Origin of the sequence: Sphingomonas oligophenolica, assembly GCF_006438955.1 — a bacterium.
Lineage (GTDB): Bacteria > Pseudomonadota > Alphaproteobacteria > Sphingomonadales > Sphingomonadaceae > Sphingomonas > Sphingomonas oligophenolica_A.
Window position 1 is genome coordinate 1 of the sequence record NZ_RCZK01000001.1, and the last position, 112,640, is coordinate 112,640.

The window sequence follows — 112,640 nt, forward strand, 5'->3', positions numbered from 1 at the left end:
TGCGACACGGTCGCGATTATGATCATGGGCCAGCGATGGCCTGATTCAGGGTTCGCGGCCGCCGCTCGGGCTGCCGTGCACGATGTCTGTGGAGGTGGAAGATAGATGGCTTAACGGTCGAACCGGCGCCCCGGCAGCCTGACTAAAAATGTGGTGTACGACACCGCGAACTTTATGAGGCCCGGAGCGCGCGGAACCCATCTTGGCCAAGGCTCGACCTTGAGACCGGATACGTTGATGCAGACCAGCAAGCTGTCAAAAAATCACCCTTGCAGACGGGGCGGGCCATACGTTTTTTGGGCCTGCGGCCCGGGACACGGCCTCGCGGAGCAGCTCGTTCTCCATGGCCTTCTTGCCGAGCAGCCGATGCAACTCGCGAACCTGCGCCTCGAGCGCGCGGTACTCGGAGGCTGGCACCACTTCTTCGCCAGCGCCCGCCGCCGTCAGCGCGCCCTGGGTCATCAACCGCCGCCAGGTGAAGATCTGATTGCCGCCGATGCCGTGCCGACGAGCAACGAGCGACACGCTCATTCCTGGCAAATACGTCTCCTCCACGATCCGGACTTTCTCCTCCGGTGTCCACCGCCTCCGGCGCTGAACACCGGAGAGAATCTCGCCATCATTGTATCGCCTGGTCGTACCGTCAGTCATATGCCTCACTCCTATCCAAGAGCGGGGCCCTGTCAGGTCATTTAAGGGGCCACATCACAGGGTGGAGCTTGAGACGGTGATCAGTTCGTCACTTCACCCCTTCGGTGGCATTTTGTCCGTCGGTTTACAGACGGCCCACTCGTATATAGTTACGAAGTCGAAGCATATTCATGCTCGACCGGCGCCGCACCGATCGCTGATCGCGCAGACGGGACATTACCTTGCTCACCACGATCGTTGTCGTCTTCGTCGTATCGGGTGCGCTCCTCCTGGGTGCGGCATGGGGTATATTCTGGTACCTGCCGAAGCAGCTTGAAGGCTTCCTGATCGCGCTGGCGGGCGGTGCGCTGATCGTCTCTGCGCTGTCCGAACTGATCGAGCCCGCGTTGGCAAAGACCTCGCTTCTATGGGTCACGGGGTTCGTCGCCGCAGGAGCCGTTGTCTTCACCATCGCCGATAAGCTGGTCGGGGAAAACCTCGGCGAGAAGAGTGGTGGGGGACTGCTGGCATCGATTACGTTGGATGGAATTCCCGAGAATTTGGCGTTGGGTGTTGCGCTGATCGGCGCGGGGCCGATGCAGGTTGCAGCGCTCGCCGGGTCGATCTTTTTATCAAATTTGCCCGAGGCTGCTGGGGGTGCGAAAGAGATGGCCCAGAACCGCTCCAAGGGGCAGGTTTTTGGGTTGTGGGCGGCAACGGCGCTCTTGCTGTCTGTGGCAGCGATTGCGGGTAATCTGCTTCTCGCGGGGGTCGCGCCGGAATATCTCGCGGCGATCCGGTGCTTTGCGGCTGGCGCTGTCATTGCTTCGCTTGCGACCGCGGTATTCCCGAAAGCCTATCGCGAGGAAAGCTATACCACAGGGCTCGCCACGGCGCTGGGACTACTCCTTGCCCTTGCGTTGGGCGAACTGGGCGGCAAGTAACGCGCCCCGGGACACCAGCGCCCGCCCGAACGGCGGCCCGGTTCACCGCATCACTCGCCCGCGAACACACCCTTGAGCTTCGCAAAAAAGCCCTGGCTGGCGGGGCATTCGTCGCCGGTTTCGGTTTCGCGGAACATTTCGAGCAGTTCCTTCTGACGCAGCGACAGTTTCGTCGGGGTTTCGACATCGACCTGGATGACGAGATCGCCGTGGCCGCGGCCCTGGAGCACCGGCATCCCCGCGCCGCGCTGGCGCAGTTGCTTGCCCGACTGGATGCCCGCCGGAATCTTGATGTCGTGGGTTTCGCCGTCGAGCCCGGGAATCGCGATCGACCCGCCGAGCGAGGCGGTGGTGAAGCTGAGCGGGGCGCGCGCGAACAACGTGGTGCCTTCGCGTTCGAAGATCGCGTGGCGCTTGACGTGGAGGAAAATGTAGAGGTCGCCCGCGGGCGCGCCGCGCGGGCCGGCCTCGCCTTCGCTGGCCAGCCTGATCCGCGTGCCCTCGTCGACCCCGGGGGGGACGTTGACCGACAGCGTCTTGGTCTTGTCGACGCGCCCGTCGCCGCGGCAATCGGGGCACGGATCGGCAATCATCTCGCCGGTGCCCTGGCAGACCGGGCAGGCGCGCTCGACGACGAAGAAGCCCTGTTGCGCGCGCACCTTGCCGTGACCGTTGCACTGCTGGCAGGTCTTGGCGCGGGTGCCGGGGCGCGCGCCCGATCCGTCGCAGGTGTCGCATTGCGCCGAGACGTCGATCGTCACCTCGGTCGATTTGCCGTGATACGCCTCCTCGAGGCTGATCTCCATGTCGTAGCGCAGATCCGCGCCGCGCCGCTGCTGCTGGCGCCCGCCGCCGCCGCGTGCCCCGCCCATGAATTCGCCGAAAACGCTTTCGAAAATGTCGGAAAAGCCGCCGAAATCCTGCGCGCCGCCGCCACCGCCGCCGTTCGCGAACGCGGCGTGGCCGTAGCGATCATAGGCGGCGCGTTTCTGCGGGTCCCTCAGGACCTCATACGCCTCGCTGACCGCCTTGAATTTCGATTCCGAATTCTTGCACCCGGCGTTTTTGTCCGGATGGTATTTCATCGCGAGCTTGCGATACGACGATTTCAACGTCGTCGCATCCGCGGTCCGCTCGCATTCGAGCAGCTCGTAATAATCGACTTGGGTACTCATTCAGCCGCCCTCAAAGCCCTCCGGGAGAGGGTTGGAGAGGGACAGTTCCACTATAAGTCGCCCGGAACTGCCCCTCTCCCCGGCCCTCTCCCCGGAGGGGAGAGGGAGATTCAATTACGCCTTCTGGCTATCGTCCACTTCGGAGAATTCGGCGTCGACGACATCCTCGTCGCCGCCCGCTTCCGACCCCGCCGCAGTGCCATCGGCGGCGGGCGAGGCGTCGGCCTGCGCCTGCTGCTCGTAGATCGCCTGGCCGAGCTTCATCGCGACCTGGGCGAGCGCCTGGCTTTTTTCGGTCATCGCATCGGGATCGCCACCCTCGACCGCAGTCTTGGTCTCGGCAATCGCCGCCTCGATTTCGGCCTTCAGCGACGCATCGACCTTGTCGCCGTTGTCGGCGAGCTGGCGTTCGGTGGTGTGGACCAGGCTTTCGGCATTGTTCTTCGCCTCCGCCGCGGCTTTCCGCTTCTTGTCCTCCTCGGCGAACTGTTCGGCGTCGCGGACCATCTGGTCGATGTCCGAATCCGACAGGCCACCGCTGGCCTGAATCTTGATCTGCTGTTCCTTGCCGGTGCCCTTGTCCTTGGCGCTGACGTTGACGAGGCCGTTGGCGTCGATGTCGAACGTGACCTCGATCTGCGGCACGCCGCGCGGCGCAGGGGGGATGCCGACGAGGTCGAACTGGCCGAGCATCTTGTTGTCGGCCGCCATCTCGCGCTCGCCCTGGAACACGCGGATCGTCACCGCGCCCTGGTTGTCGTCCGCGGTCGAATAGGTCTGCGCCTTCTTGGTCGGGATCGTCGTGTTGCGATCGATCATCCGCGTAAACACGCCGCCCAGCGTCTCGATGCCAAGCGATAGCGGGGTCACGTCGAGCAGCAGCACGTCCTTGACGTCGCCCTGGAGCACGCCCGCCTGGATCGCGGCGCCCATCGCAACGACTTCATCGGGGTTGACGCCGGTGTGCGGCTCCTTGCCGAAGAAATCCTTCACGACATCGCGGACGCGCGGCATACGGGTCATTCCGCCGACCATCACGACTTCGCTGATATCCGCCGCCTTGACGCCCGCATCGGCGAGCGCCTTCTTGCACGGATCGAGCGTGCGCTTGATCAGATCCTCGACCAGCTTTTCGAGGTCGGAACGGGTGATCGTGCGGACCAGATGCTTCGGGCCGTTCTGATCGGCGGTGATGAAGGGAAGATTGACCTCGGTCGACTGCGCCGACGACAGTTCGATCTTCGCCTTTTCGGCGGCTTCCTTGAGCCGCTGGAGCGCGAGTTTGTCCTTGGCGAGGTCGATGCCCTCGTCCTTCTTGAAGCCTTCGGCGAGATATTCGACGATCTTGTTGTCGAAATCCTCACCGCCGAGGAAGGTGTCGCCGTTGGTCGCCTTCACCTCGAACACGCCGTCGCCGATCTCGAGGATCGAGATGTCGAAGGTGCCGCCGCCGAGGTCATAGACCGCGATCAGCTTGCCGTCCTGCTTCTCCATCCCATAGGCGAGCGCAGCCGCGGTCGGCTCGTTGATGATGCGCAGCACTTCGAGGCCCGCGATCTGACCCGCGTCCTTGGTCGCCTGGCGCTGGGCGTCGTTGAAATAGGCGGGGACGGTGATCACCGCCTGCGTCACGGTCTCGCCGAGATAGCTCTCGGCGGTTTCCTTCATCTTCTGGAGCGTGAAGGCCGAAATCTGCGACGGGCTGTAATCCTTGCCGCCCGCGTTGACCCACGCATCGCCGTTGGGGCCGCGTGCGATCTTATAGGGCACCAGTTCGGTGTCCTTCTTGGTGATCGGGTCGTCGAACCGGCGCCCGATCAGCCGCTTGACCGCGAAGATCGTGTTGTCGCCGTTGGTGACCGCCTGGCGCTTGGCCGGCTGACCGACCAGCCGCTCGCCGTCTTTGGCGAACGCGACGATCGACGGCGTGGTGCGCGCGCCTTCCGCATTCTCGATCACCTTGGGCTTGCCGCCCTCCATGACAGCGACGCAGCTGTTGGTGGTTCCGAGGTCGATACCGATTACTTTTGCCATGTGTGCTTCTCAAGCCCCTCACAACGAATAAAACCCACAAGGTCACACCCCGTTACGGCTGCGCAACCTCTCTTGCTGTCCGCGATATAGGTGGGGTTCGGCTTGCCGCAAGATTGCCCGGAACCTAGAGCGGGCGCATCAATCGACGATCGGACGAGGAAGACCGCGATGCGCACCCTGTTGGCACGAAGCTGCCTTGCCGGATCGGCGGCGCTGTGGCTCGCGGGGTGCGGCGGGCCGCAGCAGGTGAGCGTCGACCATGCCTGGGTGCGGCTATCGGCGATCAAGACCAACCCGGCGGCGGCGTATTTCACGATCCATGGCGGGCCGCAGGACCGGACGCTGGTCGCGGTGTCCGCCGATGCCGCGGTGAAGGCAGAAATGCACGAAACGATGAAAAGCGACGAGGGCATGTCGACGATGGAGCCGGTCGCCGCGGTGCCGGTACCCGCCAAGACCGAGGTCGCGTTCAAGCCCGGCGGACGTCACGTCATGCTGTTCGACGTCAATCCCGGGATCAAGCCGGGGTCCGCGCTGACGCTGACCTTCACCTTTGCGAACGGCGAACGGATCGTCGAACGCGCCGCCGTCATCGCCGCGGGCGACCCCGCGCCGCAATGACGCCCATTCTGCAATGACCGGCGCGCGCGCCCTGAGCGCGGGCGAACGCGCGCTCGCGGCGGGGGTGTTCGGCGACGCGATCGATTATACGGCGGTGCGTATCGTCCAACGCAAATGGGCGTTCTTCCAGCCGCGCGAGACGGTGATGGCACCGCGCGGGTGTATCCACTTCCATCCTCGCGGGCACCGCTATCGCGCCGATTTCGCTACCGCGCCGCTCGCCGACCAGGGATTGTTCGTCCACGAGATGGTCCATGTCTGGCAGCATCAGCGCGGGGTCTGCCTGCCGCTCGCGCGCCATCCGTGGTGCCGCTATGAGTATGCGGTGAAGCCGGGGCAGCCGCTCCATCGCTACGGGATCGAACAGCAGGCAGAGATCGTCCGCCACGCGTTCCTGCTACGCGCGGGTGCCAGCGTCGTCGGTGCGCCGCCGCTGGCGCAATATGCGACGATCCTGCCGTTCACGCCGTTGCCGTAGCGTCATCCGCCGCGGCAGTTAGCGGTCGCGTTCAAGTGGTTGATCTGCTATAGGTAAATACGTGACCAGCGCCGCCATCCCGCATTATCATGCCATCGGCATCGACCCCGCCGACATCGACTTCATGGGGCATGTCAACAATGCCAGCTACCTCAAATGGGTCCAGGAAGCCGTTGTCAGCCATTGGCAGCGACTCGCGCCCGCCGACGCGGTCGCCGAGCATCTGTGGGTCGCGCTGAAGCACGAGATTACATACCGCAAGCCGACATTTCTCGATGACGAGGTGATCGCGACGGTCCTGCTCGAAAAGGTCCAGGGCGCGCGTGCGTTCTATGAGACGATCATCAAGCGCGGCGAAGAGGTGCTCGCCGAGGTGAAGTCGAGCTGGTGCTGCCTCAATGCCGAAACGCTGCGCCCTGCGCGGCTCGCGCAGAGCGTCGTCGACCGCTTCTTCCGCAAGGATCAGCCGCCGATCTGACCGCGGATCGCGCCCTTGGGGTGCGCCGCATCATGGACGTTGACGTAATAGGCGGCGGGATTGGCGATGATCCCGGCGGCGAGTTGCTTGTCGACGCCATAGCATTTGCTCGACCGGCCATCGAGGGGGGTCTCGAGCGGCAAGACCACCGGCCCCGCGATCCCGCGCGCGCCCTGATGGATGTGCGCGGCGGTCGGTGCCAGCCCCTGCGTGGTCAGGTCGACGCAGACCTGGTTGGTGGTCGCATCCGCGGTGACCTTTGCGGTGCCGGTCGCGTTGGCGTCGCCCGGGCCGGGAACCTCCTGTGCACCGACGAGCGCGGTGTTGTACGTCTGGCCGACCGTGCCAGCGATCGTCGCGCAGCCGCCGAGCGGGAGACCGATCGCGGCGGCGAAGAGCAGGGCGGATTTGGTGGTGATGGTCATGGCGGGGGCTTTCGTTCCGGAGCTGTATCGATGGAACGATGCGAGCGGCGTCGTGGTTCCGGCCCCCTCGCCTTCACCGTGCTTCGAACGGCGTGATCCCCGCGCCGAGCGCATTCGCGCCGAGCGCCAGCCGCGCGTGGCTGTAATCCGCGACGAAGGCGGGCTTCGGGGGCGCACCCGGCGCCAGCCGCGCGTCGTTGCCGACGATCTTGAGCCCCGCCGACGGATAGGTCTGCGCCTCCGCCGCGACGACGATCAGCGCCGACGCATTCTCTTTCCCGCGCCCCTGGACGAAGGTGTTGCGCGCGATCAGCCCAGTTGCGCCTTCGGACAGGTCGATCATGTAATTGGTCTTCGCGCCCGCGGTGTCGTCGAAGCTGTTGTCGGTGATCGTCACCAGCGGGCTGCGCAGCTTGAGGTAATGCCCCCCGGTCCCGCGTTCGAACCGCGAGTGCGTCACCGTCACGCTGCCCTGGTTGCCGAGATACACCGAATGCGCGCAATTGGGCGCCTGATCGCACTGGCCGAGCCCCGAGAAGGTCGACCGGTCGATCGTGATCCGCTGCGCGCTCGCCACATTGCCGAGGATCCCCTCCTGGCTGTCGAGGAAGGTCGCATCGGCGACGTCGAGATCGCCCGCTTCGATCCGGATCCCCGCGCCGTTGCCATCGGCGACGCTGTAGCCCCGAAACACGAGACCCTCTACGCGCGACGCGGTGCCGCGCAGTACCAGCGCCGCCTTGTCCTCGCACACCTCCTGTTCGAAAATCGCGGTGCCGGGCTCCGCCGCCCTGAAGGTGACGCGCCCCGCCTGCTGCACCGCGCATTGGCGATAGGTACCGGGCGCGATCAGGATCGTCCCCGTCCCGCCGCCGATCGCGCGCACCGCATCCTGCAGCGCGCCGAAATGCCGTCCGGTCTCGACGACGGTAAACGGCCCATTCGCCGCCATCGCGGGCGCGGCGAGCATCACAAGGGGGAGCAGCAAACGGCGCATCGGGCGATTCCTTCCACCGCCGACCTGCGCCGCGACTGGTCGATCCGCCAGCCGCAAACGCGGTTAATCGGACGCGGCGGGAGCGCGAACCCTTTCCGGCGGGCGCAACCGTCCCGAAATGAGCCGACGCCGGGACGTCAGCTCAGATTGGGGCGCAGATACCGTTCGGCCAGCGCACGATCGATTCCGCGGCGGGTTGCATAGTCCACGACCTGGTCCTCACCGATCCGCGCGACACCGAAATATTCGGCTTGCGGATGGCCGAAATAGAAGCCCGACACCGCTGCGGTCGGCAGCATCGCGAAGCTTTCGGTCAGGATCGTGCCCGTCGCCTCCTGCGCGTCGAGCATGTCGAACAATTGCGCTTTCAAGCTGTGTTCGGGGCAGGCGGGATAGCCCGGCGCGGGGCGGATGCCGCGATATTGTTCGCGGATCAGCGCCTCGTTGGTCAGTTGTTCGTCGGGGGCATAGCCCCATAGATCGGTGCGGACGTGACGGTGGAGCCGTTCGGCGAACGCCTCGGCCAAGCGATCGGCGAGTGCCTTGAGCAGGATGTCGTTGTAATCGTCATGGTCGGCCTTGAAGCGCGCCAGATGCGGTTCGATGCCGTGGATCGAGACCGCGAAGCCGCCGATCCAGTCGCCCTTGGGATCGATGAAATCGGCGAGACACATGTTGGCGCGGCCTTCACGCTTGGCGATCTGCTGGCGCAGGAACGGCAGCCGGACGCTTTCCTCGTGGGTGCGATCGAGGTTGGGAATGTGGAAATTCTCGGGAATGCTCGCGCCGTCGGGGCTGCGATGATCCTCGGCATGCCGGGTCTGGACCCAGACGTCGTCGTCGTGGCGATGGCACGGCCACAGCCCCGCGACGCCGCGCGCGGTGAGCCATTTTTCCGCCACGACGGTATCGAGCATCGCCTGCGCGTCGGCATAGAGCGAGCGCGCGCTTTCCCCCACCACCGCATCGTCGAGGATCGCGGGGAAATTGCCCGCCAATTCCCAGGCGCGGAAGAACGGCGTCCAGTCGATCAACTCCCGCAGGTCGTCGAGATTCCAGTTGGGGAAAACGTGCACACCAGGCTGGGTCGGCGCGCCGGGTTTCAGCGCCATGTCCGCGACGAAACCATTGGCGCGCGCGCGGTCAAGCGGCAGCAGCGCATTCTGCGTCTTGCCTTCGCGCGCGGCGCGGACCGCGGCGTAATCCGCATCGGTCTTGGCGACGAAATCGTCGCGGATCGTGTCCGACACCAGCGTCGTCGCCACGCCTACTGCGCGGCTCGCGTCGAGGACGTGGACGACCGGGCCGTCATAGGCGGGCGCGATCCGCAGCGCGGTGTGGACCTTCGACGTGGTCGCGCCGCCGATCAGCAACGGCATCGTCATTTTGGCGCGCTTCATCTCTTCGGCGACGGTCACCATTTCATCGAGCGAGGGGGTGATGAGCCCCGATAGCCCGATCATGTCGGCGTCGTTCTCGTTCGCGGCCTCGAGGATCTTCGACCAGGGCACCATCACGCCGAGGTCGACCACCTCGAACCCGTTGCACTGGAGCACGACGCCGACGATGTTCTTGCCGATATCGTGGACGTCGCCCTTGACGGTCGCCATGATGATCTTGCCCTTGCCCTTGGCGCCGGGCTCCTTGGCGGCCTCGATGAACGGCAACAGGTGCGCGACCGCCTTCTTCATCACGCGCGCCGATTTCACCACCTGCGGCAGGAACATCTTGCCCGATCCGAACAGGTCGCCGACGACGTTCATCCCGTCCATCAGCGGACCTTCGATCACTTCGATCGGGCGACCGCCGCGGTCCAGAACCTGCTGGCGCGCTTCCTCGGTATCGTCGACGACATGCGCGTCGATTCCCTTGACCAGCGCATGTTCGAGCCGCTTGTCGACCCCCCAGCTGCGCCATTCGGCCGCCTGCTTCTCCGCGACCTCATCGGTCCCACGATAGCGTTCGGCGAGCGCGACCAGCCGCTCGCCCGCGTCGGGGTCGCGGTTGAGGATCACGTCCTCGCACGCCTGCCGCAGTTCGGCGTCGATCATGTCGTACACGTCGAGCTGCCCGGCGTTGACGATCGCCATGTCCATCCCCGCGGGGATCGCATGATACAGGAACACCGAATGCATCGCGCGGCGCACCGGTTCGTTGCCGCGGAAGCTGAACGACAGGTTCGACAGTCCGCCCGAGATATGAACGTGCGGGCAGCGCACCTTGATGACGCGGACCGCCTCGATGAAATCGACCGCGTAATTGTTGTGTTCCTCGATCCCCGTCGCGATCGCGAACACATTGGGATCGAAAATGATATCCTCGGGCGGGAAGCCGATCCCGGTGAGCAGGTCATAAGCGCGCGCGCAGATCTCGATCTTGCGGTCCTGCGTATCGGCCTGACCGACCTCGTCGAACGCCATCACCACGACCGCGGCGCCATAGGCCATGCACTTCTTCGCCTGATCGAGGAACGGCGCCTCGCCCTCCTTCATGCTGATCGAATTGACGATCGGCTTGCCCGACACGCATTTCAACCCGGCCTCGATCACGCTCCATTTCGAGCTGTCGACCATCACCGGGATGCGCGCGATGTCGGGCTCAGCGGCGATCAGCTTCAGGAAGGTCGTCATCGCGTGGTGCGCGTCGAGCAGGCCTTCGTCCATGTTGACGTCGAGCACCTGCGCACCCGCCTCGACCTGTTGCAGCGCGACCGCGACCGCGGCGGGATAATCGCCCGCCATGATCAGCTTCTTGAAGCGCGCCGAGCCGGTGACGTTGGTGCGTTCGCCGATATTGACGAAGGAGGTGGAGGAATTGGTGGTCATGTCATTTCTTCTTCCCCCCTCCCGCTTGCGGGAGGGGTCGGGGGAGGGCCTGCCTTGACTCAATCGAACGCCAGGATCGGAAGGACAGGCCCTCCCCTAGCCCCTCCCGCACGCGGGAGGGGAACATTCACGCCGCCATCGTCATTGGCTCCAGCCCCGCGAGGCGGGTTCGCACCGCGGGGACCGGGACGACGCGCGGCGCGAGCCCCGCGACCCCGTCGGCGATCGCCTTGATGTGCGCAGGGGTCGATCCGCAGCAGCCGCCGAGCACGTTGACTTGGCCCGCCTCGGCCCATTCGCCGACCAGCCCCGCGGTCGTCGCGGGCATCTCGTCATATTCACCGAGTTCGTTGGGCAGCCCGGCGTTGGGATAGACCATGATCAGCGTGTCGCAGATCTCGCTCAGCACCTTGACGTGCGGGCGCAGCTGCTCCGCACCAAACGAACAGTTGAGCCCGATCGTCAGCGGGCGGGCATGGCGAACCGCGTGCCAGAACGCCTCGACGGTATGTCCCGACAGGTTGCGCCCCGACAGGTCGGTGAGCGTCATCGACAGCATGATCGGGAGATCGCGACCGAGATCGTCTGCCGCCTCGATCGCGGCCATCACGCCGGCCTTGGCGTTGAGCGTGTCGAACACCGTCTCGATCAGGATGAAGTCCGCACCACCCTCGACCAGCGCGTCGATCTGTTCGCGGTAGACGTCCTTCAACTCGTCGAAGTCGATTTCGCGAAACCCCGGATCGTTGACGTCGGGGCTGAGCGAAAGCGTCTTGTTGGTCGGCCCGACCGCGCCCGCGACGAACCGCGGGCGACCGTCGCGCGCCTGATATTCGTCCGCCAACCGCCGCGCGAGTTGTGCCGAGGCGACGTTGATGTCGCGCACCAGCGCCTGCGCGCCATAATCGGCCTGGCTGATCCGGTTGGCGGAGAAGGTATTGGTCTCGGCGATGTCGGCCCCCGCCTCGAAATAGGCGCGGTGGATGGTCTCGATCACCTCGGGCTTGGTCAGCACGAGGATGTCGTTGTTGCCCTTCTGGTCATGACCGAGCGTCAGGTCGCCCGCATAATCGGCCTCCGACAGTTTCCAGTTCTGAATCTCGGTGCCGAACGCGCCGTCGGTGATCAGGATGCGCTCGGCGGCGGCGGTGCGGAATTGGTCGCGAGGGGTCATTTTCGATTCCTTTGGGTCCCCGCGAAGGCGGGGACCCAGTCTGGGCTCCCGCCTTCGCGGGAGAACAAATTACGCCGCCGCTTCGGTCGCGACGGAGGTCGCGCGCACCCCGAGCAGGTGGCAGATCGCATAGGCGAGTTCGGCGCGGTTGAGCGTGTAGAAATGGAGCTGCTTGACCCCGCCCGCGTACAGCTTGCGGCTGAGTTCGGCGGCGATCGTCGCCGCAACCAGCTGGCGCGCCGCGGGACGATCGTCGAGCCCGTCGAACAGCCGCGCCATCCATGCAGGCACGTCGGTGCCGCACATCGCGCTCATCCGCACGACGCTGGCGAAATTGGCGACGGGCATGATGCCCGGCACAATTTCCGCGTCGATCCCCGCCGCCGCGAGCCGATCGCGGTAGCGGAAGAAGGTGTCGGGTTCGTGGAAGAATTGCGTGATCGCGCGGGTCGCGCCCGCGTCCATCTTGCGCTTGAGGTTGTCGAGATCGGCGGCGTCGTCGGCCGAATCGGGATGGCATTCGGGATAGGCCGCGACCGAAATCTCGAACGGGTGGAGCCGCTTGAGCCCCGCGACCAACGCCGCGGCATTCTCATAGCCGCCGGGATGCGGGGCGAACGTCGCGCCCGCGGTCGGCATGTCGCCGCGCAGCGCGACGATGTGGCGCACCCCCGCGGCCCAATATTCCCGCGCGACCTGGTCGACCTCGTCACGCGTCGCCTCGACGCAGGTGAGGTGCGCGGCGGCGGCGAGGCTGGTGTCGCGCTGGATCCGTGCGACGGTGGCGTGGGTGCGTTCACGCGTCGATCCGCCCGCGCCATAGGTGACCGACACGAAGCGCGGGGCCAGCGGCTCTAGCGTCCGCACCGCGCCCCACAATTGCTCTTCCATCTTGTCGGTCTTGGGTGGGAAGAATTCGAAGCTCACCTCGAGCGCGCCGCCGACATCGGCGTAGAGCGGCGCGTCGAGCGCGCGGCGCGCCTCTTCGAGCTGGTTGACCGATATCGTCATGCCGCCTTCACCTCTCGCAACGTCGCGCCGGGCTTGCGCCCGAGCCACAGTCTCACCGTCAGTTCGCCGCCTTCAAGCGTCGCGGTGTCCGCGAGCTGGAGACCGGCATTGTCGAACCAGGTCGCGATCTGGTCCTCGGCGAAGCCCAGCCGGGTATGCGCGTCGCGGGTCCGCAGTTCCTCGCGGTCGTGCGGCGCGAAATCGGCGATCAATAGCCGGCCGCCGGGGCGCAATACCCGCGCCGCCTCAGAGATGCCGGCACCCGGCTGCTGCGCGAAATGGAGCACATGATGGAGGATGGCGACGTCGGCAGCGGCATCGTCCATCGGCAGTGCGTACAGGTCGGCCTGGCGCAAGTCGGTATTGGCGCGATCGTGCAGTTTCGCGCGCGCGAGCCGCAGCATCTCGCTCGACCGGTCGATCCCGAGCGCGGCGTCGGCGCGCTCCGCGAACAGTTCGAGCATCCGCCCGGTTCCGGTCCCGATATCGATCAGCGTTCCCACCGGCGCTTCGCCCAGCATCGCCGCCATCGCCGCCTCGACCTGGTCGTCGGCAACATGGAGCGAGCGGATCGCGTCCCATTCCCCCGCATGGCCTTCGAACCACGCCGCCGCGCTCGCCGCCCGGTCGGCGCGCACCGCGGCGAGCCGCGCGGCGTCGGCGACCGCCCAGTGATCGGGCTCGATCCCCGTCAGCGCATCGAGCATCGCGGCGACCGGCGCGACCCGATCGCGCGTGCCGAGCGCGACGAAGACCCAGCTGCCTTCCTTGCGACGCTCGGCAAGCCCGGCGTCGCACAGGATCTTGACGTGACGGCTGACGCGCGGCTGGCTTTGTCCCAGCACCTGCGCCAGTTCACCGACCGACAATTCCATCGATCGCAGCAGCGAAAACACCCGCAGCCGGGTCGCGTCAGCAAGCGCACGAACGATATCGAGGGCGAGCGTCATGGCGCCAGCGGACAAGGATGGGAGGGCAGACGGGAGTTCATGGGATCAACATATAAAGATATCTTTATATGTGGTCAATGCGGACCCGCGACCGCTTGCCTGCGTTGGATATCCCCTTACCCTTTAGCGTCAACGAATCACGGGAGCCTTGCATGAACCGCCTTACCCTCGCCGCCGTCGGAACCGCCGCGCTCGCGCTCGCCGCGTGCAGCCAGCATGCGCAGAACGAAAGCGCCGAGGCCGGCAACGCGATCGCCGCCGATGCCAATGCGACGATGCAGAACGCGACCAGCGACGTCGACGCATCGACCGACGCGGCGTTCGGATCGGCCGAGAACGCGATGGACCGCGCGGGGGACCGCGCGGGCGACCAGATCGACAACAGCGCCGCCCGCGCCGGTGCCGCGATCGACAATTCCGCCGACCGTGCCGCCGACGCCACCGGCAATGCGATGGTCGAGGCGGGCAACGCGGTCCGGCGATGACGCGCCGCGCCGCGCCCCTTTTGATCGCGAGCGCGCTGCTGGTCGGAACGCCGCTGCTGAGCGCGTGTTCGGGCGGCAGCGACGCCCCGCCCGGCACCACCACCGCCGACGAGGATCGCCAGCTCAACGACGCCGCCGCGATGCTCGACGCCAATAGTATCGACCTCAATGCCGTCGACGCCGAAGACGACGCAGCCGACGCCAACGAAAGCAATAACCGATGACCATCCCGACCCGCCGCCTGGGCGCCACCGAGCTCGAAATCGCGCCGCTCGTGCTGGGCGGCAACGTCTTCGACTGGACCGCGGATCGTGCCACCAGCTTCGCGGTACTCGACGCCTTCGTGGCGAGGGGCGGCACGATGATCGACACCGCCGACGTGTATTCGGCCTGGGTGCCCGGGCATCAGGGCGGCGAGTCCGAGAGCATGATCGGCGAATGGCTGAAGGCCAGCGGCAAGCGCGATTTAGTGCTGATCGCAACCAAGGTCGGGATGCTGCCGGGCGACGGCGGCGAGAAGCTCGCGCCCGCGCGGATCGCGGCGGCGGCGGAGGCGTCGCTCAAACGGCTCGGCACCGACCGGATCGATCTCTATTACGCACACCAGGACGACGAGAACGTGCCGCAGGAGGATGCGCTGGCGGCGTTCGGCAAGCTGGTCGACGTCGGCAAGGTGCGCGTGGTCGGCGCGAGCAACTTCCACGCCGCGCGGCTGAAATCCGCGGTCGATATCGGCAAGGCGGCGGATAACCTTCCCCGCTATCACGTCCTTCAGCCCGAATATAATCTCGTCAGCCGCGGCAAGTTCGAGGGCGAATTGCAGGATTATTGCATCCAGGAGAATATTGGGGTCCTGCCCTATTACGGGCTCGCATCGGGCTTCCTGACCGGCAAGTATCGCAGCGCAGACGATCTGGGCAAAAGTCCGCGCGGCAGCCGGATGACCGATTTGCTCGAGGGCAAAGGCAAGGCAGTGCTCGCCGCGATGGATCAGGTCGCGGAGGAAACCGGCGCCACGCTCGCGCAGATCGCGCTGGCGTGGTTGATCGCGCAACCCGGCGTCACCGCGCCGATCGCGAGCGCGACCAGCGTCTACCAGCTCGAGGAATCGATGGGCGCGATGACGTTGGACCTCACCCGCGAGCAGATCGACCGGCTGACCGACGCGGGCGCGTAAAGTGCGGCGTTATCCGCTTGTGTGATACCAACTTAATACAGTAGACCCCGCGGAATAACAAACGGGGGCCCGGGTGGTTAATGTACTTGAACTGGCGGGGGTTACCAAGAAGTTCGGTGATCTCGCCGCGGTCGACGACCTGAGTTTCGCGGTCCGGGAAGGCGAAGTGTTCGGCTTCCTGGGCGGCAACGGCGCGGGCAAGACCACGTCGATCCGGATGGTGCTCGATATCCTTCGCCCCACCGCGGGGACGATTAGCGTGCTCGGCCGCGCGCCCGGACGCGAGAACAGTCGCGACATCGGTTTCCTGCCCGAAGAACGCGGGCTGTACCGGCAGATGAAGGTGATCGACACGATCACCTATTTCGGGCGCCTGAAGGGAATGAGCGCCAGCGCGGCGCGATCGCATGGCCGCGAACTGCTCGCGCGGTTCGGGCTTGCCGACAATGAAAAGACCGCGGTCGACAAATTGTCGAAGGGGATGGCGCAGAAGGTTCAGCTGGCGACAGCGCTGGTCAATCGCCCGCGGTTGCTGATCCTCGATGAGCCGTTTTCGGGACTCGACCCGGTCAACCAGGGGCTGCTCGAACACGAGATCACGCGCGCGGCGCACGACGGCGCGACCGTGATCTTTTCCACCCATGTCATGCAACATGCCGAACGGCTGTGCGACCGACTGTTGCTGATCGCCAAGGGCGCCAAGAGGTTCGAGGGATCGCAGGACGAGGCGCGCGCAACCCTGCCCGCGCGGCTAAGCGTCGTGGCGCGATCGTCGCCCGCGGCGCTGCCCGGCGTCGCCGGCGCGACCGCGGTCGACGCGCCGGTCGACGGCTGGCAGCAATGGGACGTCGCGCTGGATCCGGGGGTCGATCCGGGCGCGGTGCTCGAACGATGCACCATATCGGGGGTCGCGCTGCGCCGGTTCGAACCACGGCGCGCGACGCTCCACGACGTCTTCATCCACCTCGTCGGCACCGACGCCGACGCCGGGAGCGTCGCCGCATGATCAACCATATCCTCCTCGTCGCGGCGCGCGAATTCCGCCAGATCGCGATGACCCGCAGCTTCTGGCTGACGCTCCTCATCCTGCCCGTGGCGCTCGCGATCGGGCCGCTGACGCAGCGCTTCATGAGCAAGGACGACCCCGATCGCGTCATGCTGATCGATCGCACCGGGGGATCGACCGCGCAGGCGATCGAGGCGCGGTTCGATCTCGAGCGCCAGCGCTCGATCCTGACCGACCTGTCGCGCTATGTGCAGCGTTACCATCTCGACGCCGCTGCTCCGCAGGCGCTGTGGAGCCAGCATGATCGCTGGTACAGCGATGCCGATGTCGCGCGGTTCGTCGCCGATGGCGGGGTCGCCGCCGCGCAGGCGAAGCTGACGGTGGCCGCGCCCGAGGACACGCCTGCGTTCAAACCCGACAAGCCTGATTACGCCTTCGTGGCACCGCCTCCAGCCGTCGCCCAATCCAGCGACGCCACCGTCGATGCCGCGCTCCAGCCGCTGCTCCATCCGACCGCGAAGGACGCCAAGCCGCTCGATTATGCGGTGCTGATCCCCGCCGATTTCGGCAGCAGCCCGCTCGTCCGGCTATGGGCGAACGGCAATGCCGGACCGCGGTTCGTCGGCACGCTCCAGCCGGTGCTGACGCAGCAATTGCGCGGGCGCTATCTGCAGGCGAACGGCCTGTCGCCCGCCGCGGCCCAGACCGCGAGCGATATCGCCCCCGCGCTGTCGATCAGCACGCCCCCGCCCGGCGGCGGTGCACGCGAACGCGTGTTGATCCGGTCGATCCTGCCGCTCGTTGCGTGCTATATGCTGATGATGAGCCTGATGCTGTCGGGCAGCTGGATGCTCCAGGGCACGGTCGAGGAACGATCGAACAAGCTGCTCGAAACCGTGCTCGCATGCGTCAGCCCCGAAGAGCTGATGTACGGCAAGCTCGTCGGCACCGTCGGGATCGGCTTGTCGATGATCGCGGTATGGATGCTGTGCGGCATCGGCGCGGCCTATGCCACGCAGGGCGCGATCGCGGACATGATCCGCCCCGCGCTGGAACCGCTCAATTCGGTCGGGACGATTGCGACGATGATCTATTTCTTCGTCGCGGGCTATGTCGCGATCGCGATGATCTTCCTGACGATCGGCGCGATGAGCGATTCGATGCGCGACGCGCAGGGGTATCTGACCCCGGTGCTGATGGCGATCCTGATCCCGATCACGATCCTGATCCAGGGCATTTTGAGCGGCGGCGGGGGCATCGGGATCGAGGTGCTGACGTGGATCCCGATCTACACGCCGTTTGCGGTGCTCGCGCGGCTCGGGTCGGGGCTGCCCGCGTGGGAGGTGGTCGCGACCGGGGTATTGCTCGCCGCGTTCATCGCGGTGGAACTGGTGCTACTCGGCCGCCTGTTCCGCGCCAGCCTGCTCGCGGCGGGGCAGCGGCCGAATGTCAAGACGATGCTGAACCGGATGCGGGCGTAAAGGGCCGGGTTCACGCGAAGATTTGGTGCGCGCGAAAACCTCTCTTCTTGCTTTGTCCCGGTGCGTGAACCCGATCGGCACGGAAGCGGCCCGACGCGTGAGCATCGAGCCGCTTCCCTTTAACGATCGCAATGCGTAGCCGGCGCTAACGCTTCGGCTTGAATATCACGCCGCGAACTGGTTCATCGTGTTGTGCGCGCCGCCGGCCTTGAGCGCGGCGTCGCCCGCGAAATATTCCTTGTGGTCGTCGCCGATGTCGCTGCCGGACATGTTCTGGTGCTTGACGCACGCGATGCCTTCGCGGATTTCCTTGCGCTGGACGCCCTTGACGTAACCCAGCATCCCCGCCGCGCCGAAATACTCCTTGGCGAGGTTGTCGGTGCTGAGCGCGGCGGTGTGGTAGGTCGGCAGTGTGATCAGGTGATGGAAGATCCCGGCGCGCGCCGCGGCGTCGCTCTGGAAGGTGCGGATGCGTTCGTCGGCCTCGTCGCCGAGCGCGGTGCCGTCATAGTCCACGCTCATGAGGCGGGCGCGATCATAGGCCGACACGTCCTTGCCCGCGTCCGACCACGCGTCGAACACCTGCTGGCGGAAATTCAGCGTCCAGTTGAAGCTCGGTGAATTGTTGTACACCAGCTTGGCGTTCGGAATCACGTCGCGGATGCGGTCGACCATCCCCGCGATCTGGTCGATGTGCGGCTTCTCGGTCTCGATCCACAGCAGGTCGGCACCGTTCTGCAAGCTGGCGATACAGTCCATCACGCAGCGATCCTCACCGGTCCCGGCGCGGAACTGGAACAGGTTCGACGGCAACCGCTTGGGCTTCATCAGCTTGCCGTCGCGGTTGATGATGACGTCGCCGTTGATCGTCGAGAGATCGGTGACCTCCTCGCAATCGAGGTAGCTGTTATACTGGTCGCCGAGATCGCCCGCTTCCTTGCTCACCGCGATCTGCTTGGTCAGCCCCGCGCCGAGCGAATCGGTGCGCGTCACGATGATCCCGTCCTCGACGCCGAGTTCGAGGAAGGCGTACCGGCACGCGCGGACCTTCGCGAGGAAGTCCTCGTGCGGCACGGTCACCTTGCCGTCCTGGTGCCCGCACTGCTTTTCGTCGCTGACCTGATTTTCGATCTGGAGCGCGCAGGCCCCCGCTTCGATCATCTTCTTGGCGAGCAGATACGTCGCCTCGGCGTTGCCGAAGCCCGCGTCGATATCCGCGATAATCGGCACGACATGCGTCTGATAGCCGTCGATCGCCTTCGTCAGCCGCGCCTCCTCGACCTCGTTACCCGCCGCGCGCGCGGCGTCGAGATCGCGGAACATCATGCCCAGTTCGCGCGCGTCGGCCTGGCGCAGGAAAGTGTAGAGCTCCTCGATCAGCGCGGGAACGCTGGTCTTTTCATGCATCGATTGGTCGGGCAGCGGGCCGAATTCGCTGCGCAGCGCGGCGACCATCCAGCCTGACAGGTACAGATAGCGGCGCTCGGTCGAGCCGAAATGCTTCTTGATGCTGATCATCTTCTGCTGGCCGATGAAGCCGTGCCAGCAGCCGAGCGACTGGGTGTAATTGGCGGGATCGGCGTCATAGGCCGCCATGTCGCGGCGCATGATCGCGGCGGTGTAGCGCGCGATGTCGAGCCCGGTCTGGAACCGATTCTGCACCCGCATCCGCGCCACCGCCTCGGCATCGATCCCGTCCCAGGTGCCATTATGCCCGGCGATGAGCTGGTTGGTGGCGGCGATATGCTGCTGATAGGTCACGGCTACGTCCTTTATGCGGTGGTCTGCTGAAGGATGTAGCGAACTTCACAGCGGAACAGACCGCCTATGTGCGATTTACGGCGTGGTTTTGTGAAGCAGCGCGTGATTTCCATGTCGTTATGTACGCATATTTACAATGCGCTTTACGCCTTGGTGGCGAACCAGATGACGTGACGCGGCCCCTTGCCATTGCTCCTGGCGCGGACGACCTCTTCGTCGACACCAAAGCCCGCGTCGGCCAGCCGCCGCGCGAAGGGCTTGTCGGGGGCGGCGGACCAGACCGCCAAAATCCCGCCGGGGGTGAGCGCGGCGCGCGCCGCGGCGAGCCCACGCGCCGAATACAGCCCGTCGTTGCCCGCACGGGTCAGCCCATCGGGACCATTGTCGACGTCGAGCAGGATCGCGTCATACACGTCCTGTCGCTTGCGGATCGACATCGCGACATCGCCGTCGATCACGCTCACCCGCGGATCATCGAGGCATCCCGCGGTCAGCGTCGCCATCGGGCCGCGTGCCCATGCGACGATCTCCGGCACCAGCTCGACCACCGACAGCCGCGCCTGAGGCCCCAGCACCGCCAGCGCGGCGCGCAGCGTGAACCCCATGCCGTAACCGCCAATCAACAGATGCGGTGCGCTGCGTCCAGCAAGCCGCGCGCACGTCATCGTCGCGAGCGCTTCCTCGGACCCGCTCATCCGCGAGTTCATCAGCTCGTTGCGATCGAGCACGATCATGAAATCGTCGCCGCGGCGGAACAGCCGCAGCGTTTCGCCGTCGGGCACGACCGCGGTCGCCAGCAGATCGCGGGGAATCATCGCGCCGCTCTAGTCAGTCGCCGCCGAAGGTAAAGGCGCTGACCCCGCGTTCGCGCTCGTCGATCAACAGCGCACGCCCCATCGGCGGGGCGCTGCGTTGCGGGCAGGCGGGGCGCAGACAGGCGCGACAGCCGAGCCCGATCGGGGTCGCCTCGCCGGTCAGGTCGACGCCGCGCGCGACCGCGAGCCCCGCGCCGAGTTCCGCCGCGACCCCCAGCCCGACCGCGAATTCGACCGGTACGGCGCCATAGCGCCGCCCCTGCGGCGTCACGGTGCGCGCCATCGTCAGCCAGCGCGCGCCATCCTCGAGCTCGACGAGCTGGACCGCGAGCGATCCGGGGCGATCGAACGCGTGGTGGATCCGCCACAACGGGCAGCGACCCTCCGCATCGGCGAGCGCCGCGCCGCTCGCGCCCGAAAAGCGCTTCGACGATTGTCCCGCGCGATCGATCCGGACCATGAAGAAGGGCAGGCCGCGCGCGCCGACCCGCTGGAGCGTCGTCAAGCGATGCGCGACCTGTTCGAACCCCGCGCCGAAACGCCGCTGGAGCAGTTCGAGGTCGTAGCCGGTCGCCTCGCACGCGCGCAGGAATCGCGCGTAGGGCATCATCACGCCCGCCGCGAAATAGCTCGCCAAATAGCGGCGGAACAGCCGGTCGGCGGCGCGATCGGCCAGCCCCGCACCCTTGGCGAGCGCGTCGATTTCCGCCTTCGCCTCGATCTGCGCGAGCTGGAACGCCGCGGCGAAGGTGCGTGACGCCGAATCGAGCGTCTCGCTCACCTGTACTTGCCGCGCGTGGAGATCGAGCCGCCGCAACAGATCTGGCATCACGTCGACCGGCAGGACGCGGATCGTCAGCTGGTGCTTGACGCGCAGCCGTTCGGCGATCGCACCGTACAGATCGCCCGCGCCCATCCGCAGCTCGTCCGCCAGCGCCTCGGCGGCGGTGTCGAGATCGGCGAAATAACCCCGCCAGCGTTCGATCTCCCGCCGGACCGCGGCGATCGGATCGGCGGGGTCGGTCGCCCCTACCCCGCTGCCCCGCGAATCGAACGCGCGCGCGAACGCTTCCGCGCCGCCCGGCGCACCCGCGAGCCATTCCTCGAGCTCGTTGCGGTCGATGTCGAGATCGGCGAACATCGGATCGGCGAGGCGACGGCGGATCGCCTCGACGCCGCCACCCGGCTCCGCCGCGGCGAGCGCGCGCGGATCGAAATCGAACGTCTCGGCCAGCCTGATCAGGAGCGTCGCCGAAATCGGGCGCTGGTTGCGCTCGATCAGGTTGAGATAGCTCGCGCTGATCGCCAGCGCCTCCGCCATCGCGGCCTGGGTCAGCCCCGCGCGGCGGCGCAACCGCCGCACCGCATGTCCCGCCAGCAATTTGCGATCGGCCATCCCGCGTCCCCCAGACGGGCGCTGTGCCGCCCCGCGCGGCGGCGTGTCAAGGATTTACAAATCAACGAGGCCGGGCCTGCCAAGCGTTACTCCAATACGCCTCCGGGGGCCGCGAACCGGTAGCCGTCGGCCGCGAATGCTGGCTCTACCGCGCCATGCCCGCCGCGCCATCGCGTGGCGGGCGCTCGCTTTCCTGGGGAGGAAAGGTGCCCGCCGCTGGTTCGCCGACGGCGGGCATTCCCCTGCGCGCGACGCGCCGGCTAGGCATCCGCCCGCGTACGGTTATAGTTGCGCGCATGGCCAATTCGATCATTGCCGCGATCCGACGCGATATCGTGCTGTACGGCGCGCTCGCCGCCAATCTGGGGATCGGCGTCGCTAAATTCGTCGCGGCGGGGATCACCGGATCGTCGTCGATGTTGACAGAAGGGGTGCATAGCTGCGTCGACAGCGGCAACCAGATTCTGCTGCTCTATGGCCAGCACCGCGCCAAACGCCCCGCCGACGCCAACCATCCGTTCGGCTATGGCCGCGAACTATATTTCTGGGCGTTCGTCGTCGCGATCCTGATCTTTGCAGTCGGCGCGGGGGTGTCGGGCTATGAAGGCTATCGCCACGTCGTCGCGCCCGAGCCGTTGTCGGACCCGACGATCAACTACATCGTCCTCGCCATCGCCGCCGCGCTGGAGGGCACGTCGTGGGGCCTCGCGATCAAGGAATTCGGCCACAAGAAGGGCGATGCGGGCTGGTGGGACGCGATTCGCGACTCGAAGGACCCCGCGGGCTTCATCGTTCTGTTCGAGGATTCGGCGGCGCTGGCGGGGCTGGCCATTGCAGCGATCGGGGTCTGGGCGAGCCATGCCTTCGCAGATCCGCGGATCGACGGCGTCGCGTCGATCCTGATCGGCGTTATCCTGGCGGGCGTCGCGATCCTGCTGGCGCGCGAGGCGAAGGGGCTGCTGATCGGCGAGCGCGCCGAGCCCGAGGTCGTCGAGACGGTGCGCGCGATCGTCGCCGCGCATCCCGACATCTGTTCGGTCAACCACATCCGCACGATCCACACCGCGCCCGACAGCATATTCGTCGCGATCAGCGCGGACTTTGCCGATGGCGTGTCGATGGGCGATGGCGAAACGCTGATCGACGAGATCGAACGCGAACTCCACGCGGCGGTGCCGCAGTTGAGTTCGATCTACATCCGCCCCGAAAAGCGCGAGGATGCGGCCGGATCGTCCGCGGCCCGATAAGGCGTCGCAATCGATTGGATTGCGGCGCGCGCCACGATTACGCTACCCTGGTTCGATGCCCCCGATGATTATCCGCCTTGTGCGCCGATCAGCGCTGGCGCTGACGCTGGCCACCACGCTGGTCGCTCTGCCCGCGCAGGCGGCGGTGACGATCACTTTCTGGAGCCGCGACATGGGTCGCACCTTTCCCCATGCGTATATCACGCTGCGTGGGGTGCCCGACGGCGGCGGCGAGCCGGTCGACACCGGCTATGGCTTCACCGTGAAGACGGTGACCCCCGCGCTGCTGCTGGGCAGCGTGAGCGGCACGATCGAGCGGCCCACGATCGGGTATCAGAACGGCAGCGACGCGCAGTTTTCGGTGGTGCTGAGCGATGCGCAATATGCCGCCGAACTCGCGCTGGTCGCGGCGTGGGACAAGACCCGCGGGGGCGACAGCCGCTACAACCTCAACACGCGCAACTGCATCCATTTCGTCAAGGCGGCGGCGCGGATCGCGGGGCTGACCGATCTCGATCGCCCCAAGCTGATGAAGAAGCCGCGCCGCTATCTCGAGGCGATCGCCGCGGCAAACCGCGCCGCGATCACCCCGATCGGGAAAGCCGGGAGTGACCATCTGGCGACGCTGCCGCCGGTGTCGGCGCCCCCGGCGTGGCGCGTCGCGCCCGACCTGCACGTGCTGCCGCCCTCGCCGCCGGGTCAGCCGATCGGGACGATATCGACGAGGTCGAGGGTCGATTCGAACCCCGGATAGGGCAGGATCAGCCGCCACCGGGCCGCGCCGATCCGTTCGACGAACCCCGCCGCATCGCGCCGCGCGTCGCGCCCGTAGCGCATCGGCCGGGTCTCGTCGCCCAACGCCAGCGTCCCCAGGAACACCTGGCGTGCATCGGTGTCGTCGAACAGATAGCCGTGAAGCCGCTGATCGCCGTCGAGCGAAAAGGTCGTCCGCCCCGCGGTGGTCGCAACGACGCATCGGGTCCAGTCGCGCGTCGCCATCGCGGGCGCGGCGGCGTCGCGCGCGCCGAGCTTGACCACCCGGCAGCGGTAACGCCCCACCGCCAGCCGCGCGCCCGGCAGGCTGCGGTCGGGATCGAGCAGCATCGCGTCGCGCGCCATCGGCTCGGCGGCGCCAGCCGCGCGTGCCATCGCGAGCGCCGCGACCCACGCCTGACGCCACTGGCGCAGCCGGGTGCGGTCGTGCGGGGTCGCGACCTTGCGCCAGTCGATATCCTGCGGGGTTTCCTCCTGGCTGAGCAACTGTTTGCCGCCCGCGCAGCCCGCGACCAGGATAGCGGCGGCAAGCGCCAGGCCGATCGACCGCTTCATGACGACTTCATGCCGCGGTCCAGCCGCCATCGACCGACAGGTTGGCGCCGGTGATCGACTTGGCCTCGTCGCGGCACAGGAAGACCGCGAGTGCGGCGACCTGTTCGGGGGTCACGAATTCCTTGGTCGGCTGCGCGGCGAGCAGGACGTCGTTCATCACCTGCTCCCTGGTCATGCCCCGCGAGGCCATCGTGTCGGGAATCTGGTTTTCGACGAGCTGCGTCCAGACATAGCCCGGCGAGATGCAGTTGACGGTGATGCCGTGGGTCGCGGTTTCCAGCGCGATCGTCTTGGTCAGCCCCGCGATGCCGTGCTTGGCCATGACATAGGCCGATTTGTTGGGGCTCGCGACCAGGCTGTGCGCCGATCCGGTCGAGATGATCCGGCCCCAGCCCGCGCGCTTCATGTGCGGCACCGCGGCCTTCATCATGTACCACGCGCTGGTCAGCACGATCTGGACGATCGCTTCGAACCGGTCGTCGGGGAAATCCTCGATCGGGGAAACGTGCTGGATGCCGGCATTGTTGACGACGATGTCGGCCCCGCCAAGTTCGCGCGCGGCGCGATCGACCATCGCCGCGATCTGATCGGGCCGCGTCATGTCGGCGGGATCGTAAAGCGCCATGGCGCCGCTCGCGTGTTCCAGCGCGGCGCGCGCGTCCTCGATCGCGGCGGCGTCGCCGAACCCGTTGATCATCACGTTCGCGCCCTCCGCCGCGAACGCCCGCGCATAAGCGAGGCCTATGCCCGAGGTGGAGCCGGTGACGATCGCGGTCTTGCCCTTGAGGAACATCGGGTTCTCCTTCGCCCCCCTCCTGCCGCCGCGCAACGATGGTTGCAACCGCCGCGCGGCCAACGCATGGTCTGCGCGCGAGTAACGGAGTGACTGCTAATGCGCCTCGACGATTTCGATCCGAACGACATCGACGTCGGCGATGCGAGCCGCGGCGGTGGACGCGGCTTCGGCGGCGGTGGCGGATTGCTACTCGGGCTGCTCCCGATGATCGGCAGCCGGTTCGGGTGTGGCGGGATCGTTGTCGCGCTCATCCTGGTCGCGGTGTTCGGCGGACTCGGCAATCTCGGCGGGTTTGTCGGCGGGGGCGGCCAGGTCGGCCAGACCCCCGCGGGCACCGCGCGGACCGCGACCGCGCTATGCAGCGCGGACGCCGGTCACAAGGCCGCCTGCAACGCGTTCGCGTCGGCGCAGGACACCTGGGCGGCGATCTTCGCGAAGAACGGGCAGCAATTCGAAAAGCCTGGGCTGCGCTTCTTCAACGGCAACGGCCAATCGGGCTGCGGCGCGGCGCAGAGCGCGATGGGGCCGTTCTATTGCCCGACCGACCACGACATCTATCTCGACACCAGCTTTTTCGACGAACTCGCCAACCGGTTTGGCGCCAAGGGCGATTTCGCGCAGGATTACGTGATCGCGCACGAATTCGGGCATCATATCCAGAACCTGCTGGGCACGTCGGACCAGGTCGCGCAAGTCCAGCGATCGTCGGGCGAGACCGCGGGCAACGCCGCGTCGGTTCGCCTCGAACTCCAGGCGGATTGCTATGCCGGAGTCTGGGCCGCGCAAAACCGCGACCGGATGGACCCGGGCGACCTGGAAGAGGGCCTCACCGCCGCGCACGCCATCGGCGACGACACGCTGCAACAGGAAGCCACCGGCCGCGTCGTTCCCGACAGCTTCACCCACGGCACCAGCGCGGAACGGATGCACTGGCTGCGACAAGGGCTACAGACGGGCGATCCGGCGCAATGCGATACGTTCAGCGGCGCGATTTAGCGAGCGGGAGGTAGGCCAAATAATCGTGGAAAAGCGGACGTTCGAGGGTCCTGCTAAATCGGCTCCATGAGTTCTATCCGGTTGCCGAACGGGTCAGCCACATAGCAGCGCTTATACCCCGAGAGCGGCTCATCGTTCAACGTTGGGAAGCCAGCGACTTCTAATCGTTCGATGAGAACTGGAAGATCGCGCACGATAAATGCGGGGTGCGCCTTTTTTGCGGGACGGAAATTTTGGTCAATGCCGAGATGGACTTTAAGGTCGTCACGTTCAAACCAGCACCCGCCCCTCTTTGCTAGCTGCGGCGGCTTTTCGACTTCCGGGATATCCAAAAGGCCCGCGTAGAACTGGCGTGCGGCGTCCTCTTCGCCTGCCGGCATTGCTAGTTGCACGTGGTTCAAAGTCTCAATGCGCATGCGTTTCTCCATCCTAGCGATACGTGAGACGCTAATATGCGGAATAAGACGCTGGAGCGTCTACGTCCGCTATTGGGCGTTTCCTGCCGGGCGCCCAAGCCATCTTAGGCGTTCGAAACGCCCCGCCCCCGCGGGGGCGGGAGCTCCGCTCAAATCTTCACTAGCATTTTGCCCTTGTTGTCCCCCGAAAACAGCCCGAGGAAGGCGTCGGGGGTCTTTTCCAGCCCCTCGACCACGGTTTCCTCGCGGGTCAGTTTGCCGTCCTTCATCCAGCCGCCCATATCGCGATAGAATTCGGCGGCGCGGTCCGCGAAGTCGCTGACGATGAAGCCCTGGATGCGGATGCGGGCGCCGATGACGCGCGCGATGTAGCGCAGTTCGGTCGCGGCGCCGCTGTTGTAGACGTCGATCATCCCGCAGATCGCGAACCGCGCGCGGTCGTTGGCGTGCGCGAGCGCGGCGTCGAGGTGATCGCCGCCGACATTGTCGAAATAGACGTCAATGCCGTTGCGCGCGGCCTGGCCGAGCGACTTCACGATCGGCGTGCCGTCCTTGTAATCGATCGCGGCGTCGGCGCCGAGCGACTGGACCCAGGCGCATTTCTCTGCGCCCCCCGCCGAACCGATGACGTGGCACCCCTTCGCCTTGGCGATCTGGACGACGGTCGATCCGACCGCGCCCGCCGCCGCCGACACGAACACGGTGTCACCTTCCTTCGCCGCAGCGACGTGGAGCAGCCCGAAATAGGCGGTCATGCCGGGCATCCCGAGTTGCCCCAGATACGCCTGCGGATCGGCCTCCATCTTGGGCAGCGGCTGGACCTGCGCCGCGGGGAGCACGGCTTCATCGCGCCAGCCGGCAAAATGCTGGACCATGTTGCCGGGCTTGAACTGATCGGACCGGCTCTCGATCACCTCGCCCACCGCGCCACCCTGCATCGGCTCGCCGATCGCGAACGGCGGGGTGTAGCTCTTCACGTCGTTCATCCGCCCGCGCATGTACGGATCGACGGTCAGCCAGCGGTTGGCGATGCGGACCTCGCCCTCGGCGAGCGAGGGCTGGTCGAGGTCGATCAGCGCGAAATTCGCTGCGGTCGGCATACCATTGGGGCGTGACGCCAGGGTCCATGCTCGTGCCATCGGGGGTCTCTCCTCTTTCGTTGTTGCGGGTGCAAGATAGCATGGTCTGGCGACAAACGCGCGGCGCGAACCCGATCATCGTGTCGACTTTACGCAACGATGGGGTGCAGCGGGGGGAGAGTTCGCGCCATGTTGCATCGCCCGGCAAGGCTCGCTAATGGCATCGCTGCCGGGCGATCCGGGCGGAACGTGGGGCTGTAGCTCAGATGGGAGAGCGCTGCAATCGCACTGCAGAGGTCAGGAGTTCGATCCTCCTCAGCTCCACCACCTCCGCATAACATTCGGCCCTTTTCGCGCCGCCGACTATGGGCTCGCTGCATCCAATCGGCGGAGGCATCCGTATATCCATCGTCGTCATCATGCCCCCTTTATGGTGCGACACCGGATCGGCTCGTTCAGACCCCAAGCCTGGGCGGGTCGGTCCCCCCTTCAGCGATTTAATCGGTAGCGGCGGACGCCGCCCGCGCGGTACAGCGTCGTCATGTCCGATAGCCAAACCCCGATCCCCGCCGCCACGCTCGTCATCTTTCGCGATGCCGCCGACGGCCCCCCCGAACTGCTGATGGTCGAACGCGCCAAGCAGATGGTGTTCGCGGGGGGCGCGTGGGTGTTCCCCGGGGGGCGGATCGATCCGGGCGACTATGCGCTGGCGGACACACTCGCGCCCCAAGAGGACGGTGCCTCGCGGATCGCGGCGATCCGCGAGACGATCGAAGAGGCGGGATTGCCGGTCGGGCTCGATCCGCTGCCCTCCCCCGATGCGCTCGCCGCGCTGCGCGCTGCGCTGCACGACGGGCAGGATTTTGCGGTCGCGCTTGCTGCTGCGGGCACCGCGCTCGATTGCGATCTGCTCCACCCGTTCGCGCGGTGGCTGCCGGCGCACGCGCATATGCGGATCTTCGACACGCGCTTCTTCCTCGCACGGCTGCCAGCCGACGCGCCGTGCGCCAGCGTCGACGAGACCGAGAATGTCCGGTTACGCTGGACGACCGCCCAAGCGCTGCTCGATGACGCCGATGCAGGGCGCGCGGCGATCATCTTCCCGACCCGGCGCAACCTCGAACGGCTCGCGCTCTATCGCGATTTCGATGCCGCGGTGGCCGATGCGCGCGCGCATCCGGTGCGGACCATCACGCCGTATCTCGAAGAGCGCGACGGCGCGCCGCACCTCTGCATTCCCGACGATCTGGGCTATCCGGTGACGTCCGAAATCATGACGGGCGTGCTCCGCGGCTGATGCGCGCGCTGCGGCGGATGATCGGCTGGCTGGTCGGGATCGCGCTCGCGGCGGCGATGCTGTTGCTGGCGTGGGCGCTGATGCGCGGGCACCCGCAAGACCTGCCCTGGACGCCGCTCGACCTGGGTCGGCCGATCGGCCTGTTCACCGGGCGCAAACTGGCGGGCCTCACCAACGATTTCCCCACATGCCGCGCGCTGCTGACCCGCGCCGGGGTTCGCTACAGCGTGCTCCCCGCGCGCCACGAGGGCGCGACGTGCGGCTATGACGACGCGGTGCGGTTCGCCGGCGGCGGCGCGCGGCGGATCGCATTCGCCCCCGCCGCGGTCGGCGTGTCGTGCCCCGTCGCCGCAGCGCTGTCGATGTGGGAATGGGATGTCGTCCAACCCGCCGCGCAGGCGATCTTCGGATCGCGCGTTGTCGGGATCGACCATGTCGGCAGCTATAACTGCCGTCGCATCTACGGGCGCGACAGCGGCACGTGGAGCGAACATGCAACCGCCGATGCGATCGACATCGCGGGGTTCAGACTGGCCGACGGAACCCGGGTGACGGTGGCGGCGGATTGGCACGGCGGTGATCCGCGATCACGCTTCCTGCACCGCGTCCGCGACGGCGCGTGTCGGCTATTCTCGACGGTGCTGAGCCCCGATTACAACGCGGCGCATCATGATCATCTTCATCTCGATCAAGCCGAGCGAGGCGTGCTGGGCGGGCGCGCCTGCCGCTAGTGCTCAATTGGGGAGTGCGGCGCTGCTGTCGACCTTTTCGACCCAATTGGGGAAGAAGGCGGGCTGGCGGTGCGACCAGCCCGATGCAGTCGCGGCGGCTTCGCTGATCGATTGGAGCAGGTTACGGCGCAGTTCGGGATGGAGATGCGGCAATGCCGCCGCGCCGCAGAAGGCGGCGGGCAGCCACGGGCGCACCTCGGCCCCGATCAGCCGTTCGTAAAGGAAGCGGAAGGCCGAAAAGCTGGTGATCCGGCCCTGCCCCAGATCGAACGCGACGAGCGTGATCAACGGCGCGAGGAACGGCTCGATCGCCTGCAGATCGGCGTCGTCGGGGCAGATTTCGCGCAGATCGGCGAGCGAGCGATAGATGCGGGCTTGCGCGCGGATGCTCGCGGCCTCGACGACGTCGCGCGACCAGCGCGCCATCGCATCGTCGCGATCGAGGCCGATATCGAGGCTGCGGCGGATGTAGCGTTGCGTCGCGGCGGGAAAGCCCGCGAACTCCTTCATCTCGGCCAGCGTCATCGCGCCTTCCGCCGGTTTCATCCTACTACCCATGATCGTCACCCCGCCCATCGCCCAAGGAACGGGATGACTATGCGCCAGGATGGTTAACAGAGCCCTTAACGCATTGTCGTCCCGCGTTAACCAACAGACCATGGCGACTGCTGCGTCGCAACATCAGTTGCGATGAACCGAGTCCCGATGATGCGATTGCATCGAAGGGTGAGGCTTTGGCGCAACAATCATGCCCGGATGGCGTGACGCTATGAATCCTTGCGCGCGCGTTCGGCGTCCTCGTCATAGCCCGAGGATGGCGCCGGGCCGGTGCGGTGGACTGGCTGGGTCGACGACGGCGGATCGCTGGCGTCCATCGATTCATCGAGCGCATTGTCGAGCCGCGCTTCGTTGCTCTCCGGGTTGTTCTTCAGCCGCTCGTCGATCGATTTGTCGGTTCCGGCATCGGCCTGGCAGGCGCCGTCGTCTTTGGTGGGTGCCACCGACAGGCTGTCGAGCGCGCGGTCATCGATATCGGTCATGGCAGCCTCCAAATTGATGTCGCGGTTAAAACGATCGAGGACGCAGGCCGTTCCTACAGCGTGCGGACGCGCACCGATTGTTCCATGAGCTGCGCGCTACCGAAGACGGTCATGAACGCGATGTCGGTCGCATCGCGCCCCACCGCGACTCGCGCAATATCGCCGCACCCCGCCATCCGGGTCGCATCGGCCAGGTGCCACGATCCCTCCAGCCACAATTCCGCGACCGCGTGGAAATCGGGCGGGTCGACGCCGGGCGCATAGGCCGACACGCATCGCGCCGGGATGTTGCCCGCGCGCGCCAGCGACACCAGCAGATGCGCGTAATCGCGACACACCCCGCTACGGCTGGCGAAGGTGTCGAGCGCGGTCGTTTCGCCGGTACTCGCGTTGCCCGCATAGGTCAGCGATGTCGCGACCCAGTCGACCAGCGCCGCGGCGAGCGCGCCGCCCTCCAGCCCCGCGAATTCGCGCCGCACAAAGCCTTCGAAGCGATCGGCGGGGCAGTAGCGGCTCGGCAACAGATACGGCACGAGATGGCCGTCGAGATCGCGCGGCGGGGTGGCGGCGAGCGGTAAGAGATCGATCGTCGCGCGATCGATCGCGATCGTCCCGCGATATTCCGCGCGCCATTGCCCGTCGGCGCGGGTCCAGCAGCGCTGGCCGATGCCATCTTCACCGATCGCGGCGCGGATCGGATCATCGCTCCAGATCGTCAGCGTTTCCGCCACGATCCGCTGGTCGACCATCGCCGCCGCCTCGATCTGGAGCAGCACGTCGGTCGCTCGTTCGAACCAATAGACCAGGTCAACCTCGATTCCGAGCCGCATGGCACATCTTCCTCACAAAAAAAGGCCCGGCGGAGCGGTCCGCCGGGCCTGAATCACACCATCGCGACCGGGTCTAGTTGCGGCCCGAGCCGAACAGCCGGAGGACGAACAGGAACATGTTGATGAAATCGAGATACAGCGCCAGCGCCGACATCACGATCACCTTGCCGACCATATCGGTTCCGGCGACCTGGAAATACATGCTCTTGGTACGCTGCGTATCGTAGGCGGTCAGGCCGGCAAAGATCAACACGCCAACTCCGCTGATCACCAGCTCCATCACGTTGGACTGCAGGAAGACGTTGATGATCATCGCGACGACCAGGCCGACGACGCCGATGATCAGGAACGTCCCGAACACCGACAGATCACGCTTGGTGGTGTAGCCGTACAGGCTCAGCGCCGCGAAGCCCGCCGCGGTCGAGAAGAACGCGCCCGCGATCGACGTGCCGCTGTAGACGAGGAAGATCGTCGAGAGCGACAGGCCCATCAACACCGCAAAGCCCCAGAACATCGCCTGGATCGTGCTGGTGCTCATCCGGTTCTGGCCAAAGCTCATCGCAAACACGATCGCGAGCGGCGAGAACATGATGATGTATTTCAGGATGCCGCCGCCGGTAAACACCGCAGCCGCAGGCGAACTCGCGCCGCCCCAGGCGAACGCCAGCGCGACAATGGCGGTCAACAGGATCGCCGAGGTCATGTAGTTATAGACCGAGAGCATGTAGGAACGCAGCCCGGCATCATACGCCGCGGTGTGCGTCGCATCGGCACGCGTCGCCTGGAAGGGCGTGGCGGGTTGCCGCGGGTCGGACCAATTGGCCATGTGCTAGTCACTCCTCTGCCGGCCTAGATGCCGGTTCTTCCACAATATCGTCGCGTCGCGGCGATTTTTCAACCCGATAGGGGCCGACTGGCGCCGATGCGCAACGTTACGTTACACAGCGCGGCGATGCCCCGCCTGTTCGTCGCCCTACGCCCCCCGCCCGCGATCCGCGAGGTGCTGTTCGACACGATGGACGGTGTCCCCGCCGCGCGCTGGCAGGACGACGAGCAGCTCCACCTCACGCTGCGATTCATTGGCGACGTCGACCGCCCCGTCGCCGAGGACGTCGCCGCCGCGCTCGCCGCGATCCATACCGCGGCCCCCGTCGTGGCGCTCGGCGGGGTCGGGCGGTTCGCCCGTCGCGGACGGACCGAGGCGCTGTGGGCGGCGGTGACCCCGCACGACGCGCTCGCGCACCTCCACCGCAAGGTCGACCAAGCGTGCGTCCGCGCGGGGCTCGATCCAGAACGCCGTGCGTATCTGCCGCACATCACGCTCGCGCGGTTGCCGCGATCATTGGGTGAGGAGCGCCCGGTCGAGGCATGGCTGGCACGCGCGGCAAGCTTGGCGAGCGCGCCATTCGCGCTGCCGCATCTTATCCTGTATCACAGCGCGCTGGGGCGTGGCGGCGCGGTGTACGAACCCATCGCGCGCTGGCCGCTCGGAACCAGCTGAGCAAGTATGGGGTTCGACCGACCAACCAAGGGAGACGATTGATGCGAACGACGCTAACAGTCACGCTGGGGGCCGCAGCGATGGCGCTTGGTGGATGCGAGAACAACAAGATCGACGTCGGGATGCCCATCGCCAACGCGATGACCGCGACCGCCGCGATCCGGACCGCGACCGGCGCGACCGTGGGGCGCGCGACCGCAATGGATGTCGCGGGAGGCATCCGCTACACGATCGACGTCACCGGCCTGCCGCCCGGTACCCACGGCGCGCACATCCACATGACCGGGCGCTGCGACGCCCCCGATTTCGCGACCGCGGGAGGCCATTGGAACCCGACCGGCGCGAAGCACGGCACGATGAACCCGATGGGGCAGCACGACGGCGACCTCCCCAACCTGATCATCGGCACCGGCGGGCGCGGCACCTTGGGCATCACGGTGCCGGGTCAGACGATGGCGGGGTTGCTCGACGCCGACGGCGCGGCGATCGTGATCCATGCCGGTCCCGACGACCTGATGACCGACCCGTCGGGCAACAGCGGCGGGCGCATCGCGTGCGGGGTGTTCACGCCGAACTGAATGACCATTGCCGTGTGAGCGCGGCGTCCGAGAGCATGACGTGTCGTTCGAAGGGGCGACGAACCTATCGCGCGGTTGCGCGATGCGCCTGGCGGGTGCTGCGTTCGAGCCGCCGCAGCAGCGATTCGATCGAGGGCGCGCCGTCTTCGATTGGCCCGCGCGGCAGTTCGACGCTCGTGATGCGTTCGCCCGCCGCCAGCGTCGGCGCGGTTCGGGGCGCGACGCTGTGGAGCGCCGACACCGGGCGGACCGGTTCGCGCGGTGCATCGGGCACCGCAGCGGGGTCGAACGCCGAGAGCGGCTGATCGAGATCCGCGGGCAGGTCGCGGATCACCGGCGGCGCGGTGCGCGTCGGCTCGACCGGGGGCATCGGCACGCCGAGATCGCGCGCGGTCAATGGTCGCCGCGCGGGCGCATCGGGATGCGCATCGGCGCGGCGCAGCGTCGGGATGCGGTGATCATCGAAGGGCAGATCGTCCGCCATCGTCGCGACGGCTGCGTCGAGCGTCTTGCGATTCGCGGCGCGCGCCGCAAGCACGGATTCGAAGAAGCCACCCGAGCCGAACAGCAGGAACAGTCCCGACCAGGTCACCGCGGCTACCAGCACCCCGCCGCCCAGCGCAAGCAACGCGCGCGCGGTCGTGCCGAGCGGGGGTTGCGCCACCGCGACGACCGCGGCGATGCCACTGTTCCAGACCAGATCCTCGAGCATCAGCGCGGGAATCAGCAACGCGACGAGCGCGGCGAGACAGCCCGCGATCAGCCCACCGACCGGGGCAATCCAGTATTTCAGGTTCGAAGGGGGAATCGCGACCATGTTCTTTCCATCGATGCGGCCGCCATCAGCCGCTGGTAAACCGGCTCGTAACCCATAATGTTTGACGACCAGTTACGCTCGCGCTCGACGAACGCGCGTGCCGCGGCGCGACGACGCGGCCAGGCGGCGCGGTCTTCGAACATCGCCGCCAGCGCGTGCGCGATCGCGGCGGGATCGTCGGGCCGAAACAGCGTGCCCGTCACCCCGTTCTCGATCAGTTCGCGGTGCCCGCCGACGTTCGACGCCGCGACCAGCTTGCCCTGCGCCATCGCCTCGAGTGGCTTCAGCGGCGTCACCAGATCGGTGAGGCGCATTGCCTTGCGCGGGTAGGCGAGAATATCAACGAGCCCGTAATAGCGGTCGACCACGGTGTGCGGCACGCGCCCGACGAAGCGGATCGCGGCGGCCGCCGAGGATGCCGCAGCCTGCGCGCGCAATGCCGCCTCCATCGGCCCCCCGCCGACGAGCAGCAACCGCGCGGTGGGGCGCGCCGCGACCAGCGCGGGCATCGCCTCGATCAGGTCATCGAGCCCTTCGTAATCGTAGAAGCTGCCGATGAACCCGACGACATCGGCATCGGCCAGCCCCAACCCCGCCGCCAGCGCGTCGTCGCGCGGCGGCGGATCGCCGAACAGCGTCAGGTCGACCCCGTTGGGCGAGATAATGATTTTGGCGGGATCGATCCCACGCATGATCAGATCGCCACGCAACCCGTCGCAGATCACCGCGACCGCATCCGCGCGGCGCACCGCCCAGGTTTCGAGCGCGCGAGTCGCCTGATACCGGAGTGATCCCTCGGTCCCGGTGCCGTTGCCGACCGCCGCATCCTCCCAGAAGGCGCGAATCTCATAGACCAGCGGCAACCCGCGGCGCCGCGCCACCAGCCACGCCGCGAGCGCGTCGATCACCGGGGAATGCGCGTGCAGAATGTCGGGGCGAAAGGCATCGACCGCCGCGTCGATCCGCCGCGCGAACGCCGCGATTCCGCGCAGTTCGCCGATCGCGCCGTGCTGGCGCGCGATGCGCGTCCGGTGGAAGGTCAAGTCATCGACCTGCTCGACCGCGTCGGTCGCCTCGCCGTGGCGCGGCCCGGTCACTGCGGCGACCTGCCACCCCTTGCCCTCCTGCGCCTTCAGGATCGCGCGGGTGCGAAAGGTGTAGCCGCTTTGCAGCGGCAGGCCGTGATCGAGAATATGCAGGATACGCATCGTGGAAATAGCCCTGCCACGAACGGGCTTAACGCGGCGTCAACTCGGCCCGGCGCATAGCCGGGTTCGCAACGGGGCGACGAGCGCGGTGACGACGGGATGATCAACAATTTCGCGATCCTGCTGACCCACGGGCTGATGATGCTCGCCGCGTGGACGTTGCTCAGGCGTCCCGATCTCGACGACGAATCCACGCCCGGGCCGGCCGATCACGAAGGTCGCTGGCCACGTGCATGACCTGATCTTCCTCGGCTTCCTGGCGGCGCTGTTCGCGGCGGGATTGCGCAAACCGTTCCTGCTGGTGCTGACCTATGTCTATATCGACGTTGTCTCGCCGCAGCGGCTGACCTATTATCTGCTCAACAGCGTGCCGATCTCGCTGATCGCGGTGGCGATGGCGGTCGGCGGGTTCCTGATCGCGGACAAGAAGGCCGACGTCCGCTTCGCGCCGCGCCAGGCGCTGATCGTCCTGCTGCTGCTGTATTGCGGGATGACGACGATGTCCGCCGATTTCCCGATCGAGGCCGCGGACAAATGGGAATGGGTGTGGAAGGCGCTTGCGTTCGCCGCGTTCCTGCCGCTGACGCTGCGCACCAAGCTCAGGATCGAGGCGCTGCTGCTGTTCATGGTCCTGTCCGCGGCGACGATCATCATCGTCGGCGGGATCAAGACCGCGGCGGGCGGCGGCGGCTATGGCGAACTCGACCTGATGGTGACCAACAACAGCGGACTCTACGAAAGCAGCACGATATCCGCGGTCGCGATCGCGATCATCCCCCTCATCCTCTGGTTCATGAAATACGGGACGATCTTCCCTCCCGACTGGAAAGTGAAGACGTTCGGTTTCGCGCTCATTTTTTCGTGCCTGCTGATGCCAATCGGCACCTCGGCGCGGACCGGGCTGCTGTGCATCGTGTTCCTCGCGCTGGTGATGTTCCGGCTATCCAAGCGCAAGCTCGCCTATATCGCGGCGACGGTGGTGCTTGCCGTGGCCGCGGTACCACTGCTCCCGTCATCGTTCACGCAGCGGATGGACACGATCAAGACCCACCAGGGCGACGAATCGGCCTCGACCCGGATCGCGGTGTGGGCGTGGACGATCGGCTACGCCAAGGCGCACCCGTTCGGCGGGGGCTTCAACGCGTTTCTCCAGAACAAGGTGCGCTACGAATTGCGGAGTGCCGACGGCGATGCGGCGGGCGTGACCAACGACAAGGCGCGCGCGTATCACAGCGCCTATTTCGAAATGCTCGGCGAACAGGGGTATCCGGGGCTTGCGATCTGGCTGATCATCAATTTGGCGGGGGTCTGGCGGATGGAGGTGATCCGCCGCCGGCATCGCGATCCCGACGACCCCTATGCCTGGGGCGGCGCGCTCGCCGCCGCGTTGCAGTCGGGGCACCTCATCTATCTGCTCGGCGGCGCGTTCGTCGGGATCGCGTTCCAGCCGTTCATCTACATGCTGATCGGCGCGCAGATCGGACTCGATACCTATCTGACGCGCAAACGGGGAGACACCATCGTGACGGCGTTTCGTCCGGTTTCCACCAAAGCGGTGATCGCGCCCGTCTGATCATCGTGCCACGCTTCAGAATGCGAAAACGCGGGTTCGAGCCATTTGGAGCTCCGCACGACGTATCTAGGGCGGATATCGGCACCGCGATGTCACACACCGGGTACAGCGCGACGTGCGCATTGTCCTTGCGAAGATCGGCACCGCATCGCTAACCATTTTCGATCGACAGGCGCCCGGGCCAAGACCGCGCTTTCGACACCGGCAGGGAGCTTTCCAGATGGATGAAACCGATGCCCACCACATTGCCCGCCGGACCAGAACGAGGACAAGTGAGCCATCAGCGAGCGGCGGGAGGGCCCGAGGTTGACGACAACTCATGACGTGCTGATCGTCGGCGCAGGCCATGCCGGTGCGCAATGCGCGATCGCGCTGCGCCAGGGCGGCTTCACGAAGTCGGTCGCGATGATCACCGAAGAGGCGGATTACCCTTATGAGCGCCCGCCGCTGTCGAAGGAATATCTCACCAAGCACAAATCGTTCGAGCGGATCCTGATCCGCCAGCCGGGATTCTGGGACGAGCGCGACATTGGCGTACTGCTGAACCAACGTGTCACCCGGGTCGATCCGGGGGCCAAGACGGTGACGACCGAGGACGGCGACACGATCGGTTATGGCACGCTCGTCTGGGCGACCGGCGGCGCGGCGCGGCGGCTATCGTGCGATGGGAGCGACCTGGTCGGCGTCCATGGTATCCGTACCCGTGCCGATGTCGATCGGCTCGAGGCGGAATTGCCGACGGCGCATCGAGTCGTCGTGGTCGGCGGCGGCTATATCGGGCTCGAGGCGGCGGCGGCGCTGTCGAAATTCGGTAAGGATGTGACCGTCCTCGAAGCGCTCGACCGGGTGCTCGCGCGCGTCGCTGGAAAGGAATTATCGCGATTTTTCGAGGCCGAGCACCGCGCGCATGGCGTCGATGTCCGGCTGGGCGTCGGCGTCGATCGCCTGATCGGAGGGAGCGGTCGCGTCACCGGCGTGCAGCTCGCCGACAGCAGCATGCTGCCCGCGGACATGGTGATCGTCGGCATCGGGATCGTCCCCGCGGTCCAGCCGCTGATCGCCGCAGGAGCGGCGGGCGGCAATGGCGTGGCGGTCGACGATCAGTGCCGCACCACCCTGCCCGACATCTACGCGGTCGGCGACTGCGCGCTGCACTCCAATGACTATGCCGACGGTGCGTCTATCCGCGTGGAATCGGTCCAGAATGCCACCGATCAGGCGAACGTGGCGGCAAAGACGATCATGGGTACGGGCCACCCCTATGATGCGGTGCCATGGTTCTGGTCGACCCAGTATGACTTGAAACTGCAAACCGTCGGGCTGTCCACCGGATTTGATACCGCCGTCACGCGCGGCGATCCGGCCACGCGCAGCTTCTCGATCGTCTATCTCAAGCGCGGCCGCGTGATCGCGCTCGACTGCGTCAACATGATCAAGGATTATGTCCAAGGCCGCAAGCTAGTGACGGCGCGCGCCGAAATCGATCCGGCGCAGCTGGCCAATCCGGGCGTGCCGCTGAAGGACATGGTTCCCGCCGCCTGAGCCGCCCATCAGAGCACGCTTGTAGCCACAAAAAACCCGCCAGTCCGTCGGGCTGGCGGGGTTCATGTCTGGTGGGCGTGGCAAGGATTGAACTTGCGACCCCTGCGATGTCAACACAGTGCTCTACCACTGAGCTACACGCCCACGAGGAGGGTGCCACTAGCGGCGGGATGCGGGCGGCGCAAGCGGTTCGTTCAATTAAGCCCGGTGGCGCTCCCGATCTCGAACATCCGGTCGATTTCGAGCACCAGATCGCGCAGGTGGAATGGCTTAGACAGCACGCGCGCACCAGGCATCTCGCGCCCCGCCTTCAATGTCACCGCGGCGAATCCGGTGATGAACATCACGCGGAGCCCCTGAACCATCTCGCCCGCGCGGCGCGCGAGTTCGATCCCGTCCATCTCGGGCATCACGATATCGGTCAGCAACAGGTCGAAATGCTCGGTTTCGAGCAGCGGCATCGCCGCGGTGCCGCGGTCGACCGCGGTCACCGCATAGCCCGAGCGCTCGAGCGCGCGCGTCAGATATTCGCGCATCACCTGGTCGTCCTCGGCCAGCAGAATCCGGATCATCGCCTCAACCCCTTGTTGCCGCAACCTACGCCCGAACGGGTAAAGATTTCCAGCGCCTTTGCGGTTCGCCTTGGTTATGGCGTGTCATTGATGGACGGTTCGTTCGATCTCTACGCCGATCCGGTGCCTGCCAGCCCGGTCGTGCTGTCGGTCCCGCACGCAGGGCGTGATTATCCGCTGGCGTTGCGCGCCGCGCTCCAGGTGCCGCTGGCCGCGCTCCGCCCGCTCGAGGATCGCCACGTCGACGCGGTCGCGCTGGCGGCACGGGGCCGCGAGACGCTGATCGTCCAGCGCCGCGCGCGCGCCTGGATCGACCTCAACCGCGGCGAGGACGAACGCGATCCGCGGGTCGACGAAGGCGCCGACCCGAAGGGCCAGCCGATGGGATCGGCCAAGGTCAGGAGCGGGCTGGGGCTGGTCCCGCGCCGCGCGCTGGGTGCCGGATCGGTCTGGCGGCGGCGGTTCGCGGATGCCGATATCGCGACGCGGATCGCGCGCGATCACCGGCCCTACCACGCCGCGCTATCGACCGCGCTGGCGTGCGCACAGGCAAGATTCGGCACCGCGATCCTGATCGACCTCCATTCGATGCCCCCGCTCGCGAGCGGCGTAGGGATCGTGCTGGGCGACCGGTTCGGGCGCGCCGCGGGGGCAAGATTCGTCGCATGCGCCGATGCGGTGGCGCGCGGCGCGGGTTTCGCGACCGCGCTCAATCTGCCCTATGCCGGCGGCCATACCCTGACGACGCATGGTCGGCCCGCAGCGGGAATCCACGCGATTCAGGTCGAAATCGACCGCGCACTCTATTTAGATGCCGCGCTCGATATGCCGGGGAACGGGATAGAAGCGATCGCCGCGATGCTCCGGGCGATGATCGCCGCGCTGGCGTCAGAGGCCCTGGCCCAGCGCTATGACTGCGCCGCCGAATGACCACCACCGACTGAACCAAAAAAACCACCCCGCGTATAACACGCGAGGTGGCCAAGGTTCAGGGAGGAGACACGCCTGAAAGGCGCGTCGTACGACCGTGCGAAAGGGGGGAACACAGGGCCGTACGAGGCATAAATAGGTGAACGCGGCGTTGGTTCAACTGGGACGCGAATAAATTTGCGGGTACCGCCCGCCCCTCATCCGCGGTCGTTGGCAACCGCCGGGATCATCCGCCCCAACACGCCGTCGCGCAGCAGGAAATGATGCCGCAGCGCCGCGCCGACATGAAGCGCGACGAGCGCCAGCATCAGCCAGCCCAGCACGCCATGCCCCTGATGCGCCACGTCGCCGAGCGCTTTCGACACCGGCAGTTTGGGCGCGTCGACCAGCCAGTAGAAGCCGATCGGATGCTTGCCCGCCGACGCCATCATCCAGCCGGTGAACGGCATCAGCAGGATCAGCGCATACAACGCGATATGGGTCGCGCGCGCCGCCACCTGCTGCCACCGCGGGACATCGGTCGGCGCGGGGAGAAAGGGGTGGCTCAACCGCCATGCGACCCGCGCCAGCGACAGGATCAGGACGGTGAGCCCGAACGACATATGAAGCGGGATCGCCCAGCGTACGCCGTGGAGCAGGCTGTCGTGGAGCAGCCCGATCGCGAGATTCGCGATTACCAGTGCCGCGATCGACCAGTGGAGCCAGATCGCGACGGTCGAATAGCGGACCCGGGCGGTGTCGGAAACGGGCATACGGGCTCCTGATCGATGATGACGCTCTGCTCCCACCGTCGGCGGTGGCATCGGGCGGGTCAAGCCCGCCGCGCTGCCGCCGTCAGTTGAGCGTCGCGGCGTTGGGCGTCTTGCCGAGCTGGACCTGACGCGCGAAGATGTCGCGCATCAGCGCCAGCGAGAACAGGTGCGCGTACAGCAGCGGCAGCATACCCGACTGCGACATCTTGCGCAGCTGGTCACCGCGCAGATCGGCGAGCTTCTGTTCGTCGACCATCTGGAACCCGCGATAGATAAAGGGCTGCTGGTTCTCCTCGACCTGGATGCTCACCTCGCCGTCCATCAGCAGGTTCTGTTCGCGCAGTTCGTTCATGAAATTCTGGGTCCGCGCGCCGGCCTGCTCGAACTGTTCGGCGAACGCCAGGACACCCTTGGTGAAATCGGTCGGCTCGCCGTCGGCGAACAGCGCCTCGCCCTCGTCGAATGCGCCGATCGTGTCCGATGTCGGATCGAAGCACAGCGACAGCTCGTCGGCATCGGGGCGCAGCCGCGCGAGCATATAGGGGTACCGACGGACATAGGCGGGGACATAGAAATTGTCTTCGGTCAGCTTGCCGTCGTCGCCCATGAAGACGTTGACGCCCTCGTTCAGCCCCATCAGCGCGAGCGGGATCGCATCGTCGCCGACCGAAAACACGATCGGCATGTGGCGCTGGACCAGCGGGAATTCCTCCACCGTGATCGGGATCGCATGCTGGCCGATCAGAAACGGCGCGGTATCCTGCGGCTTGACCTTCCAGCCCGCATGGGTCTCGCTGGAAAGCGGCTCCAGCCCGTTGTAGAAAAGCGGAAGGGGTGCCGCGCTGGCCATTGCATCGTCTCCATGGTCGGGTCGGTGAGAAAGCGGCATCCGTTGCCGCCGATTGGCGCGAGCCTCTATTGGGTCGCGGGCGGTGAGGCAAGCCGGACAAGCTTGCCTGGATTGAGGATAGCTAGCGGATCCATCGCCGCCTTTACCCCGCGCAACGCGTGGAGACGCGCGGGTGAGGCGAGGCGTTCGAGCTCGTCGATCTTCATCTGCCCAATGCCGTGTTCAGCGGCGATCGATCCCCCCGCCGCGACCACCAGATCGTCGACGAAGCGCGTCACGTCGGGCACCGCGTCGCGATACCAGCGCCCGGCATCGGTACCCGCGGCCGCGCGGACGTGGAAATGGATGTTGCCGTCACCCAAATGGCCGAAGCCGGAGGCGTGGGTGCCGGGAAAGCGCGCCTCGCAGGCCGCCGCCGCCGCGATCATGAAGCCCGGCATCGCCTCGACCGGTACCGAAATGTCGTGCTGCGAGGCCGGCCCCATCGCGCGTTCGGCGTCGGAGATCGAATCGCGGATGCGCCAGAAATCGGCGATCTGCGCGTCCGACGCCGCGATCGTCGCGTCCGCGATCAGCCCGTCGGCGAGGGCGGTGCTGAGCAATTCCTCGAGCTGCTCCGCCCCGCGCGGGTCGGTCGTCTCGATCAGCAGATGCCAGCGATGCGCGGCCGCCAGCGGGCTGCGCGTGCCCGGCACATGCGCCAGGACCGCGTCGAGCGATTCGCGCGGCAGGATCTCGAAACTCTCCAAGGCGTCGGTCGCCGCCTGGCAACGACGCAGCAGCCGCAGCGCCGACTCCGGCCCGTCGGTCCCCGCCCACGCCGCCGCGCGCACCGTGGGCAGTGTCACCAGCCGGAGCGTCGCCGCGGTCACGATCCCGAGCGTCCCCTCGGCGCCGACCAGCAACTGCGTCAGGTCGTAGCCGCGATTGTCCTTCTTGAGCGGCGCGAGCCCGTCATGAATGCTGCCATCCGCGAACACCGCCTCGATCCCCGCGACCAGCCCGCGCATCGACCCGAACCGCAGCACCTGCGTGCCGCCTGCGTTGGTCGACACCAGCCCGCCGATCGTCGCGCTGCCCCGCGCGCCCAGCGTCAGCGGAAACCGCCGCCCCGCCGCGATCGCCGCCTCGTGGAGGTTCGCCAGGATCACCCCCGCCTCCGCGACAGCGAAGCCGGCGTCGGCGTCGAGCGAGCGAATACGGTCCATCCGCCTGAGCGACAGGATCAGCGCCGATCCGTCGGCAGGCGGGGTCGCGCCGCCGACCATCGAACTATTACCCCCCTGCGCGACCAGCGGTACGCGATGCCGCGCCGCCGCGGTCACGATCGTGGCGACCTGTGTGGTCGACGACGGCTGGAGTAGCACGGGCGCACGCCCGCGATACCGGTCACGCCAGTCGGTCGCCCAGGGAACGATCGCATCGGCATCGGTCACGATCGCCTTCGCATCGATCGTCCTCGCCAGATCGGCGAGCATGGCGGACTGGGCGGGGGTCATCCCACCGAATTACGGGAAGTTCATCGGCTGTTCAACGATCCCCGCTAGGACTCGTCCGATCACATGACCAATCCGTTTGCGCCCCTCGGCCTGTTCGCGCCGTCTGCCCTGCTGGCGCTTGCCACGCCGATCGCGGGCGATGTCGGCGCGCCCCCGCCCCCGCCCCCGCCGGAGATCGCCCAACTCACCATCCACGAACACCTCATCATCCGCGTGCCCCGGCTGCAGCAGTCGATGCCCGCGGCGCGGATGCCGATCCCGGTGCCGCCGCGGTGGAAGGAGAAGAAGGGGCCCAAATGCATCGCCGCGAGCGATCTGGCGGGCGCGGTAATCAGCCAGCCCGGTTCGGTTGACCTGATCCTGGTCGGGGGCGACCGGATTCGCGCGGTACTCGACGACGATTGCGGGCCGCTCGACTATTATGGCGGCTATTATCTCCGCCCCGCGAGCGACGGTCGAATTTGTGCCAGCCGCGACGTGATCCGGGTCCGGTCAGGGCGTAGTTGCCCGATCGCCAAGTTCCGCAAGCTGGTCGAGACCCGCTGAATTTCTTGACAATCGCGGGCCAATCCGCGAGCGCCGCAGGCGGCCCGGGGCGTATCGCCCGCGTCTTAATCCGGACACTTGCATGACCTTTGCCGATCTCGGCCTTTCCGACGAACTGCTCGCAGCGGTCAATGATTCCGGTTACACCGAACCGACCCCGATCCAGGCGAGCGCGATCCCGTCGGTCCTGATGATGCGCGACATCATCGGCGTCGCGCAGACCGGAACGGGCAAGACCGCGAGTTTCGTGCTGCCGATGATCGACATTCTGGCGCATGGCCGCAGCCGCGCGCGGATGCCGCGCAGCCTGATCCTCGAACCCACCCGCGAACTCGCCGCGCAGGTCGCGGAGAATTTCGAGAAATACGGCAAGAACCACAAGCTTTCGATGGCGCTGCTGATCGGCGGCGTGTCGATGGGCGACCAGATGGCGGCGCTCGAAAAGGGCGTCGACGTCCTGATCGCGACGCCGGGGCGGTTGATGGACCTGTTCGGGCGCGGCAAGATTCTGCTTACCGGCTGTTCGCTGCTGGTGATCGACGAGGCCGACCGCATGCTCGACATGGGGTTCATCCCTGACATCGAGGAAATCTGCACCAAGCTGCCCAAACAGCGCCAGACCTTGCTGTTTTCCGCGACGATGCCCGCGCCGATCAAGAAACTCGCGGACAAATTTCTCGACAACCCCAAGATGATCGAGGTGTCGCGCCCCGCCTCGACCAGCCTCAACATCAAGCAATATCTCGTCCCCGTGTCGGGCTCCGCGTTCAAGAAGCGCGATCGGTTGCGCCAGTTGCTCGAACAGGAGGAGGTGCAGAGCGCGATCATCTTCTGCAACCGCAAGACGACGGTGCGCGAACTCAACAAGACGCTGCGCCAGCACGGTTATAAATCGGGCGAAATCCATGGCGACATGGAACAGCCCCAGCGCATCGCCGAGCTCGACCTGTTCAAGGACGGCACGATCAACATCCTCGTCGCCAGCGACGTCGCCGCGCGCGGCCTCGACGTGAAGGGGGTCAGCCACGTCTTCAACTTCGACGCGCCCTGGCACCCCGACGATTACGTCCACCGCATCGGTCGCACCGGCCGCGCGGGCGCGACCGGGGTCGCCTACACGCTGATCACCAGCGAAGACGCCGAGAACATCGCCAATATCGAAAAGCTGACCGGCCAGACCATCGAGCTGCTCGGCGACGGTCCCGCCAGCACTGCCGCCGCGCCTTCAGACGACACCGATAGCGCGCCCGCGCCGCGCGCCCGCCGTGGCCGTGGCGAGCGCGCTGCCCCCCGTGCCCGTGCGCCCCGCACCACCGCGCCCGTCGAGGAAACTCGGGTCCAGGCGGCCCCCGCCGAGGAAGCCGTGCGCGACGAGCCCGCCCGCGCGCCTCGATCCCGCGACCGCGCGCCAACCCGCGACACCCAGGATCGCGCCCCGCCCAGCACTCAACGGAGCGAAGCACTCCGCCGCGACCGCGAGGAAGAGACCGCCACCGCGGGCGATTGGAACGGCCCGCTCCCCGATTTCCTCAACGCCATCATCGGCGGCTGACTGCGGCGCGGCCGACGCGATGATCGACGCCCCGTCGGACTCCCCACCCTCCCCCTGCACCCAGGTCTGCATGCTCGACGCCGACGACATCTGCCTCGGCTGCGGCCGCACGCTCGACGAGATCGCGGCGTGGGGTACACTGACGCCCGCAGAACAACGCGCGGTCGCGGCAGAAGCGGAACAGCGGCGGGGCGGCTAGGTCGGTGGCTGGTCGGCGATGATCAGGCATTAGTTCTCATTGAACCAGCCCTCCCGGGGCGGGGCTTGCACCTCGCGCCCCGATCTCCGACATCACGCGTCAATCGGGGAGGCATGCATGCGCGGACATATATTGGGAGTCGATGCCAGGACGGGGGACGGCATGGTCGCGGGCGAGGATGGGGAACGTTATGCATTCCGCCCCGCCGACTGGGCGGCGCGCGGCGAACCCGCGGTCGGGCTGTATGTCGATTTCGACGCGGCGGACAACCGCGCGCTCAGCCTGTTTCCCGCGCCCGGCGCGAACCCGATCCCGTCTGCCGCCGACGATACCGCCACCCGCGTGCCCGATCGCCGCGCCGGGAACGACCGCAACAAATATGTGGCTGCGGTCCTGGCGTTTCTGCTCGGCGTGCTGGGCGTCCATCGCTTCTATACCGGGCGAACCGGGTCGGCGGTCGTCATGCTCGTCCTGACGTTCACCGTCGTCGGCACCGTGCTGACGGTGCCGTGGTCGCTGATCGACATGGTCCGCTACCTGATGATGTCCGATCGCGAATTCGCCGTGCGCTACCCGCGGCTCGCTTGAGCGCTGCTCGCCAACGCGATGCCTCTGGTTCCAACCGGAGACCGAGCCGGCGAAATTTCTCCCGATCTAACAAATGTTTGTATGTCACGCCATCGCCTGTGATAAGGTCTACCCATCGCCGCCGCATTAGTCGGGTCGGGGCGACTGAGAGATGCGAAGTGCTCCCGCCCATTTAGGGGGAGTGCTGTTGGAAGACTTGTCGCCGCGTCTGGACCGATTCTTCCAGAAGCTGCGCAGTCGCGAGGCGTTGATCGCTGCCGATGTCGATGCGATCCGCGCGCTGCCGTTCAAGCTGCGGACGCTGACGCCGTCGCAATATATGGTGCGGGAAGGACAGTTGCCGCAACGTTTCGGGATCATCTGCGACGGCTTCGCCTATCGGCAGAAACTGACGATCGAGGGTGATCGACAGATCGCGATGATCCTGGTGCCCGGCGATATGCTCGACCTGCCAAACCTGTTCCTGCGCGAATCCGATCACGACATCCAGGCGCTGACCGCGCTGACCATGGCCGAAGTGCCGCTGGAGGCGGTGCGAGAGTTGGTCCTAGCGCGACCGATGATAGCGCGCGCGCTGTGGACCGATTCGCTCGTCGAAGGGTCGATCACGCGCGAATGGCTGCTCAACGTCGGGCGCCGCAATGCGCGAACGCGGATCGCGCATTTGTTGTGTGAATTCCAACTGCGGCTTGAGTCGATCGGTCAGGGCGAGGCGGAGGGATATGAGCTGCCGATGACGCAGGAACAGCTCGGCGATGCGTTGGGACTGACCCCGGTCCACGTCAACCGGATGCTGCAATCGCTGGAGCGAGAGGGACTGATCCACCGACGGCAGCGCCGCATCAAGGTGCAGGATTGGCCGAAGCTGCGGTTGGCGGGGCAGTTCAACCAGCGTTACCTTCACCTTACCAACGTCAAGCCATCGGCTAATTTCTGACGACAACACCAAGCCGCGGTTTAAACGACCCGGCCACAGACGGGGGTCCCCCCCCTTGGCACGCGCGAACACGCGAAAAAGGGGCCCGGTTTCCCGAGCCCCTTTCCATTATCCTCACGGATGTAGCGTTTTAGTCGTCGCGATCGCCGGTCAGGAATGCGGGCGCGAAATCGGGCGCCGGGGCATCGGCGTTACCGCTTTCGGGGCGCGCACGATCGCTGCGGGGGCCACGATCGCCACCGTCGCGACGCGGGCCGCGACCACCGTCGCCGTCACGCCGCGGACCGCGATCGCCGCCACGGCCACCGCCGTCGCCGCGCGGGCCGCGGTCACCGCCGCCGTCACGCCGCGGACCGCGGGGACCACGATCGTTGCCGCCTTCGCGCGGGGGACGGGTGTCCTCCAGCTCGGCGCCGGTTTCCTGATCGACGACGCGCATCGACAGGCGAACTTTCCCGCGCGGATCGATTTCCAAGACCTTGACCTTGACTTCCTGGCCTTCGCTCAGGGCATCGGAGACCTTCTCGACGCGCTCGTTCTTGATCTCGGACACATGGACGAGACCGTCCTTGCCGCCCATGAAGTTCACGAACGCGCCGAAATCGACGAGGTTGACGACCTTGCCGTCATAGACCTTGCCGACTTCGGCTTCCTCGACGAGGCCCTTGATCCACTTGATCGCGGCTTCGATCTGCGACGTGTCGGACGACGACACCTTGATCACGCCCTCGTCGTCGATGTCGACCTTGGCGCCGGTCGTCGCGACGATCTCGCGGATCACCTTGCCGCCGGTGCCGATCACTTCACGGATCTTCGACTTGTCGATCGTGAAGGTTTCGATCCGCGGCGCGTGCGCCGACAGTTCCTCACGCGTGTGGTCGAGCGCCTTGGCCATTTCGCCGAGGATGTGCGCGCGGCCTTCGTTTGCCTGTGCCAGCGCGGCCTTCATGATCTCTTCGGTGATCCCAGCGATCTTGATGTCCATCTGGAGGCTGGTGATGCCCTCGCTGGTGCCGGCGACCTTGAAGTCCATGTCGCCGAGATGATCTTCATCGCCGAGGATGTCGGATAGGACCGCATAGTCCTTGCCTTCGAGAATCAAGCCCATCGCGATGCCCGACACCGGGCGCTTGAGCGGCACGCCGGCGTCCATCATCGACAGCGACCCGCCGCAGACGGTGGCCATCGACGACGACCCGTTGCTCTCCGTGATGTCGGACAGGACGCGGATGGTGTACGGGAATTCCTCCTTCGAGGGGAGCACCGCGTGGAGCGCGCGCCACGCGAGCTTGCCGTGGCCGATGTCGCGGCGGCTGGGCGCCCCGAAGCGGCCGACTTCACCGACCGAATAGGGCGGGAAGTTGTAGTGGAGCATGAAATGCTCGTAATTGAGGCCGGTCAGACCGTCGATCATCTGCTCCGCGTCGCGGGTGCCGAGCGTGGTCGTGCAGATCGCCTGCGTCTCGCCGCGGGTGAACAGCGCCGAACCGTGGGTGCGCGGCAGGAAGTGGACGGTAGCCTCGATCGGGCGGATCTGCGTCGTGGTGCGGCCATCGATGCGGGTGCCATCCTTGAGGATCGCGCCACGGACGATTTCGGCTTCGAGCTTCTTGACCAGCTTGTTGGCGGCCATCTGGTCCTGCGGCGAGGAATCGGCGAAGGCGGTCTTGGCCTTGGCACGCGCCTCGTTGAGCAGGCCCGAACGCTTGGACTTGTCGGTCACCTTGTAGGCGGCGGCGATGTCCTTGCCGATAAGCTTCTTGAGCTTGTCCTTGGCAGCCGACAGATCGGCCTGCGGGGCCATTTCCCACGGATCCTTGGCGGCCTGTTCGGCGAGATCGATAATCGCGTTGACGAGCTTGCCGCACGCCTTGTGCGCGAACATCACCGCGCCGAGCATCGTGTCTTCCGACAGTTCCTTGGCTTCGGATTCGACCATCATCACCGCGTCGCCGGTGGCGGCGACGATCAGGTCGAGGTCGCCGGTCTTGGCCTGCTCGTTGGTCGGGTTGAGGATATAGTCGCCATCGACATAGCCGACGCGCGCCGCGCCGATCGGGCCCATGAACGGCACGCCCGAGATGGTGAGCGCCGCCGACGCCGCGATCAGCGCGAGGATGTCGGGCTCGTTCTCGCCGTCATAGCTCAGCACCTGGGCGATGACGTTGATTTCGTTGTAGAAACCTTCGGGGAACAGCGGGCGGATCGGGCGATCGATCAGGCGGCTCGTCAGAGTCTCCTTCTCGGTCGCGCCGCGCTCACGCTTGAAGAAGCCGCCGGGGATGCGGCCCGCTGCGGAATATTTTTCCTGGTAATGGACGGTGAGCGGGAAGAAATCCTGCCCTTCCTTGACCGAGCGTGCGGCGGTGACGGCGCACAACACGACGGTTTCGCCGAGCGTCGCGAGCACCGCGCCGTCGGCCTGGCGCGCCACGCGACCGGTTTCGAGGGTCAGCGTTGCGCCGCCCCATTCGATTTCTACTTTCTTGGTATCGAACATGTCGTTTCCTTCACTCCGGCGACCAGATGCCGACCGGGGCCTATCTGCAAGCTAAGCCGGCTTGCGCGGTGTGGAGCGAATTGTCGCTCCGGAACGGGTTGCCGAATTGCATCCCATTCCTGTTCCCCCACGAAGGCGGGGCCCCAGCCTGAACTCCCGCCTGCGCGGGAGAACAAAGCCTGATAGCGAAACGGCTCCCCGCAGGGAGCCGTTTGGATTATTTGCGAAGCCCGAGCTTCGCGATCAGATCGAGGTAGCGCTGGCCATCCTTGTGACGGAGGTAATCCAGCAGCGACCGGCGCTTGTTGACCATCATCAGGAGCCCGCGACGCGAGTGGTTGTCCTTCTTGTGGCCCTTGAAATGCTCGGTCAGGTTGCGGATGCGCTCGGTCAGGATCGAGACCTGGACCTCGGGCGAACCCGTGTCGCCGGTCTCGCGGCCATGTTCCTTGATCAACTCGGCCTTGCGCTCTGCGGTAATCGTCATGCGTTGTCCTTCGACATCAGGTTGAAGCCCCTGACGACCTGGACGTTTCCGTCCCGAACCTCGACCAGCGCGACGGGCGTTTCACCCAGTAGCGCGAATTGGAGGCCATCGTCGGTGGCATATCCCGCCAAGATCCGCCCCTGTCGGAGCGCCCCTGCCTGGTCGGGATCGAGGGATAGAGCCGGGATGTCGTCCAGCCCCGCCCTCAGCGGCAGGAGTAAGTATTCAAGCTCGCGCGCCATACCCGCTTTGCCGAGTTTGTCCAGCGATATCGCGGAGTCGAGGGTGAACGGGCCGGCCTTGATACGGCGCAACATGGTGACGTGGCCGACGGTGCCGAGCGCTGCCGCGATGTCGCGCGCGAGGCTGCGGATATAGGTGCCCTTCGAGACATGGGCGGTGAGCGTCGCCTCGACCAATTCCTCCCCGGCACCGGAAGGGGGACCGTCGCGGACGGTGGGGGAGGAATGCAGCGAGTGGATCGTCACCGCGCGGCTGGCGAGTACCACCTCCTCGCCGGCGCGCGCGCGATCATAGGCGCGTTCGCCGTGAACCTTGAGCGCCGAATAGGCGGGCGGTATCTGGTCGATGGGGCCGGTGAAGCGCGGCAGGATCGCCTCGATCGCCGCCGCGGTAGGCCGCACGTCGCTGGTCGCGATCACCACGCCTTCGGTGTCGAGCGTGTCGGTCTGTTCGCCGAAGCGAATCGTGAAATCATAGATCTTGTCGCTATCGAGCAGCCGCCCCGCGAGCTTGGTCGCCTCGCCCACCGCGATCGGCAGCACGCCCGAGGCGAGCGGGTCGAGCGTGCCGCCGTGTCCGACCTTGAACTTGCCGTAGCCGCCCTGCCGCAGCGCGCGTTTTACCGCGGAGACAGCCTGGGTCGACCCGAGCCCCACGGGCTTGTCGAGAATGATCCAGCCGTGCATCGCAGCGCCCCTAGGCGATCGCGCCCGCCAGCGCGAGGAACTGGCTCACCACCCATTGCGCGGGCGGCACCACGACGCGCGCGACGATGTTGGCGTGGGGGAACACCATCGGGATGACGACGATCAGCAGGATCACGAGCAGGAAGCCGAACCGCGCGAGCTTGGCATATTCGATCGCGAGGCGACGCGGCAGCAGTCCCTCGACGACATGGCCACCATCGAACGGCGGCAGCGGCAGCAGGTTGAACAGCGCCAGGAACACGTTGACGAGCAGGAAGTTGACGAGGTTCGCGACGACGAATCCCGCGACGCCCGTCGGTGCGGCGTCGGCCCCCGCCGCCGCCGCGACGACGCCTAGCGCGATCGCCGCGATCGTCGCGAGCGCGAGGTTCATCCCCGGCCCTGCCAGCGCCACCGCGACCATTCCCCAGCGCGGGTTGCGCAGCCGCCGCGCATCGACCGGCACCGGTTTCGCCCAGCCGAACACCGGCGCGCCCGCGATCGCGAGGCCGAGCGGCAGGACGACGGTGCCGATCGGATCGACATGGCGCAGCGGGTTGAAGCTCAACCGCCGCTGTTCCTTCGCGGTCGGATCGCCGAGCCATTTCGCCATCCAGCCGTGCGCAACTTCGTGGAACACGATCGCGATCACCAGCGGGATGATCCACACCAGCGCGCGGTAGATGATATTGTCGGGGTTCATGCGCGCGATATGGGGCGGCGCGCGCCGCGACGCTAGCGCGACCGTGTGATGGCGCTAACGCACAAGCGCTTCGGTGAAATGCCTTCGGCCAAGGGCTTCCGTGAAATGCCTTCGGCATAAAGCGATGTAGAGATCGTTGCCGCCGATCTCGGTCTGGCGGCCCTGCGCCACCGCCTTGCCCGCCGCATCGACGCGCAGGTTCATCGTCGCCTTGCGTCCGCAGGTGCACACCGACTTGATCTCGACGAGCGCGTCTGCGAGCGCGAGCAGCCGGGCCGAGCCGGGGAACAAGGCGCCGAGGAAATCGGTGCGCAGGCCATAGGCGAGGACGGGAATGCCGACGACGTCGGCGACGTGCGCGAGCTGATCGACCTGGTCGGCGGACAGGAATTGCGCCTCGTCGACCAGCACGCACGACAGCGCCTCGTGCGCATGCCGGTCCGCGACACACGCCGCGATCTCGGTCGTCGCATCGAACGGTGTCGCAGCGGCCTCGAGCCCGATCCGCGAGGTGATCGTCCCCGCCGCGAACCGCTCGTCGATCCCCGCGGTGAACAACATCGTCGCCATTCCACGTTCGCGATAGTTGAAATCGGCCTGGAGCAGGTTGGTCGATTTTCCCGCGTTCATCGAGGCGTAGTAGAAATAGAGCTTGGCCATAATCCCGATCACAGCACAGGCGGGCGCGAAGGTCACTGCCCTGATCGATGCGGGCGGCGACCACGCAGCCGTTGTGCTAGGGTACGGCATGCCGAAAACCACCGACGCCCCGCCTGCTCCGCGATCCGAGGCGCCAACGGTTGTCGAGATCGATGGCGCGACATCATCGCCGATGACCCGGGTCGGGGCGGACGGCGCATGTGCCACGACCGCGCGCGCGCTGGCAGATGAGGTGCCGATCGCGGTCGAATTCAACGGCGTCGGCTATGCGGTGCTGATGGCGACGCCGGTCGATCTCGTCGACCTGGCCTATGGGTTCGCGCGCGCCGAACGGTTGATCGATGCGGCGGTGGATGTCGTCGACGTCGATGTCCACCGCACCGACCGCGGCGTGATCGTGCGGGTGACGATCGCCGATCGATTGGGCGAGCGGATCGTCGAGCGCGTCCGCCACCGCGTCGCCGAGTCGTCGTGCGGGCTGTGCGGGATCGAGAATCTCGAACAGGCGGTTCGCCCGTTACCGCGTGTCGCGACCACCTCCGACGCGGACGACGCCGCGGTGTTTTACGCGCTGGCGATGCTCCGCGACCACCAGCCGCTCAATCGCGCGACGGGGGCGGTCCATGCCGCGGCGGCGTGTTCGGCGACGGGTGAGGTGAGGCTGGCGAGGGAGGATGTCGGGCGGCACAATGCGTTCGACAAGCTGATCGGCGCGATGCTCCGCGGTGGGGGCGAATGGGACGGCGGCTTTGCGCTGCTGACCTCGCGCTGCTCGTACGAACTCGTCGAGAAAGCGGCGCTCGCGAATTGCCCGATGCTCGTCACCATTTCCGCGCCGACCACGCTGGCGGTCGCGCGGGCGGCGGCGGCGGGGGTGGCGCTGCGCGTCCTGGCGCGCGCCGATGCGATACTGGTGCCGTGACGATACTGGGCGCGATCCTGGCGGGGGGGCAGGCGCGGCGGTTCGGCGCGGACAAGGCGCTCGCGGCATTGCAGGGCATGACGCTGATCGACCGGATCGCGGCGACGATCGGGCCGCAGGTCGACGCGGTCGTGATCGTCGGGCGCGACCCCGGGATTGCGGACCGGCCCGCGGGAATCGGCCCGCTGGGGGGGATCGCTGCAGCGCTGCATGATGCGCGTAGCCGGGGGTTCGGCTCGGTGGTCACCGTCCCGTGCGACACCCCGATGCTGCCCGCCGACCTTGTCGCCACGATCACCCGACCGGACCAGGCGACATTCGTCGCGGGATTGCCGGTCATCGGCGGCTGGCCTGCATCGCTGGCGGACGGAATCGACGGCTATATCGCGGCGACCACCGACTGGTCGATCCGCGCGTGGGCGCGCCATGTCGGCGCGGTTCCGATCGTGCTCGACGCCGCCATCGCCAATATCAACACCCGCGCCGATCTGGCGGCGCTGGCGGCGACGGTCAGCGGTTCATCGTGTTCATGACCGCGTCGAACTGCGCGGCGTTGGCGTCGGCGGTCGCGGCCGCCATCTTCGCGGCATCATAGGGCCGAGGCGGCACGAAGCCCTCGCTGGCGCTCGCCTGGGTCACCATTACCGGGGTGCCCAATGTCGTCACCGTGAACAGCTTTTCGGCGAACGCGCGCGGCACGCGGACGCAGCCGTGCGAGGCGGGGAAGCCGGGATTGCGGCCCGCGTGGATCGCGACGCCGTCCCACGTCAGCCGCTGCATGAACGGCATTGGCGCGCTGTCGTAGAGATTGCTGTGATGCATTTCTTCCTTCTGGAGGATCGGGAAGGTGCCGACCGGGGTGTCCTTGCCGTCTTTTCCCGTCGACACGCTCGACGCCGCCACCATCGTCTCGCCGCGATAGACATAGGCTTTCTGGTCGGGGATCGAGATCACGATGCTCACCGGCTGGGTCACGCCCTGATCGTCCCACACGAACGTATTGGCGCGCAGCGTCGCCAGCTTCGTCGCGATCACGCCGCCGCCGATCGCGACGGTACCCGGCATCGCATCGGCCGCGAGGGCCGGGGTGGCGAGCAATGCCATCAGCATGATGACGCTCCCCGATGAGATAAACCGCCGCATGATCGTCGTCCCTGTCCTGATCGTGTCACCCCGCAAAACGCACCGCGACTCGATTGGTGCCATCGCCGTGCCGCGACGAGCCGACCCAACAATGCGATGAGGCGACCGAAAGGTCCCGGAACTATTCGGAATCGTTGCAGAATTTTAACATAGAAGCTGGTAGGAGGGCTCAGCGGGAAACATTCACGGGGCACCAACCAGCCGATGACGATTCACCACGACATGGCGCGCGACCGGCGCGCGATCCTGAAGAACGGCCTGGTCCTGGTGGGTGCGCTCGCGGTACCGAGCGCCGTCTCCGCCGCGGCGCGCAAGATCACCCAGCATGACCTCAAGCCGCTACGCGATCCACCGGTGCCGACGCCAGCCGTCCAGCGGGTTGCCGCGGCCCCGATCACGAGCCCCCGCGTCGTCCGCCCCGATCTGATGCGCCGCGCGGTCGCCGCGCTCGACCGGCACAGCGCCCGGATCCCCAAGCGCGACCGGATCGTGATCGCGGACATGGCGGCACCGTCGTCGCAGCCGCGGTTCCACTTCGTCGATCTGGCCTCGGGCCAGAGCAAGTCGTTCCTGGTCACGCATGGCAGCGGGTCCGATCCCGCGCACACCGGCTGGCTCCAGCGCTTCTCGAACGATCCCGGATCGAACGCGACCAGCGAGGGCGCGTTTCTGGCCTCCAACTATTATGTCGGCAAGCACGGCAATTCGCAGCGGCTTCTCGGGCTCGACCCGACCAACGACAACGCCTTGTCGCGCGCGATCGTGGTCCATTCGGCATGGTACGCGAACAAGGACATGATCAAGTCGCACGGCCAGCTCGGTCGCAGCCAGGGCTGTTTCGCGGTCGGCGAAAGCGACCTCGATCAGGTGTTCGCGATGCTCGGGTCCGAACGGATGATCTACGCCGCCAAGGTCTGACGCGCGCGGCGGATCACCGCGCCGACCGCTTTCACGCTTGCCGCTCGCCTCGGCCGACCTATCGTGGTCGTGCCTGGAGGAGAGAGACATGCCCGACACGATCACGCTCGACATTGCGAGCGATGGCATCGCGACGCTGACGCTGAACCGCCCCGACAAGCTCAACGCGTTCAATTCGCTGATGCTGGGCGAGATGGTGGCGGCGTTCGATCGCACCGATGCGGACGACGCGGTGCGTGCGGTGATCGTCACCGGCGAGGGCCGCGCGTTTTGCGCGGGCGCGGACCTGTCGGCGGGGGCCGAAACCTTTGACTATGAACGAAGCGGGGGCTGGAACGGCAGCGATTCCCCCGTCCGGGCCGACGGCAGCGTCGATTATGCCAACCCCGCGGTGCGCGACGGCGGGGGTATCCTGGGCCTCAGGATCTTCGCGTCGAAAAAGCCTGTCATCGGCGCGATCAACGGCGCCGCGGTCGGGATCGGCGCGACGATGACGCTGCCGATGGATTTCCGGTTGGCGAGCGAGGCGGCGCAGTTCGGCTTCGTCTTCGCACGCCGCGGAATCGTGCCGGAAGGGACATCGAGCTGGTTCCTGCCGCGGCTCGTCGGCCTGTCGCAGGCGCTCGAATGGACCTATGCGGGGCGCGTGTTCGACGCGCAGGAAGCGTTGGCCGGGGGACTGGTGCGCAGCCTCCACGCGCCCGACGCACTGCTGCCCTCGGCACGCGCGTTCGCGCTGGGGCTGGTCGAGGGATCGGCGCCGGTCTCGATCGCGCTGACGCGGCGGATGCTGCTGGCCGGCATGGGCGCGGCGCACCCGATGGACGCGCACCGGATCGAAAGCCGCGCGATCTGGGCGCGCGGGCGGAGCGGCGACGCGCGCGAGGGCGTCGAGAGCTTTCTCGCCAAGCGCGACCCCGCGTTTCCCGACACCGTGTCGCAAGAATGGGATCATGTCGCGGACTGGTTCGCCGACCCCGATTATCGCTGACGTAGCCGCGTGACGTAACCGCTTCAGGGATCGAACCGCGCGCGACCGCGTATCTTGTTCAGTGATGTAACCGAACAAGGAAGACACCGTGGCCACCAGCAAGACCCGCACCACCGCCCTCACGATCGGCGGCACGCTTCTGGCGATCGGCGCCGCCGCCGTCAGCGTGCTGCTGTTCGGTCGCCGCCCGAACGGGGAACATACCGCGCCCGACCTGGCGCTCGACACCCCGCGCCCCGGACCGGACGATCGCGCGCCCGAAGCATTTCGCCCCGACCCTACCGCGATCCCGACCGCCGCCGAGCGCGACAGCCTGCGTCCCGCGACCGGCCACGCGCCGGGGTTTGCCGCCGATCGCGGCACGACGGTTCAGGAGCCGGTGGGCGCCTGAACCGGGTTGGCGGACGTCAGTCGGAAGCGCGTTCCCACGGTTGGCGGCGGCGCGGCGCTGGGCTAGCGTGACGGTCGTTCCGTTTCCCAGAAGGTGTTTCCTCCATGCGCGTCACGCTCACCGCCATCCTCCTCATCGGCGTCGCCTCACCTGCGCTCGCGCAATCGGTCCATAATTACGGGTCGCTCGCGCTGTCGCCACGCGGCGATCGGATCGCCACGATCGAAGGCGGGCCGAAGGATCGCGCGGCAGTGACGATTCGCGCGGCGAGCGACGGCAAGATCCTGCGGCGGATCGATCCGTGCGCGACGTGCACCTATACCGACGTGACCTTTGCGCCGTCGGGCGATGTTGCGTTCCTGGCGCGGGATCGCAAGGCGGGGACGGTGGCGCTCGATTATGCCGAGGGCGCTCGCGTTCGGACGCTCGCGACGATCGAGGGCATCGCGCAGACCCCGCGGTTTTCGCCCGACGGCACGAAGGTCGCGCTCCTCGTCACGATCGGCGCCGCCAAGGAAGCGGGCGCGACCCAGGCCGGGGTGCGCCAGATCGGCGAGATCGGCGAAAAGAGCGATGAACAGCGACTCGCGGTGTTCCCGGTGACCGGCGCGCCGGTCGTCGCGGCGGCGGTGAAGCCGGTCTCGCCCGAGGGGCGCTATATCTACGAATATGCGTGGACCCCCGACAACCGCGGCGTCGTCGCGACCACCGCGCTGGGCAATGGCGATGCGAACTGGTGGGTCGCGACGCTCGATGCGATCGACCTGACGACCGGCGCGGTGCGCCAGATCGCCAAGCCATCGACCCAGCTCAACTTTCCCCGCGTGTCGCCCGACGGCAAGACCGTCGCGTATATCGGCGGGCTGATGAGCGATTTCGGGTCGGTCGGCGGCGATGTGTATACCGTGCCGTTCGCGGGCGGCACGCCATCGGATCGCACGCCGGGGTACAAGGCGACGGTAACCTCGCTCGACTGGACCCAGGGGGGCTTGCGTGCGACAATCCTGTCGGGGGCGGATACCTCGATCGTCTCGATCGACCCCGCCAAGGGCGGCGCGTTGCTCTGGAGCCGCCCCGCCTCCTTCTCGGCGGGCGACGGCAAGGTCGCCTATGCCGCCGATGGCCGTACCACCGCCACCGTGGTGCAGGATTTCACCCACGCCCCCGCGATCTATGCCGGCCCGATCGGCGCGCCGCGCCAGATCACCCATGACAACGACGCGGTCGCCAGCAGCGTCACCGCCAAGAGCGTCACGTGGCGTAACGACAATTACACGATCCAGGGCTGGCTGCTCGGCCCGGCGGGCGGCGATGCAACCACAAAGATGCCGATGCTGGTCAACGTCCACGGCGGCCCTGCCGCTGCCTCGACCCCCTATTTCATCGGCAGCGACAGTTCGGTCGCGGGGTTGATCGGTGCGGGCTACTACATGTTCCTGCCCAACCCGCGCGGCAGCTATGGCCAGGGCGAGGCGTTCACCGAAGCGAACAGGCGCGACTTCGGCGGGGGCGATCTGCGCGATATCCTCGCCGGGATCGACGCGGTCGAAAAAGTGGCGCCGATCGACGATAACCGGCTGGGGTTGATGGGGGGCAGCTATGGCGGCTTCATGGCGATGTGGGCCAATACCCAGACCAACCGCTTCAAGGGTATCGTCGCGGGCGCAGGGCTGTCGAACTGGGTCAGCTATTATGGCACCAACGGGATCGACCAGTGGATGCTGCCGTTCTTCGGCAAGACGCTCTACCAGGATTACAAGGCGTATGAGGATGTCTCGGCGGTGTACCACGCCAAGACCGCCAAGACCCCGACCTTCATCTATGTCGGTGAACGCGACATCGAGGTGCCGCCGACGCAATCGACCGAATGGTGGCATGCGCTCAAGGACATGGGCGTGCCCACCAGCCTGGTGATCTATCCCGACGAGGGCCACGGCATCCGCAATCCCGACCATTCGGCGGACCTGCGCAAGCGGGCGCTCGCGTGGTTCGACAAATATGTGAAGGGCGCGCAGTAGGTTCAGGCACATAGACCCGTTCGGGCTGAGCTTGTCGAAGCACGGTGAGTCTCACCGCCCTTCGGCCCGGCCCCATGAAAGTAGTACTTTCATGGGCACCCGGTGAGCTCAGGGCGGACGATTTAGGGTTCGGCGCGATCCGACATCACCGCGTTCTAGAACAACGGCTTGCCCGAATCCTTCCACTTGTCGAGGATCTGTGACGCGGGGGGAAGGTTGTCCTTAGGCTTCGCGCCAGCGATCGGCGGGGGCGGCGCGACATAGCTGCCGCTGTCGGCATAGGCGGGCGTTACCTGCGCGGCGTTGGTGATCGGGGCCGGGGTCGGGAGCGGGGCCAGCGCGGCGTACAGCTTCGCGTCAAACGGCGCGGGCGTCGGCGCGGTCCGTGCGTGCGGGCCGGGGACCGGCTCGTTACCGGTATAGCGCTGGCTGAATGCCGCGGCGGTGCCCCAGAAGCCCTTCCACCGGTGGAAGAAATGCGCGCCGACGACGCCGGTCATAACGAGGCTGCGGTTCCACGCGGGGGTCACCGCATAGGTGTGGTAATGCGTCGCAAGCCCGACCGGGGCATAGACGTAGCCCGCCAGCGCCATCGCCGCGGCGCGCGCCGCGCGCGTCCAGGCGCTGCGCATCGGCACGCGCGCCATCGCGCCGTCGCACGCGAAGCTGAACTGGCAGCCCGCACGTTCCGACCCCTGGTACACGACCCCGCAGATGGTCGACGGGAAGGCGGGGTGGCGGACGCGGTTGAGGATCACCTGCGCAACCGCCGACTGGCCCGCATCGGGCTCGGTCGCAGCCTCGTAGTAGATCGCGGCGGTCAGGCATTCGGCGGCGCGGCTGCGCGCGAGCGACGAGGCGGCGGCGATCGAAAATGGCCTGGCGGCAACGACGCCCATGTCGGTCGCGGCGAAGGCGGCGGCGTTGGCGGGAATCGGCAGATCGGGCAGCGCGGTCGTCCCGGTCACGCCCGCCGCGGGGGCAGCGATCTCGCGCGACGGATCGACGACCGGGAAATCGGCGTAGAGCAGTGCGGCGCCGGGAAAATGATCCTCCGCCTCGTAGCCGGTGCGGACCGACGCCGACGGATCGCCCGCGCGCGCGGCCTGCGTCTCGACCGCGCGCCAGGCAGCATGCGCCGACAGCCCGCCGACCAGCGCCAGACCGGCCAGGACGAGAATCGCCCAGCTCAACGTCATCAGCCGCACCGTCTGCAGGGGAATGGTCACCGCGTCTCCCATCGGCCGGACGAGCCCGGCCTGCGCGCCATAGCGCAGCCGGGGCTTCCATGCCGCTGCTGAATCGGTGCCGTCCCGGGGTGGGACGGGCAGGCGATGCGGTAATAGTTTACTTCAGCGTCGGGCTGTCGAGCGACAGTTGGCGTTCGGTCAGAACCTCGACCGCCGGGTACGCCTTGCGCAGCGGGTCGATGAACTGCTTGGCATCGCCGACGACGACGATGCTCGCGGCCTTGGGATCGAGCAGGCTCGCCGCCGCGGCTTCGACCGCGGCGGGATCGACGCCCTCGACCTTGTCGGTATAGCGCGCGAGTTCGTCGAGCGGCACCGATTCTAGGACATAATTGCCCAGGATGCCCGCGACGCCGCCGGTCGTTTCGATCGTCCGCCCGAAATTGCCGACCAGCACCGCCTTGCGCGTCTCGAGCTCGCTCGGCGGAACCGGGGCGGTGCCCATCGCGGCCATCTGTTCGGCGATCAATGCGACGACGTCGGGGGCGGTCGCGTTCTTGGTTTGCGTTCGTGCCGCGACGATTCCCGGCAGGCGCCGCGCCTGAACGCTGCTGCTCGCGCCATAGGCGAGTCCGCGCTTGATCCGGATTTCCTGGTTCAACCGCGACGAGAAGCCGCCACCCAGCACGGTGTTGGCGACGTTGAGCGGGTAATAGCGCGGATCGCTGCGCTCGATTCCCGGCCGTGCGACGACGACGCCCGCCTGCCCCGCACCGGGCATGTCGACGACGATCACGCGGGGGGCCGCGAACGGCGATGGGGTCAGCGCAGGGGCGGTCGCGCTGGCCGCCTGCCAGCCCCCGAACTGCGCCTGGGCGAGCGTCTTGGCGGCGGCGGGGGTGATGTCGCCGACTATGATCAGTGCGGCCTGCGCGGGATTCCACGTCTTCGCATAGGAGGCGGCGAGATCGGCGCGGGCAATCGCCTTCAGCGACGCCGGGGTGCCCGACAGCGGCGCGGCATAGGGTCCGTCGCCGAACACCGCGCGGGTCGCGATCAGGTTCGCGAGCTGGGCGGGATTCTTCATCGCGACCGTGACGCCATCGATCGCCTGCGCCCGCGCGCGTTCGATCTCGGTCGGGGCGAACGCGGGATGCGTCGCGACATCGGCGAGGATCGGGAGCGCCTTGGCGAGCTGGTCCGATTTCACCGTCACCGATACCGACGCGCCGTCGCGATCGGTGTCGCTTTCGATCGAGGCACCGAGCGATTCGATCTGGCGGGCGATCTGGGTCGCCGAGCGAGTCGTGGTGCCCTTGGTCATCAGCTCGGAGGCAAGGTCGCTGACGCCCGCGCGGCCTGCGGGATCGGTCGCGCCGCCCCCGGTCGCGACCAGCGCGGCGGTGACGAGCGGCAGGTCGTGGCGCTCGACCGTGATGACGCGCAGGCCGTTGGCGAGCCGCGTCTCGACCGGCACCGGCAAGGTCGTCGCCACCGGCGTACCGGGCGCGGGCGGCATGACGCGGTCGGTGTCGCTGGCGGGGATGACGATCGCGACCGACGCGGGCGGGGCCAAGTCTGCGGTGACGACGCTCGGCAGGACCGCGATCGGGGTCGCGGTCGCATCGGCGGGCTTCTGGTCGGCGGGCAGGTAGCGGATCGTCGCCGATTGGTCGTCGCCCAGATATGTCCGTGCGACGCGCTGGACATCGGCGGCGGTCACGCGCGCGATCGCGGCGAGCTGTTGGTCGGCGGCATGCGGATCGCCGTCGATGATGACTGACGAGGCGATGATCCGCGCCTTGCCCTCGGCGGTCTCGCGCGATTCGATCGCGCTCGTCAGGATTTCGTTCTTCGCTTCGGCGAGTTCGGCGGCGGTGACCGGCGTATCGCGGAACCGCGCGATTTCCCGGGTCAGCGCGGCATCGCCCGCCGCGGCGGTCTTGCCCCCCGCCAGGATCGCATAGACGATCAGGTTGCCGGTGCCTTGCTTGCTGTCGAGCGATGACGACGCGTCCTGCGCGAGCTGGTCGCGATAGACCAGGCTTTCGTAGAGCCGCGAGCTTTCGCCGGTCGACAGGATCGTCTGGAGCACGGTCAGCGCGGGGATGTCGGCGTTGCGATCGGCGGGAATGTGCCAGGTCTTGAGCACCGCGGGGAGCGGGGTGTTCGGCTCATACACCGTGTACGACACCGCCGAGGTGCGGTCGGGCTCGGTCACCGTTACGCGGGGGATCGCAGTCGAGGGCTTCGCGATCCCCGCGAAATAGCGGTCGATCCACGCATCGAGCTGGTGGGAATCGAAATTGCCCGACACAACGAGGATCGCATTGTCGGGGCGATAATAGGTCGCGTGGAAGGCGCGGACGTCATCGATCCCGGCGGATTCGAGGTTCTCGATGCTGCCGATCGTCGATCGCGCATAGGGGCTTTTCGTATAGGACGCCGCCGACAGATAGGTCGAGAACAGCTTGCCGTACGGCCGCGCGAGCGTCGATTGCCGCAGTTCCTCCTTCACGACACCGCGCTCGGACGCGAAGCTCTTGGGCTCGACGACCAGGCTCGCCATCCGGTCGGCCTCGGCGAACAGCAATCGCTGCAGGTGGTTGGCGGGGACGACCTCGTAATAATTGGTATAGTCGTCGTTGGTCGAGGCGTTGTTGTAGCCGCCGACATCCTCGGTCAGCCGATCCATCTGTTCCGACACCAGGTTGCGGGTCGCCTTGAACATCAGATGTTCGAACATATGCGCGAAGCCCGACCGGCCCTTGGGATCGTCCTTCGACCCGACATCGTACCAGACCTGGACCGCGACATTGGGCGTCCCGGTGTCGCGCAACGCGTAGACGCGCAGGCCGTTGGCGAGCGTCCGCGTGGTGAACGCGATTGGCTTCACCGCGGTGCTTTTTACGGCCTGCGCACAGGCGGGAAGCGGGGTGAGCGCGGCGCTCAGCAACAGGGCGGCACGGATGAAGCGCATCGGTCAAATCTCCGGGAGGTTGCGGGAGTTCAACCGGAGGCCGGATCGCGTGTCAATCGGCCATTGTTCACCACCCCGGCGAAGGCCGGAGCCGAGTTGGGAAGGTAGCAGTCGGTTGGCGCTGTGCGCTCCTATTTCACTCACGCCAACTGGGCCCGGCGTTCGCCGGGGTGGTAGCAGGGGACTCAGCCCCGCTTCTTCCCCGAATTGGCGAACAGCACCGCGGCGGCGACCGCGGCGGAGCCGATCCCAACCCCGATGAACCGCATCGGCCAGCGGTTCTTGCGGGCGCGGTCGCCACTATGCGCGGCCCCCGCTTCGCGCGCCTTCGCATCCGCTACCGCGGCCAGTATCTCGTTGGGTTCGTCCGCCATGATCACTCCTTGGTCCCGCGATAGCGTTCGCGGAACATGTTCGCAAAACTCGACAACGCTTGCGCCGCGATTGCGTGCCGTAGGTCCGCCATCAGCGCTTCGTAAAACCAGACATTGTGTTCGGTCATCAGCATCGCGCCGAGCATCTCGCCCGCGCGGACCAGATGGTGGAGATAGGCGCGCGTCCAGGTCGAACAGACCGGACAGTCGCAGGCGGGATCGAGCGGGATCTGGTCCTCCGCGAACTTCGCGTTGCGGATGTTGATCGGCCCGGTGCGCGTGAATGCCTGACCCGTCCGTCCACTGCGGGTCGGCATGACGCAATCGAACATGTCGATGCCGCGTTCGACCGCGCCGACGATATCGTCGGGCTTGCCGACCCCCATCAGGTAGCGCGGCTTGTCGGCGGGGAGCTGGCCCGGTGCGAAGTCGAGGCACGCGAACATCGCCTCCTGCCCTTCGCCGACCGCGAGCCCGCCGACCGCATAGCCGTCGAACCCGATCTCGATCAGCGCGTCGGCGGACGATCGGCGCAGGTCTTCGTCGAGCGCCCCTTGCTGGATGCCGAAAATCGCGGTGCGCGTCGGGTGCTCGCCGCCGCCGTCGAAGGCGTCGCGCGACCGGCGCGCCCAACGCATCGATCGCTCCATCGCGGCCGCGCGCACGTCGCGGGTCGAGGTGGTCGGGACCAGTTCGTCGAACGCCATGACGATGTCCGAATCGAGCAACCGCTGGATCTCGATCGAGCGTTCGGGGCTGAGCAGGTGGCGCGATCCGTCGAGGTGCGATTTGAACGACACACCCGCTTCGCTGCGCTTGGTCAGATCGGCCAGGCTCATCACCTGATACCCGCCGCTGTCGGTCAGGATCGGCTTCGACCAGCCCATGAAGTCATGCAGGCCGCCCAGTCTGGCGACGCGTTCGGCGCCGGGACGCAGCATCAGGTGATAGGTATTGCCGAGGATGATGTCCGCGCCCGCCGCGGCGACATCGGCGGGCTTCATCGCCTTGACCGTCGCCGCGGTGCCGACCGGCATGAACGCAGGCGTGCGGATCGTGCCGCGCCGCATCGCGATGCTGCCGGTGCGCGCCGCGCCGTCGGTCGCCGCGATCGTGAAGGCGAAACGATCGGCGGTCATGGCGATCCGCGATCCTTTCCCCCGCGATGGCGCGCGCCGCCGCCGAACCCGCCGCCATTGGGTGCGCTGTGGATCGTCAGCAATTCCTTGCGGGTGACGACGCCGTCCTTGCCGGCATCGAACCGGGCAAAGATGTGCGCGATCGCCGCCTGGAGTTCATCGAGCGTGATGACGTTGTCACCGTTGGCATCGACCGTGAAGGGGCTCGGCAGCGCATCGGCGTCGCCCAGCCAGCGCGTGGCCCAATCGGCATAGTCGATATAGCCCATCCGCCCCGATCCGAAGGTGTCACTCACCTTGAAGGTGCGCGCGACCCCAGCCGTCAGCTCGGCTTGCGTTACCCGGCCGTCGCCGTTGCTGTCGAACGTCGCGATCAACATGCCGACCGGCTCGATCATGATCGTCGCGCGTTCGCTGCCAGCGGCGGGCTGCGGGGTCGTCGGGGTCTGACCCGCGCCATTCTGGCCGCCGCGCCCGCCACGATGGCCACCGCTGCCATATTGCGCGGTGGCAGGTGTTGCCGCGAGCGTCAGGCAGGCCAGGCTGAGGGGGACAAGGCGGCGCATCGACGCGGTTCCTTTCATGGCAGCAACAGCGACGCGTCACCGTAGCTGTAGAAGCGATAGCCCGATGCGATCGCATGGGCGTAGGCATTCTGCATCCGCCCGGTCCCCATCAATGCTGACACCAGCATGAACAGTGTCGATCGCGGCAGGTGAAAATTGGTCATCAGCCCGTCGATGCCGCGGAAACGATAGCCGGGGGTGATGAAGATCGACGTGTCGCCGTCGAACGGTTCGATGATGCCATCGTCCCCGCTCGCGCTTTCGATCAGCCGCAGCGACGTGGTGCCGACCGCGATCACGCGTCCGCCGCTGGCCCGGACGGCGTTGAGACGGTCCGCGGTCGCGGCGTCGATCCGGCCCCATTCGGCGTGCATCCGGTGATCGTCGGTATCGTCAGCTTTTACCGGCAGGAAGGTGCCCGCGCCGACATGCAGCGTCAGCGTTGCATGCTCGATACCGGCGGCATCGAGCGCTGCGATCAACCCGGGGGTAAAGTGGAGCGCCGCGGTCGGTGCGGCGACCGCGCCGGGATCGGTCGCGAACATCGTCTGATAGTCGTCCGCATCGCGCGCGTCGGTCGGGCGGCGGGCGGCGATATAGGGGGGCAGCGGCATCCGCCCCGCGCGTTCGAGCAACAGTTCGACCGGCTCGTCACCCAAGAAATCGAGTGCGAAGCTGCCGTCCTCCGCGCGGTCGCCCGCGATCGCGACGACGTCATGGCCGAAATCGATCCGGTCACCGTCGAGCAGGCGCCGGGCGTTGCGGATGAAGGCGCGCCAGCGCCGTGGCCCTTCGCGCTTGTGGAGGGTGGCGCCGATGTTCGCCCCCGCGACACCGTTGCCGGCGTCCTCCGCGCGCGGCGCGCGCTTGCCCTCGAGCCGCGCGGGAATGACGCGGGTGTCGTTGAACACCAGCAGGTCGCCGCGGCGGAGCTGCGACGGCAGATCGGCGACGCTCAGGTCGCGCTGGCGGTCGTCGTCGAGCACCAGCATCCGCGCCGCATCGCGCGGGACGGCGGGGCGGAGCGCGATACGGTCGGTCGGCAGGTCGAAATCGAAGAGGTCGACGTTCACTTGGGTGCGGGAGCCGCCTTGATCGCAGCCTTGTCGGTCGTCGCACCAGGCAGCGTCACGGGGGCGAGCCCCGCGGGCTGAGCGACCGCGACGGGGGCCGGGGTGTAGGCCGGTGGCGTGTCAGCCGCAATATAAGCGTGCTGGATCACCGTCGGGTTCGCGGGCGGTTCGCCGCGCTGGATCGCATCGACATAGTTCATGCCGTCGACCACGCGGCCGAACACGGTGTATTTGCGATCGAGCGACAAGCGTGGCTGAAGCACGATAAAGAACTGGCTGTTCGCGCTGTTCTCGTCCTCAGCGCGCGCCGCCGACACCGCGCCACGCACATGGGGGTAGTAGCTGAATTCCGCGGGTACGTTGGGGAGCGTGGAGCCGCCAGTACCGTCGCCTTTGGGATCGCCGCCCTGTGCCATGAACCCGTCGATGACGCGGTGAAAATCCAGCCCGTCATAGAAATGCTGGCGGGTCAGCATCTTCACCCGCTCGACCATTTTCGGCGCGAGGTCGGGGCGCAGCCAGATCGTGACCCGCCCGCCGTCGCTGAGGTCGAGCAGCCACAGATTTTCCTTGTCGGTCGTCAACGGCGGGGTGCCGCGCGGGGCCTGCGTGATCTCCGCCTGCTGGGCGGCGACCGGCAACGCGACGAGGCTGGAGAGGAGCACGAGGACACTGGCTAATAAGCGCATGAAACCACCAACGGTGAAGGGGACAAGGCGCACTTAAACCAAATCATCGCTGTCGCCAATCTGAACGTCACGCTCGATCAGCCGGAGCCCTTCTGCCCCAGTGACGCGACGCGCGCGACGACCTCGCGTTCGACGGCGGGGGGAACGAACTTGCCGATCGGGCCGCCGAACAGCGCGATTTCCTTGACGAGGCGGCTCGCGATCGGCTGGAGCGCGACGTCGGCCATCAGGAACACCGTCTCGACCCGCGGATTGATCTGCTGGTTCATCCCCGCCATCTGATATTCATATTCGAAATCCGCGACCGCGCGCAGCCCGCGGACGATGACCCGCGCGCCTTCGCGTTCGGCAAAGTCCATCAGCAGCGAATCGAACGCGACGACGTGGATTTCGCTGTCGATGCCCGCGATCTCGCGCTGCACCGCCGCCAACCGCTCCTCGATCGTGAACATCGGCGATTTCGACGGGTTGGTCGTCACGCCGATGACGAGCCGATCGACCAGCTTCGCGCCGCGGCGAATGATGTCCATATGCCCCAGCGTGACGGGATCGAAGGTGCCGGGATAGACGCCGATGCGTTTGGTCATGACAGGCTCCCGATCAATGATCACGCTCGACGACGTAGCGCGCGGTCGCGCGCAACAGGTCGGCATCGTCGCCGAACCCGTGGAGATGCTCGATCGCCTGCGCGACCAGCATCGCGCATTGTTCGCGACCCCGATCGACGCCGAGCAGCGACAGGAAGGTTTCCTTGCCCGCCTCGCCGTCCTTGCGCAGCTTCTTGCCCGCAAGCGCCTCGTCGCCCTCGATGTCGAGCAGGTCGTCGGCGATCTGGAACGCGAGGCCGAGATCGCGCGCATAGCCGCGCAACCCGGTGCGCGCCGCGGCGGGCGCGCGCCCCAGAATCGCGCCCGCCTCGACTGCGGCGCTGATCAGCGCGCCGGTCTTCATCTGCTGCAGCCGGGTGACGCCGTCGAGATCGAACCGCGCATGTTCGGCGGCAAGGTCCATCATCTGTCCGCCCGCCATCCCGCTTGGCCCCGCCGCGCGCGCGAGATCGAGCACGAGTTCGGCGCGGATCGCGGGGTCGGCATGCGTCCTGGGGTCGGCGAGAATATCGAACGCGAGCGCGTGGAGGCAGTCGCCCGCGAGCACCGCGGTCGCCTCGTCGAACGCCTTGTGGACGGTGGGTTTGCCGCGCCGCAGGTCGTCATTGTCCATCGCGGGCAGATCGTCGTGAATCAGCGAATAGACGTGAATCGCCTCGATTGCGGTCGCGGCCCGCCCCGCACAGTCGCGATCGACCCCGAACAGATCGGCGGTGGCATAGACCAGCAGCGGGCGCAGCCGCTTGCCGCCGCCGATCGCGGCGTGGCGCATCGCCTGGTACAGCGTCGCGCGCGCATCGTCGGGCACCGCGAGCAGCGCGTCGAAGCGGCGGTCGATCTCCGCCGCCACCTCGGCCATCGCCGCGTCGAGCGTCGGCATGGTCACGTCAGTCAGCGGCAAAGGGGCGGGTTCCGGCGGCCTTGCCATCGGCATCGACCCGGATCGCCTCGATCCGCGCCTGCGCCGCATCGAGCCGTTCGGCGCAGCGTTGGCGGAGCTTGTCGCCGCGTTCGTACAGCGCGATCGATTGGTCGAGGGTTGCGTCCCCGCTTTCGAGACGACCGACGATCGTCTCCAATTCCTTCAGCGCGGCCTCGAACGACAGCTCTTCGATCGGCATATCCATCGCGGTGCTATGGCGCAGGCGCGCGACGAGGGTCAAGCGACGAGGGTCAGGCAGCGGATGGAAACCCCACGCCGGTCTTGCGTTGGGTGGGTAAAGGAGACCCATGTGTTCACCAGCATCAACCCCGCGACCGGCACGCCCGGCGCGCGTTATCCCGAACTGACCAAGGACGAGGTCGAACAGCGTGTGGCGCGGGCGCATGACGCGTTCCTCGCCTGGCGCGAGACCGATTATGCCACCCGCACCGATCTGCTCGAAAAGATCGCCGAACAATTCGACGCCAATGCCGAACGCCTCGCCGAAATCGCGACGCGTGAAATGGGCAAGACGCTCAAATCTTCGCTCGCCGAGGTCCAGAAATGCGCGGGCGGTTTCCGTCATTATGCGCAGAACGGCCCGGCGATGCTCGAATCGCGTACGTTCGATACCGCCGCCGGCAAGGCGACCGCGCGGTGGCTGCCGATGGGGCCGGTGCTTGCGGTGATGCCATGGAACTTCCCCTATTGGCAGGTCGTCCGCTTCCTCGCCCCGACGATCATGGCGGGGAATGTCGGGCTGCTGAAACATGCCTCGCTCACCCAGGGCGTCGCCGCGGCGATCGAGGAGATGGTGATCGCGGCGGGCGCGCCCGCGGGCGTGTTCCAGAACCTCGCGATCAAATCCGACAAGGTCGCCGACCTGATCGCCGACGATCGCATCGTCGCGGTGACGCTGACCGGGAGCGAAGGCGCGGGGATGCAGGTTGCGGAGGCAGCGGGTCGTGCGCTCAAGAAGGTCGTCCTAGAACTCGGCGGGTCTGACCCGTTTATCGTCATGCCGTCCGCCGATATCGACCGCGCCGCCGAGACTGCGGTGAAGGCGCGCATCCAAAATACCGGACAGTCTTGCATTTGCGCCAAGCGGATGATCGTCCACGCCGACGTCTATGACGACTTCCTCGCCAAATTTTCCGCCGGGATGAAGGCGGTGACGGCGGGCGATCCGATGGACGGCGCGACGGACATGGGGCCGCTGTCGAGCGAGGAACAGCGGCAGACCGTCGTGGATCAACTCGCCCAGATCCAGGCGGCGGGCGGCAAGTTGCTGTTCGGCGGCGAGGCGCTGGCGGGGAAGGGCGCGTATATGTCGGCCGGAATCCTGGTCGACGTCCCGATCGACGACCCGGTCGCGCAGGAGGAGTTGTTCGGGCCGGTCGCGATGGTGTTCAAGGCGGACGATATCGATGCGGCGATCCGGCTGGCCAACGATGTTCCGTTTGGTCTCGGTTCCAGCGTATGGACCAACGATCCGCACGAGCGCGAACGCTTCGAACGCGATGTCGCCGCGGGGATGACCGCGGTCAACGCGATGCTCGCGTCGGCACCCGAGGCACCGTTCGGGGGAATCAAGCGATCGGGCCACGGGCGCGAACTCGGACCTTATGGTCTCCACGAGTTCATGAACCTCAAGACCGTGTTTGGTTAAGCGGGGACGAATTCAGATCGATCGGACCCCGAACCGTTCGTCCTGAGCTTGTCGAAGGGCGGTGAGTCTCACCCCGCTTCTACAAGCTCAGCACGAACGGGCAGAGGTAGAGTCAGCGCCCTTTAAAAAAGCGCACTCTCGCTCGCTGCGACTTCCGCGACCAATTCCTTGCGGCTGAGCTTGCCGATCATCGTCTTGGGCAGCGCATCGCGAATGATGACCTGATCGACGCGTTCGTGCCGCCCGAATTGCGGGTTGAGCCAGTCGCGTAACCCCGCGCCGTCGATCGCGGCGACGTCGGTCAGCGTCACATAGGCGCGGGGCTGTTCGCCGCGATAGGGGTCGGGTACCCCGATTACGAGCGCCTCGCGCACCGCCGGATGGCGATACAGCACGGTCTCGATCTGGCTCGGGAAGACCTTGAACCCACTGACCGCGATCATGTCCTTCAGCCGATCGACGATCGTGACGAAGCCATCCGCGCCGATCCGCCCGACATCGCCGGTCCGCAGCCAGCGGGTGCCTTGCGCATCGTCAATGAAGACCCCGGCATCGGCGTCTGGCCGGTTCCAATAGCCTTTCATGATCTGTGGCCCCGCCACCACGATCTCGCCCGGCTCCCCTGCGGGCGGATCGACCAGCGGGTTTTCCTTGTCGACCAATCGCACGTGCGTGCCGGGGATCGGCTGGCCGATGCTGCCCGCGACGCTGTTCCCTTCGTACGGGTTGGCGGAGACCACGCCCGAACTTTCGGACAGGCCATATCCCTCGACCAGCGTGGCGCCGGTCGTCGCCTCAAACGCGGCCTTGATCTCGGCGGGCAGCGGCGCGCCGCCCGAAATGCAGACGCGTAGCGACGAGAAATCGGTCGACGCGGTCTTGGGATGATCGAGCAACGCGCGGTACATCGTCGGGACGCCGGGGAGCGAGGTGGCCTTGGTCCGGGTGATCGCCGCCAGCGTCTGCGCGGCGTCGAACCGGGGCAGCATCACGATCATCCCCCCCATCGCCACCGTGCGATTGAGCACGCAGGTGTTGGCGAAGACATGGAACAACGGCAACACGCCGACGATTCGGTCGGGCTCGTCGGGATGCGGATCGATTGCGACGACCTGGCGCGCGTTCGCGGTCAGATTGGCGTGGGTGAGCATCGCGCCCTTGGGGGTGCCGGTGGTGCCGCCGGTGTACTGGATCAGCGCGACATCGGTGACGGGATCGATCGCGGAGTGCGCGCCCGATCCGTCGTTCGCAATCAGCGCAGAAAAGGCGGTGATGCGTGGGTCGTCGGGGCGCTTCGTCGTCTCCGACCCGCGAAACAGCCGATAGAACAGCGATTTGGTCGGTGGCAGTGCCCCCGCGACCGATCCGACGATCAATCGTTCGAGGCTGCTGGTGTCGAGTACCGCGAGTGCGGTCGGCAACAGTGCCTTCGCCGATAGCGTGAACAGCGCACGCGTACCCGAATCCTCAACCTGGTGCGCAAGCTCCGCGGGCGTGTAGAGCGGCGAGTAATTCACGACCGTCGCGCCGAGTTTCAGGATGCCGTAATAGGCCGCCAGATAATGCGGCGCGTTGGGCAGGAACAATCCGATCCGGTCGCCCTTGCCATAGCCCAGCGCGGCGAGCCCGCAGGCGACCCGGTTCGCGCCGTCGCGGGTTTCGGCATAGCTGTAACGCCGCCCGAGAAAATCGATCAGAGGGCGATCCGCATGGGTGTCGGCAGCGGTCTCGAACAGTGCGACCAGCGATTGCGGAGGATAATCGGTTTCCCAGGGGGTGGGATGCCGATAGCCGAGGTGCCAGTCATGCTCGTTCATCGACGCGAGTGTATGCAGGCCGGTGGCGCCGAGCAACCCGACCCCGCGCCGCGATCAGTCGATCAGCGGATGCGCTGGCTCCAGGTGTACAGGAACGACACCCCGACCAGCCCCAGGTCGACCGCTGCGCGAATCCGATGCGGGGCCGGATCGCCCACGTCATGCGTCACGAGACGGAAGTCGGCAGTGGGGTGGCCGACCGCGACCACGGCAAGCGCGATGCCTGCGACAGCCAGTGCGTTGCGACGATGGCGCATCGAATCGTACCTCCCGAGCCCGACCAATAACCGAATCGGGCCTGCCCCGCCAGCCCGATCAGGCGGCGGTCGCCACCGTGGCGTGGCGAGCGCGGTCGCGGCCCGCTGCCTTGGCTTCGAACAGCGCAAGATCGGCGCGGCGATAGAGGCGCTTCCAGTCGATATCGTTTGCGAGCGGCCCGGTACACGCGCCGATGCTCGCGGTGACCGACAGGTCGAACGGCATGCGTTCAGCGCGCAGCGCGTCGAGCACGCTCGACGTCGACAGCGTCGAGGTCGCGGGCGCCAGGATCGCGAATTCCTCGCCCCCCAATCGCGCGATCAGCGCATCGGCGGGCACCGACGATCGCAGCGCCCGCGCGAACACGCGCAGCACCTCGTCGCCGCCGTCGTGGCCGATCGTTTCGTTGACGCGCTTGAAATGGTCGATATCGGCCAGCAACAGCAACTGGTCGTCGTGGCGTCCCATGATCCGTTCGAGGAACGCCCGGCGATTGAACAGCCCGGTCAACGGGTCGGTCGCGGCGAGCAGCCGCGCGGCGATTTCCTGCTCGCGCGCCTCGTCGCGTTCGAGCGTTACGAGATGGATGCGATAGGCGACCGCGAGGCTCGACAACAGTGCTTCCACGGTCATCGCGATGAGCGTCGAATTGTCGATCCAGAAGCCATAATCGACGAGGTGAAGATTGTTCGCCAATCTCGTTGCGGCGAAGGCGATTGGCGCGGCCCACCCCAGCGCGAAGAGCCATAGATAGTTGCTCCGCTGCCACCAGGCCCTGACCATCACCGGCACGACCGCCAGCAGGACCAGCGCGAACGCAGCGTTGTAAAACCGGTCGAGCGGTCCGGGCGCGAGGGGAGCGAAAGCGATGAAGACAGACGTCGCGGTCAACATGGTAGCGCACACGGCCCGGTCGACGCGCCCGACCCAGCCAGCGTAAACCCGCTCTTCGAAATAGCTGCGCGCGAACGACAGCGCGGCCACTACCGCAAGCGCGAGCATCAGGTAATTGATACGAATTCGATCGTTGTTGGCGATGAATGGAAACGCCCAGGCCAGCGCGCCCGATGACGAAACCGCGTAGATCGCGAGCGCCGTCACCATCGCGCAATAGGCGAGCTGGAACCGGTGGCGCAGCGCGCGCCACAGCGCGAGATTATAGATGAGGAGGGCAAGGCACAGCCCCCCAAACCCGGCATACAACGCACCCAGCGTCAGGTCGGATCGTGCGCTCTCGATCGGCGTGGCGATACTCGGGCCGAGGACGATGCCGCGCACGTTCCCCGCGCCGTGGACGCGCCACAGCAGCCCAGTGATGGGCGCTGTCCGGGCGGGCAAATTATATTCGATCATCGCGCCGAGCCGGAGGTGCGCGGTGATCGAGCGTTGATCCATCGCGACCCGCGCGATGCCGCCATCGGCGTAGAGGACGTCGAGGCTCGCGCGGTCCAGCCAGACGCTGGCAAACCGCAGCGCGACCGGACCGCTGGCTCCGAGGCCCGGCGGCAGATGCGTCGCGATCACGTCGAAATCGCCGCTGCCCAGCGCGCTTTGCGGCGAGACGCAATCGAAGCCATCGCGATCGGTCATCAGCGCGCGTGCGGACAATTCTGGGCGCATCGGTGCGATGCAGGTGGCGATCCGCGTGCCGACCACGCCGATCTGAGCGGCGGCGGGCAAGGCGAATCCGAACATCGTCAGCGCGACCGACATTGCTATCGTCATCGCCATCGCAAGCGCCCGGACCCAGGGGCCCAGCGCCGTGCTTACGATGGATGACGGGGAACACGATCGGGTCACGCCACCCCCCATAAGGCGAGATGGCAAACAGACCGTAAAGGACGGCAACCGATGCTTGGATGGGGGGTTATCTTGCCGCGATGACTGATGGCGCAGCTGTTGGATGTCGTGGCTCGCGCACGGCGTGCCTGTTCAAAACAGTACCCTTAGACCCGATCCTTTCAGACGATTCGCGCGTGGCTGGCGTGGCGAACCGCGATGACGATGGTGCCCGTTTCGTCGCAGGTGAACCGGAGAAGGTAGGGATAGACGATGCTTCGCTCCGCAACGCCTCCGCACACCTTCTCCGACCCCAACCCGCTTGCGGTGGCGGCGATCCTGTCGGCCAGGCGCCGCGCCGCGCGCGGATCGAACGCGGTCACGTAGCGGCGGATGTGATCGAGATCTGCGATCGCGCCCTCGGTCCAATTCGGCGACGTCACGTGCCTGTTTCCGGTGGGATATCATGCCCCCAACTCGACAGCCAGTGAAGTACCGCCTCGTGGCTGAGAAGCCGACCCGCGGCGATGTCCGCCGCCGCGCGACGGTCGATCGCCGCGATCAGCGCGGCGTCATCGAACAGGTCGTCGGACGGTTCATCCTCGTTCACGGCCGATCAATATCACGAAAACGGAGGTAAATTCGCAATCTACCTCCGTTTCGGATCGAAAAGGACGCAACCGGTTACTTCGCCTCGACGGTCGCGGTCTTGCGCGGTTTCTTGCGTGGCTTTTTGGGCGCGGCGGGTTCGATCGCGAAGCTGAGTTCGCCCTCCTTCATCTTCACCGTCACCTCGCCGCCATGGACCAGCTTGCCGAACAGCAATTCCTCGGCGAGCGGCTGCTTGATCTTTTCCTGGATCAGACGGCCCATCGGACGCGCCCCGTACAGCTTGTCATAGCCTTTTTCGGTCAGCCACGCCTTGGCGGCATCGTCGAGGCTGATATGGACATTGCGATCGGCGAGCTGGAGTTCGAGCTGGAGGATGAACTTCTCCACCACCCGCGCGACGACCTCTGGGGGGAGGTAACCGAACGGCACGATCGCATCGAGGCGATTGCGGAATTCCGGGGTGAACATCTTCTGCACCGCCTGCTCGTCCTCACCCTCGCGGCTGAGGTTGCCGAAGCCGAGCGTTTCGCGCGCCATGTCCGACGCACCCGCATTGGTCGTCATGATCAGGATGACGTTGCGGAAATCGACCGACTTGCCGTGCTGGTCGGTCAGCCGCCCGTTATCCATCACCTGAAGCAGGATGTTGAACAGGTCGGGATGCGCCTTCTCGATCTCGTCGAGCAACAGCACGCAATGCGGCTGCTGATCGACCGCGTCGGTGAGCAGTCCGCCCTGGTCGAACCCGACATAGCCCGGAGGCGCGCCGATCAGCCGGCTGACCGAATGCCGCTCCATATATTCGGACATGTCGAACCGCTGGAGCGGGATGCCCAGGATCGACGCCAACTGCTTCGCGACCTCGGTCTTGCCGACGCCGGTCGGGCCGGTGAACAGATAATTGCCGATCGGCTTTTCGGGTTCGCGCAAGCCAGCGCGCGCCAGCTTGATCGCGGAGCTGAGCTTCTCGATCGCGGCGTTCTGGCCGAAGACGACGCGCTTCAGGTCGGTTTCCAGCGTCGAGAGCGCCTGCTTGTCGTCGGCCGACACCGATTTCGGCGGGATCCGCGCCATCGTTGCAATGACCTGTTCGATCTCCTTGGTGGTGATCGTCTTTTTGCGGCGGCTTGGCGGCACCAGCATCTGCATCGCGCCGACCTCGTCGATCACGTCGATCGCCTTGTCGGGCAGCTTGCGGTCGTTGATGTAGCGTGCGCTGAGTTCCACCGCCGACTTGATCGCGTCGGGGGTGTATTTCACCGAATGGTGATCCTCGAACGCACTGCGCAACCCCGCGAGGATCTTGATCGTGTCCTCGATCGTCGGTTCGTTGACGTCGATCTTCTGGAACCGGCGCAGCAGCGCGCGATCCTTTTCGAAATGATTGCGGAATTCCTTATAGGTGGTCGAGCCGATGCAGCGGATCGTGCCCCCCGACAGCGCGGGCTTGAGCAAATTCGACGCATCCATTGCGCCGCCGCTGGTCGCACCCGCACCGATCACGGTATGAATCTCGTCGATGAACAACACCGCGTCGGGCAGCTTTTCGAGCTCGTTGACGACCGCCTTCAGGCGTTCCTCGAAATCGCCGCGATAGCGGGTCCCAGCGAGCAGCGCGCCCATGTCGAGCGAATAGATCACCGCGTCCTTGAGCACGTCGGGCACGTCGCCCTCGACGATTTTCCGCGCAAGGCCCTCCGCGATCGCGGTCTTGCCGACGCCAGGATCGCCGACATAGAGCGGGTTGTTCTTCGACCGGCGGCACAGGATCTGGATCGTGCGATCGACCTCCGGCCCGCGCCCGATCAGCGGGTCGACCTTCCCCGCCTTCGCCTTTTCGTTGAGATCGACGGTGAACTGCTTGAGCGCGCTTTCCGTCTTGCCCTTCTCCTGTCCCTTCGCGGGTTTTTCGTCGTCGGCGCCCTTGGGCGGCGTCACGTCGGCGGTACCGCCCTTGCCGACGCCGTGGCTGATGAAGCTGACCGCGTCGAGGCGGCTCATGTCCTGCTGTTGCAGGAAATAGACCGCATAGCTCTCGCGCTCGCTGAACAACGCGACCAGCACGTTGGCCCCGGTCACCTCGTCGCGGCCCGACGACTGGACGTGGAGGATCGCGCGCTGGACGACCCGCTGGAACCCGCTGGTGGGGGAAGGATCGGTCTGCGCCTCGACCTTTAGTGCGTCGAGTTCGGTATCGAGATAATGCGCGACCGTGGTCTTGAGCTCGCCGATGTCGACATGACATGCCTCCATGACCTTGGAGGCATGTTCGTCGTCGAGCAGCGCGACGAGCAGATGTTCGAGCGTCGCATATTCGTGGCGGCGCGACGAAGCGGCTTCGAGCGCCTTGTGGAGCGTGGTCTCGAGCGCGGGGGCGAAGGATGGCATCTAATCTACTCCAGACGGGCCGATGCAGACACATGGCCCTCTCCTACTATGTCGGAAGGGTGAGGCCCCGCATCAAGCGCTGGGACACCGCACCGGTCGATCTGGCGATACGCCCGAACCGGTGCCCCATCGGCTGCCCGCCAGGGCAGGCGCTCAGGATAAACTCCACGCTCACGATCGGAATAGCTGATCGGCGCTTGCTCGATGGTTAACGGCGCGTTCCATTTTTTGCCGGGATCGCGCGATCTCACCCTCGAGCGCGGTGATCCGGGCTTCGAGCTCGGCCACCGACAAGGGATCGAGGTCCTGCCGGATCAACTCGGTCAGCGCGTCGTTGGGACGCGAGGGGGCGTCGTCCACTTCCATTGCACTGCAACGTTGACCCGCAGCAGCCCGATGTCAATAACGCCCCCGGTCCTTCGTTGATTAGGAATTCCATGACTCCCGAGACGATGCGCGCGATCGATCCGGAGGCCGCTGGCGGCCCCGACGTGCTGGTGCTCGCCGAACGGCCGGTGCCGGTGCCGGCGGCGGGCGAGGTGTTGATCCGGGTCGCCGCGGCCGGGATCAACCGGCCCGACGTGATGCAGCGCAAGGGCATGTATCCGCCGCCGCCTAGTGCGTCGTCGATCCTCGGCCTCGAACTGTCGGGCGAGGTTGTCGCGGCGGGCGAAGGCGTCGAGCTGGAAATGCTGGGCCAGCAGGTCTGCGCGCTCGTCAACGGCGGCGCCTATGCCGAATATGCGGTCGCGCCTGCGGGCCAGTGCCTGCCGGTGCCGCCCGCGCTGACGATGATCGAAGCGGCGGCGATGCCCGAAACGCTCTTCACCGTCTGGACCAACCTGTTCGAACGCGCGTTCGCGACCGAGGGCGATACGGTATTGGTCCACGGCGGCACCAGCGGGATCGGGACGATGGCGATCGCGCTGTGCAACGCGTTCGGGATCGCGATCATCGTCACGGTCGGCAGCGACGAAAAATGCGCGGCGGCGCGGGCGGTCGGCGCGACCCATGCGATCAATTACAAGACCGAGGATTTCGTCGAGCGGGTGAAGGCGATCACCGATGGCAAGGGCGTCGCCGCAGTGCTCGACATGGTCGGCGGGGATTACGTGCCGCGCAACCTCCAATGCCTCGCCGACGACGGACGCCACGTGTCGATCGCGGTCCAGGGCGGCATGACCGCGACGATCCCGTTGTTCGAGATCATGCGGCGCCGCCTGACGCTGACCGGATCGACGCTGCGGCCGCGCGATGCCGCGTTCAAGTCGCTGGTCGCCGACGAATTGTCGCGCACGGTGTGGCCGCATGTCGAGGCGGGGACGCTGAAACCGATGATCGACCGGGTCTTCTCGTTCGACGATGCCCCGGCCGCCCACGCCAGGATGGAGGCGGGTGACCATATCGGCAAGATCGTGCTGCGCTGGTGATCTGACACGCGAAAACGGGCGCGGAATCGCGTGATCCACACCCGTTATCGATCGGTTGATCCGCTGGCCGTTACCGGCTGGCGGGGGTTCCGCCGTTGTTGTTGTTGCCGTTGGTCGCGACCAGCACGATCGCCACCAGCGCAGCGAGCACGCCGATGCTGATCAGCGTCGTGGTGGGAACGTCGGCACCGAGCTTGCTCTGGTGCACGGTCGGGGTCGAGGCGCGCGTCACCGACAGCGATGCCGCAGGATTGGCGGTTGCGGCCGACGCCGCGACAGGCATGACGATCATCGAGGCGCCGACACATGCGGCGGCGACCCGCTTCAGGGAAAAGGTCATTGGAAACTCCGTCTATAGAGACATCGCCATAGTCGGGTTTTGTGACACTTTGGTCAACGCAGGCGCGGCAAAAAGTGTGATGGGTTGCCCTTAAGCAACACGAGGAGTACATCCGTCCCACACCGAGGCCGCTCCGATAAGGGGCGGCCCTTTCTATTTTCGACGGAGTTTTCCCGTGGCCCAGCCGCTCATGCCTCACGCGACCGCCTCCTGGCTGGTCGACAACACCTCGCTCAGCTTCGAACAGATCGCCGAGTTCTGCGGGCTTCACATCCTCGAAATCCAGGCGATCGCCGACGATACCGCCGCGACCAAGCTGACGGGCCGCGATCCGATCCGTGCGCACGAGGTGACGCAGGACGAGATCGACAAGGGGCAGGCCGATCCCGATTATCGCATGGTGATGGTCAAGGGCCCCGACCAGGTGCGCCGCACCAAGGGGCCGCGCTACACGCCGGTCAGCAAGCGCCAGGACAAGCCCGACGGCATCGCCTGGATCATCCGCAACCATCCCGAAATCAGCGATGGCGCGATCAGCAACCTGATCGGCACCACCCGCACCACGATCGCGGCGATTCGCGACCGCAGCCACTGGAACATCCAGAATATCACGCCCAAGGATCCGGTGACGCTGGGGCTGACGACGCAGCGCGAACTCGACGCCGCGGTGGCAAAGGCCGCGAAGGCCGCGGGGATCGAACCCGCGCCGACCGACACCCGGCTCGACGGCGACCGCGAGGCGCTGCTGGTCGAACTGCGCGCCCAGCGCGAGCAGGCGGCGCGCGATGCCGAGGCAGGGATCGTCCCCGCCGCGCCCGATTCGTTCTTCACCGATCCGTTCAAGCGCTGATCTTCGGTTCCCCCGCGGAGGCGGGGGTCCAGAGTGACGGACGGTGACGCTGCTGGGCGCTGGACCCCCGCCTTCGCGGGGGAACACTGGCCGTAGGTGACCGATTGCGTGACGCGCGGCGATTGCGTTGCTAACGGCAACCGATGCCCCAGCCCGATGCCATATTCGCCCCCGACGACAGCTTTACCGCGACCAGCCATAAAGGGCTGACCTATCCGTTCGGCGGCGCGGAGCCCGACGCGGGCGGCACGATGCGCGTCGCGCCCGGTATCGACTGGGTCCGCCTGCGGATTCCGGGGCCGCTCAAGCACGTCAATTGCTGGTTGCTGGATGACCACGACGGCGTCGCGCTGGTCGATACCGGCATGAACACCGACGACGCGCGCGCCGCGTGGAAGACGCTCGCGAGCGGCGCGATGGCGGGGGTGCGCGTCACGCGGCTGATCGGGACGCACCTTCACCCCGATCATATCGGGCTGGCGGGCTGGATGTGCGCGCACCATGACGCGCCGCTGCTGATGACGCGCGGCGAATGGCTGACGATGCGGATGCTCGTCGCCGACGCGCGCGATGCGGTGCCGGAGGAAATGATCGTCTTCTGGCGCGCGGCGGGATGGAGCGAGGATCAGATCGCGGCGGCGTGCGAGCGCGGCTGGGCGGGGTTTCGCCGGATCGTGACCCCGGTGCCGCTCAGCTATACCCGGATCGTCGACGGCGAGACGCTACGGATCGGGAAGACCGACTGGCGGGTGGTCACCGGCTCCGGCCACAGCCCCGAACACGCGTGCCTGCTCGACGAGGCGGGCGGGGTGTTCGTCGCGGGCGATCAGGTGTTGCCGCGGATCAGCCCCAACGTCTCGCTGGGAGTGACCGAGCCCGGCGCGGACCCGTTGGGGGAATGGTTCGCGTCGATCGCGAAGCTGCGGGAGCTTCCCGCCGATCTGCTCGTTCTGCCCGGTCATGGTGATCCCTTCAGGGGGCTCCACACCCGGCTCGATGCGATGGACCGCGAACATCGCGAACGGCTCGACGAGCTCGCGGTGTTTCTCGCCGAACCGCGCCGCGCAATCGACTGCTTCGGCCGACTGTTTCGCCGCGCGATCGGGCAGGACATGCTCGGCATGGCGACCGGCGAGGCGCTCGCGCACCTGCGGCGGCTCGAGGTCGAGGGGCGCGCACACCGCGAGGAGCGCGACGGCGTCTGGTGGTGGCGCGCGTGCTGACGTAGGCTCGCCCCGCGAACGCGGGAGCGGCGATTCGCGAGGAGAGACGCATGTGCGACGAGCATACCGCCGAGGATAACGCGAACTTCCTGGCCGCGGTCTCGCGCCGCCAGTTCGGGACGATGGCGGCGAAAGCGGCGGGCGCGGCGGGGCTGATCGCGATGCTGCCGACGCCCGCGGACGCCAAGGCGGTGAACGGCAAGACCGTGGCGATCACGACCCCCGATGGCACCGCCGACGCCTATTGGGTCGCGCCGCAGGGCGCGGGCAGCTACCCCGGCGTACTGATCTGGCCCGACATCATGGGGCTGCGGCCCGCGTTCATGCAGATGGCCGACCGGCTGGCGCAATCGGGCTATGCGGTGCTGTGCGTCAACCAGTTCTACCGCTCGACCAAGGCGCCGTTCCTCCAGCCCGGCGAAAGCTACGACCAGCCCGCGGTGCGCGAGAAGATCGCACCGATGGTGAAGGCGCTCTCCCCCGACGGCACCGTCCGCGACGCCAAGGTCTTTACCGCGTTCATCGATGCGCAGCCGCAGACCGACCACAAGAAGGGGCTCGCCACCACCGGCTATTGCATGGGTGGGCCGATGGTGTTCCGCACCGCCGCCGCAGTGCCCGATCGGGTCCGCGCGGGCGCGACCTTCCACGGCGGCGGACTGGTGAGCGACACACCCGACAGCCCGCACCTGCTGATCCCGCAGATGAAGGCGCAATATTTGATCGCGATCGCCGCCAACGACGATGCGCGCAGCCCCGGCGACAAGACCGTGCTGCGCGACGCGTTCGCCAAGGCCAAGCTGCCCGCCGAGATCGAGGTGTATGACGGCACGATGCACGGCTGGTGCCCGCCCGATAGCCGCGTCTACAACATGGCGCAGGCGGAAAAGGCGTGGAACCGGATGCTGGCGCTGTTCGACAAGACGCTGGTGTAACTGTCAACGCGGCGCGATGCCAGAGCGCAGCTCCGCCAAGCAACGCCAGCCCATGCCGCGATGGCTAGCCACCAATCCGATCACATATGGATTGGCTTGCCCTGGACCGCCATCGCGGCTTCCTTGAGCGCCTCCATGTGCGTCGGGTGCGCGTGGCAGGTGTAGGCGATGTCTTCGCTGGTCGCGCCGAATTCCATCGCGAGCGCCGCCTCGGCGATCATCGTGCCCGCCAGGCTGGCGACGATCCAGACGCCGAGCACGCGGTCGCTCTTCGCATCGGCGATGACCTTGACGAAGCCGTCGGTGTCGCGGTTGGTTTTGGCGCGGCTGTTGGCCATCATCGGGAATTTGCCGACCTTGATCGCGCCGCCCGCCGCGGTCGCTTTCTCGCGCGCGGCCTCTTCGGTCAGGCCGACGCCCGCGATCTCGGGCATCGTGTAGACGACGCTGGGGATCACATCCTCGTTGACGATGCCGGTGTGGCCCGCGATGTTTTCCGCGACCGCGACGCCTTCGTCCTCCGCCTTGTGCGCGAGCATCAGGCCGGGGACGCAATCGCCGATCGCCCAGACGCCGTCGACCTTGGTCTTGAAGCTATGGTCGGTCTCGATCTGGCCGCGGCTGTTGAGCTCAAGCCCGATCGCGGCAAGGTTCAGCCCATCGACATTGGCGCGGCGACCGATGCTGACGAGCACCGCGTCGGCGGTCAGCGTTTCCGCTTCTCCTCCCGTCGCGGGTTCGATCGTGACGGTGGCGGTCGCACCATCGACGGTGACGCCGGTGACCTTCATCGAGGTCTTGAGGTCCATGCCCTGTTTCTTGAACAGCTTGGCAGATTCCTTACGGACCTCGCCGTCGAAGCCGGGCAGGATCTGGTCCATATATTCGACCACGGTAACCTTCGCACCGAGCCGCCGCCAGACGCTGCCGAGCTCGAGCCCGATCACGCCGCCGCCGATCACGATCATATGCTCAGGGACCTTGGGCAGCGCGAGCGCGCCGGTGCTGTCGACGACGATTGTCTGGTCGACCTCGACTCCCGGCAGCGGCGTGACCGACGAACCGGTCGCGATCACGATGTTCTTCGCGGTGACGGTCTCGCCCGCGACCTCGACCGAATGCGCGTCCCTGAACGCGGCGAGGCCCTTCAACCACGTCACCTTGTTCTTCTTGAACAGGAATTCGACCCCGCCGGTCAGTTCCTTGACCGCCTTCGCCTTTTCGGCGTGCATCTGGTCGAGGTTGAGCTTCACCCCGGAGAATTCGACCCCGAACTTGGTGAGATGCCCGGCGCTCGCCTCCTCGTAGATTTCCGACGCGTGAAGCAGCGCCTTCGACGGGATGCAGCCGACGTTGAGACAGGTGCCGCCCAGCGTCTCCCGCGATTCAGCGCACGCGGTGCGCAAGCCCAGCTGTGCGGCGCGGATCGCGGCGACATAGCCGCCGGGGCCGGCGCCGATCACGAGGACGTCATAGTCGTAGTCAGCCATCATACACTCCGTTCGCCCTGAGCCTGTCGAAGGGCGGGTAAGATCGTTTCGTTGCCGTCGGGGATATGTGCTTCGACAAGCTCAGCACGAACGGATGTAGGTATTTTCCTTCCCGATCAAAGGTCGATCAAAATCCGCGTCGGGTCCTCGATCGCATTTTTCAGCGCGACGAGGAACGTCACCGCCTCGCGCCCGTCGATCAGGCGATGGTCGTAGCTTAGCGCCAGATACATCATCGGTCGCACCACGACCTGGCCGTCGATCACCACCGCGCGATCCTCGATCCGGTGGAGCCCGAGCACCGCCGACTGCGGCGGGTTGATGATCGGGGTCGACATCAGGCTGCCGAACACGCCGCCGTTCGAGATGGTGAAGGTGCCGCCCTTCATCTCGTCCATCTTGAGCTCGCCCGATTTGGCGCGGCGACCGAAATCGCCGATCGTCTTTTCGACCTCTGCGACGCTCATCTGGTCGGCATCGCGGATGACGGGAACGACTAGCCCGCCGGGCGACGACACCGCGACCGAGATATCGGCGTAATCATGATAGACGATGTCGTCGCCGTCGATCGAGGCGTTGACGTTGGGAATATCCTTCAGCGCCATGCACGCGGCCTTCACGAAGAAGCCCATGAAGCCGAGGCGAACGCCGTGCTTCTTTTCGAACAGTTCCTTGTACTTGGTGCGTGCCGCGATGACCGCGTTCATGTCGACATCGTTGAACGTCGTCAGCAGCGCGGCGGTGTTCTGCGCTTCCTTCAGGCGGCGCGCGATGGTCTGGCGCAGCCGCGTCATACGGACGCGCTCCTCCTTGCGATCACCGGTCGAGGCGGGCGCCGCAGCGGTGGGGGCCGCAGCAGCCGCGGCGGGAGCCGGAGCCGGCTTCTGCGCGGCGGCAACGACGTCTTCCTTGGTAATCCGGCCGTCCCTGCCCGATCCCTTGATCGTCGCGGGATCAACCCCGTGTTCGAGCACCGCGCGGCGCACCGAGGGGGAGAGCGCGGCGGGGCCGTCGGCGGCCGCGCTATCTGTGGAGGACGCGCCGGGCTGATCACCATAGCCCGCACCGTCCGCCGGGCCGCCGCCGCTGGTGGGGATTTCGGTCACCGCGGGCTGCGGGGCCGACGCCTGCTTGGGTGCGGCGCCGCCCGCGTCGATCGTCGCGAGCATGCCGCCGACCTCGACCGTGTCGCCGACCTTCACCGCGTGTTCGCCCATCGTTCCCGCGACGGGAGACGGCACCTCGATCGAGACCTTGTCGGTTTCGAGGCTCGCGATCGGTTCGTCGGCGGCGACCGTATCACCGGGCTGTTTCAGCCATTCGCCAAGCGTGGCCTCGGTGATCGATTCGCCGAGCGTTGGTACGAGAACTTCGGTTGCCATCTTCGTCTACCTTCATGTGCTCCCGCGAAGGCGGGAGCCCAGACTGGACACCCGCCTTCGCGGGTGAACAGGAGGGGGGTTAATTCTTCTTCGCGCGCCGGAATTCGTCGCGGACATTGTGACCGAGCGCGTCGGCGACGAGCGCGGCCTGTTCGAGTTGGTGGCGCTTCATCAACCCCGTTGCCGGGCTCGCCGCCGCCGCGCGGCCCGCATAGCGAGCGCGCGCGACCTTGCCCTTCGCCGCAGCCAACGCTTCTTCGATCAGCGGCTCGACAAAGGTCCAATAGCCGTTGTTCTTCGGCTCCTCCTGCGCCCAGACGACCTCTTCGAGCGCGGGCAGCTTCTTGACGCGCGCAGCGAGCGGCTCGCCCGGGAAGGGATAGAGCTGTTCGATCCGGACGATCTGCGTGTGCGTATCCCCCGCCGCGTTGCGCGCCTCGATCAGGTCATAGGCAACCTTGCCCGAACACAGGACCAGCCGCCGGGTATCGGCGTCCGCGGCGCCGTTGGTGTCCGACAGGATGCGCTTGAAATGGCTGTCGCCCTGGAAATCCGCCGCCGCGCTCACTGCCAGCTTGTGCCGCAGCAGCGATTTCGGCGTCATGATGATCAGCGGTTTGCGGAAATTGCGGTGCATCTGCCGCCGCAGCAGGTGGAAGTAATTGGCGGGGGTGGTACAGTTGGCGACCTGCATATTGTCCTGCGCGCACAATTGCAGGAAGCGTTCGGGTCGTGCCGAACTATGCTCCGGCCCCTGCCCCTCATAGCCATGCGGCAACAGCATCACGAGCCCGTTGGCGCGGAGCCACTTGGCCTCACCACTGGCGATGAACTGATCGATCATGATCTGCGCGCCGTTCGAAAAATCGCCGAACTGCGCTTCCCATAGCACCAACGTCTTGGGGTCGGCGAGCGCATAGCCATATTCGAACCCGAGCACGCCATATTCGCTCAAGGGCGAATCGAGCACCTCGAAATTGCCGTGCTCGATCGCCTGCAATGGTACGAACTTGTGCTCGTCGGTCTGGTCGACCCAGACCGCGTGGCGCTGGCTGAAGGTGCCGCGCCCCGAATCCTGGCCCGACAGGCGGACACCATAGCCCTCCGACAGCAACGCACCGAATGCGAGCGCCTCGCCGGTCGCCCAGTCGAAGTTTGTGGCGCTCGCGAACATCTCGCGCTTGGCATCGAGCACGCGGCTGAGCGTCTTGTGGATCTGGATGCTGTCGGGGACGCTGGTCAGCGTGCGACCGAGCGAATCGAACAGCTTCTTGTCGATTCCGGTCTCGACGTTGCGCCGCGCGGTTTCGGCGTCGGCGGGGGCATGGAGCCCCGACCAGCGCCCCGCGAACCAGTCGGCACGGTTCGGCTTGTAGCCCGCGCCCGCCTCGAACTCGCCTTCGAGCAGCGTCACATATTGTTTCGAATTATCGTCGATCCACGCCGCGTCGACCACGCCTTCCGCGATCAGCCGCTTGCCGTAGATTTCGGAGACCGGCGGGTGCGTCTTGATCGCCTGATACATCAGCGGCTGGGTGAAGCTCGGCTCGTCGCCCTCGTTGTGGCCGAAACGGCGATAGCACCACATGTCGATCACGACGTCGCGGTGGAAGCACTGGCGATATTCGATCGCCATCTTGGTCGCGAAGGTCACCGCTTCGGGATCGTCGCCGTTGACGTGGAAAATCGGCGCCTGGACGCCCTTGGCGACGTCCGACGGATAGGGTGACGAGCGCGCGAACTGCGGACTGGTCGTGAAGCCGATCTGGTTGTTGATGACGAAGTGGATGCAGCCACCGGTATTGTAGCCGCGGATGCCCGAGAAGCCGAGGCATTCCCACACGATCCCCTGCCCCGCGAACGCTGCATCGCCGTGGATCAGCACGGGCAGCGCCATCTCATGCTTGGCGAGATCGCCCGCGATCGTCTGGATCGCGCGGGTCTTGCCGAGCACGACGGGGTCCTCCGCCTCGAGATGCGACGGGTTGGCGACGAGCGACATGTGGACCTTGATCCCGTCGAATTCGCGGTCGGTGCTGGTGCCGAGGTGGTATTTGACGTCCCCCGATCCCGCGACATCGTCGGGGTTGTCGGAGCCACCGCCGAATTCGTGGAAGATGATCCGGAACGGCTTGGCCATCACGTTCGACAGTACGTTCAATCGCCCGCGATGCGCCATCCCGAACACGATCTCGCGCACCCCCATCGCGCCGCCATATTTGATCACGCTTTCGAGCGCGGGGATCATCGATTCGCCGCCGTCGAGCCCGAACCGCTTGGTTCCGACATATTTGCGGCCGAGGAATTTCTCCCATTGTTCGGCCTCGATCACCTTGTTGAGGATCGCCTTCTTGCCGAGCGGGGTGAACTCGATCGCCTTGTCCTTGCCCTCCATCCGCTCCTGCAGGAAGCGGCGCTCGTCGACATCGGCGATGTGCATATATTCGAGGCCGACGTTGCCGCAATAATTGCGCCGCAGCGTGTCGACGAGGTCGCGGACGGTCGCCCATTCGAACCCGAGCGCACCGCCGAGGTAGACCTTGCGATCGATGTCGGCGTCGGAAAAGCCATGATACTCGGTGCGCAGGTCCTGCGGCAGCTCGCGTAGCCCCGACAGGTTCAACGGGTCGAGGTTCGAGGCGAGGTGACCCCGCACGCGATAGGTGCGGATCAGCATCATCGCGCGGATCGAATCGCTCGCCGCGCGGATCACCGCATCTTGATCGGGCGCGGGCGCGGTTGCGGGCGCGGGCTTGCCGCCCTTTGGCGGCTTGGGCGCGGGCTCCATCTGGGTCGGATCGAGCGCGGCGGTGAGATCGTCGGTGGTCGCTGGCGGCCACGCTGGGTTGCCCCAGCTCGGCCCCGACATCGATCCTTCGAGCCCGTCGAAAAACTCGCGCCATCCCGCCTCGACGCCGTCGGGCGCGGTCTTGTATTTCGCATACAGCGCCTCGACGAACCCCGGGCTGACACCCGCGGCGATCTCGCTGAAATCCTGGCCTTCGTAGCCCATCACGCCACTCCTTGTGTCCCCGCGAAGGCGGGGACCCAGTCTGGACTCCCGCCTGCGCGGGAGCACAACTCAGCCGTTCAACACAGCCAACAACGTCTCGCCGAGCTCGGACGGGCTCGCCGACACCTTGATCCCGGCGGCTTCCATCGCCGCGATCTTGCTTTCCGCATCGCCCTTGCCGCCCGACACGATCGCGCCCGCATGGCCCATCCGCCGCCCGGGGGGCGCGGTTCGGCCCGCGATAAAGCCCGCCATCGGCTTCTTGCGGCCACGCTTGGCCTCGTCGATCAGGAATTGCGCGGCCTGCTCCTCGGCATCGCCGCCGATCTCGCCGATCATGATGATCGACTTGGTCGCCTCGTCCGCCAGAAACAACTCGAGCACGTCGATGAAGTTGGTGCCGTTGACCGGATCGCCGCCGATCCCGACCGCGGTGGTCTGGCCGAGGCCCGCGTTGCTGGTCTGGAACACCGCCTCATAGGTCAGCGTCCCCGACCGCGACACGACGCCGACCGAGCCCTTTTTGAAAATCGACCCCGGCATGATCCCGATCTTGCACTCGCCCGGCGTCAGCACGCCCGGGCAGTTCGGCCCGATCAGCCGCGACTTCGATCCCGACAGCGCGCGCTTGACCTTGACCATGTCGAGCACCGGAATGCCTTCGGTGATGCACACGATCAGCGGCACCTCGGCGTCGATCGCCTCGAGGATCGAATCACCCGCGAAGGGGGGCGGCACATACACCACCGACGCGGTCGCGCCGGTCGCGTGCATCGCCTCGGCGACGGTGTTGTAGTTCGGCAGGCCGAGATGCGTCGTGCCGCCCTTGCCCGGCGTCACCCCCGCGACCATCTGCGTGCCGTAATCCAGCGCCGCCTGGGTATGAAAGCTGCCGGTATTGCCGGTCATCCCTTGCGTAATGACCTTGGTGTTCTTGTCGACGAGGATGCTCATTCGATCTTTATCCTTACCGCCCCGGCGAACGCCGGGGTCCAGTTGGGAAGGTGGTCATGGTCGTGCGATTCGATCGTATAAATCATCCCAGTCGGGATTTTCGCCTTCGATCTCCTGCACTTTCCAGTTCCGCCTCCACTCCTTCATCTGCCGCTCAAGCTGCCGCGCCGCTTCCCAGCTGTCGTGGGTCTCGTACCAGACGAGAAGATGACAGCCGTATCGCTTCGTAAATCCCTCGACGACGCCGTTGCGATGCTCCCATGCCCGCTTCGGCAAGTTCGTCGTCGATCCGAGATAGATCGTGCCGTTGCGATGATTGGCCATGATATAGACATAGGCCGGTCCATTCATCGCGGGCGCTCCCCACTGGACCCCGGCGTTCGCCGGGGAGGAGTTTTTTTTCAGAGCCTCACGTCAGCGACGCATCGATCCCCTTGCACGCCTCGATCAGCTCCTTCACCGCGTCTACCGACACGCCGAGGTTACCCTTGGCCTCATCGTCGAGTTTGATCTCGACGATCTTCTCGACCCCGCCCGCGCCCAGCATAACGGGCACGCCGACGTACAGCCCATCGACGCCGTATTCACCCGACACGTACGCCGCACACGGCAGCACGCGCTTCTGGTCGTACAGATACGCCTCCGCCATCGCGATGCCGCTGGTCGCGGGCGCGTAATAGGCCGAACCCGTCTTCAGCAGCGCGACGATCTCGCCGCCGCCGCCGCGGGTGCGCTTGATGATCGCGTCGATCCTGTCCTGCGTCGACATGCCCATCGCGATCAGATCGGGGACCGGGATACCCGACACGGTCGAATAGGCGATCACTGGAACCATCGTGTCGCCATGGCCGCCGAGCACGAAGCTGGTGACATCCTTGACCGAGACCTGGAATTCGTCCGCCAGGAAGTGGCTGAACCGCGAGCTGTCGAGCACGCCCGCCATGCCGACGACCATGTGATACGGCAAGCCGGAGAATTCGCGCAGCGCCCACACCATCGCGTCCAAGGGATTGGTGATGCAGATCACGAACGCGTCCGGCGCGTTGTGCTTGATCCCCTCGCCGACCGCCTTCATCACCTTGAGGTTGATGCCGAGCAAATCGTCGCGGCTCATGCCGGGCTTGCGCGCGACGCCGGCGGTGACGATGATGACGTCGGCCCCCGCGATATCGGCGTAATCGTTCGATCCGGTGATCGTCGACGAAAAGCCCTCGACCGGGCCGCACTGCGACAGATCGAGTGCCTTGCCCTGCGGCAGCCCCTCGGCGACGTCGAACAGGACGACATCGCCCAACCCTTTCAATGCCGCGAGGTGCGCGAGCGTACCGCCGATGTTACCGGCGCCGATCAGCGCGATCTTCTTGCGAGCCATCCAATCCGTCTCCATTGCAGGGGTGATTGGTCACGCCGCATAGGCGCATCCTGCCATCGGGGCAACCGCTAAAGAGGAGGCTCAGCCGTTATTATTGATAGTAGTTCTCAGTATCAATAATTGTCACATGGGCAGCGCGCGCGGCGCTGCGAGGACGCTCTCGTAGCCGCATGAAGGGGCGCTCGATCAGTGCGGAGATCAACGCCGCAACCAGCACAGACGTACCGAATGCGATTCCGAACACGCCCGACGGCGCCTTCAGGCCGACCTCGCGCGCGATCTCATGGCCGACCTGTCCAATGCTGGGGTGCCAGATGTAGAGCGGATAGGCGACCGCGCCCAGCATCGCGAGCCAGCGCGTCGACGCCGGCGTGGCGGCATGATGAAAGGCCAGGATCAGCGCCGCGCTGCCGACATCCGCGGCGATCAATCCCGGGCCGAACCGCAACGCCGATGTCCCCAACCCGACCAATACCGCATACCCGAGCATCGCCAGCGCAACGTTGCGGGCGCGCCGCCGAACCAGCGCCGAGAAAAGGGTAGGCCGATATCGTTCGATCCAAGCGAAGAGCACGCCAAGCGCGAGGCCGTCGGCGCGATATTGGGTCTGCCACTGCAATGCGCGTGGATCGACGCCGTCCGACCACGCGAGCAGCCGTAGGCTCGTGCTGGCCACGATCACCGCCACCAGCGCGACCACCACCCCGCGCGCGCCGTGCCGCGTCACCAACCACGGCAGCGCTAAAGCCACGACCAAATAGAATTGTTCTTCGACGGCCAGCGACCAGAGGTGGCTTGGAACATGGACGGCGTAATTCTGGACGTGGAGCAACACCGGCACCACGAGCGCGAACCCCTTGGCGCCTCCCAGCAGGACCAGCGCCGCCAGATACAGGAACAGGACCGGCCATAGCCTCAGGATGCGGCGCTTGATGAATTTCGCGCGGTCGAACCCGCCGGTGGCCACGCATTCGGCCAGGATGATCCGCCCGACCAGAAAGCCGCTCAGCACGAAGAATAGGTCCACCCCCACCCAGCCGACCTCGACGATCGGTCGGATCACCCGATCAAGCGCAGCGATCCCGGTCGCGAAATGCAGATGGAACAGCAGCACGAGCGAGATAGCGATCCCGCGCACGACGTCCAAGGCGGGCTGGCGACGTAGATCCATGGCGCCGATCTGGCACGCGAGTGCTTAACAACCGGTCAGGACGCGCTACATTGCGCCGTGGCCCGTCGCCAGATACGCCTCCGAGCGCATCTCTTCGAGCCGGCTGACGGTCCGCTGGAATTCGAAATTGCCATCGCCAGCGGGATAGAGCGCATCGGGCTCGGCGTCGGCCGCGGCGAGCAGCTTGACGCGATGTTCGTAGAGCGCGTCGATCAGCGCGACGAACCGCGCCGCCTCGTTGCGCTGGTCGGCACCGAGCACCGGGATGCCGACCAGGATCACGGTGTGGAACCGCCGTGCGATCGCGAGATAATCCGCCGCACCGCGCGCCTCGCCGCACAGCTTGCGGAACGAGAACACCGCGACACCCTTGAGCGATTTAGGGACGCGCAGGACGCGACCCTGTACGGTGAGTTCTTCGGCCGGAACATGGGCGCTGTCCTCGGGCGGATAATCGGTCAAGCGGAAGAACGCGGCGGAGAGCTGCGCGGTGGCTGCGGGTCCGTTCGGCACCAGCCAGGTGTCCTGCGCGCCGAGCCGGTCGCGGCGATAATCGACCGGGCCGTTGAGCGGCAACACGTCGAGCCGGTCTTCGATCATCGCGATGAAGGGCAGGAAATGTTCGCGGTTGAGCCCGTCCTTGTAGAGGTCACGCGGGGGGCGGTTGGAGGTGGTGACGATCGTCGTCCCCGCCTCGACCAGCGCGGTGAACAGGCGGCTGAGGATCATCGCGTCGGGCGAATTGGTCACCATCATCTCGTCGAACGCGAGCAACCGCGCTTCCTCGGCGAGTGCGAGGGCGACCGGCGCGATCGGATCGCCCGCCTCGTTGCGGCGCTCGATCGCGATCCGGTCGTGGACCTCGATCATGAATTCGGCGAAGTGGACCCGGCGTTTGCGGCGGATGTCGAGATTCGCGAACAACAGGTCCATCAGCATCGACTTGCCGCGTCCCACCCCGCCCCACAGATAGACGCCGCGCGGCGATGCGGGCTTGCGCCCGGCAAGCCGCCACAGCAGACTGCCGCGTTTTGGAGTCGCTTCGAGTTCGCCCGCGAGCGCATCGAGACGGCACCCCGCGGCGGCCTGTTCGGGGTCGGCGCGAAGTTCGCCAGCGGCAATCAGCGCGGTATAGGCGGCGAGGACGGTGGCCATGCCCTAATCAACCACCCCGGCGAACGCCGGGCCCCAGTTGAGATGAGCAGAGTAACGGAACACGGCACCCGCGAAGGTAAACCTTCCCAACTGGGCCCCGGCATCCGCCGGGGTGGCATATCTCAAGCTGGAACTCCCGGTGCGCCCATCTTCCTCAGCGTCCCGGTAAAGCTCGCGATCGTCGGCTGCCCCTCCTGGACGACGAGCCCGCGCAGGAACAGCATCCGCCCCGTCTCGCGCAGCAGTTCGATCCGCGCCTCGAGCGGCACCCCAACCGCGCCCATCCCGATGAACTGCGCTGACAGATCGAGCGTCACCGCGCCGCCCGCGTTGAGCGATCCGAACCCACGGCTCGCGGCGAACAGCGCGACATCCATGAAGCCGAGCAGCGCGCCGCCGTGAACCGCGTCGCGCATGTTCGAATGCTGGTGCCGCGGGTCCATCCGGACCCGCGCGATGTCGCCCTCGATCCGGACATGAAGCGGCTCGATGAACGCGTTGAAGCGCGTCGCATCGCGGAACTGCCAGCGTTTCCAGCCGGGCAGGTCTGGATCGTCTTCGTAGAGGAAGGCAGGTTCCGCCACTCAACTCACCTCCGTTCGTGCTGAGCTTGTCGAAGCACGCTTGGGGAACGTTGCGTGGGCGGCATGTCCTTCGACAGGCTCAGGACGAACAGAAACCATCGGACGCGGCAATCAAACGACCCGATCGGCTTCCATCTTCTTGATCTCGGCGATCGCCTTGGCGGGATTGAGACCCTTGGGGCACGCGTTCGCGCAATTCATGATCGTGTGGCAGCGATAGAGGCGGAACGGATCCTCGAGCTGATCGAGCCGGTCGCCGGTCATCTCGTCACGGCTGTCGGCGAGCCAGCGATACGCCTGCAATAAGATCGCTGGGCCGAGAAACTTGTCGCTGTTCCACCAATAGCTCGGGCAGCTCGTCGAGCAGCATGCGCACAGGATGCATTCGTAGAGGCCGTCGAGCTTGCTGCGATCCTCCGGCGACTGGAGCCGTTCCTTGCCCGAGGGCGGCGGGGTCACGGTCTGGAGCCACGGCTTGATCGAGGCATATTGCGCATAGAAATGCGTGAAATCGGGGACCAGATCCTTGATCACGTCCATCGCGGGCAGCGGCGTGATCTTCACCGTCGACTTGCAATCCTCGATCGCGGTCGTGCACGCGAGGCCGTTCTTGCCGTCGATGTTCATCGAACACGACCCGCAAATCCCTTCGCGGCACGATCGGCGGAAGGTCAGCGAGCTGTCCTGCTCCCCCTTCATCTTGATCAGCGCGTCGAGCACCATCGGCCCGGTCTCGTCGAGGTCGAGCTCGAAAATGTCGTAGCGCGGGTTCTCGCCGCTGTCGGGATCGTAGCGATAGACCTGGAACTTGCGCGTGCGTTTGGCGCCTTCGGGAGCGTGGTGCACCTTGCCCTTCGATGAGACTTTGCTGTTCTTGGGCAGGGTGAACTCGGCCATTGTCGTCCTATTCTATCAAGTGGTCGGCGGCATGGCGAGCAGGCCGCTCCAGTCGAGATTGCGCGTCAGGTACATGATCCCCGCCAGCGCCGCAAACAAGATGAGCATGCCGATGCCGTGCGCAAATTTGGTGGTCGTCAGCGGCATCCCGCGTCGCGTGATCGGTGGCGGGACACCCAGCCCGTTACCGTCCGCTCCTTGGGAAGCGTTCGGCAACGGGCACCATGGGCGGCGCCGGTCTATGCCGACGCGGTCGCCAGTTCCTCGGTCAACGCCTTAATGATCGCCGCGTTGAACGCAGGGATATCGTCGGGCTTGCGGCTGGTGATCAGATTGCCGTCGACGACGACTTCCTGGTCGACCACGGTCGCGCCGGCATTGCTGAGGTCGGTGCGGATCGACGGCCAGCTGGTCAGCGTGCGCCCATCGACCACATCGGCCTCGGCGAGCAGCCAGGGCGCATGGCAGATCGCGGCGACAAGCTTGTCGTCGTCCATGAACTCGGTGACTATCTCGATCGCGCGCTCCTGCATCCGCATCGTGTCGGGGTTGCCGACCCCGCCCGGCAGCACCAGCGCGTCGTAATCGTCGGTGTCGACATCGTCGATCGTCATGTCGGGCTTGATCGTGTCGGCCTTTTCACCCGCCTTCTCGCCCTGAATCTCGCCTGTCTTGATCGAGGCGAGCGTTACGGTCGCACCGGCATCGAGCAGCGCCTGGCGCGGTTTGAACAGTTCGTCGTTCTCGAATCCGTCGGTGGCGATCATCAGAATGCGTGCGTTGCCGATATCGGCCATGGTCGTTCTCCTTTTCCGTGAGGGGTTACTTGCACAACACGTCGCCCGCGCGCCCGTTCCGGAACGAAGCGCCACGCGGAGCATTTTCGCGGTTATTACGCAGGAGCATCGATTGGCCGCCAAGATTGTCTATTCCGACGATTCCAAGCCCGGAATCACGCGCAAGAAAATGCGCGGCGGCTGGGGCTATTGGACCGCCAAGGGCGACCGCATCACCGACCGGGACGAGATCGACCGGATGAACGCGATCGGCCTGCCCCCCGCCTATGCCGATGCGTGGTTCAATCCCAAGCCCAACGGGCATATCCAGGCGGTCGGCTGGGACGAGAAGGGGCGCAAGCAATATCGCTATCACGTCGATTTCCGCCAGGCGCAAGACGCCGCCAAATACGAACGCTGCGCCGATTTCGGCCATTGCCTGCCCAAGCTGCGCAAGCAGGTCGAACACGATCTGAGGCAGCGGAAATTCACCAAGGACCGCGCGGTCGCCGCGGTCGTGCGGCTACTCGATGGCGGCCATATCCGGGTCGGCAACGAGGCCTATGCGACCGCGAACAAGAGCTTCGGTGCGACGACGCTGCGCAAGCGCCACGCCAAGGTCAAGGGCAAGACGCTCAAGCTCCAGTACAAGGGCAAATCGGGCAAGATGCGCGAACTGACGATCAGCGATCGCGCGCTCGCCAGCTTCGTCAAGAAGATGCAGGATCTCGACGAGCAACACCTGTTCGCCTGGCTCGACGAGGATGGCGAGGCGCACCCGGTCAGCTCGACCGACGTTAATACCTATATCCGTGATGCGACGGGGGAAGATTTCACTGCCAAGCATTTCCGCACTTGGGCCGCCAGCGTCGCCGCGTTCGAGGCGCTGGCGCAGGCCGAAAGCGACCTCAGCCTGAAGGCGATGCTTGAACCCGTCGTCGCGCGGCTCGGCAACACCGCGGCGATCGCGCGCAAAAGCTATGTGCATCCTTCGCTGATCGCGCTCGTTAAGCAGGGGCAGGCCAAATTCCGCAAGGCGCTGCGCCTGCCCCGCGCCAAACGGCACCTCAGCCGCACCGAGCGCGGGTTGATCGCGTTCCTCGAACGCGGCAAGCCCCCTGTAGCCTGCATCACTGCCAAGGCCGCCTGACCAAGAGAGACGCATGCCCGCCACCAGCACGGCCGCCGATTCCATCCCGATCCTCGATCCCCAAAACGTCCAGCAGCAAGCGCAAAGCCTGGTCGCGTCGAGTCAGGTCTGGCTTCAGTCGCACTGGTTCCAGCTCCTGGTTGCGGTAGCGATCGGCGCGGCGATCGTCGCGCTGCTCCATGCCGGGCGCAGGCTGGGCGCGCGGCTCGCGGCGCGCAGTTCGACCGGCAAGGGGTGGCCAGCGATCTTCGGGCGCACGATCCTGAAAACCGGCAATTTCTTCATCGTCATGCTCGCGGCCAAGCTGGTGGCGGGCTATGCGGGCGCGCCGTCGCAGGTCGCCTCGACGATCGATTTCCTCTTCACCGTGGCGGCGGTGTTCCAAGCCGCGGTGTGGGCGCGCGAACTGATCCTCGGCGGGATCGAACATCGCACCCGCGACGAAGAATATACCGGGGAAGCACTGGGCAGCGCGATGGGGATCATCCGCCTGCTCGTCACCTTCGCGCTGTTCGCGATCGCGCTGGTCGTCGTCCTCGGCAACCTTGGGGTCAACGTCACAGGGCTGATCGCGGGGCTCGGCGTCGGCGGCATCGCGATCGGCCTGGCCGCGCAGGGCATCTTCGCCGACCTGTTCGCGGCGCTTGCGATCATCTTCGATCGCCCGTTCCGCCGTGGCGACGCGATCACCTATGACAACACCTCGGGCAGCGTCGAGGAAATCGGGCTGAAATCGACCCGCATCCGCGGCGTCGACGGCGAAAAACGCATCATTTCGAACAAGAATCTGCTCGACAAGGAAATCATCAACAACAGCGCGCGGATCCACCGGCGCTGCCATTTCGCTATCGGGGTGATCTATTCGACCGCGCCGGAGGTCTGCGCGCGGATTCCCCAGATCCTGCAGGATATCGTCGAGGCGAACGACCGCATCTTCGTGCGCGCGGGCTTCACCAGGTTCGGCGATTCGAGCCTGGATTTCGACCTGCAGTTCGATAGTGGCGGCGCGGATTACGAGAGCTTTTATGCGGGGCGTACGACGGTGGGCCTCGCGATCCTCAAGCGCTTCAACGACGAAGGCATCGAATTCGCTTTCCCGACCCAGACCACGATGACCGCCGCGCCCGACGGGACGATGATCATGCCGTGTCCGGAGGTACAGCCGGTAAGGACAGTGGACACGCGCGCGGCGAAGAGCGACGTGGATAAAGCTAGCGAGCAGGTATGAGGGTATGATCCACGTCGGCGCGCCTCCCACTGGGGCGCATCGCGACCAGCCCGCATTCGGGAGCCGACCGCATCACCGTCGGATTATCAAACAGTTCAGTCGCTGATCGTCCACCCCTGCTTAGAATTCCGCCCATGTATCGGCTGGTTGGCCTTGAGCGCCTGTTCGAACCGATCACTTGCACTGACTGTCGCGCCGCCGCGAGCTTGTGCAACCTCAATGGGTGAAGATGTCCGCATAGAAACGATCTGGCGGGAAAGCGCCAAGCTCACGGGAACCTGGATTGGCGCAATGGGCGTTGCCGCGCCTGCGCTGGCGCTCGACCGGCCTTCGACGATCGTCGCGACACGACTTCGCGGCAGACCGCCCGGAACTAGCGTGGCGACTCCGCCAGTACCGTAGCCCGACAGGAACACCTGGCGCCCGAACTGATCGCGATGATCGGCAACGGCCACTCCCGGCTGGCTCCCGCCGGGTCCGCCGAAGCGGCGCAGCACCTCCGCCACATCGGCAGTGTAGCAGCTGCTGACTTTATTGGAGCGGCAACCGGCGGGGGCCGCCGCCTCATGACTCGGCCGCGCATAGACTGTTGCCGCATCTATTCCCGGCGACTTCGACCCTCGACCGCCCAGGAAGACGACATAGCTGTAACCCTCGTTCCGCGCACGCTCCGCAGCCCGGTACATTGCAATGTCGATGGCATGGCCGCGACCGTGGACGGCTGCATCGATCCGCCACGAACCGTCCTTTTCGGTTCGCTCATCGTAACCGAACTTGTACCCGATCCCATGCCAGCGCTTCATGGGGCCATAATAAGGCGCATCGCTGTCGCTTGCCCAAGCAGGTTGCGCTATTGCAACAACGAGAAGGCATGGCCAGAAGCACTTCATCGCGGTTCTCCAGTGATTTACTGTACGCTAATCGGTCGGTGTTAATGTTTAGTTGCCGAGGCAGCGCAGATGCGGAACGCCGCGAGCTTCACCGCCCTCTCAAACTTGGTGGACAATTAGCCAGATGCCCGCGCATTCGTCGCTGTCGATGTAAATCCAAGAGTTGCAAGCGAGCGTATGCCTGAATATTGCCCCCGGCACTACGTCCCCAGCCCTACATCCCCCCTTCGTCCAAACTCAGCAACGTCGCATTTCCCCCTGCGCTGGTGGTGTCGATCGACACCGCCCGCTCCGCGCAGAAGCGGTAGAGGTAATGCGGGCCGCCCGCCTTCGGCCCCGTCCCCGACAGACGCTCGCCGCCGAAGGGTTGCGACCCCACCACCGCGCCGATCATGCTGCGGTTGACGTAGAGGTTGCCGACCGCCGCCTCCGCCTCCGCGACCTCGGCGGCGCGCGCGATCCGGCTGTGAAGCCCCATCGTCAGGCCATAGCCCTTGGCGTTGATCCGGCGGATTGTTTCGACCAGCTTGCCCGCGGGCCAGGTCGCGACATGCAGGATCGGGCCGAACCATTCCTGGTTCAGGTCTTCGATGGCATCGATCCGGATCAGCGTCGGCGGCACGAACAGGCCTTCGGTACCGGGGGGGACGTTGAGGGTCTTGACCCACTGGCTGCGCGTGCGATCGCGATACGCCATCAGCCGATCGTAGGCTGCCTGATCGATCACCGGGCCGACATCGGTCGCGGGATCGCCGGGATCGCCGAGCGTCAGCGTGTCCATCGCGCCGCTGAGCATCGCGATCATGTGCTCGGCGACATCCTCCTGGATCAACAGCAGCCGCAGCGCCGAACAGCGTTGCCCCGCCGAGCGGAACGATGACGCGATGACGTCGGCGACCACCTGTTCGGACAGCGCGGTCGAATCGACGATCATCGCGTTGATCCCGCCGGTCTCCGCGATCAACGGCACGATGGCGCGCGCGTCGTCCTCCAGCAACGTGCGTGCGATCCGCTTGGCGGTCGCGGTCGACCCGGTGAACGCGACCCCCTGGATGCGCGGGTCGGAGGTCAGCGCCGCGCCGACCTCGGGGCCGCCCGGAACCAGGATCACGACGTCGCGCGGCACCCCCGCCTCATGCGCGAGCGCCACCGCGCGCGCGGCGATCAGCGGGGTTTGCGGCGCGGGTTTGGCGACGACGGTGTTGCCGGTGACCAGCGCGGCGACGGTCTGGCCGACGAAAATCGCGAGCGGGAAATTCCACGGCGCGATCGTCGCCCACACGCCGCGCCCCTCGATATGGAGCGTGTTGCGCTCGCCGGTCGGCCCGGGCAACTCGATCGAACGCAGGTTGTTGCGTGCTTCGTTGGCGTAATAGCGGCAGAAATCGGCGGCCTCGCGCACCTCGCCGATCGCGTCGGGAATCGATTTGAATGCCTCCTGGACGCAGATCGCCATCAGTTCGTCACGGTTAGCCTCGATCAGGTCGGCGAGCCGGTCGAGGCACGCGGCACGATCCTCGACCGGGGTGCGGGTCCAGGCGGGGAATGCCGCATCGGCGCGGGTGATCGCGTCGTCGACCGTGACCGTTCCGGCGCCATCGCTCGCGCGCAAAGTAGCAGCAGCAAGCGGTGTCGTTACCGCCTTGCGGGTGGTTTCCAGCACCACCCGATCGTTGAGATCGATCCCCGCCGAATTGCGATGCCCCGGCGAAAATAAATCCTTGGGCAGCGGGATCGAGGGATGCCGCGTGCCGCCGACGCTCGCGATCTTGGCGACCGGGTCGGCGAGGATCTCTTCCTCGCTCAGCCGCTCATCCGCGAGTTGGTGGACGAAACTCGAATTGGCGCCATTCTCGAGCAACCGTCGGACCAGATACGCCAGCAGATCGCGATGCCCGCCGACCGGCGCGTAGATCCGGCAATGATAGCCCTGTTCGCGGACCAGCCGTTCGTACAAGCCGTCGCCCATCCCGTGGAGCCGCTGGAATTCGAACGCGCGGCTGTTGCCCGCCCATTCCATGATCGTTGCGACGGTCAGCGCGTTATGGCTCGCGAAGGCGGGGCGGATATGCTCGGCCGCCAGCATGTCCTTCACCACCGCCAGATACGATACGTCGGTCGCGGCCTTGCGCGTGAACAACGGATAATCGTCGAGCCCCTCGACCTGGGTGCGCTTGATCTCGCTGTCCCAATAGGCGCCCTTGACCAGGCGCACGTTCATCGTTCGCCCGAGATCGTTCGCCCATTGCACGACCGGGCGCGCGCGCTTGCCGTAGGATTGCACCGCCATCCCGAACCCGTCCCAGCCCCTAAGGCTCGGCAAACCGGCAATCGTCCCGATGATGTCGAGGCTCATCTCCAGCCGCTCGGATTCCTCGGCGTCGACGGTCAGCGCGATCCCCTTGTCCGCCGCCTGGACGCTCAGCGCCTCGAGCATCTCGGTCAGCGCGGGGACGCAGTCGTCCCATTTCGCGACCTCGTAGCGCGGGTGCAGCGCCGACAATTTGACCGAGATCGAATGCCCCGCGGCGGGATCACGCCCGACCGCATCGATCGCGCCGACATAGGCCTGGAAATAGCGGTCGGCATCGGCATAGGTCCGCGCCGCCTCGCCGAGCATGTCGAAGCTCGCGGTGAAACCCTTGTGATCGGGTTTGCGCATCCGGCGCATCGCCTCGTCAATCGTGCGGCCCATGACGAAGATCTCGCCCATCATCTTCATCGCGGCGCCGACCGCCTGGCGGACGAAGGGTTCGCCCGATCGCGCGATCAGCCGCCGCAACGGCCCGCCATCGCCCTCGCGGACCAGCACCCGCCCGACGACGAGGCCCCAGGTCGCCATGTTGACCAGCTTCGAGCTCGATCGCCCGGTGTGGTTGCGCCAGTCCGCCTCACCCAGCTTATCCGCGATCAGCAGGTCCGCGGTCTCGGGGTCGGGCACGCGCAGGAACGCCTCGGCGAGGCTCAGCAGCGCGATCCCCTCCGACGAATTGAGCCGATATTCCTGGAGGAACTGGTTGACCCACCCCTTGGCCTGCGCCGCGCGCAGATCGGCGAGCAGCCCGGAGGCGTGACCGAGCACCCGACTGCGCGAGTCGGGAGACAGCGTGGCGCGCTCCAGTAACGGCTTTAGAACATCGGGTTCGCTCGCGCGGTGCAGTTTCGCCATGGTTTCGCGGGGCGAGGACGTTACGGCAGTCGTCATGTTCGGGCTTTCGGTCGGGTGAGGCTTGCGGGAGAGCGGGCCAGAGGCCTAGAGGGGACCGCCCGCGCTTAGCGCCAAACCATATCTGAGGGGAATCCCGTGACGACGATCACCGTCGACGAGATGAAGAACCGCATCGGGACCGAGACCGTGTCCGACTGGGTCGAGGTGACCCAGGAGATGATCGACAAGTTTGCGGATGCGACCGGCGATCACCAGTTCATCCACGTCAACCCGGAAGCTGCGAAGATGACGCCGTTCGGCGGTACCATCGCGCACGGCTTCCTTACGCTGTCGCTGATGCCGCTGCTGTCGAGCAAGGTCGCCGATGCGCCCAAGCTCGAAGGCGTGAAGATGGGCGTCAACTACGGCGGCAACAAGGTCCGTTTCCTGACCCCCGTCCGCTCGGGCTCGAAGGTGCGCGGTCGCTTCAAGCTCCTCGAATTCGCCGAGAAACGCCCCGGCCAGTATCAGCAGACCAATGAATTCACCGTCGAGATCGAGGGCCAGGACAAGCCCGCGATGATCGCCGAATGGATCAGCCAGATTTTCGTGTAAATCCCCCTTCCGCGTGCGGGAGGGGCTGGGGGGCTGTCCTCCCGAGCACCGACCGTCACAAGCCCTCCCCCAACCCCTCCCGCACGCGGGAGGGGGGCAAGAAGTTAGGACCCACCCCATGCGCTCAGCCGTCATCGTTTCCACCGCCCGCACCCCGATCGGCCGCGCCTATCGCGGGGCGTTCAACAACCTGCCCTCCCCCACCCTCGCGAGCCACGCGATCAAGGCCGCGGTGGAACGCGCGAAAATCGACGGTGCCGAGGTCCAGGATGTCGTGATCGGTTCCGCGCTCCAGCAGGGGCATCAGGCGGGCAATATCGCGCGTACCTCGCTGCTCCGCGCCGGGCTGCCGACCAGCGTGTCGGGGATGTCGGTCGACCGCCAGTGCGCGTCGGGCCTGATGGCGATCGCCACCGCGGCGAAGGAGATCATCGTCGACAACATGGATGTCGCGATCGGCGGCGGGGTCGATTCGATCAGCCTGGTCCAGACCCCGCAGATGCGCGTCGCGCCCGATCCCGAGCTGCTCGCGATGCAGCCCAACATCTACATGCCGATGCTCCAGACCGCGGAGATCGTCGGCAAGCGCTACAATATCAGCCGCGATGCGATGGACGACTATGGCTATCAGTCGCAGATGCGCACCGCCGCCGCGCAGGCCGCGGGCAAGTTCGACGACGAGATCGTGCCCGTCACCGCGACGATGGCGATCGTGAACAAGGACACCAAGGAGGTCACCTACAAGGAGGTGACGCTGAGCAAGGACGAGGGTAACCGGCCCGATACCACGCTCGAAGGCCTGAAATCGTTGAAGCCCGTCGTCGGGCCCGACGGCACGATCACCGCAGGCAACGCCAGCCAGCTGTCCGACGGCGCGTCGGCCAGCGTGCTGATGGAAGCATCGCTCGCCGAAAAGCGCGGGCTGACCCCACTCGGCCGTTATGTCGGCATGGCAGTCGCGGGCACCGATCCCGACGAGATGGGGATCGGCCCGGTCTTCGCGATCCCCAAGCTGCTCGAGCGCAACGGCCTCAAGATGGACGACATCGGGTTGTGGGAGCTCAACGAAGCGTTCGCGGTGCAGGTGCTGTATTGCCGCGACAAGCTCGGCATCCCGGATGAGTTGCTCAACGTCAACGGCGGCTCGATCTCGATCGGCCACCCCTATGGCATGACCGGCGCGCGCTGCACCGGCCATGCGCTGATCGAAGGCAAGCGCCGCGGCGCCAAATACGTCGTTGTGACGATGTGCGTCGGCGGCGGCATGGGCGCGGCGGGGCTGTTCGAGGTTTTGTGAGGGCGCGTGGCGGGGGTGGTCGCAACCAACCCCCGCCGGCATCGTTCTTCTATCAACGTTTCATGGGAGAACAAGAATGGCCAATGACACCCCGCAGCACGTCGCCGAGACGTTCCTGGCGAAGCTCAAGGACAGCCCGTTCGTGATGATCGGCCTCGCAGACAGCGACGCGCATCACGAGCCGATGACCGCGCAACTCGACGACGATCGGCCCAACACGCTGTTCTTCTTCGCGGGCAAGGACAACCGGATTGCGGGCGGCGGGCCCGCGACGGCGCATTTCGCGGCCAAGGGGCATGATTTCTTCGCGTGCCTCGATGGCGACGTCAGCGTCGACAACGACCGGGCGCAGATCGACAAGCTGTGGAACAAGCAGGTCGAGGCCTGGTTTCCGGGCGGCAAGACCGACCCCAATCTGACGCTGCTGCGGTTCGACATCGACAGCGCCGAGCTGTGGGAAACCGATATTTCGCTGTCGGGCCGCGTCAAGATGTTGTTCGGGGGCACGATCACGGCAGACGAATCGAGCAGCCATGCGGTGGTGGATTCGGTCGCCTAACGCGGCAAGACGCCCCACCCGAGCGCCCTCGCATCCGGCATGCCAGCATAGGCTGGCATGCCGGGCCGGGTTGGAACGCCAACCCAACGTCGGCGCCTTGGTCGCGGCCATTCGACGAAAGGCGTAACCCGCCTTGCCCGGACGGCGTGCCCCCCGCTAAGCTGCGCGCTCACATCGGTGGGATTCATGACGATCGCCGGTCAAGATTGGTGCGCGCATGAATGATCCGAGCCTGTTTACGTCCGGCGCGCTGTTTACCCAGGACTATCTGTCGCAGGGTATCGCGGACACCGCCCAGTATCGCGCGGTCGATCCCGCCGCCGCCCGAGCGGCGCTTGCCGAGATTCTGGCGGGCTTTCCGCATGCCAGCAAACCCAACGAGGCGACCACCGAAGCCGATGTGATCTGGCCCATCCTGGGGGTGCTGGGCTGGACCGACTATCTCACCCAGCAGAATCTGTCCGCCACCGGGCGCGTCGACGTGCCCGACGGCCTGTTGTTCATCGACGCGCCGGCGAAGGCCACTGCGAACGGGCATCCGCAAGAGTGGCTGCGCTACCAATTCGGCGCGGCGGTCATCGAAAGCAAACGCTGGGGCCGCGCGCTCGACCGGGCCGAGGGCAAGACCGAAAAGGACACGCCCTCGACCCAGTTGCTGCGCTATCTCCGGCGCATCGACGACCTGACCAACGGCGAGCTGCGCTGGGGTATTCTTACCAACGGCAGCAAGTGGCGGCTGTATTTTTCGGGCGCTCGATCGACCATCGACGACTATCTCGAACTGGACCTGGCGCGCATCATGCGGCTCGACCCCGATTTGCTCGATACCGGGGTCGGCGACCAGGAGCGCGACCATTGGCTGGCGGTGTTCATCGCGATGTTCGCGCGCACCGCGTTCGAGCGACCGAGTGCGAAGGCCCCCAGCTTTCACGATACCGCGCGCCGCGACGCCGCGTTTTACGAAGAACGCGTCGCCAAGAGCCTGTCCGACCTCGTGTTCACCCGGCTTTATCCAGCGCTTGGCAAGGCGGTCGCGCGCGCCGCGCCCGCCGCCACCGATCTGGACGACGTCCGCCAAGCGACGCTGATCCTGCTCTATCGGTTGCTGTTCGTGCTGTACGCCGAGGACCGGGGGCTGTTGCCGGTGCGCGACAAACGCTTCGACGATTATGCGCTGCGTGACCGGCGGCTGGAAATCGGGCGGCGCAAGGACGGCGGCGACGTGTTCTCGTCGGTCGCGAAGAATATCTGGAATCACTTCGCCAACCTTGCCGACATGATCGACCTGGGCGACGCATCGGTGGGGTTGCCGCCGTATAACGGCGGGCTGTTCAACGCCGACAAGACGCCGTTGTTGAAGGCGATCGCGCTCGGCGACGACGTGATGGCCGACGCGATCGATATCCTGTCGTTCGAGCAACACGGCGGGCGGCGGCGCTATATCAATTATCGCGATCTGTCGGTGCAGCAACTCGGGTCGATCTACGAACGCCTGCTCGAATTCGAGCTGGTCCGCGACGCGGCGGGCGCGGTCGCGATCCGCCCCAATATCTTCGCGCGCAAGAATTCGGGCAGCTATTACACCCCCGACGACCTGGTGCTGCTGATCCTCGACGAGACGCTCGAACCGCTGATCACCGACGCGCTCGACGCCTTCAAGGCCGAACTGGCGCGGTCGAAGGCGGGCGACAGCGAGGATTATCGCATCGCGCAACTGCAAAAGGTCGATCCGGCCAAGGCGATCACGCGGCTGCGCATTTGCGATCCCGCGATGGGCTCGGGCCATTTTCTGGTCAGTCTGGTCGATCGGCTGACCAACCACACGCTGGTCGCGATCGACGAAGCGCGCACGCTTGCCCGCGACACCGCGGCGCTCGATTACGAATCGCCGGTAGCCGAGGAAATCCGCAAGGTCCGCGCGACCATCCGCCACAATGCCGAGGATGCCCGCTGGAGCGTCAGCGAAGAGCAACTGGACGACCCCCAATTGGTCAAGCGCATGGTGTTGAAGCGCTGCGTCTATGGCGCCGACAAGAACCCGATGGCGGTCGAACTGGCGAAGGTGTCGTTGTGGCTCCACACCTTCACGGTCGGCGCGCCGCTCAGCTTCATCGACCATCATCTCGCGGCGGGCGACAGCCTGTTCGGCTTGTGGGTGCGCGATGCGATCGACAAGGCGGGCAAGGGCGGCGAACTGCTCTATGTCGAGGAACTGCGCAACGCGGAGCGCCAGGCCGCGGTCATGCAGCGGATCGAGGCGCTGACGGACGCCGAAATCGCCGAAGCCAAAAACTCCGCCGATATGTGGCATGAAGTCGAGGCGCAGACCGGGCCGCTCGACGGCTTCGTCAGCTTCATGCACGCGCTCGACTGGCTCGACCTGAAGGGGCCGGACAAGGCGCTGGTCAGCCTATGGCTCGACGGTCAATTCGGCGAACCGATCCCGATCGCGCGCGGGCGCAAGGCCCCCGAAGCGTACCGCGCCAAGCCCGACGAGGCGGAACGGTTCCTCGCGATCTGGACCGCGGCACGCGCGCTGATCGGCGAAGAGCGCTTCCTCAACTGGCAAATCACCTTTCCCGGCGTGTGGAGCAATTGGGCGAGCAAGGGCCGCGAAGGCGGTTCGACGCGGTGGTCGGCAACCCGCCGTGGGACCGGATCAAGCTGCAACAGGTCGAATGGTTCGCGGCGCGACGGCCCGATATCGCCAAGGCGCAGCGCGCCTCCGATCGCAAGACCATGATCAAGGCGCTGGACACGGCGGGCGACCCGCTGTTCGCCGATTACGAAACGGCGGATCGGCGCGCCGCCGACACGCTGCGCATCGCGCGCAAGTCCGGCCATTACCCGTTGCTCAGCCGCGGCGACATCAACCTCTACAGCCTGTTCGTCGAACGCGCGCATGCGCTGGTGCGACCCGGCGGCATGGTCGGTCTGTTGACACCCAGCGGCATTGCATCGGACCTGTCGGCGTCCGAATTTTTCCGCAAGGTGGCGACCGGCAGCCATTTGAAGGCGCTCTACGATTTCGAGAACAAAAAGGTGTTCTTTCCCGACGTCCATGCCAGTTTCAAATTCTCCGTTATCGTGTTCAGCCCTGCCCGGACATTCCCCGCTGCGAATTGCGCGTTTTATCTTCACGCCGTCGATGAACGGAAGAATACCGACCAAGCCTTTCCGATCACCGCCGCGGACTTCGGGCGGGTCAATCCGAACACCGGGACCGCGCCGATCTTCCGCACCCGCCGCGACATGGCGTTGACCACCGCGATCTACGATCGCCTGCCCGTGCTGGTGGACAGATCCGGCCCCGCCCCCGTCGCGGCATGGCCGGTCAAATATGCCACGATGTTCCATATGACCAACGACAGCCACCTGTTCCGTACCAAGGTCGAACTGGAGGAAGCGGAGGGCGCATGGCCGATCGGTGGTAATCGCTGGCAGTCCAAGGCTGGCGAGTGGGTACAGCTTTACGAAGGCAAAATGGTACAGGCGTTCGATCATCGCGCCGCCAGCGTCGTTGTAAATCCAGAAAACCTGAACCGCCCCGCCCAACCGCTAGCCGCCTCGCCGGCGCAGTCATCAGATGCCGCGTGGCTGGCGGACCCGCAATTCTGGATTCAACCGCCGCCCGGACTTGCACGGCATCCTTATGCGTTGGGCTTCAAGGACGTCACGGCTCCGACCAATGTTCGCACGATGATCGCCGCGATCACGCCAAGCGGTGCGGCGGGCAACACGTTGCCGTTGATCGACCTGACACCCGACATTGGAACGCCCGATCCTGCCAAGCTGGCGCTGTTCGCCGGGAACCTGAATGCGACGGTCTATGATTTTGTCGCCCGGCAAAAGGTGCAAGGCCAGCATCTGAACTGGTTCATCGTCGAACAACTCCCTGTCATCCCGCCCGTCGCTTATACCCGCCTGTTCGGCGCCAAGTCCGCCGCCGAGATCGTCAAGGCGGCGGTGCTCGAACTCACCTACACCGCGCACGACATGGCCCCGTTCGCGCGCGATATGGGGCACGTCGACGCGGCGGGCGAGGTGCTGCCGCCGTTCGTCTGGGACGACGAGCGCCGCCTGCACCTGCGCGCCAAGCTCGATGCGCTCTATTTCATCCTGTACGGTGTCTATGATCCCGCGGACCCCGCCGCCGGTCGCGACGATATCCGCTACATCTATTCGACCTTCCCGATCGTGGAGCGGCAGGAAACCGCGGCCTATGGTTTCTATCGCAGCCGCGACCTCGCGCTCGCCTACATCAACACCCTGGTCGCGGGCCAACCCGACGCCGCGGTCGCGGGATGACGCGGCGGCAATGCAGTCGATGACGATCGTCGCTCTACCGCCGGTCCCTTCAACGGCAATCGCCCGTCCGGGTAAAGCCAGCGCGCGCTAGTCGACCAGTCGCCAGCCGAGCGTCTCGCCCGCATGGAACGGCACGACCTCGGTCTCGCCCGATCCGATCGCTGTCGGCACCACCGTCGGCGCGCGCTCGAACGTCACGGTGCCGTCATTGAGGGGGAGCCCGTAGAAGCGCGCGCCATGCTCCGAGGCAAAGCCTTCGAACCGGTCGAGCGCGCCCTCTTCGTCGAACACTTCAAGATAGCTTTCGAGCGCGAACGGCGCGTTGAAGATCCCCGCGCACCCGCAATCGCTTTCCTTGGCACCGCGCGCATGCGGCGCGCTGTCGGTGCCGAGGAAGAACCGCGGCGATCCCGACGTCGCGGCGCGGCGCAGCGCCAGCCGATGCGCCTCGCGCTTGGCGACGGGCAGGCAATAGGCGTGCGGGCGGATGCCACCGTCGAACATCGCGTTGCGGTTGATGTGGAGATGGTGCGGGGTGATTGTCGCCGCCATCATATCGTCTCCCGCTGCGACGAACGCCGCCGCCTGTTCGGTGGTGATGTGTTCGAGGACGATGCGCAGTTCGGGGAAGTCGCGCCGCAGCGGCACGAGCACGCGGTCGATGAACACCGCCTCGCGATCGAAAATGTCGACCGCGCGGTCGGTCACCTCGCCATGGATCAGCAGCGGCATCCCCGTGCGCTGCATCGCTTCGAACACCGGGCGGATCGCGCTGAGATCGGTGACGCCATGCGCCGAATTCGTCGTCGCATTGGCGGGATAGAGCTTACACGCGGCAAATACGCCCTGCTCATAGCCGTCGATGATCGCCGCGGCGTCCGCGGTATCGGTCAGGTAACACGTCATCAGCGGGGTGAACCGCCGCCCGGAGGGCAACGCCGCGACGATCCGATCGCGATACGCGCGCGCCATCGCCGCGGTCGTCACCGGCGGCGCAAGATTGGGCATCACGATCGCACGCCCGAATTGCCGCGCCGTAGCGTCCGCGACCGCGGCGAGCATCGCGCCATCGCGCAGGTGGACATGCCAATCATCGGGGGTGCGGATCGTCAGGCGCTGGGTCATCGCGCCGACCTAGCGGCGGCGGCGCGGTTCCGCCAGACCGGGGGCGACCAGTTGGGTTTCGCGCGCCGCACCCTATCTCGGGCGGATGACTGAAACCGGAACCCAGCTCACCGATCGGGCCATCCTGCGGCTGGCGGGCGACGAGGTGCGCGCTTTTCTCCAGGGGCTCGTGACCACCGACGTCGCGGCGCTGACCCCCGCGGCGCCGCAATGGGCCGGGCTGCTGACCCCGCAGGGGAAGGCCTTGTTCGATTTCATGCTGTGGGCCGATGGCGATGCGGTGCTGATCGACGCCGAAGCGGACCAGGCCGACATCCTCGCGCGGCGGCTGTCGATGTACCGGCTGCGCCGCGCGATCACGATCGAGCCGAGCCCCGCCGCGGTCCACTGGTCGCCGGTTGCGGACGCCGACGCGCGCGATCACGACCCCCGCCTGCCCGCGCTCGGTCGCCGTTGGCTCGGCGACCCGGGCGACCCCGCCACCGGCTGGCACGCCCACCGCTTGTCGTTCGGCGTCACCGAGGGGGTCGGCGAGCTCGGATCGGGGGAAACGCTCTGGCTCGAATGCAACGCGCGCGAACTCGGCGGCGTGAGCTTCACCAAGGGCTGTTATGTCGGGCAGGAGAACACCGCGCGGATGCACCACCGCGCCAAGGTCAACCGCCGCCTCGTCGTCGCGCCGCTCGGCGAACCCGGCGCCCGTACCCGCGCGCGCTACCCCGATCTCGCGCTCACGGTCGAACTCCGCCGCGTCGAGGCGCTCGGCGATGCGCTGATTCCCGATTGGCTCGCCGCGGCCCTGTGAAGGCCGATCGCTTAGTCGTCCTTTTTTCGGGCTGATCGGCTGGGGCCGTCCTCGGCAATCCGCGATCCGTCGGCGTTGAGGCCCAGGCTCTTGAGCAACGGTGCGACCTGGGGGTCGGCGCCGTAGAACGCGCGGAACATCGGGGCGTAATCCTCGGTATGCCCCTTCGACAGGATCATGTCGCGGAAGCGCTGGCCATTGGCGCGGGTGAGGCCGCCATGGTCCTCGAACCAGTCATACGCGTTTTCGTCGAGCATCTTGGTCCAGATGTACGCATAATAGCCCGCCGAATAGCCGTTCGCCCAGATGTGGCGAAAATAGCTGGTGCGATAACGCGGGGGCACGTCGCGGGTATCGAGCCCGGTCGCGGCGAGTGCCTTCTTCTCGAAGGCGTCGACGTCTTGCTTGCCGTCCGCTGCGGTCAGCGAATGCCAGCTCATGTCGAGCTCCGCTGCGGTCAGCGTCTCGCCGAACGAATAGCCGGTGTCGAAGGCCGACGCACGCTTGATCTTGTCGACCAGCGATTGAGGGATAACCTCGCCCGTCTTGTAGTTGACCGCATAGTGCGGGAGAATCTTGGGATCGAGCGCCCAATGTTCGTTGAATTGCGAGGGGAATTCGACGAAATCGCGCGCCACGCTGGTGCCCGACACGCTCGGATAGGCCTGGTCCGCGAACAGGCCGTGGAGCGCGTGGCCGAATTCATGGAACATCGTGGTCACGTCGTCGAAGGTGATGAGCGCAGGCTGGCCCGCCGCGGGCTTGGTGAAATTCGCGACGTTGTAGATCACGGGCGATGTGCCCAGCAGTTTCGACTGGCCGACCAGGTTCGACATCCACGCGCCGCCGGATTTATTGTCGCGCTTCCAATAGTCGAAATACATCAGGCCGAGATGGCTGCCGTCGGCGTCGAACACCTCATACGTCATCACGTCGGGCTGCCAGACGGGAAGGTCGGTGCGGCGCTTGAACGTCACCCCGTAGAGCTGGTTGGCGGCGTAGAAGACGCCATCGCTGAGTACCTTTTGGATCTCGAAATAGGGTTTCAATTCGTCCTGGTTGAGGTCGTATTTCGCCTTTCTGAGCTGTTCGGAATAGAAATTCCAGTCCGCGGGCGTGACAGCGAAGTCGCCGCCCTGCTGCTTGATGAGCTGGGTGAGGTCCGCGGCCTCGCGGCGCTGTTCAACCGCCACCGGGCGGCCAAGCTGCTGCATGAAGCCCAAGGCGGTGCCCGGCGTCTTGGCCATCTGGTTCTGGAGAACATAGTCGGCCCAGGTGCCGAAGCCCAACAGCTTCGCCTTTTGCGCGCGAAGCAGCGCGAGCTCGGCGATGTCGGCGCGGGTGTCGTTGGCATCGCCCTTTTCGCTGCGAGTCCAGCTGGCGTCGAACAGCGCCTGGCGGGTTGCACGATCCTTGATCTCGGCGAGCGCGGGCTGCTGCGTCGTGTTCTGCAACGGCAGGAGGTATTTGCCGGCGAGCCCGCGCTCCTTCGCAGCGGCGGCGGCGGCGGCGATCTCGGCGTCGGTCATGCCGGCGAGCTTCGCCTGGTCATCGACGACGAGCGCCCCCGCCTTGGTCCCCGCCAGCAACTTCTGCTGGAAATCGGTCTCCAGGGTCGAGAGCTGGCTATTGAGCTTCGACAGCTGCACCTTGTCTGCGGGCGACAGATTCGCGCCCGCGCGCACCATATTCTCATAGGTCAGCTGGAGCACCATCGCCTGTTCGGGATCGAGCTTCAGCGCGGCGCGCTTGTCGTAGAGCGCACCGACCCGCGCAAAGAGCTTGGGATCGAGGTTGATCGCGTCGGCATGCGCGGCGAATTTCGGTGCGAGCGCCTTTTCGGCGGCCTGGAGCGTGTCATTGGTGTTGGCACCCGTCACCGCGCTGAACGCGTTGTTGGCGCGATCGAGCATCCGGCCCGAGCGTTCGAGCGCCGCGATCGTGTTGTCGAAGGTGGGCGCAGCCTTGGTCGCGTCGATCGCGCGGACTTCGGCGAGCTGTCGCGCCATCCCCGCTTCGATCGCGGGCTGGTAGTCGGTGTCCTTGATCTTGTCGAACGGCGGCGCCTCGAACGGCAGCGTGCTCGGCTTGGCGAACGGGTTGGTCGCGAGGTTGGCGGATATGGCTTTCTGGCCCTGCTGGGCGGTGGCGGTCATGGGAAGGATGGCGACCAGCGCGGTCGCGGCGAGCAGGAGGGTGCGTGTCATGACGGCGGTCCTAGCAAAGCGTGGCTGGATTGGCGATGAACCGGGTTATGGCCGCATTTATTCCGCGGCAAGCGCCTCTTCGCGCTCGCGGGCCTGGCGTGCCCACATGTCGGCGTAGAGCCCACGGTGGCGGAGCAGTTCGGCATGGCTGCCGCGTTCGGCGATCCGCCCGGCGTCGAGCACGACGATCTGATCGGCATCGACGACGGTCGACAGCCGGTGCGCGATGACGATCGTGGTGCGGTCGCGCTCGATCGCCTCGAGCGTGTCGAGGATGTCGGCCTCGGTCCGGCTATCGAGCGCGCTGGTCGCCTCGTCGAGGATCAACACGGGGGGGTTCTTGAGCAAGGTGCGCGCGATCGCGACGCGTTGCTTCTCGCCGCCCGACAGTTTCAGCCCGCGTTCGCCGACGCGGGTGGCATAGCCGTCAGTCTGGCGTTCGATGAACCCCGCGATCGCCGCACCCTGCGCGGCGCGTTCGATCTCGGGCTGGCCCGCGCCCTCGCGACCATAGGCGATGTTGTAGCCGATCGTGTCGTTGAACAGCACGGTGTCCTGGGGCACGATCCCGATCGCGGCGCGGAGCGACGCTTGCGTCACCTGCGCGATATCCTGATCGTCGATCGTGATCCGGCCGCCGGTCAGGTCGTAGAAGCGGTACATCAGCCGCGCGAGGGTGGACTTGCCCGCGCCCGAGGGACCGACCACCGCGAGCGTCGATCCCGGCGCGATCTCGAGGTCG

110 protein-coding genes, 2 tRNA genes and 1 pseudogene (1 of these 113 running past the window's edge) are annotated in these 112,640 nt (G+C 66.3%); 45 read left to right on the top strand and 68 right to left on the bottom strand.

Translation table 11 applies throughout. From position 1 onward, the window contains the following. Positions 1-294: 294 nt before the first annotated feature. Positions 295-651, bottom strand: a pseudogene (locus EAH84_RS00005) (transposase); the annotation flags it as partial. Between the two features lie 221 nt (positions 652-872). Here EAH84_RS00005 and EAH84_RS00010 point away from each other — a divergent pair. Beyond that, positions 873-1,574, top strand: a complete 702-nt coding sequence (locus EAH84_RS00010) for a ZIP family metal transporter (protein WP_140865859.1) — start codon at positions 873-875, stop codon at positions 1,572-1,574. 50 nt (positions 1,575-1,624) lie between these two features. On the opposite strand, the gene dnaJ is transcribed toward EAH84_RS00010, so the two are convergent. After that, positions 1,625-2,749: a molecular chaperone DnaJ gene (gene dnaJ, locus EAH84_RS00015; protein WP_140865862.1), complete on the bottom strand. Its 1,125-nt coding sequence runs from the start codon at positions 2,747-2,749 to the stop codon at positions 1,625-1,627. Between the two features lie 114 nt (positions 2,750-2,863). Next, positions 2,864-4,783 (bottom strand): molecular chaperone DnaK, encoded by a 1,920-nt coding sequence (dnaK, locus tag EAH84_RS00020; protein ID WP_140865865.1) that lies wholly within the window; start codon positions 4,781-4,783, stop codon positions 2,864-2,866. 168 nt (positions 4,784-4,951) lie between these two features. Here dnaK and EAH84_RS00025 point away from each other — a divergent pair, with 168 nt between their 5' ends. From EAH84_RS00025 to EAH84_RS00035, 3 genes are all read left to right on the top strand, one after another. Continuing rightward, positions 4,952-5,404: a copper chaperone PCu(A)C gene (locus EAH84_RS00025; RefSeq protein ID WP_140865868.1), complete on the top strand. Its 453-nt coding sequence runs from the start codon at positions 4,952-4,954 to the stop codon at positions 5,402-5,404. A gap of 13 nt (positions 5,405-5,417) precedes the next feature. Next, positions 5,418-5,882 carry a vgr related protein gene (locus tag EAH84_RS00030; protein WP_140865871.1) on the top strand — a complete coding sequence of 155 codons (465 nt, stop codon included), beginning with the start codon at positions 5,418-5,420 and terminating at the stop codon, positions 5,880-5,882. 61 nt (positions 5,883-5,943) lie between these two features. After that, entirely contained in the window at positions 5,944-6,360 is a 417-nt protein-coding gene (locus EAH84_RS00035; RefSeq protein WP_140865874.1) for an acyl-CoA thioesterase, read from the top strand. Here EAH84_RS00035 and EAH84_RS00040 read toward each other — a convergent pair. The 6 genes from EAH84_RS00040 to EAH84_RS00065 form a co-directional block, all read right to left on the bottom strand. Next, positions 6,345-6,785, bottom strand: a complete 441-nt coding sequence (locus EAH84_RS00040) for a CHRD domain-containing protein (RefSeq protein ID WP_161978301.1) — start codon at positions 6,783-6,785, stop codon at positions 6,345-6,347. The two genes, EAH84_RS00035 and EAH84_RS00040, sit on opposite strands and share 16 nt — an antisense overlap. Before the next feature lie 73 nt (positions 6,786-6,858). Beyond that, positions 6,859-7,782: a right-handed parallel beta-helix repeat-containing protein gene (locus tag EAH84_RS00045; RefSeq protein WP_140865879.1), complete on the bottom strand. Its 924-nt coding sequence runs from the start codon at positions 7,780-7,782 to the stop codon at positions 6,859-6,861. A gap of 137 nt (positions 7,783-7,919) precedes the next feature. Next, complete coding sequence (gene metH, locus EAH84_RS00050) at positions 7,920-10,607, bottom strand: methionine synthase (RefSeq protein ID WP_140865882.1); 2,688 nt, start codon at positions 10,605-10,607, stop codon at positions 7,920-7,922. 127 nt (positions 10,608-10,734) lie between these two features. Further along, entirely contained in the window at positions 10,735-11,781 is a 1,047-nt protein-coding gene (locus tag EAH84_RS00055) for a homocysteine S-methyltransferase family protein (RefSeq protein WP_140865885.1), read from the bottom strand. 69 nt (positions 11,782-11,850) lie between these two features. Continuing rightward, positions 11,851-12,792 (bottom strand): methylenetetrahydrofolate reductase [NAD(P)H], encoded by a 942-nt coding sequence (metF, locus tag EAH84_RS00060; protein WP_140865887.1) that lies wholly within the window; start codon positions 12,790-12,792, stop codon positions 11,851-11,853. Beyond that, a complete protein-coding gene (locus tag EAH84_RS00065) occupies positions 12,789-13,742 on the bottom strand; it encodes an ArsR/SmtB family transcription factor (protein WP_140865890.1) in 954 nt (317 codons plus the stop codon). Before EAH84_RS00065 ends, metF begins: the two co-directional genes overlap by 4 nt. A 152-nt stretch (positions 13,743-13,894) precedes the next feature. On the opposite strand from EAH84_RS00065, the gene EAH84_RS00070 reads away from it, so the two are divergent. The 5 genes from EAH84_RS00070 (at position 13,895) to EAH84_RS00090 (ending at position 17,891) form a co-directional block, all read left to right on the top strand. Beyond that, positions 13,895-14,227, top strand: coding sequence for a hypothetical protein (locus EAH84_RS00070; protein WP_140865893.1), 333 nt, complete (start codon positions 13,895-13,897; stop codon positions 14,225-14,227). Further along, the gene (locus EAH84_RS00075; RefSeq protein WP_140865895.1) at positions 14,224-14,451 is read left to right on the top strand and encodes a hypothetical protein; all 228 of its coding nucleotides are present in this window, start codon (positions 14,224-14,226) and stop codon (positions 14,449-14,451) included. The genes EAH84_RS00070 and EAH84_RS00075 overlap by 4 nt, the downstream gene beginning before the upstream one ends. After that, positions 14,448-15,404: an aldo/keto reductase gene (locus tag EAH84_RS00080; RefSeq protein WP_140865898.1), complete on the top strand. Its 957-nt coding sequence runs from the start codon at positions 14,448-14,450 to the stop codon at positions 15,402-15,404. Before EAH84_RS00075 ends, EAH84_RS00080 begins: the two co-directional genes overlap by 4 nt. A gap of 73 nt (positions 15,405-15,477) precedes the next feature. Next, positions 15,478-16,410, top strand: a complete 933-nt coding sequence (locus EAH84_RS00085) for an ABC transporter ATP-binding protein (protein WP_140865900.1) — start codon at positions 15,478-15,480, stop codon at positions 16,408-16,410. Further along, a complete protein-coding gene (locus tag EAH84_RS00090) occupies positions 16,407-17,891 on the top strand; it encodes an ABC transporter permease (protein WP_161978302.1) in 1,485 nt (494 codons plus the stop codon). Before EAH84_RS00085 ends, EAH84_RS00090 begins: the two co-directional genes overlap by 4 nt. Positions 17,892-18,056: 165 nt before the next feature. Here EAH84_RS00090 and EAH84_RS00095 read toward each other — a convergent pair whose 3' ends face one another. From EAH84_RS00095 to EAH84_RS00105, 3 genes are all read right to left on the bottom strand, one after another. Next, positions 18,057-19,652, bottom strand: coding sequence for an isocitrate lyase (locus tag EAH84_RS00095; RefSeq protein ID WP_140865906.1), 1,596 nt, complete (start codon positions 19,650-19,652; stop codon positions 18,057-18,059). Between the two features lie 143 nt (positions 19,653-19,795). Beyond that, on the bottom strand, positions 19,796-20,467 hold the full coding sequence (locus EAH84_RS00100; RefSeq protein WP_140865909.1) for a spermidine synthase: 672 nt from the start codon (positions 20,465-20,467) through the stop codon (positions 19,796-19,798). 13 nt (positions 20,468-20,480) lie between these two features. Further along, a complete protein-coding gene (locus tag EAH84_RS00105) occupies positions 20,481-21,863 on the bottom strand; it encodes a helix-turn-helix domain-containing protein (RefSeq protein WP_140865912.1) in 1,383 nt (460 codons plus the stop codon). A gap of 296 nt (positions 21,864-22,159) precedes the next feature. Between EAH84_RS00105 and EAH84_RS00110 the strand changes: the two genes are divergently transcribed. Together EAH84_RS00110 and EAH84_RS00115 are read left to right on the top strand one after the other, a co-directional pair. Continuing rightward, complete coding sequence (locus EAH84_RS00110; RefSeq protein WP_140865914.1) at positions 22,160-23,110, top strand: cation diffusion facilitator family transporter; 951 nt, start codon at positions 22,160-22,162, stop codon at positions 23,108-23,110. Between the two features lie 64 nt (positions 23,111-23,174). Continuing rightward, complete coding sequence (locus tag EAH84_RS00115; RefSeq protein WP_241656383.1) at positions 23,175-23,864, top strand: hypothetical protein; 690 nt, start codon at positions 23,175-23,177, stop codon at positions 23,862-23,864. On the opposite strand, the gene EAH84_RS00120 is transcribed toward EAH84_RS00115, so the two are convergent. Continuing rightward, positions 23,810-24,439 (bottom strand): DUF4893 domain-containing protein, encoded by a 630-nt coding sequence (locus tag EAH84_RS00120; RefSeq protein ID WP_140865921.1) that lies wholly within the window; start codon positions 24,437-24,439, stop codon positions 23,810-23,812. The genes EAH84_RS00115 and EAH84_RS00120 overlap by 55 nt on opposite strands. Positions 24,440-24,446: 7 nt before the next feature. Beyond that, positions 24,447-25,232 (bottom strand): 3-hydroxybutyrate dehydrogenase, encoded by a 786-nt coding sequence (locus EAH84_RS00125; RefSeq protein ID WP_140865924.1) that lies wholly within the window; start codon positions 25,230-25,232, stop codon positions 24,447-24,449. Positions 25,233-25,331: 99 nt separating this feature from the next. On the opposite strand from EAH84_RS00125, the gene ypfJ reads away from it, so the two are divergent. Continuing rightward, positions 25,332-26,231, top strand: a complete 900-nt coding sequence (ypfJ, locus tag EAH84_RS00130) for a KPN_02809 family neutral zinc metallopeptidase (protein WP_140865927.1) — start codon at positions 25,332-25,334, stop codon at positions 26,229-26,231. A gap of 53 nt (positions 26,232-26,284) precedes the next feature. Here the strand turns inward: ypfJ and EAH84_RS00135 are convergent, their stop codons facing one another. Together EAH84_RS00135 and EAH84_RS00140 are read right to left on the bottom strand one after the other, a co-directional pair. Next, a complete protein-coding gene (locus tag EAH84_RS00135) occupies positions 26,285-26,647 on the bottom strand; it encodes a VOC family protein (RefSeq protein WP_140865930.1) in 363 nt (120 codons plus the stop codon). 149 nt (positions 26,648-26,796) lie between these two features. Further along, positions 26,797-27,786 carry an NADP-dependent oxidoreductase gene (locus EAH84_RS00140; protein WP_140865933.1) on the bottom strand — a complete coding sequence of 330 codons (990 nt, stop codon included), beginning with the start codon at positions 27,784-27,786 and terminating at the stop codon, positions 26,797-26,799. A gap of 191 nt (positions 27,787-27,977) precedes the next feature. Between EAH84_RS00140 and EAH84_RS00145 the strand changes: the two genes are divergently transcribed. From EAH84_RS00145 to EAH84_RS00155, 3 genes are all read left to right on the top strand, one after another. Beyond that, positions 27,978-28,053: transfer RNA gene (locus EAH84_RS00145), tRNA-Ala, on the top strand. A 214-nt stretch (positions 28,054-28,267) separates the two neighbouring features. Further along, complete coding sequence (locus EAH84_RS00150; protein ID WP_140865936.1) at positions 28,268-29,023, top strand: NUDIX hydrolase; 756 nt, start codon at positions 28,268-28,270, stop codon at positions 29,021-29,023. Continuing rightward, positions 29,023-29,754, top strand: a complete 732-nt coding sequence (locus EAH84_RS00155; RefSeq protein WP_140865939.1) for an extensin family protein — start codon at positions 29,023-29,025, stop codon at positions 29,752-29,754. Before EAH84_RS00150 ends, EAH84_RS00155 begins: the two co-directional genes overlap by 1 nt. A gap of 3 nt (positions 29,755-29,757) precedes the next feature. Here the strand turns inward: EAH84_RS00155 and EAH84_RS00160 are convergent, their stop codons facing one another. The 4 genes from EAH84_RS00160 to EAH84_RS00175 all read right to left on the bottom strand — a co-directional run bounded on the left by EAH84_RS00160 (position 29,758) and on the right by EAH84_RS00175 (position 32,450). Then, positions 29,758-30,312, bottom strand: coding sequence for a hypothetical protein (locus EAH84_RS00160; RefSeq protein WP_140865942.1), 555 nt, complete (start codon positions 30,310-30,312; stop codon positions 29,758-29,760). 209 nt (positions 30,313-30,521) lie between these two features. Next, positions 30,522-30,794: a hypothetical protein gene (locus tag EAH84_RS00165; protein WP_140865945.1), complete on the bottom strand. Its 273-nt coding sequence runs from the start codon at positions 30,792-30,794 to the stop codon at positions 30,522-30,524. A gap of 53 nt (positions 30,795-30,847) precedes the next feature. Then, entirely contained in the window at positions 30,848-31,624 is a 777-nt protein-coding gene (locus EAH84_RS00170; protein WP_140865948.1) for a transglutaminase-like domain-containing protein, read from the bottom strand. Between the two features lie 73 nt (positions 31,625-31,697). Next, the gene (locus tag EAH84_RS00175; RefSeq protein WP_140865951.1) at positions 31,698-32,450 is read right to left on the bottom strand and encodes a Bax inhibitor-1/YccA family protein; all 753 of its coding nucleotides are present in this window, start codon (positions 32,448-32,450) and stop codon (positions 31,698-31,700) included. Positions 32,451-32,576: 126 nt separating this feature from the next. Between EAH84_RS00175 and thpR the strand changes: the two genes are divergently transcribed. Next, the gene (gene thpR / locus EAH84_RS00180; RefSeq protein ID WP_140865953.1) at positions 32,577-33,125 is read left to right on the top strand and encodes an RNA 2',3'-cyclic phosphodiesterase; all 549 of its coding nucleotides are present in this window, start codon (positions 32,577-32,579) and stop codon (positions 33,123-33,125) included. Positions 33,126-33,166: 41 nt separating this feature from the next. Further along, positions 33,167-33,703, top strand: a complete 537-nt coding sequence (locus EAH84_RS00185) for a superoxide dismutase family protein (protein ID WP_140865956.1) — start codon at positions 33,167-33,169, stop codon at positions 33,701-33,703. 64 nt (positions 33,704-33,767) lie between these two features. On the opposite strand, the gene EAH84_RS00190 is transcribed toward EAH84_RS00185, so the two are convergent. After that, positions 33,768-34,520, bottom strand: coding sequence for a hypothetical protein (locus tag EAH84_RS00190; RefSeq protein ID WP_140865958.1), 753 nt, complete (start codon positions 34,518-34,520; stop codon positions 33,768-33,770). Next, on the bottom strand, positions 34,493-35,728 hold the full coding sequence (locus EAH84_RS00195) for a TIGR04063 family PEP-CTERM/XrtA system glycosyltransferase (protein WP_140865961.1): 1,236 nt from the start codon (positions 35,726-35,728) through the stop codon (positions 34,493-34,495). Before EAH84_RS00195 ends, EAH84_RS00190 begins: the two co-directional genes overlap by 28 nt. A 99-nt stretch (positions 35,729-35,827) precedes the next feature. On the opposite strand from EAH84_RS00195, the gene EAH84_RS16025 reads away from it, so the two are divergent. The 3 genes from EAH84_RS16025 to EAH84_RS00205 all read left to right on the top strand — a co-directional run bounded on the left by EAH84_RS16025 (position 35,828) and on the right by EAH84_RS00205 (position 38,843). Next, the gene (locus EAH84_RS16025; protein WP_170209826.1) at positions 35,828-35,965 is read left to right on the top strand and encodes a hypothetical protein; all 138 of its coding nucleotides are present in this window, start codon (positions 35,828-35,830) and stop codon (positions 35,963-35,965) included. Then, positions 35,958-37,301 carry a putative O-glycosylation ligase, exosortase A system-associated gene (locus EAH84_RS00200; protein ID WP_140865964.1) on the top strand — a complete coding sequence of 448 codons (1,344 nt, stop codon included), beginning with the start codon at positions 35,958-35,960 and terminating at the stop codon, positions 37,299-37,301. The genes EAH84_RS16025 and EAH84_RS00200 overlap by 8 nt, the downstream gene beginning before the upstream one ends. Positions 37,302-37,607: 306 nt before the next feature. Continuing rightward, a complete protein-coding gene (locus EAH84_RS00205) occupies positions 37,608-38,843 on the top strand; it encodes an NAD(P)/FAD-dependent oxidoreductase (RefSeq protein ID WP_140865967.1) in 1,236 nt (411 codons plus the stop codon). A gap of 69 nt (positions 38,844-38,912) precedes the next feature. Here EAH84_RS00205 and EAH84_RS00210 read toward each other — a convergent pair. Both EAH84_RS00210 and cpdR read right to left on the bottom strand, forming a co-directional pair. Then, positions 38,913-38,987, bottom strand: a tRNA-Val gene (locus tag EAH84_RS00210). A 50-nt stretch (positions 38,988-39,037) separates the two neighbouring features. Beyond that, positions 39,038-39,415: a cell cycle two-component system response regulator CpdR gene (cpdR, locus tag EAH84_RS00215; protein ID WP_140865970.1), complete on the bottom strand. Its 378-nt coding sequence runs from the start codon at positions 39,413-39,415 to the stop codon at positions 39,038-39,040. A gap of 90 nt (positions 39,416-39,505) precedes the next feature. On the opposite strand from cpdR, the gene EAH84_RS00220 reads away from it, so the two are divergent. Further along, positions 39,506-40,345 carry an N-formylglutamate amidohydrolase gene (locus EAH84_RS00220; RefSeq protein ID WP_140865973.1) on the top strand — a complete coding sequence of 280 codons (840 nt, stop codon included), beginning with the start codon at positions 39,506-39,508 and terminating at the stop codon, positions 40,343-40,345. Positions 40,346-40,542: 197 nt separating this feature from the next. On the opposite strand, the gene EAH84_RS00225 is transcribed toward EAH84_RS00220, so the two are convergent. The 3 genes from EAH84_RS00225 to EAH84_RS00235 form a co-directional block, all read right to left on the bottom strand. Then, positions 40,543-41,097, bottom strand: coding sequence for a cytochrome b (locus EAH84_RS00225; RefSeq protein ID WP_140865976.1), 555 nt, complete (start codon positions 41,095-41,097; stop codon positions 40,543-40,545). A gap of 82 nt (positions 41,098-41,179) precedes the next feature. Continuing rightward, a complete protein-coding gene (locus tag EAH84_RS00230) occupies positions 41,180-41,947 on the bottom strand; it encodes a SapC family protein (RefSeq protein WP_140865979.1) in 768 nt (255 codons plus the stop codon). 65 nt (positions 41,948-42,012) lie between these two features. After that, on the bottom strand, positions 42,013-43,446 hold the full coding sequence (locus tag EAH84_RS00235; RefSeq protein ID WP_140865981.1) for an FAD-binding oxidoreductase: 1,434 nt from the start codon (positions 43,444-43,446) through the stop codon (positions 42,013-42,015). A gap of 63 nt (positions 43,447-43,509) precedes the next feature. Between EAH84_RS00235 and EAH84_RS00240 the strand changes: the two genes are divergently transcribed. From EAH84_RS00240 to EAH84_RS00260, 5 genes are all read left to right on the top strand, one after another. Beyond that, a complete protein-coding gene (locus tag EAH84_RS00240; RefSeq protein ID WP_140865984.1) occupies positions 43,510-43,992 on the top strand; it encodes a hypothetical protein in 483 nt (160 codons plus the stop codon). Between the two features lie 82 nt (positions 43,993-44,074). Then, positions 44,075-45,544, top strand: a complete 1,470-nt coding sequence (locus EAH84_RS00245; protein ID WP_140865986.1) for a DEAD/DEAH box helicase — start codon at positions 44,075-44,077, stop codon at positions 45,542-45,544. A 19-nt stretch (positions 45,545-45,563) separates the two neighbouring features. Continuing rightward, positions 45,564-45,743, top strand: coding sequence for a DUF1289 domain-containing protein (locus tag EAH84_RS00250; protein WP_140865989.1), 180 nt, complete (start codon positions 45,564-45,566; stop codon positions 45,741-45,743). 117 nt (positions 45,744-45,860) lie between these two features. Then, the gene (locus EAH84_RS00255; protein WP_140865992.1) at positions 45,861-46,331 is read left to right on the top strand and encodes a TM2 domain-containing protein; all 471 of its coding nucleotides are present in this window, start codon (positions 45,861-45,863) and stop codon (positions 46,329-46,331) included. A gap of 187 nt (positions 46,332-46,518) precedes the next feature. After that, on the top strand, positions 46,519-47,268 hold the full coding sequence (locus tag EAH84_RS00260) for a Crp/Fnr family transcriptional regulator (RefSeq protein WP_140865994.1): 750 nt from the start codon (positions 46,519-46,521) through the stop codon (positions 47,266-47,268). 130 nt (positions 47,269-47,398) lie between these two features. Here the strand turns inward: EAH84_RS00260 and pnp are convergent, their stop codons facing one another. The 5 genes from pnp to EAH84_RS00285 form a co-directional block, all read right to left on the bottom strand. Then, positions 47,399-49,768, bottom strand: coding sequence for a polyribonucleotide nucleotidyltransferase (gene pnp, locus EAH84_RS00265; protein WP_140865997.1), 2,370 nt, complete (start codon positions 49,766-49,768; stop codon positions 47,399-47,401). Positions 49,769-49,985: 217 nt separating this feature from the next. Further along, a complete protein-coding gene (gene rpsO / locus EAH84_RS00270) occupies positions 49,986-50,255 on the bottom strand; it encodes a 30S ribosomal protein S15 (RefSeq protein ID WP_140866000.1) in 270 nt (89 codons plus the stop codon). After that, the gene (gene truB / locus EAH84_RS00275) at positions 50,252-51,184 is read right to left on the bottom strand and encodes a tRNA pseudouridine(55) synthase TruB (protein WP_140866003.1); all 933 of its coding nucleotides are present in this window, start codon (positions 51,182-51,184) and stop codon (positions 50,252-50,254) included. Before truB ends, rpsO begins: the two co-directional genes overlap by 4 nt. 10 nt (positions 51,185-51,194) lie before the next feature. Further along, positions 51,195-51,887 (bottom strand): site-2 protease family protein, encoded by a 693-nt coding sequence (locus tag EAH84_RS00280; RefSeq protein ID WP_140866006.1) that lies wholly within the window; start codon positions 51,885-51,887, stop codon positions 51,195-51,197. A 54-nt stretch (positions 51,888-51,941) separates the two neighbouring features. Continuing rightward, complete coding sequence (locus EAH84_RS00285) at positions 51,942-52,547, bottom strand: thymidine kinase (RefSeq protein ID WP_140867213.1); 606 nt, start codon at positions 52,545-52,547, stop codon at positions 51,942-51,944. Positions 52,548-52,719: 172 nt separating this feature from the next. Between EAH84_RS00285 and fdhD the strand changes: the two genes are divergently transcribed. Together fdhD and mobA are read left to right on the top strand one after the other, a co-directional pair. Beyond that, positions 52,720-53,469 (top strand): formate dehydrogenase accessory sulfurtransferase FdhD, encoded by a 750-nt coding sequence (gene fdhD, locus EAH84_RS00290; protein ID WP_140867216.1) that lies wholly within the window; start codon positions 52,720-52,722, stop codon positions 53,467-53,469. Continuing rightward, positions 53,466-54,002, top strand: a complete 537-nt coding sequence (gene mobA / locus EAH84_RS00295; RefSeq protein WP_140866009.1) for a molybdenum cofactor guanylyltransferase — start codon at positions 53,466-53,468, stop codon at positions 54,000-54,002. Before fdhD ends, mobA begins: the two co-directional genes overlap by 4 nt. Here mobA and EAH84_RS00300 read toward each other — a convergent pair. Continuing rightward, a complete protein-coding gene (locus tag EAH84_RS00300) occupies positions 53,980-54,612 on the bottom strand; it encodes a L,D-transpeptidase family protein (RefSeq protein WP_241656384.1) in 633 nt (210 codons plus the stop codon). The two genes, mobA and EAH84_RS00300, sit on opposite strands and share 23 nt — an antisense overlap. A 204-nt stretch (positions 54,613-54,816) precedes the next feature. On the opposite strand from EAH84_RS00300, the gene EAH84_RS00305 reads away from it, so the two are divergent. The 4 genes from EAH84_RS00305 to EAH84_RS00320 all read left to right on the top strand — a co-directional run bounded on the left by EAH84_RS00305 (position 54,817) and on the right by EAH84_RS00320 (position 58,930). Further along, complete coding sequence (locus EAH84_RS00305) at positions 54,817-55,530, top strand: murein L,D-transpeptidase catalytic domain family protein (RefSeq protein ID WP_140866012.1); 714 nt, start codon at positions 54,817-54,819, stop codon at positions 55,528-55,530. 88 nt (positions 55,531-55,618) lie between these two features. Next, positions 55,619-56,521: a crotonase/enoyl-CoA hydratase family protein gene (locus EAH84_RS00310; RefSeq protein WP_140866015.1), complete on the top strand. Its 903-nt coding sequence runs from the start codon at positions 55,619-55,621 to the stop codon at positions 56,519-56,521. Between the two features lie 88 nt (positions 56,522-56,609). Continuing rightward, entirely contained in the window at positions 56,610-56,912 is a 303-nt protein-coding gene (locus EAH84_RS00315) for a hypothetical protein (RefSeq protein ID WP_140866018.1), read from the top strand. A gap of 104 nt (positions 56,913-57,016) precedes the next feature. Further along, positions 57,017-58,930, top strand: a complete 1,914-nt coding sequence (locus tag EAH84_RS00320; RefSeq protein ID WP_140866021.1) for an alpha/beta hydrolase family protein — start codon at positions 57,017-57,019, stop codon at positions 58,928-58,930. Between the two features lie 155 nt (positions 58,931-59,085). Here EAH84_RS00320 and EAH84_RS00325 read toward each other — a convergent pair whose 3' ends face one another. From EAH84_RS00325 to EAH84_RS00370, 10 genes are all read right to left on the bottom strand, one after another. Continuing rightward, positions 59,086-60,159, bottom strand: a complete 1,074-nt coding sequence (locus EAH84_RS00325; RefSeq protein WP_425326427.1) for a cell wall hydrolase — start codon at positions 60,157-60,159, stop codon at positions 59,086-59,088. 118 nt (positions 60,160-60,277) lie between these two features. After that, a complete protein-coding gene (locus tag EAH84_RS00330) occupies positions 60,278-63,100 on the bottom strand; it encodes a M16 family metallopeptidase (protein WP_140866024.1) in 2,823 nt (940 codons plus the stop codon). A gap of 185 nt (positions 63,101-63,285) precedes the next feature. Beyond that, entirely contained in the window at positions 63,286-63,474 is a 189-nt protein-coding gene (locus EAH84_RS00335) for a hypothetical protein (protein ID WP_140866027.1), read from the bottom strand. 2 nt (positions 63,475-63,476) lie between these two features. Beyond that, positions 63,477-64,613: a tRNA guanosine(34) transglycosylase Tgt gene (gene tgt / locus EAH84_RS00340; protein ID WP_140866030.1), complete on the bottom strand. Its 1,137-nt coding sequence runs from the start codon at positions 64,611-64,613 to the stop codon at positions 63,477-63,479. Beyond that, positions 64,610-65,179, bottom strand: a complete 570-nt coding sequence (locus tag EAH84_RS16155; RefSeq protein ID WP_140866033.1) for an EF-hand domain-containing protein — start codon at positions 65,177-65,179, stop codon at positions 64,610-64,612. The genes tgt and EAH84_RS16155 overlap by 4 nt, the downstream gene beginning before the upstream one ends. Before the next feature lie 14 nt (positions 65,180-65,193). Then, positions 65,194-66,252, bottom strand: a complete 1,059-nt coding sequence (gene queA / locus EAH84_RS00350; RefSeq protein ID WP_140866036.1) for a tRNA preQ1(34) S-adenosylmethionine ribosyltransferase-isomerase QueA — start codon at positions 66,250-66,252, stop codon at positions 65,194-65,196. Beyond that, complete coding sequence (locus EAH84_RS00355) at positions 66,249-66,941, bottom strand: peptidylprolyl isomerase (protein WP_140866039.1); 693 nt, start codon at positions 66,939-66,941, stop codon at positions 66,249-66,251. Before EAH84_RS00355 ends, queA begins: the two co-directional genes overlap by 4 nt. Before the next feature lie 77 nt (positions 66,942-67,018). Then, positions 67,019-67,528: a pantetheine-phosphate adenylyltransferase gene (gene coaD, locus EAH84_RS00360; RefSeq protein WP_140866042.1), complete on the bottom strand. Its 510-nt coding sequence runs from the start codon at positions 67,526-67,528 to the stop codon at positions 67,019-67,021. Positions 67,529-67,541: 13 nt separating this feature from the next. After that, positions 67,542-68,429, bottom strand: coding sequence for a polyprenyl synthetase family protein (locus tag EAH84_RS00365; RefSeq protein ID WP_140866045.1), 888 nt, complete (start codon positions 68,427-68,429; stop codon positions 67,542-67,544). A 7-nt stretch (positions 68,430-68,436) separates the two neighbouring features. Beyond that, a complete protein-coding gene (locus EAH84_RS00370; protein ID WP_140866048.1) occupies positions 68,437-68,676 on the bottom strand; it encodes an exodeoxyribonuclease VII small subunit in 240 nt (79 codons plus the stop codon). 57 nt (positions 68,677-68,733) lie between these two features. Here EAH84_RS00370 and EAH84_RS00375 point away from each other — a divergent pair, with 57 nt between their 5' ends. After that, positions 68,734-70,140: an NAD-dependent succinate-semialdehyde dehydrogenase gene (locus tag EAH84_RS00375; protein ID WP_140866050.1), complete on the top strand. Its 1,407-nt coding sequence runs from the start codon at positions 68,734-68,736 to the stop codon at positions 70,138-70,140. A gap of 122 nt (positions 70,141-70,262) precedes the next feature. On the opposite strand, the gene EAH84_RS00380 is transcribed toward EAH84_RS00375, so the two are convergent. The 7 genes from EAH84_RS00380 to EAH84_RS00410 all read right to left on the bottom strand — a co-directional run bounded on the left by EAH84_RS00380 (position 70,263) and on the right by EAH84_RS00410 (position 77,360). Beyond that, a complete protein-coding gene (locus EAH84_RS00380; protein ID WP_140866053.1) occupies positions 70,263-71,957 on the bottom strand; it encodes a long-chain-fatty-acid--CoA ligase in 1,695 nt (564 codons plus the stop codon). A 62-nt stretch (positions 71,958-72,019) separates the two neighbouring features. Further along, positions 72,020-72,214, bottom strand: coding sequence for a hypothetical protein (locus EAH84_RS00385; protein WP_140866056.1), 195 nt, complete (start codon positions 72,212-72,214; stop codon positions 72,020-72,022). A 58-nt stretch (positions 72,215-72,272) separates the two neighbouring features. Next, positions 72,273-73,946 (bottom strand): GGDEF domain-containing protein, encoded by a 1,674-nt coding sequence (locus EAH84_RS00390; protein WP_241656386.1) that lies wholly within the window; start codon positions 73,944-73,946, stop codon positions 72,273-72,275. Positions 73,947-74,176: 230 nt separating this feature from the next. Further along, complete coding sequence (locus EAH84_RS00395; protein WP_140866058.1) at positions 74,177-74,437, bottom strand: type II toxin-antitoxin system RelE/ParE family toxin; 261 nt, start codon at positions 74,435-74,437, stop codon at positions 74,177-74,179. Next, positions 74,434-74,604 carry a CopG family transcriptional regulator gene (locus EAH84_RS00400; protein WP_206663927.1) on the bottom strand — a complete coding sequence of 57 codons (171 nt, stop codon included), beginning with the start codon at positions 74,602-74,604 and terminating at the stop codon, positions 74,434-74,436. The genes EAH84_RS00395 and EAH84_RS00400 overlap by 4 nt, the downstream gene beginning before the upstream one ends. Before the next feature lie 74 nt (positions 74,605-74,678). Next, entirely contained in the window at positions 74,679-76,994 is a 2,316-nt protein-coding gene (gene clpA / locus EAH84_RS00405; protein WP_140866060.1) for an ATP-dependent Clp protease ATP-binding subunit ClpA, read from the bottom strand. A 171-nt stretch (positions 76,995-77,165) separates the two neighbouring features. Next, positions 77,166-77,360, bottom strand: coding sequence for a DUF1192 domain-containing protein (locus EAH84_RS00410; RefSeq protein WP_140866062.1), 195 nt, complete (start codon positions 77,358-77,360; stop codon positions 77,166-77,168). Positions 77,361-77,431: 71 nt separating this feature from the next. Between EAH84_RS00410 and EAH84_RS00415 the strand changes: the two genes are divergently transcribed. Next, positions 77,432-78,424, top strand: coding sequence for an NAD(P)H-quinone oxidoreductase (locus EAH84_RS00415; RefSeq protein ID WP_241656387.1), 993 nt, complete (start codon positions 77,432-77,434; stop codon positions 78,422-78,424). Positions 78,425-78,494: 70 nt separating this feature from the next. Here EAH84_RS00415 and EAH84_RS00420 read toward each other — a convergent pair whose 3' ends face one another. Then, complete coding sequence (locus EAH84_RS00420) at positions 78,495-78,764, bottom strand: hypothetical protein (protein WP_140866064.1); 270 nt, start codon at positions 78,762-78,764, stop codon at positions 78,495-78,497. A 175-nt stretch (positions 78,765-78,939) separates the two neighbouring features. Here EAH84_RS00420 and EAH84_RS00425 point away from each other — a divergent pair, with 175 nt between their 5' ends. The 3 genes from EAH84_RS00425 to EAH84_RS00435 all read left to right on the top strand — a co-directional run bounded on the left by EAH84_RS00425 (position 78,940) and on the right by EAH84_RS00435 (position 81,772). After that, entirely contained in the window at positions 78,940-79,614 is a 675-nt protein-coding gene (locus EAH84_RS00425; protein ID WP_140866066.1) for a DUF1013 domain-containing protein, read from the top strand. 143 nt (positions 79,615-79,757) lie between these two features. Beyond that, positions 79,758-80,837 carry an MBL fold metallo-hydrolase gene (locus EAH84_RS00430; RefSeq protein ID WP_140866068.1) on the top strand — a complete coding sequence of 360 codons (1,080 nt, stop codon included), beginning with the start codon at positions 79,758-79,760 and terminating at the stop codon, positions 80,835-80,837. Between the two features lie 50 nt (positions 80,838-80,887). Then, positions 80,888-81,772 carry a dienelactone hydrolase family protein gene (locus EAH84_RS00435; RefSeq protein ID WP_140866070.1) on the top strand — a complete coding sequence of 295 codons (885 nt, stop codon included), beginning with the start codon at positions 80,888-80,890 and terminating at the stop codon, positions 81,770-81,772. An 80-nt stretch (positions 81,773-81,852) separates the two neighbouring features. Here EAH84_RS00435 and lpdA read toward each other — a convergent pair whose 3' ends face one another. From lpdA to EAH84_RS00495, 12 genes are all read right to left on the bottom strand, one after another. Continuing rightward, a complete protein-coding gene (lpdA, locus tag EAH84_RS00440; RefSeq protein ID WP_140866073.1) occupies positions 81,853-83,262 on the bottom strand; it encodes a dihydrolipoyl dehydrogenase in 1,410 nt (469 codons plus the stop codon). Positions 83,263-83,378: 116 nt separating this feature from the next. Then, positions 83,379-84,644 carry a 2-oxoglutarate dehydrogenase complex dihydrolipoyllysine-residue succinyltransferase gene (gene odhB / locus EAH84_RS00445; RefSeq protein WP_140866076.1) on the bottom strand — a complete coding sequence of 422 codons (1,266 nt, stop codon included), beginning with the start codon at positions 84,642-84,644 and terminating at the stop codon, positions 83,379-83,381. A gap of 79 nt (positions 84,645-84,723) precedes the next feature. Then, on the bottom strand, positions 84,724-87,657 hold the full coding sequence (locus tag EAH84_RS00450; protein WP_140866079.1) for a 2-oxoglutarate dehydrogenase E1 component: 2,934 nt from the start codon (positions 87,655-87,657) through the stop codon (positions 84,724-84,726). Between the two features lie 69 nt (positions 87,658-87,726). Continuing rightward, positions 87,727-88,611 carry a succinate--CoA ligase subunit alpha gene (gene sucD / locus EAH84_RS00455; RefSeq protein WP_140866082.1) on the bottom strand — a complete coding sequence of 295 codons (885 nt, stop codon included), beginning with the start codon at positions 88,609-88,611 and terminating at the stop codon, positions 87,727-87,729. A gap of 54 nt (positions 88,612-88,665) precedes the next feature. Continuing rightward, on the bottom strand, positions 88,666-88,962 hold the full coding sequence (locus EAH84_RS00460) for a GIY-YIG nuclease family protein (protein WP_140866084.1): 297 nt from the start codon (positions 88,960-88,962) through the stop codon (positions 88,666-88,668). 58 nt (positions 88,963-89,020) lie between these two features. Next, positions 89,021-89,983, bottom strand: coding sequence for a malate dehydrogenase (gene mdh / locus EAH84_RS00465; RefSeq protein WP_140866087.1), 963 nt, complete (start codon positions 89,981-89,983; stop codon positions 89,021-89,023). A 91-nt stretch (positions 89,984-90,074) separates the two neighbouring features. Next, the gene (locus EAH84_RS00470) at positions 90,075-91,154 is read right to left on the bottom strand and encodes an acyltransferase family protein (RefSeq protein ID WP_140866089.1); all 1,080 of its coding nucleotides are present in this window, start codon (positions 91,152-91,154) and stop codon (positions 90,075-90,077) included. 45 nt (positions 91,155-91,199) lie between these two features. Beyond that, entirely contained in the window at positions 91,200-92,309 is a 1,110-nt protein-coding gene (gene zapE / locus EAH84_RS00475) for a cell division protein ZapE (protein WP_140866091.1), read from the bottom strand. A gap of 122 nt (positions 92,310-92,431) precedes the next feature. Beyond that, on the bottom strand, positions 92,432-92,893 hold the full coding sequence (locus EAH84_RS00480; protein ID WP_140866093.1) for a PaaI family thioesterase: 462 nt from the start codon (positions 92,891-92,893) through the stop codon (positions 92,432-92,434). A gap of 111 nt (positions 92,894-93,004) precedes the next feature. Beyond that, on the bottom strand, positions 93,005-93,790 hold the full coding sequence (locus EAH84_RS00485) for a succinate dehydrogenase iron-sulfur subunit (protein ID WP_140866096.1): 786 nt from the start codon (positions 93,788-93,790) through the stop codon (positions 93,005-93,007). A 15-nt stretch (positions 93,791-93,805) separates the two neighbouring features. Beyond that, on the bottom strand, positions 93,806-93,937 hold the full coding sequence (locus EAH84_RS16495; RefSeq protein WP_140866098.1) for a cell envelope integrity protein CreD: 132 nt from the start codon (positions 93,935-93,937) through the stop codon (positions 93,806-93,808). Between the two features lie 92 nt (positions 93,938-94,029). Beyond that, entirely contained in the window at positions 94,030-94,587 is a 558-nt protein-coding gene (locus EAH84_RS00495; protein WP_140866101.1) for a type 1 glutamine amidotransferase domain-containing protein, read from the bottom strand. A gap of 169 nt (positions 94,588-94,756) precedes the next feature. Between EAH84_RS00495 and EAH84_RS00500 the strand changes: the two genes are divergently transcribed. Together EAH84_RS00500 and EAH84_RS00505 are read left to right on the top strand one after the other, a co-directional pair. After that, positions 94,757-95,716 carry a DNA topoisomerase IB gene (locus tag EAH84_RS00500; RefSeq protein ID WP_140867234.1) on the top strand — a complete coding sequence of 320 codons (960 nt, stop codon included), beginning with the start codon at positions 94,757-94,759 and terminating at the stop codon, positions 95,714-95,716. A gap of 13 nt (positions 95,717-95,729) precedes the next feature. Next, positions 95,730-96,944 (top strand): mechanosensitive ion channel family protein, encoded by a 1,215-nt coding sequence (locus EAH84_RS00505; protein ID WP_140866104.1) that lies wholly within the window; start codon positions 95,730-95,732, stop codon positions 96,942-96,944. Between the two features lie 95 nt (positions 96,945-97,039). Here the strand turns inward: EAH84_RS00505 and EAH84_RS00510 are convergent, their stop codons facing one another. Continuing rightward, positions 97,040-97,747: a hypothetical protein gene (locus EAH84_RS00510; protein WP_241656388.1), complete on the bottom strand. Its 708-nt coding sequence runs from the start codon at positions 97,745-97,747 to the stop codon at positions 97,040-97,042. A gap of 301 nt (positions 97,748-98,048) precedes the next feature. Next, on the bottom strand, positions 98,049-101,003 hold the full coding sequence (gene putA / locus EAH84_RS00515; protein WP_425326433.1) for a bifunctional proline dehydrogenase/L-glutamate gamma-semialdehyde dehydrogenase PutA: 2,955 nt from the start codon (positions 101,001-101,003) through the stop codon (positions 98,049-98,051). Positions 101,004-101,138: 135 nt separating this feature from the next. Between putA and EAH84_RS00520 the strand changes: the two genes are divergently transcribed. The 5 genes from EAH84_RS00520 (at position 101,139) to EAH84_RS16180 (ending at position 107,761) form a co-directional block, all read left to right on the top strand. Beyond that, entirely contained in the window at positions 101,139-101,597 is a 459-nt protein-coding gene (locus EAH84_RS00520; RefSeq protein ID WP_277753708.1) for a MaoC family dehydratase, read from the top strand. 118 nt (positions 101,598-101,715) lie between these two features. After that, positions 101,716-102,894, top strand: coding sequence for an acetyl-CoA C-acyltransferase (locus tag EAH84_RS00525; protein WP_140866114.1), 1,179 nt, complete (start codon positions 101,716-101,718; stop codon positions 102,892-102,894). Positions 102,895-102,970: 76 nt separating this feature from the next. Beyond that, positions 102,971-103,453, top strand: coding sequence for a pyridoxamine 5'-phosphate oxidase family protein (locus tag EAH84_RS00530; protein WP_140866117.1), 483 nt, complete (start codon positions 102,971-102,973; stop codon positions 103,451-103,453). Between the two features lie 217 nt (positions 103,454-103,670). Then, positions 103,671-106,196 (top strand): hypothetical protein, encoded by a 2,526-nt coding sequence (locus EAH84_RS16175; RefSeq protein WP_206663916.1) that lies wholly within the window; start codon positions 103,671-103,673, stop codon positions 106,194-106,196. Next, positions 106,085-107,761: an Eco57I restriction-modification methylase domain-containing protein gene (locus EAH84_RS16180; RefSeq protein WP_206663917.1), complete on the top strand. Its 1,677-nt coding sequence runs from the start codon at positions 106,085-106,087 to the stop codon at positions 107,759-107,761. Before EAH84_RS16175 ends, EAH84_RS16180 begins: the two co-directional genes overlap by 112 nt. A gap of 87 nt (positions 107,762-107,848) precedes the next feature. On the opposite strand, the gene pyrC is transcribed toward EAH84_RS16180, so the two are convergent. Continuing rightward, complete coding sequence (gene pyrC / locus EAH84_RS00540) at positions 107,849-108,886, bottom strand: dihydroorotase (RefSeq protein ID WP_140866120.1); 1,038 nt, start codon at positions 108,884-108,886, stop codon at positions 107,849-107,851. A gap of 85 nt (positions 108,887-108,971) precedes the next feature. On the opposite strand from pyrC, the gene EAH84_RS00545 reads away from it, so the two are divergent. Further along, positions 108,972-109,691, top strand: a complete 720-nt coding sequence (locus EAH84_RS00545; RefSeq protein WP_140866123.1) for a YgfZ/GcvT domain-containing protein — start codon at positions 108,972-108,974, stop codon at positions 109,689-109,691. An 11-nt stretch (positions 109,692-109,702) separates the two neighbouring features. On the opposite strand, the gene EAH84_RS00550 is transcribed toward EAH84_RS00545, so the two are convergent. Both EAH84_RS00550 and EAH84_RS00555 read right to left on the bottom strand, forming a co-directional pair. After that, a complete protein-coding gene (locus EAH84_RS00550) occupies positions 109,703-111,898 on the bottom strand; it encodes a M3 family metallopeptidase (RefSeq protein WP_206663918.1) in 2,196 nt (731 codons plus the stop codon). 57 nt (positions 111,899-111,955) lie between these two features. Next, a protein-coding gene (locus tag EAH84_RS00555) for an ABCB family ABC transporter ATP-binding protein/permease (RefSeq protein ID WP_194150339.1) crosses the window boundary here: on the bottom strand, positions 111,956-112,640 show its 3' end. The gene runs 1,130 nt beyond the window's last position; 685 of the gene's 1,815 nt are visible here — the last part of the coding sequence; its start codon lies beyond the right edge, outside the window; its stop codon occupies positions 111,956-111,958.

Excerpts from the sequence above, each read along its gene's own strand:
- dnaJ (WP_140865862.1), bottom strand. The coding sequence starts at position 2,749 with ATGAGTACCCAAGTCGATTATTACGAGCTGCTCGAATGCGAGCGGACC.
- dnaK (WP_140865865.1), bottom strand. The coding sequence starts at position 4,783 with ATGGCAAAAGTAATCGGTATCGACCTCGGAACCACCAACAGCTGCGTC.
- EAH84_RS00025 (WP_140865868.1), top strand. The coding sequence starts at position 4,952 with ATGCGCACCCTGTTGGCACGAAGCTGCCTTGCCGGATCGGCGGCGCTG.
- EAH84_RS00030 (WP_140865871.1), top strand. The coding sequence starts at position 5,418 with ATGACCGGCGCGCGCGCCCTGAGCGCGGGCGAACGCGCGCTCGCGGCG.
- EAH84_RS00040 (WP_161978301.1), bottom strand. The coding sequence starts at position 6,785 with ATGACCATCACCACCAAATCCGCCCTGCTCTTCGCCGCCGCGATCGGT.
- EAH84_RS00045 (WP_140865879.1), bottom strand. The coding sequence starts at position 7,782 with ATGCGCCGTTTGCTGCTCCCCCTTGTGATGCTCGCCGCGCCCGCGATG.
- metH (WP_140865882.1), bottom strand. The coding sequence starts at position 10,607 with ATGACCACCAATTCCTCCACCTCCTTCGTCAATATCGGCGAACGCACC.
- EAH84_RS00055 (WP_140865885.1), bottom strand. The coding sequence starts at position 11,781 with ATGACCCCTCGCGACCAATTCCGCACCGCCGCCGCCGAGCGCATCCTG.
- metF (WP_140865887.1), bottom strand. The coding sequence starts at position 12,792 with ATGACGATATCGGTCAACCAGCTCGAAGAGGCGCGCCGCGCGCTCGAC.
- EAH84_RS00065 (WP_140865890.1), bottom strand. The coding sequence starts at position 13,742 with ATGACGCTCGCCCTCGATATCGTTCGTGCGCTTGCTGACGCGACCCGG.
- EAH84_RS00070 (WP_140865893.1), top strand. The coding sequence starts at position 13,895 with ATGAACCGCCTTACCCTCGCCGCCGTCGGAACCGCCGCGCTCGCGCTC.
- EAH84_RS00075 (WP_140865895.1), top strand. The coding sequence starts at position 14,224 with ATGACGCGCCGCGCCGCGCCCCTTTTGATCGCGAGCGCGCTGCTGGTC.
- EAH84_RS00080 (WP_140865898.1), top strand. The coding sequence starts at position 14,448 with ATGACCATCCCGACCCGCCGCCTGGGCGCCACCGAGCTCGAAATCGCG.
- EAH84_RS00090 (WP_161978302.1), top strand. The coding sequence starts at position 16,407 with ATGATCAACCATATCCTCCTCGTCGCGGCGCGCGAATTCCGCCAGATC.
- EAH84_RS00100 (WP_140865909.1), bottom strand. The coding sequence starts at position 20,467 with ATGATTCCCCGCGATCTGCTGGCGACCGCGGTCGTGCCCGACGGCGAA.
- EAH84_RS00105 (WP_140865912.1), bottom strand. The coding sequence starts at position 21,863 with ATGGCCGATCGCAAATTGCTGGCGGGACATGCGGTGCGGCGGTTGCGC.
- EAH84_RS00110 (WP_140865914.1), top strand. The coding sequence starts at position 22,160 with ATGGCCAATTCGATCATTGCCGCGATCCGACGCGATATCGTGCTGTAC.
- EAH84_RS00115 (WP_241656383.1), top strand. The coding sequence starts at position 23,175 with ATGATTATCCGCCTTGTGCGCCGATCAGCGCTGGCGCTGACGCTGGCC.
- EAH84_RS00120 (WP_140865921.1), bottom strand. The coding sequence starts at position 24,439 with ATGAAGCGGTCGATCGGCCTGGCGCTTGCCGCCGCTATCCTGGTCGCG.
- EAH84_RS00125 (WP_140865924.1), bottom strand. The coding sequence starts at position 25,232 with ATGTTCCTCAAGGGCAAGACCGCGATCGTCACCGGCTCCACCTCGGGC.
- ypfJ (WP_140865927.1), top strand. The coding sequence starts at position 25,332 with ATGCGCCTCGACGATTTCGATCCGAACGACATCGACGTCGGCGATGCG.
- EAH84_RS00135 (WP_140865930.1), bottom strand. The coding sequence starts at position 26,647 with ATGCGCATTGAGACTTTGAACCACGTGCAACTAGCAATGCCGGCAGGC.
- EAH84_RS00140 (WP_140865933.1), bottom strand. The coding sequence starts at position 27,786 with ATGGCACGAGCATGGACCCTGGCGTCACGCCCCAATGGTATGCCGACC.
- EAH84_RS00150 (WP_140865936.1), top strand. The coding sequence starts at position 28,268 with ATGTCCGATAGCCAAACCCCGATCCCCGCCGCCACGCTCGTCATCTTT.
- EAH84_RS00155 (WP_140865939.1), top strand. The coding sequence starts at position 29,023 with ATGCGCGCGCTGCGGCGGATGATCGGCTGGCTGGTCGGGATCGCGCTC.
- EAH84_RS00160 (WP_140865942.1), bottom strand. The coding sequence starts at position 30,312 with ATGGGTAGTAGGATGAAACCGGCGGAAGGCGCGATGACGCTGGCCGAG.
- EAH84_RS00165 (WP_140865945.1), bottom strand. The coding sequence starts at position 30,794 with ATGACCGATATCGATGACCGCGCGCTCGACAGCCTGTCGGTGGCACCC.
- EAH84_RS00170 (WP_140865948.1), bottom strand. The coding sequence starts at position 31,624 with ATGCGGCTCGGAATCGAGGTTGACCTGGTCTATTGGTTCGAACGAGCG.
- EAH84_RS00175 (WP_140865951.1), bottom strand. The coding sequence starts at position 32,450 with ATGGCCAATTGGTCCGACCCGCGGCAACCCGCCACGCCCTTCCAGGCG.
- thpR (WP_140865953.1), top strand. The coding sequence starts at position 32,577 with ATGCCCCGCCTGTTCGTCGCCCTACGCCCCCCGCCCGCGATCCGCGAG.
- EAH84_RS00185 (WP_140865956.1), top strand. The coding sequence starts at position 33,167 with ATGCGAACGACGCTAACAGTCACGCTGGGGGCCGCAGCGATGGCGCTT.
- EAH84_RS00190 (WP_140865958.1), bottom strand. The coding sequence starts at position 34,520 with ATGGTCGCGATTCCCCCTTCGAACCTGAAATACTGGATTGCCCCGGTC.
- EAH84_RS00195 (WP_140865961.1), bottom strand. The coding sequence starts at position 35,728 with ATGCGTATCCTGCATATTCTCGATCACGGCCTGCCGCTGCAAAGCGGC.
- EAH84_RS16025 (WP_170209826.1), top strand. The coding sequence starts at position 35,828 with ATGATCAACAATTTCGCGATCCTGCTGACCCACGGGCTGATGATGCTC.
- cpdR (WP_140865970.1), bottom strand. The coding sequence starts at position 39,415 with ATGATCCGGATTCTGCTGGCCGAGGACGACCAGGTGATGCGCGAATAT.
- EAH84_RS00220 (WP_140865973.1), top strand. The coding sequence starts at position 39,506 with ATGGACGGTTCGTTCGATCTCTACGCCGATCCGGTGCCTGCCAGCCCG.
- EAH84_RS00225 (WP_140865976.1), bottom strand. The coding sequence starts at position 41,097 with ATGCCCGTTTCCGACACCGCCCGGGTCCGCTATTCGACCGTCGCGATC.
- EAH84_RS00230 (WP_140865979.1), bottom strand. The coding sequence starts at position 41,947 with ATGGCCAGCGCGGCACCCCTTCCGCTTTTCTACAACGGGCTGGAGCCG.
- EAH84_RS00235 (WP_140865981.1), bottom strand. The coding sequence starts at position 43,446 with ATGACCCCCGCCCAGTCCGCCATGCTCGCCGATCTGGCGAGGACGATC.
- EAH84_RS00240 (WP_140865984.1), top strand. The coding sequence starts at position 43,510 with ATGACCAATCCGTTTGCGCCCCTCGGCCTGTTCGCGCCGTCTGCCCTG.
- EAH84_RS00245 (WP_140865986.1), top strand. The coding sequence starts at position 44,075 with ATGACCTTTGCCGATCTCGGCCTTTCCGACGAACTGCTCGCAGCGGTC.
- EAH84_RS00250 (WP_140865989.1), top strand. The coding sequence starts at position 45,564 with ATGATCGACGCCCCGTCGGACTCCCCACCCTCCCCCTGCACCCAGGTC.
- EAH84_RS00255 (WP_140865992.1), top strand. The coding sequence starts at position 45,861 with ATGCGCGGACATATATTGGGAGTCGATGCCAGGACGGGGGACGGCATG.
- pnp (WP_140865997.1), bottom strand. The coding sequence starts at position 49,768 with ATGTTCGATACCAAGAAAGTAGAAATCGAATGGGGCGGCGCAACGCTG.
- rpsO (WP_140866000.1), bottom strand. The coding sequence starts at position 50,255 with ATGACGATTACCGCAGAGCGCAAGGCCGAGTTGATCAAGGAACATGGC.
- truB (WP_140866003.1), bottom strand. The coding sequence starts at position 51,184 with ATGCACGGCTGGATCATTCTCGACAAGCCCGTGGGGCTCGGGTCGACC.
- EAH84_RS00280 (WP_140866006.1), bottom strand. The coding sequence starts at position 51,887 with ATGAACCCCGACAATATCATCTACCGCGCGCTGGTGTGGATCATCCCG.
- EAH84_RS00285 (WP_140867213.1), bottom strand. The coding sequence starts at position 52,547 with ATGGCCAAGCTCTATTTCTACTACGCCTCGATGAACGCGGGAAAATCG.
- fdhD (WP_140867216.1), top strand. The coding sequence starts at position 52,720 with ATGACCCGGGTCGGGGCGGACGGCGCATGTGCCACGACCGCGCGCGCG.
- EAH84_RS00300 (WP_241656384.1), bottom strand. The coding sequence starts at position 54,612 with ATGCGGCGGTTTATCTCATCGGGGAGCGTCATCATGCTGATGGCATTG.
- EAH84_RS00305 (WP_140866012.1), top strand. The coding sequence starts at position 54,817 with ATGACGATTCACCACGACATGGCGCGCGACCGGCGCGCGATCCTGAAG.
- EAH84_RS00310 (WP_140866015.1), top strand. The coding sequence starts at position 55,619 with ATGCCCGACACGATCACGCTCGACATTGCGAGCGATGGCATCGCGACG.
- EAH84_RS00320 (WP_140866021.1), top strand. The coding sequence starts at position 57,017 with ATGCGCGTCACGCTCACCGCCATCCTCCTCATCGGCGTCGCCTCACCT.
- EAH84_RS00330 (WP_140866024.1), bottom strand. The coding sequence starts at position 63,100 with ATGCGCTTCATCCGTGCCGCCCTGTTGCTGAGCGCCGCGCTCACCCCG.
- EAH84_RS00335 (WP_140866027.1), bottom strand. The coding sequence starts at position 63,474 with ATGGCGGACGAACCCAACGAGATACTGGCCGCGGTAGCGGATGCGAAG.
- tgt (WP_140866030.1), bottom strand. The coding sequence starts at position 64,613 with ATGACCGCCGATCGTTTCGCCTTCACGATCGCGGCGACCGACGGCGCG.
- EAH84_RS16155 (WP_140866033.1), bottom strand. The coding sequence starts at position 65,179 with ATGCGCCGCCTTGTCCCCCTCAGCCTGGCCTGCCTGACGCTCGCGGCA.
- EAH84_RS00355 (WP_140866039.1), bottom strand. The coding sequence starts at position 66,941 with ATGCGCTTATTAGCCAGTGTCCTCGTGCTCCTCTCCAGCCTCGTCGCG.
- coaD (WP_140866042.1), bottom strand. The coding sequence starts at position 67,528 with ATGACCAAACGCATCGGCGTCTATCCCGGCACCTTCGATCCCGTCACG.
- EAH84_RS00365 (WP_140866045.1), bottom strand. The coding sequence starts at position 68,429 with ATGCCGACGCTCGACGCGGCGATGGCCGAGGTGGCGGCGGAGATCGAC.
- EAH84_RS00370 (WP_140866048.1), bottom strand. The coding sequence starts at position 68,676 with ATGGATATGCCGATCGAAGAGCTGTCGTTCGAGGCCGCGCTGAAGGAA.
- EAH84_RS00375 (WP_140866050.1), top strand. The coding sequence starts at position 68,734 with ATGGAAACCCCACGCCGGTCTTGCGTTGGGTGGGTAAAGGAGACCCAT.
- EAH84_RS00380 (WP_140866053.1), bottom strand. The coding sequence starts at position 71,957 with ATGAACGAGCATGACTGGCACCTCGGCTATCGGCATCCCACCCCCTGG.
- EAH84_RS00385 (WP_140866056.1), bottom strand. The coding sequence starts at position 72,214 with ATGCGCCATCGTCGCAACGCACTGGCTGTCGCAGGCATCGCGCTTGCC.
- EAH84_RS00390 (WP_241656386.1), bottom strand. The coding sequence starts at position 73,946 with ATGGCGATGACGATAGCAATGTCGGTCGCGCTGACGATGTTCGGATTC.
- clpA (WP_140866060.1), bottom strand. The coding sequence starts at position 76,994 with ATGCCATCCTTCGCCCCCGCGCTCGAGACCACGCTCCACAAGGCGCTC.
- EAH84_RS00410 (WP_140866062.1), bottom strand. The coding sequence starts at position 77,360 with ATGGAAGTGGACGACGCCCCCTCGCGTCCCAACGACGCGCTGACCGAG.
- EAH84_RS00415 (WP_241656387.1), top strand. The coding sequence starts at position 77,432 with ATGACTCCCGAGACGATGCGCGCGATCGATCCGGAGGCCGCTGGCGGC.
- EAH84_RS00420 (WP_140866064.1), bottom strand. The coding sequence starts at position 78,764 with ATGACCTTTTCCCTGAAGCGGGTCGCCGCCGCATGTGTCGGCGCCTCG.
- EAH84_RS00430 (WP_140866068.1), top strand. The coding sequence starts at position 79,758 with ATGCCCCAGCCCGATGCCATATTCGCCCCCGACGACAGCTTTACCGCG.
- EAH84_RS00435 (WP_140866070.1), top strand. The coding sequence starts at position 80,888 with ATGTGCGACGAGCATACCGCCGAGGATAACGCGAACTTCCTGGCCGCG.
- lpdA (WP_140866073.1), bottom strand. The coding sequence starts at position 83,262 with ATGGCTGACTACGACTATGACGTCCTCGTGATCGGCGCCGGCCCCGGC.
- odhB (WP_140866076.1), bottom strand. The coding sequence starts at position 84,644 with ATGGCAACCGAAGTTCTCGTACCAACGCTCGGCGAATCGATCACCGAG.
- EAH84_RS00450 (WP_140866079.1), bottom strand. The coding sequence starts at position 87,657 with ATGGGCTACGAAGGCCAGGATTTCAGCGAGATCGCCGCGGGTGTCAGC.
- sucD (WP_140866082.1), bottom strand. The coding sequence starts at position 88,611 with ATGAGCATCCTCGTCGACAAGAACACCAAGGTCATTACGCAAGGGATG.
- EAH84_RS00460 (WP_140866084.1), bottom strand. The coding sequence starts at position 88,962 with ATGAATGGACCGGCCTATGTCTATATCATGGCCAATCATCGCAACGGC.
- mdh (WP_140866087.1), bottom strand. The coding sequence starts at position 89,983 with ATGGCTCGCAAGAAGATCGCGCTGATCGGCGCCGGTAACATCGGCGGT.
- EAH84_RS00470 (WP_140866089.1), bottom strand. The coding sequence starts at position 91,154 with ATGGATCTACGTCGCCAGCCCGCCTTGGACGTCGTGCGCGGGATCGCT.
- zapE (WP_140866091.1), bottom strand. The coding sequence starts at position 92,309 with ATGGCCACCGTCCTCGCCGCCTATACCGCGCTGATTGCCGCTGGCGAA.
- EAH84_RS00485 (WP_140866096.1), bottom strand. The coding sequence starts at position 93,790 with ATGGCCGAGTTCACCCTGCCCAAGAACAGCAAAGTCTCATCGAAGGGC.
- EAH84_RS16495 (WP_140866098.1), bottom strand. The coding sequence starts at position 93,937 with ATGCCGCTGACGACCACCAAATTTGCGCACGGCATCGGCATGCTCATC.
- EAH84_RS00495 (WP_140866101.1), bottom strand. The coding sequence starts at position 94,587 with ATGGCCGATATCGGCAACGCACGCATTCTGATGATCGCCACCGACGGA.
- EAH84_RS00500 (WP_140867234.1), top strand. The coding sequence starts at position 94,757 with ATGCGCGGCGGCTGGGGCTATTGGACCGCCAAGGGCGACCGCATCACC.
- EAH84_RS00505 (WP_140866104.1), top strand. The coding sequence starts at position 95,730 with ATGCCCGCCACCAGCACGGCCGCCGATTCCATCCCGATCCTCGATCCC.
- EAH84_RS00510 (WP_241656388.1), bottom strand. The coding sequence starts at position 97,747 with ATGAAGCGCTGGCATGGGATCGGGTACAAGTTCGGTTACGATGAGCGA.
- putA (WP_425326433.1), bottom strand. The coding sequence starts at position 101,003 with ATGGCGAAACTGCACCGCGCGAGCGAACCCGATGTTCTAAAGCCGTTA.
- EAH84_RS00525 (WP_140866114.1), top strand. The coding sequence starts at position 101,716 with ATGCGCTCAGCCGTCATCGTTTCCACCGCCCGCACCCCGATCGGCCGC.
- EAH84_RS00530 (WP_140866117.1), top strand. The coding sequence starts at position 102,971 with ATGGCCAATGACACCCCGCAGCACGTCGCCGAGACGTTCCTGGCGAAG.
- EAH84_RS16175 (WP_206663916.1), top strand. The coding sequence starts at position 103,671 with ATGAATGATCCGAGCCTGTTTACGTCCGGCGCGCTGTTTACCCAGGAC.
- pyrC (WP_140866120.1), bottom strand. The coding sequence starts at position 108,886 with ATGACCCAGCGCCTGACGATCCGCACCCCCGATGATTGGCATGTCCAC.
- EAH84_RS00545 (WP_140866123.1), top strand. The coding sequence starts at position 108,972 with ATGACTGAAACCGGAACCCAGCTCACCGATCGGGCCATCCTGCGGCTG.
- EAH84_RS00550 (WP_206663918.1), bottom strand. The coding sequence starts at position 111,898 with ATGACACGCACCCTCCTGCTCGCCGCGACCGCGCTGGTCGCCATCCTT.